The sequence below is a fragment of the Xanthomarina sp. F2636L genome (assembly GCF_026410195.1).
Classification (GTDB): Bacteria; Bacteroidota; Bacteroidia; order Flavobacteriales; family Flavobacteriaceae; genus Xanthomarina.
Window position 1 is genome coordinate 173,015 of the sequence record NZ_JAPMLM010000058.1, and the last position, 115,343, is coordinate 288,357.

The following is a 115,343-nucleotide window of genomic DNA, read 5'->3' on the forward strand; positions in this document are numbered from 1 at the left end:
TAATTCAATTTCCCATAACAAATTAGTGATTATTTTTCATCATTTATTCTGAATGTACAAATTTGGTTTTCTTATGAACGAGGCAAATATTGTCGCCATAACAATTAGAATCGCAACTTCGTATGGCTTTCCTTTATACATATGAATAAACACAATGAATGTCATATAACAAGCTAAAAGAATAGTTCCGAAAAGTATAGTTTTATTGTAAAGAAATAGTGCTGTAGAAATTAATAGAAATATTCCAGTTGCTATCATTATTGTGCTATTCGCAACAATTTTGTCGGTTTGGTTTGAATTAAAAATTTTATCTAATGCGTTTGGAATAAAAAAAAGAGTGATTATCAGTGAAGGTAACCACTTTAGTATTTTCGAGAGGTTTTTTTCGGTTTTCATATTTTCATTTAGTTTAGATTATTTTTCAAATCTATTAGTTATGTTTTGCTCTCAAACACTAAATTAGTAAGCGTTCAGTTTGGCATATCGAACGTTGATGTTTGAAGCGTAAACGTTTTCTTCAAATGTTACACAACGTATTATACTAACACCAATATACTCATTATCCATTAAATGATTCTGGATAATGAGTTATTAATAATATAAGTGTTTAGAGAAATTATTTAAAAAACCTTAAGATGTTTCCACAGCACCAAGCGTATAAAGTTGCTCAAGAGTAGGAGAGTCACTTCCTCCAGCAGGTTCTAGAGTAATTCCAAAAGCTTCAGAAGCATTGGCGTTTTCTATAGTAAAGAGTTTGTTGTCGTCTGTACTAAAAGTATCTATGGTTCCAAGACTGGTTGGTGTTAAAGGATTCAATGTTAAAGACCAAACCTGATACACTTTTCCTTTTGGTGGTTCTGGTAAACCTTGTACATCTAAAACTACGGTATTGGTTTTTTTATCCCAATACACTTTGGCATAAGAGTCTGGAGATACGGTTTGTCCAGCAAGTGGCACAGCAATTATATCTTTATCTCTTAAAAAGCTAATAAGTTGTTTGGACTCAATTAAGTCGTTACTATATTTCTCTAATGAAACTTCTAATAACTCCTTGTCGGTTTCAACAGTTTGTATCTGCTCTTTAAGTATATTGTTTTGGTTTATAAGCCACAACAAGCCTAACCCAATAACAAACAATGCTGCCCAACCAACATAACTAAACCAATTTGGTCTAGGTTTATGTAAAGGTCTAACTGGTGTTTCCTTATCTATTTGTATTCCTAGCTTTTCTTTTACAGCTCTAAAAAGATGCTTGGTATTTGTTGGAGATACAGCAGCCGTTAAAGTAACTATGGTAGATTCTATTTTTAGTACTTCGTCAAGTAATTCGGGATGCTTTAATAAAAGTGCATAGATTTCCTCATTTTCTTTATCAGAAAGTGCGCCTGCAACATACAGTTCTAAAATTCCAGATTCTATGTATTCTTTAATATTCATATTATACGTCGAGCATTAATCTTAACTCGTTTATACAATTTCTATTTCTTGTTTTTATGGTTCCAATAGGCATCTCTAAAGTTTCAGAAGCTTCTTTTTGAGTATAACCTTTAAAATATAAAAGTTCTATAACTTCCACACACTTTTTAGCCAGCTTGCCAACAAATGCTTTAATGCCAATGGCATCAGTTTTGTCGTCCAAACTATCATGGTTCTGTATGATATCTACGAAATAATCTGCGTTGAGGTTTTTGTTAGAATTTTTAAAGCTCTTAGAGCGTATTTTATCGATAGCTGCATTTCTAGAAATGTTTATTAACCATGTAAAAAACCTACCTTTTTTCGGAGAATAGCTATCTGCACTATGCCATGCTTTAATAAAGACTTCCTGCATGACATCTTGAGCTACATCATGATCTCTTACAATATTATAAATAACGCCAAGCATGCTTTCGCTATACATTTGGTATAAAGTTTCGAAAGCTTTTTCGTCTTTTTTTTGAAATCTAGAAACTAGTTGTTCTAACTGCATACATTAAATTAATAGATTTCTAAAGTAGTCATTTAAATTTTAAAGGATGGTAAGTCTGTCTTTTTTTTAATAAAAATAAAACCGACTTCTACTTTTTTTCGTAGGTAATTTTGAGAACCATTTAGTATCAACAATCTATAACATCTATATAGCATGAACTTTAGAAAACAAATTGCTAGTATGTTAAAGAATAGTTAAGAATTATAAGGTCTCAATTATGTCGTATTATTTTTACAAGTTAAATTTTTACCAACTAAAACTTATCAATCATGAAGCAAGTCTCTACCATTTTATTTCTCTTAATTTTTTGTAACCTAACTGCTCAAAACGTCAAAGGTGTTGTTACAGACCAGAATCAACAACCTCTTGAAGATGTTTATGTTTATAATACAAACTCTTCCACTCATGCGCATACCATTGCAGATGGGTCGTTTGTTATAGAAAATAATCATGTTGGAGATTCCTTAACCATAGGTTTATTGGGTTATAAGAAAATGTTTGTTGTTTTAGATGAAAGTCATTTTAATAACGGCATTTCTATGACTTTAAAAAGTAAAACTATTTTATTAGACGAATTAGTAATTACAGAACAAATAGATGCTTTAAACAGTATTTCTAAAATAGATTTAGAAACCAATCCAGTAAACTCTTCGCAAGAAATATTACGTAAAGTTCCAGGTTTAGTTATTGGGCAACATGCAGGAGGAGGAAAGGCCGAACAAATTTTCCTTCGTGGTTTTGATATAGATCATGGAACAGATATTAGTCTTTCAGTAGATGGAATGCCAGTAAATATGGTGTCTCATGCACATGGACAAGGGTATAGCGATTTGCACTTTGTTATTCCAGAAACCATAAATAATATCAACTTCGGAAAAGGACCTTATTACGCTAATAAAGGAGACTTTAATACAGCTGGATATGTAGATTTTAAAACCAAAGAGGACATTGGTGCTAGTGAAATAAACTTTAGTTACGGACAATTTAATTCGTTAAGAACACTTGGAATGTTCGATTTATTAGGAAACACACCAAATCAAAATGCTTATGTAGCATTAGAATACATTCAATTTGATGGACCTTACGATTCTCCTCAAAATTTTAATCGTATCAACTTATTTGGAAAATACACCACTTATTTAAAAGGAAATAATAGACTATCAGTTTCACTTTCGCATTTTAAAAGTCGGTGGGATGCTTCAGGGCAAATTCCTCAAAGAGCCATCGATAGTGGTATGATTGATCGTTGGGGATCCATTGATGATACCGAAGGAGGAAATACCTCTAGAACCAATGTAAACATTGAGTATAATTCGCAATTAGCTGAAGATTTACAGTTTAAATCTAATGTGTTTTATTCTCAGTATAATTTTGAATTGTATTCAAACTTTACCTTCTTTTTAGAAGATCCTATTAATGGAGACCAATTAAAACAAAAAGAAGCTAGAGATATTTTCGGTTTTAATTCTGAATTTACTCGAGATTCTCAATTAGGGTCTGCTGATGCTACATATACAGGAGGTTTTGGAATGCGTTACGACTTTGTAAACGATGTAGAATTATCTCATACTGTAAATAGAAACCAAACCTTAAATTATTTAGCATTAGGAGACATAAACCAAACAAATATGTTTGCTTACGTTAATGCAGAAATAAATTTTGGTAAATTTATTGTTGCTCCAGCCTTGCGCTTAGATTATTTTAAATTTATGTACAATGATGCTTTAATTCCAGAATATGAAACCTTATCTGAAACAAAAACAATAGTAAATCCTAAGCTAAACTTCTTTTTTAATCAGAATGAAAACCTGCAATGGTTCTTAAAAACAGGAATCGGTTTCCATTCTAACGATACTCGAGTAGTTGTACAGCAACAAGGCGAAGATATTTTACCAAGAGCTTATGGAGCAGATTTTGGAGCTATTTGGAAACCTTTTTCAAAGGTGGTTTTTAACTCGGCATTATGGTATTTATTTTTGGAACAAGAGTTTGTATATGTTGGAGATGGAGGCATTGTAGAGCCTAGTGGAAAATCTAGACGCTATGGTTTAGATTTAGGACTTAGATATCAAATAAAAGACTGGTTGTATTTTGATACAGATGCTACTTTAACTCATGCTAGAAGTGTGGACGAACCTTCAGGCGAGGATTATATTCCTTTGGCACCAGATTTTACGCTTACTGGTGGATTATCGGTTAATAATTTAAATGGATTCTCTGGAGGAATTCGTTATCGGTATATAGACGATAGACCTGCAAACGAAGATAATTCCATAGTTGCAGATGGATATTTTGTAACAGATTTTAATCTAAGTTATGAGTTTACAAATAATTTGGTTTTAGGTATTTCAATAGAAAATTTGTTCGATACAGAATGGAACGAAACACAATTTGCTACCGAATCTAGATTACAAAATGAATTAGAGCCTGTAGAAGAAATTCATTTTACACCAGGAACACCTTTTTTCTTTAAAGCGAATATTAGTTATAGGTTTTAAAATGATTAGGATTAGATGAAATTAAAAAAGCTGCCAATTGGCAGCTTTTTTAATAAATTTCATTTGAATCTTATTCTAAGTTAAGAACGCCACCACAACTTACACGTCCACCAGCATCACCTGTTGGTTGTGAAACAAAATCATCAACACCTTGATGTACAATCACAGCTTTGCCAATAATGTCTTTAGTTGCATCTCCACATCCTATACACCATTGGTCTGTGCTGAAAGAAATAGTGCCATTTCCGTTTTCATCAGCTTCAAAATTCCCAATGTCTCCTTTATGGTATCCTTTAGCATCCCCCCATTTTCCATGAGGTTGATTTGTTGGATTCCAATGTCCGCCAGTAGATGTTCCATCTGGAGAAGAACAGTCAGATTTTTCATGTAAATGAATGGCATGCGTGCCTGGAGTTAACCCATCAAAAACGGCAACCATAGTTACTTTTCCTTCGGTTTCAGTAAAAATTGCATTTCCATTAACATTGCTATCACTTTTGGGTTCAAGCTTAATCTTTATTTTTTTTATTTCTTCCTCCACGGTTTCAACTGTTTTTTCTTCCATGGTTGGAACATCTGTTTCAGTACTTTTTTCTTTGTTTTTACATCCAGTTACTAATGGTATACTTAGTAATAGTGCAAATACTATTAAATGTATTTTTTTCATTTTATTTTGTTTTAATGTTTCTCATGAAAATAATAAAAAAATGCATCAATTACTAATGTTTTATACTAAAATCAAAAAAAACTCCGATTGAATTTTATGATTTCAGGATACTGAATGTCATGATGTTATTAAAGAGTCAAGTTCTTATAAACATTATGTTTAGAAAAGATTATTTATTCTTTAAAGATGTGCTAATCTCTATATTAACATCTTCCCAAGTTTTGCTAATTCCATCAGCTCCTTTGTGTAAATCAAAACAAGCTTTATTTAAAGTTTCTAAAGCCTCTAAAGCATTCCAGTCCTTTAAATTCATAGTAGCATTCATAACAATGAGTTCTTCTTCTGTAACATCTACCTTAAGAGGTAAATCATGCGTAACGCCATTCATTGTTAAGCTGGCCACATAAGCGTTATTAACATAAGAAATTGTTCCTTTTAAAAAATCCGTGTCTAACATAGCTCCAAAAAAAGACATTTTTATTTTGTCATCTCGTGTATTAGTTGCGTCATTAGTAAACAAACTACTTACTGGAATAGAAAAACTTAAATTATTTAAGACTTCTTGTACTGTCGAACCTGATTTTTCTTCGAAATTTAAAGTTTTAAACTCTCCACCAACACCTAGTTTATCTGTGGTTTTATAAGCTGTCCATTTTACAGAAGTAGTTTCAGGTTTTACTATAAATTGATTCTCTTTTATTACTTCAGTTTCTACTTCAGTTTGAGGTTCCTTTTTTTCATTTTTGCATCCAATAGCAAAAGTTAAACTAAGCAATAGTGTAAATAATATCGTTTTTTTCATGTTTTTATTTAGTTAAATAATTACACAAAATTACATATTTAAAAGGGTATTTAAAACCTTTGGACGACTAATATGACAAAAGTCATGTTTTAAAATAGTGTATAAATATACTTTTGTGCCTGAATTGTTTAGGTATGAAAAACTCATTAATTAATAAATATAATGTTGCTGGACCTCGGTACACGAGCTATCCAACAGTTCCTTATTGGGATATAAATACATTTTCATCTAAAAAATGGAAAGCATCATTAATAAAATCTTTCAATGAGAGTAATGAAAAGGAAGGCTTGAGCTTGTATCTGCATTTACCTTTTTGTGAAAGTTTATGCACCTTTTGTGGGTGTAATAAACGTATTACTAAAAGACACGAAGTAGAATCTCCTTATATAACGGCTGTTTTAAAAGAGTGGGATTTGTATTGTAATTTATTTGATACAAAACCAAACATTAAAGAAATACATCTAGGAGGAGGAACACCAACGTTTTTTTCTACAGCAAACTTAAAACGATTAATAGATGGACTTTTAAAGAAAGCTACACTTGCAGAGGGTTATGAATTTAGTTTTGAAGGACATCCAAATAACACCACCAAAGATCATTTACAAACGCTTTACGACTTAGGTTTTAGACGTGTAAGTTTTGGTGTTCAGGATTATAACATGGAAGTTCAGATAGCTATTCATAGAATTCAGCCTTTCGAAAATGTTAAACGTGTTACAGAAGAAGCTAGAGAAATTGGCTATACTTCTGTAAGTCATGATATTATTTTTGGATTACCTTTTCAAACTATAAAACATGTTGAAGAGACCATAAAAAAGACTAAAGAGCTTATGCCAGATCGTTTGGCGTTTTATAGCTATGCACATGTACCATGGATAAAAGGAAATGGACAACGTGGTTTTAAAGATGAAGATCTACCAAGTCCAGAAACAAAAAGAAGACAGTACGAGCTTGGTAAAGAATTGTTAGCCGAAGCCGGATTTGTAGAAATAGGCATGGACCATTTTGCTTTAAAATCCGATTCGTTATACAAATCTATAGATCAACAAAAATTACATAGGAATTTTATGGGTTATTCAGCTTCTAAAACTCAAGCTATGATAGGGTTAGGAGTGTCTTCTATTAGTGATAGTTGGTATGGTTTTGCTCAAAATGTAAAAGGATTAGAAGAATACTACCATTTAATAGACGAAAATATTATTCCAATATATAGAGGACATATTTTAAACGATATCGACCTAAAAATAAGAAAACATATATTAAATCTAATGTGTCAATTTAACACCTCGTGGGACTCAGAAGAAACATATTTTAATGAACTTCCAGAAGTACTTGAAAAGCTTGGTGAAATGGAGATGGATGACTTATTAAAAATAAACGAAACTAGTATTCAGGTAACAGAAAAAGGAAAACCATTTGTAAGAAACATTTGTATGGCATTCGATTTATTATTGCAAGAAAAAATGCCAGATACACAATTGTTTTCTATGACCATATAAAAACACAACCAATCAAAATGAAAAAAATAATTGTACCAGTTGATTTTTCTGAACACTCAGAATATGCTTTAGAAGTAGCTTCAATTTTGGCTAAAAAGAACAATGCTGAAATTCTGGCATTACATATGTTAGAAATTTCTAATGCTGTTTTAACAAAAGCAGACAACAATAAGCAAATGGAATCCATTTTCTTTTTGAGACTAGCCGAACAGAAATTTGAAGACTTTTTAAATAAAGACTTTTTAAAAGATATTAAAGTCACTCCTATTGTAAAGCATTTTAAAGTGTTTAGCGAAGTAAACGAAGTAGCTAAAGAAAACAACGCAGATATAATTATTATGGGGTCTCAAGGCGCAAGTGGCCTTAAAGAAGTCTTAGTTGGGTCAAATACAGAAAAGGTAGTAAGATATTCTGAAATTCCTGTGTTGGTAATAAAACACAATCCCATATTAATGGATTTTGAAAATATGGTTTTTGCTTGCGATTTTACCGAAGAAGCCATAGATCAATACAAAAACGCCAAAGAAATGGCCAAAAAATTAGATTCTAAAATACATTTGGTTTATGTTAATTTACCAGGCTCTAAGTTTAAGAGTTCGGCAGAAATAGAAAAACAAGTCGCTACCTTTTTAAGAAAGGCCGATGGAGGGATTGAAAAAATGAATGAAGTTAATTACGTAAACGATTATACTATAGAGAAAGGAATTTTAAATTTTTCTAATGTTATTGGGGCAGATGTAATTGCAGTTGCTACTCATGGAAGAAAAGGAATTGCACATTTTTTTGAAGGAAGTATTTCAGAAGATATAGCAAATCATTCCACGTTACCTGTTATGACTTTTAAGATATAATAGAATTTATTTTTATTAAAATTTTCAGCGCTTTAAAAGAGTCGAGCTTATGGTTCGATTCTTTTTTTTTATTAGTTAGTTTTTATTATATTGAATATCAAATTATTAAATATTAAGTGTTTTTGTGAGGTTAAGATAAGTTAAAAAAATCTTAATTTAAAAGATGTTTTTATCCTAAATATGATTAATGTCATATTTTAATGTAAACATAGCACTTAAATTTGTACAACTAAATTAAATATATATCATGAAGTTAACACTAAAAATTATTACCGTTTTATTTATTTCACTACTAGTAAGTTGTGGTGGGAAAGAAGAGAAAAAAGAAGAAACAAATTCTTTTCAAAAAAAGGCGCCAACCGAACAAAAAGCAGCTCCTAAAGCAGAGAAAGCTGAGAAAGTAGTTAAAGCATCTGAAAAAATTGATTTAACTAATAAAGGAATTGGTCCAATTAAATCTTTAGAATTGCCTACAGACATTGACCAATCTATGGTTGCTAAAGGAGAAGACATTTATAAAAAAATGTGTACTGCTTGCCATAGAGTTGACAAAAAATTTATAGGTCCAGCTCCGTCAGGTATTCTTGAGCGTAGAACACCGGAATGGGTAATGAACATGATTTTAAACCCAGAAGAAATGACTCAGTCAGATCCTTTAGCTAAAGAACTATTAATTGAATTTAATGGTTCGCCAATGGCAAACCAAAATTTAACTGAAGAAGAAGCTAGAGCTGTTTTAGAGTACTTTAGAACTTTATAATAACCACAACTATGAAACCAATTAAAAAACTAATGCTTTCAGCCTTTTGCTTATCACTTTTTTTAGGCTGCAAGAATGAAAACGCTGAAGGTGCTTCAGTTGAAGCTGATAAACCAGCAGCTACAGAAACAACAGAACGAACTGGTCAAGCCTTTATTGAAGATGATGGATCAACTCCAAATGTATTACAAATAGCAATAGGCTCTCCAGACCACACAACGCTAGTTGCTGCAGTACAAGCGGCACAATTAGAAAATGCATTAGTTAACGCAGGACCATTAATGGTTTTTGCACCAACTAACGAAGCTTTTGCTGCATTACCAGAAGGTACTGTTGAAGACTTGTTGAAACCAGAAAACAAAGATGCTTTAGCTAATATTTTGAAGTATCATGTAACTCCTGGAAACTATTCTAAAGATTTTTTAAAGAAATTTAAAAAATTAGGGCAGGCTAATAACGGGTATGTACAGGTTGAAGTTGTAGATGGAGAACCAATAGTTGGAGGCGCTAAAATTTTGGCAAGTATTCCAGCTGGAAATGGTATTGTACATGTTATTGACAAAGTATTATTACCACCAACTGAATAATTAGAAAACACTTAAAACTAAATAAATGATGAAAAACAAATTTAAATTATCAATAGGATTGATGGTTGCGGCGCTTGCCTTTACAGGTTGTAATAATTCTTCGCAAACATCAAATAAGGGTGCATTAGGTTCTAGTGCAGCTGAAAAAGTATTTGTAGCACCTGGAGAGCATGATTCACATTACGCTTTCCTTTCAGGAGGATATAGTGGTAACCTTACTGTATATGGATTGCCTTCTGGACGTATGTTTAAAGAGATTCCAGTTTTCTCTCAATTTCCAACAAATGGTTATGGTTATTCAGAAGAAACAAAACCGATGCTAGAAACATCTTTCGGGTTTGTGCCGTGGGATGATTCACATCACCCAGATATCTCACAAACAAATGGTGAATTAGATGGTCGTTGGGTTTTTATCAACGGAAATAACACGCCACGTATTGCTAGAATTAGCTTAACATCTTTTGAAACAGAAGAGATTATTGAGGTTCCAAATAGTGCAGGTAACCACAGTTCATCTTTTATTACAGAAAACACTGAGTATGTAGTGGCAGGAACACGTTTTTCGGTTCCAGTACCACAACGTGATATGTCAATAAAAGACTATAAAGGAAACTTTAAAGGTGCTTTAACTTTTATTTCTGTAGATCCAGAACATGGTCACATGGACATCAAATTCCAAGTGCTTATGCCAGGTTTTAACTACGATTTATCACACCCTGGGCGTGGAAAATCTCATGGCTGGTTCTTCTTTACAACGTATAACACAGAAGAAGCAAACAGTTTGTTAGAGGTAAATGCTTCTCAAAATGATAAAGATTTTATTGCAGCTATTAACTGGAAAAAAATTGAAGAGTATGTAAATAATGGTGGAGGCACAATGATGCCTGCAAATTATGCACATAACTTACATGATGAAGCGACTCATACTGCTACATCAACTATGAAAAAAGAAGTGCGCGTCGTAAATCCATCAGAAGTTCCTGGTGCAGTTTATTTATTACCAACGCCAAAATCACCTCATGGTTGTGACGTAGATCCTTCTGGAGAGTATATTGTTGGTAATGGAAAATTATCAGCTAACTTAACCGTGCATTCATTTACTAAAATGCTAGATGCTATTGAAAACAAAAAATTTGATGGTGATGCTTATGGTATTCCAATTTTAAATTTTGAAGATGTTTTAGCAGGTTCAGTACAACAGCCAGGATTAGGACCATTACACACAGAGTTTGATGGACAAGGAAATGCGTATACTACGTTCTTTATCTCTTCAGAAGTTGTAAAATGGAAATTAGGTACTTGGGAAGTTTTAGATAGAAAACCAACTTACTATTCTGTAGGTCACTTAACAATTCCTGGTGGAAACTCTAGAAAACCGTTTGGAAAATATATGTTCGCGATGAACAAAATTACGAAAGACCGTTACTTACCAACAGGTCCAGAAATGGAACACTCCGCGCAACTATATGATATTTCTGGTGATAAAATGGAAATATTATTAGATTTCCCTACGCATGGTGAGCCACATTATGCAGCAGCTATTCCAGCAGAAATTATTAAGAGTAAATCTAAAAAAATCTATAGATTAGATGAAAATGAGCACCCACGTAAAGCAATAAGCGAAGCTGATACAAAGGTTGTTCGTGATGGAAAAAATGTACATATCTATATGAACATGATTCGTAGTCACTTTACACCTGATAATATTGAAGGTGTTAAAGTAGGTGACAAGGTATTTTTCCATATTACCAATTTAGAACAGGATTTTGATGTACCTCATGGATTTGCTATGATTGGTGCTAGAAACGCAGAGTTATTAGTTTCTCCGGGTCAAACAAGAACCTTAACATGGGAACCACAACAAGTTGGTGTATGGCCTTTCTATTGTACAGATTTCTGTTCAGCGTTACACCAAGAAATGCAAGGTTATGTTCGTGTTTCACCAGCTGATTCTGATATAGAATTGTCTTGGTCATTAGGCGAATAAAGTTAAAGAATAGGAAAATTTTGTTTTAGTGTTTATTTTCCTAATAAGGCGAGAGTAGATGTTTCTCTCTCGCCTTTCTTTTTAAATCACTATTAACTAAATGGTTAATTTTAAAAATTTAAATTATGAAAAAGGCAGGTATTATCATGATTATAGGATCCTTACTTTTATTAGGACTCTTTAAATTTCCACTTTGGAACATCGTGTTGGGAGCGCCTCAATATCCGGATCCATTAGGGATGAACATTTTTATTAATGGTATTCAAGGTGTGGAAGAGTTCGACCTTCAAAATATAGATGGTTTAAACCACTATATAGGTATGAAAACAATTCCGAAGCCTGAAGAAATGTGGGAGTTTTCAGTATTCCCAAAAGTTATAATAGGTATGGTAATTCTTGGTGTTGTCATAGGATTTCTTGGTTTTTTAGAAAAAGTAAGCTATAAATTCTTCTTGGGCTGGTTTCTATTAATGTCTATATTAGGCGTGTTAGGAATGTATGATTTCAATAATTGGTTAATTGATTATGGAAGTAATTTAGACCCTAATGCTATTATTAAAGTAACGAATCCTGATGGAACACCAATGAGTTATAAACCGCCATTAATCGGTTATCAAAAATTACTTAATTTTGATGTGGACTCATGGCCTCATATTGGTGGTTACCTAATGTTTGTAGGTATGGCATTAACACTTGTTGCTTTCTGGTTAGGAAGAAAAATAACTTTAAAGCAAACTACACAATAAACAATTTGCAAAAAAACTAAAATACTAAACACTAATGAAACATTTAATTTTAATACTACTTCTTGGAGTTACTATCACGTCGTGTACAGTAAAACCAGAACCAATAAATTACGGTCAAGATGCTTGTCATTTCTGTAAAATGACAATTGTAGATAAAGTGCATGCAGCCGAGGTGGTCACTCATAAAGGTAAAGTTTACAAGTTTGACGCAGCAGAGTGCATGGTAAATTTTATGGATGATTTTGATACAGCAGAAATTAAGCTATATTTAACCAACCACTTTAATGACCCTGAAACATTAATTGACGCAACAAAAGCAACATTTTTAATTAGTAAAAATGTTCCAAGCCCAATGGGTGCTTTTTTAACGGCTTTTAAAACAAAACAAGAAGCCGAAGTGGTTCTAGAAGAACAAGGTGGAGAAATCTACACATGGGATGCTTTGTTAATGCACTTGTAAGGATAAACTTCTATTATTATATTTAAACACTAAAATCAATTTGTGATGCCATTAAAAAAGCACCATATATTTACTGCTATACTTATTTTTGTATTAGGACATACACTCGTTGCCCAAACTATAACCGTTTGTAAAACCTGTGATATTAAAACCTTGCAAGGTGGTATTGATGCTGCTCAAGCAAATGATACCGTATATATTGAGAAAGGCACCTATAAAGAAATTGACGTCCTCGTTAATAAACCTTTGACTATTATCGGGAAAGACTATCCAGTTATTGATGGTGAAATGAAAGGTGAAATTATCACTATAGTTGCAAATAACGTAACAGTTGATGGTTTGTTTATCAAGAATGTAGGAACAAGTTATACGGCAGATTATGCAGCTATTCGCTTGAAACGTGTTGAGAATTTTGTAATAAAAAACCTAGTTTTAGAAAAGTTGTTTTTCGGTATTTATGTCGAAAAGTCTAAAAACGGAAAAGTATTTCATAACAAAATTATTGGTGATGCTGAAGAAGAGTATAACTCCGGAAATGGTATTCAGCTTTGGTATAGCCATAATATTCAAATTGAACACAATTTTATACAGCGTGTTCGTGATGGCATTTATCTAGAATTTTCCGATGATTGTATTATTAAAAACAACGTCAGTTCTCACAACGTTCGCTATGGCTTGCATTTTATGTTCTCAAATGATGATGTTTATCAGGATAATCTGTTCGAAAAAAATGGAGCAGGAGTAGCCGTTATGTTTTCTAAAAAAATAAAAATGTATAATAATATTTTTAGAGAAAACTGGGGGACAGCCTCTTATGGTTTATTGCTTAAGGAAATAAACGATGCCGAAATCATGTACAATACTTTCGAACAAAATACCATTGGTATTAATACAGAAGGTTCCAACCGGATCCGCTATGAAAACAACAATTTTATAAGTAATGGTTGGGCTGTGAAAGTGCTTGGAGCTTGCTATTCAAACACGTTTAAAGGAAATAATTTTTTATATAATTCTTTTGATATGGCTTATAACAGTAAAGTACATGATAACGAATTTGATGGTAACTATTGGAGCAATTATACAGGATATGATTTGGATAAAGATGGTATAGGTGATGTACCTTATAGACCTGTAAAACTCTTTTCATATATTGTAAATAGAACACCAGAAACTATTATTTTATTGCGAAGTTTATTTATAGATATAATTGATTTCTCTGAAAAAGTATCACCTGTATTTACACCAGATAATTTACTGGATAATAACCCTAAAATTAAAAGAATCACATGGTAAGTGTTGAAAATCTACATAAGAAGTTTGGCAAAAACGAAGTATTAACCGGTCTGGATTTAGAAATCAGTGAAGGTGGTATTTTTGCCGTATTAGGACCAAATGGTTCTGGTAAAACCACGCTTATAAAATCTATTTTAGGAATGGTTATTCCTGACAAGGGAACCATTTCTATTCATGGGAAATCCATTAAAAAAGATTCCAATTATAGAAAGCAAATTGATTATCTACCACAAATAGCCAATTTTCCTAGTAACCTAAAGGTAAAAGAACTCATAAAAATGATTAAAGACTTACGAGGTAATTCTACTAACGAAGCAGAATTAATCGAAATGTTTAAATTAGAACCTTTTATTGATAAAAAACTCGGGCAGCTTTCTGGAGGAACCAAACAAAAAGTAAACATTCTACTTACCTTTATGTTTGATAGTCCTTTGGTAATATTAGATGAACCCACAACTGGTTTAGACCCTATTGCGCTAATTCGTTTAAAGAATCTAATTAAGGCTGAAAAAGCTAAAGGCAAAACACTTTTAATCACCTCGCATATTATGAGTTTTGTGGAAGAAATTTCCGATGAAATTGTTTTCCTTTTAGAAGGTAAAATCTATTTTAAAGGTACCATACCTGCGCTTAAAGCACAAACCAGTCAACCCGATTTAGAACACGCAATCGCGAACATATTAACAGAAAATCATGTTTAAAATATTAAAATATAGTTTTTTCGATCTCATGCGTAGCCGTTGGAGTTACGTCTATTTTGCATTCTACTTGTTGTTAGGCATTGTATTATTATTTCTGAATAATGATCTTTCGAAAGCTGTAATAACACTAATGAATGTTATTATTATTTTGGTACCACTTATCGGAACCATTTTTGGTGTGATGTATTATTATAATTCCAAAGAGTTTACAGAACTGCTATTAGCACAACCATTAAAACGATCTTCCATATTTTTAGGCCAATATTTGGGAGTTGCTATTTCGCTTTCTATGAGTTTAATTTTAGGTCTTGGAATTCCATTTGTATTCTATGGTTTGTTTATGTCTAATGCCATTTGGGATTTTAGCCTATTGCTTATTACAGGTGTTTTTCTAACCCTTATTTTTACAGCATTAGCGTTTAACATTGCTTTATCCAATGAAAATAAAATTAAAGGATTCGGTTATGCCATCCTATTGTGGCTATTTCTTGCTGTTATTTATGATGGGTTATTCTTAATGTCATTATTGTTTTTTGAAGATTATCCGCTCGATAAATTGTCATTGATCGGAACGGTATTAAATCCGGTAGATTTATCAAGAACGCTTATCTTGTTAAAATTAGATATTTCAGCATTACTAGGGTATACAGGAGCTATTTTCAAGCAGTTTTTTGGAACAAATTTCGGCCTGATTGTTTCTATAAGTATGCTTTCTGTATGGGTGGTTATGCCTGTTTTGAGAATCATTTTTAAGTCCAAAAAGAAAGATTTTTAGTCGATTTTTCGTACCTTTGGTTTAAGCCTTTTTTATGTATGGAAAAGCGCTAAAGGATACAATAATAAGTATCATAAAAACCAAATATTATAAACACTAAAAACCTATAAAAATGAAAAAAATTATTGTGCCAATAGATTTTTCCGAGCAGTCTGAGTATGCTTTGGAAGCTGCAGTAAAAATGGCTAAAAATAATAGTGACACAGAAATTTTAGCTTTACATATGCTTGAAATGTCTAATGCTGTCCTTAATACATCAGACGCAGATCAACAACAAAAGATGATTTTCTTTTTAAGGCTTGCCGAAAAAAGATTCACTGAATTTCTTGATAAGCCAATTTTTAAAAACGCAACTATTACTCCCATTGTTAAGCATTTTAGGGTGTTTAGCGAGGTAAATGATGTCGCTAAAGAGCATGGAGCCGATTTAGTTATTATGGGGTCTCAAGGCACGAGTGGTCTTTCTGGAATGTTTATAGGTTCTAATACAGAAAAAGTAGTAAGACATTCAGATATTCCTGTTTTGGTTTTAAAAGACAGATTCAGTAAAGATATTTTTAATGATGTTGTATATGCTAGCGATTTTTCTTTAGAATCCATAGATGTATATAAGAGAATATCTAATTTGTTTCAAGAGTTAAACACTAGGCTACATCTACTATATGTTAATTTACCTTCAGATAGATTTAGAAGCAGTAATGAAATGGAACAAACGGTAAGCGATTTTTTTATGCAAGCCGAAGGAAATATGAAAAAATTAGAAGAAGTAAATTTTGTGTCAGATTACAGTGTTGAAAAAGGTGTTTTAAATTTTGCTAACAAACTAGGAGCAGACTTGATAGCAGTTTCTACACATGGTAGAACAGGTATAGCACATTTCTTTGAAGGAAGTATTTCAGAAGATATAGCAAATCATTCAGTGTTACCAGTTATGACATTTAAGAGATAATAATCGATATCAATTATAAAATGAAAGAGCTAAAGACTAGATTTAGCTCTTTTTTTTTATATAATAAATAAAAAATTATCTGACTTTAATCATGTTTTGTAAAGCCTTACTTGCGTAAATTTGTCCTATGATTTCAGCAATAGCTCATAAAATAACAGCGTTTGTACTTGTATTAATATTATTTGCACATAATATTAATACACTTGTTATTGTAGGTGAGTTTCTAGTAAACCAAGATTTCATTGCTAAAACATTATGTATCCAGAAAGACGACCAACAAGGTTGTAATGGAAAATGCCATTTAGCAAAACAACTTTCTGATGGGAACCCAGATTCAAACAGTCAAATTCCTATTCAAGAAAGTAAAAGAATAGCTCTGGATGTGTATTTTGTTTCTAATATTAACTTCATAGATTCACAAATTATAGAATACAAATTACCTCAAGTATTACTATCTCATAAGTCGCCTAAAATCTCAAAAACATATTTAGAGATCGACACACCTCCACCAATTTTTAGTTAATTTTTTTTATAACATAAACTCAATGAGTTTTAGCAGTTTCTGGCCTATTAATAATAAGTTAGGCTAATCTGCTACATGAAATTTTAAACTAAAAAATACTAAAAATGAAATTTAAATATATATTACCTATTCTATTTATAGCCTTATTATCAACTGCTTGTTCATCAGATGATGATAATAATGATACCCCTCCAGTAATTAGTGAGGTGGATGGTCTAACAAAAATTCAAGACATCGTAAACAATAATCACACCATAGAAATGTGGAGTGAATCTGGACAGTTTAATACAGGTTATAACAATGTAAGCATTAGAATTAAAGATAACACCAACGACACATTTTTTGAAGATTTCACAATCAATTGGATGCCAGTAATGCAAATGCCAACCATGCAACATTCTTGTCCATATTCTGTAATTACTAAAGCGTCAGGTAGAGATACAGTGTATCAAGGAAATGTTATTTTCCAAATGACAAATGCTGATGGATCAGGATGGTCTTTAACCTTCAATTATACTATTAATAGTGTAGATTATACGGTAACAGATACCATAGAAGTTATGCAAAACTTCAATCAAAATGTCACTAGTTTTATGGGAAGCGATAATGTAAAATATGTTTTGGCTTTAATAGAACCTCAGGAGCCAAAAATTGCAACTAACTTATTGAAAGTTGGCTTATATAAAATGGAAAGCATGATGTCTTTTCCAGTGGTAGAAGATTATACCATAACGCTTGATCCAAGAATGCCAGGAATGGGAAACCACAGTTCTCCAAACAATACAGATTTAACTTATAGAAGTTTCGATGGTATCTATCAAGGCAATTTATCATTAACTATGACAGGGTACTGGGTTTTAAATTTAAAACTTATGGACGAGATGGATACGGTATTAAAAGGTGAAGCAGTTACAGTAGATAATCCACAAAGTAGTCTTTATTTAGAGCTTGAATTTTAATATAAACAAGCATATTTAGATATTACAGATAGGTTGTAGATTGACAACCTATCTGTAAATCTCCTAACATTAATTTCCATGGTAAAATATATATTATTTAGTCTTGGCTTTCTCTTTAGTGCAATAACTTTTGCTCAAGAATTAGAAGAAGCTACAGTAGAAAAAGACACCACACAATTAGAAGAAGTGATTTTAATTGGCGAACGTAAATTAAGTAATTACAGACAGGAAAAAACACTGTCTAGTATTGATGAGTATTTAGAAAAATCGAACAAAGTATCCATGATTAAACGTGGAAACTACGCTTGGGAACCATCCTTAAACAACATGGATAGCCAAAGATTGGCTGTTACTATAGATGGGATGCAAATTTTTGGAGCCTGCACAGACAAAATGGATCCAATAACCTCTTATGTAGATGTTTCCAACCTTGAAAAAGTGAGTATTGGTTCTGGGCAAGAAGGAACAGAGAATGGTCATTGTGTAGGTGGTGGAATTGATTTACAAATGCCACAATCTAAATTTAATGGTACTGGTTTAAAATCTAGTGTCGACTTAGGTTACGAAACCAATGGAAATTATAAAATTGCAGGTTTGGAATTAGAGTATGCTGGAAACAGGTTTTATATAAATGCCGACGGTATTTTTAGAAAGTCGGATAATTATGATGCAGGTGGAAATAAGGAAGTGTTATATTCTCAATTTCAAAAATATAATGTGTCTATACAAGGAGGATATAAACTTTCAGACAATCATGTATTAGATGCTAATATTATTTACGATAAAGCCACAGATGTTGGTTATCCAGCATTACCAATGGATGTGTCATTAGCTGAAGCTTTAATTACATCTTTAACACATACGTATAAAAACGATTCCACAAGAATTAAATCTTGGGAATCTAAGTTGTATTTTAATACCATTACGCATATCATGGACGATTCTAAACGCCCAGATGTACCAATTAGGATGGATATGCCAGGTTGGAGCGATACTTATGGATTTTATTCTAAAGCTACTTTAAGAGAAAATAAACATAGTCTTTTGGTTAATGTAAACGGATTTTATAATCGTTCCTTAGCAGAAATGACTATGTATCCAAACGATTCAAATCAACCAGCTATGTTTATGTACACATGGCCAGATATTAAAACGTTGTATACAGGAATTTATTTAAAAGATGCTTTTGCTTTGGCTGATGATAAAACCATCTCAGCTTCTACACGTTTTGGATATCATAATAATTCTATTGACAATGAAGTAGGTTTAGAAAGTTTACAAATATTTTACCCAGAATTAAGCGATTCTAAGAGTCGGTTTTTGATGAGTCTATCAGCAGATTACCAAGTTAAAAAAGAGAAATATGATGCCACTTTTGGCGTTGGATATGGAGAAAGAGCACCTTCAGTAAGTGAAGGTTATGGTTTCTTCTTGTTTAATAGTTTCGATAATTACGATTATATAGGAAACCCAAATTTAGAAAATGAAAAAGCATTAGAAGCTAATGTAGCAGCTAATTATTATGTAGATAAATTTAAGATTGGTTTTGAAACATCCTATTTCTATTTAACCGATTATATTATTGGTGAAGTGGATGAGTCTTTAAGTGCAATGACAATTGGAGCTAGCGGTGTTAAGACTTATAATGCCTTATCTCATGCTAGTATTTTTGATTTTTATGTGAATTCTACTTACGACATTTCAGAGGCATTTTCTATCAATGGAACTGTTGGTTATAATTATGGAAGAGGGAGTAATAGTGAAAATCTGCCGTTTATAAAACCATTTTCTTATTTAGCTGAAATCAATTATACCAGAGATATGTTTAATGTAGCCTTGCAGTTAGATGGAAACGGCAATCAAACAAAATATAGTAGTTATTACGGTGAAAATGAAACAGCTTCATTTGCCATATTAAACTTAAACTTAGGAAATATATTTTATATTAAAAATAATAAGATAGTCTTGAAATATGGTCTTGAAAACATTTTAGACACTAATTATTCTACTTATTCCGATTGGAATAATATTCCTAGACAAGGTCGTAATTTTTATATGAATCTGTCTTTTGTAATTAATTAATCTATTATTAGAGTCTAAATTGGAAAGATATCAAATTTTATTATCTAATGAAAAATATCAAATTCTAGAATTTTACGATGAAAGTGAAAAATATGCTTTGTACTATTTAAAGTGGTTTTCGGAATATTTCATGAATCATGTGGGATTAAAAATGACGCTAATCAATAACAAATAATTTTTTTAACCCGACAGTCAGTCTGCCTGCTTTAGATTTTATTTATTAAATTAGTTGTTCTAACTCCTAACAAGCCATATACTTATAAGGAGTGGCTTGTTATTAAAACCAGTAAAATGAGAACACTAAGAAAGTCTTTTGTAAAATATTTTCTGGAATTATTAATTGTTGCTTTTGGAGTATTTTTAGGTATAGAAGTAAGTGAATATAAGTCCGAAAAAAAAATGAAGGAAAATGTTACTGAATCTCTAAATTTAATAACCAAAGAATTACAATCTAACTCCTTAAGGTTGGAAAAATCTATTAATTATCACCAAAATATTAAGGAGGGTTTTGATAGTATTAGAAAAAATATTTCAATAGAAAGTGCTTATTTGCCCTATTTTTCAAATACGGTATTTAGACATAATTCTATTCCAAATTGGAATGGACTTGGAGTTCCTGGTATTGAAGACATCGCATTTGAAAGTGCAAAAATTGGTGGGATTTTTCAAGAATTAGATATTGAAAAAATAAAACTAATATCGAATGCATATAAAAAATTACATGCAAATACTGAATTAGGAAGAAGCTTAACTACTAAATTAATAGGATTAGATTCGGATACTAAAATTTTAGATGTAATCGGAATTTTTGAATTGCTTACAAATGATGTATTAATGACAGAAAAGCATTTAAAAAAAGATATGGATAAAACTATTAACCAACTAATACAGGTCAATAGATAACATATATAATCATTTTTGTAATAGTTTTTCAGATATTTAACTGTGTATCGTAGTCTATTGTATTTTTAAATTTGACTAATCCTACATAATAAAAGCAAGATTAAAAAATACCTGTTTAGGTTATTAATCACAATCTATTTCACCTTCAACCATTTCAACAACAGGAGTAGGAGAGAGGTAAGGTATACCTAATCCTAAACCGCGAATAATAAATAATAAGCCAATAATAACTACAAAAATGGGAACAGCTTTTTGAATACGTTGTTTGATATTGGCATTTAGAAATTTCCCTAGATAAATGGCAGTGGTCATTAAAGGAACTGTTCCTAAACCAAATAAAAACATATACAAACTGCCTTGTAGAGCACTTGTGGATGCCAGAGATGCAAAAACGGCCATATAAACCAAGCCACAAGGTAAAAAACCATTTAAAAAACCAATAGTTAAAAAGGTGTCTGCCGACTTCTTCTTTAAAGCTTGTCCTAGACCAGACTTTACTTTAGAAATGAGCTTATAAATGGGTTTTGAGAAATTATATTTATTAAATATTCTTGTAGGTGTTAGAATAACTACAATCATTAAAACTCCAATAGCGATGGATAATTGTTGTTGAAAACCAAATAGATATAAACTCTTACCAACAAGTCCAAATACAAGTCCTATAATGCTGTAAGCTAATAACCTTCCAAAATGATAGGTTGAAATTTGAGCTATTTTCTTAACCGAATTACTTCTGTCTACAGGCAACATAAAGGCAATGGGACCACACATGCCTACACAGTGGAAACTTCCTAATAATCCTAATACAAGGGCAGACCAAAGCATGATACAATTTTATGTTTTAATTTGAGTTAACGTATAGCTCTTCAGAGGTTTAATACATGATTTCTTTTTTAAACATATAATCAGAATCTTGATATTTCCAATCTACTTTAAGATTCCATCTGCCTTCCAGTAAAACCTTATTCTCTATAAGCATGGTATTATTGGTAATTGAAATAGGTAATTCAAAATCTAATTTTTTATTAGAAGTTCTGTATAAAAATACTGTTCCAGTAATGTCTTGAGTATCTAAGTTATCAGGAAAGGATATTAAAATACCATCTTCTGTTTTTTTGAAACTTATATTCTCAATCAAATTCTGTGAGTTTTTCTCTTTGTTTATCTCATCTTGAAAGCCTAACTCAGCTTTGTAATACTCTTCGATTACTAAATCATGATCGTACGTGCTATCTGTGTTTACTTTTATTATAAAATACATAATAAAGCTAATAAAGCAAATCATAGCAATTACGATACCTGTTCCCCAATTTATTTTCATATCTACTTCCTGCAAAGCAGGAATTTCATTTAGTTAATATATTTCCTGTAAAATCAGGAATCTTTATTTGTTATTTTTTAAAATACTTTCAACTTGTATTTGTCTCCTAAAGGGAGATGTAGCAATGAAGAAAATTAATGATAACTTCTTGGCGCTAAAAAGTTTACTGTGGTAGTTTCAATTAATTCGTCGCCACTATAAACTTCAATAGTTAGTTTGTTTTTGTCTCCTTCCAATTCTTTTTTATCTATTTCAATGAACAAAGTGCCTTCGGCCATCCCTTGTTCAGGAACAAAGAAAGTATCAGAATTTGAAACTAACTTTATTTCACCCTTATATTTTTTAAGTCTAAAATTTATGTTCTCAACAGGTTTTGTTGTTTTATTAATTAGCTTATAAGTAAATACATTACTAATTATATCACCTTCCTTATGTTCATACAATTGTCCAGGCAATCTTAAAACACGTGCTTCAATATCATTTCTTAATGATAGCATACTAAAAAGAACGCCTGTTAAAACTAAAAGAACAGCTATATAGCCTTTCATTCTAGCAGTTATTTTGAACTTTTCTTTCTTTTCAATTTCATCCTCACTAGCATATCTAATCAAACCTTTAGGCAAGTTGATGCTTTCCATAATATGATCGCATTCATCAATACAAGCAGTACAGTTTACACATTCTAATTGAGTACCATTTCTAATGTCTATTCCAGTTGGACAGACATGTACACACTGTAAGCAATCTATACAATCTCCATGACCTAAGGCTTCTCTGTCTTCCCCTTTTCTAAATTTCTTCCTGCCGTTTTCTCCTTCTCCTCTTTTATGGTCGTAGGCTACAATTATCGATTTATCATCTAAAAGTACACCTTGTAGTCTTCCATAAGGACAAGCTATAATGCATACTTGTTCTCTAAACCAAGAAAAAACAAAATAGAATATTGCTGTAAAAATAATTAGAGGGAAAAGTGTTCCTGTATGCTCTAGAGGACCGTCTGATATGTATTGTATAAGTTTATCACTTCCAATTAAATATGCTAAAAACACATTAGAAATAAGAAAAGAAATGATTATAAAGATGAACCATTTTAAGCTGCGTTTTCTTATTTTTTCTGCATTCCATGGTTGATTATCTAAACGACGTTGTTTATTTCTATCTCCATCAATCCAATATTCTATTCTACGGAAAACCATTTCCATAAAAATAGTTTGAGGACAAATCCAACCACAAAAAATTCTTCCAAAACTAACTGTAAATAGAGCTATAAAAATAACCCCAATAATCATGGAGATTACAAATAGATGAAAATCTTGTGGCCAAAATGGAAATCCGAATATATTAAAGCGTCTCTCTAAAATATTAAATAGTAAAAATTGGTTACCATTAATTTTAATAAATGGAGCAGCAATTAAAAAAAGTAAGAGAACATAGCTAACTATTTTGCGATATTCATAATATCTTCCACTTGGTTTTTTAGGATATACCCACGCACGTTTTCCATCTTCAGTTAACGTGCCTATGGTGTCTCTAAACGATTCATTTTCTGGAGTTTCCATGACTTTAGATTAAAGAGTCAAGAATTAAGACATTTGGTTGGAAGATGTGGTCTTAATTCTTGATTCTAATGATAATAAATAATAATTATTTTTTATTCTTTCCAGATATCACCTTCTGCTTCTTTTGGTTTGGCAGGAGTAGTACCTTGGAATTGTAATATGTAACTTGATACTTGGGCAATTTCTGAAGGTTTTAAACTTTGTTTCCAGGCAATCATCCCTTTTCCATTTCTACCACCTTCAGAAATTGTTTTAAAGACGTTTTTAATACCTCCACCTAAGATCCAATATTCATCCGTTAGGTTTGGTCCAATACCACCTCCTCCATCAGCTTGGTGACAAGCAACACAATTAACTTCGTATATGGATTTTCCATTACTTAAATCGGCAGCACTAGTTAAAAGTTCAACTGTATTGAAATCTACTAAATCTTTAGCTGTTTTTTTGTATTCTTCTAGAGCTATCTTGGCTTCAGCGTATTCGGTTTCTAATTCGTCGTATTGCGTGTAACCGTCAAATACTTCAAATCTTGCTAAATAAATGACAGCAAAAACTATAGACGCATAGAATCCATAAGTCCACCATGGTGGAAGATCGTTATCCAATTCTTTAATACCATCGTAATTGTGATCTAAAACAATTTCGTGTTCTTCGGCCATAGGTTTAGAGCCTAAAGATTTTTTATAAAGAGATTGAATTTTTTCAATCCATTTAGAAGATTGAGGTTTTTTAGCATCGTATTTTGCTTTTCCTTCTTCATCTAAACTTTGATAAAGAATGTTACCTAAAGAGCTTACTATGGCTTCAATGGCAACTAAGAAAAACAGAACAAATACATAAAACATTAGAACCATAGGATACTCTACAAAAGCAGGCATTCTGCCTGAATTAACAAAGTACTCTACGAGTGCAAAAATAATAAAGAATATAACGGGTACCCTTACCCATGATGGGATTGATTGTCTCATAATATTTGGTCTTTTTGGTTATCTAATGGCATATCACTTACTTCTTTGATATAGTCTTTTTTGGCTGTGAAAACCCACCAAAACAATACAACAAAGAAGGTGAAAAATATCAGTAAGGAAATGATAGGGAAAATCTCAATTCCAGCTATACTATCCATATAATTTTTAGCAAATTTCAACATGGTTTCTTAGTTTATAGTAGTTGTTTCGTCTAAATCTTGAACTTTAATATCTGTTCCTAATCGTTGTAAATAAGCAATTACAGCTACAATTTCACGATTACGCATTTCAATAAAATCTTCACCACCAGCTTCCTTGTCTGCTTCATAGGTTTCAGCAAAATCAGGATCAGAATACAAGTTTTTCTCAATTTGTGTTCCTTGCTCTAACATGTGCAGTTGTGCATTTGCAATATCTTCTTCTGTATAAGGAACACCAAGTTTAACCATAGCTTTTAATTTGGTTTCAGTATTCGACTTATCAAGTTCATTCTTTACCAACCATTGATAAGCTGGCATAATAGAACCTGAAGAGGTGCTTTGTGGATCGTACATGTGGTTTAAGTGCCAGTTGTCTGAATACTTTCCTCCAACACGGTGTAAGTCTGGTCCTGTTCGTTTAGATCCCCAAAGGAATGGATGATCGTACACATATTCTCCAGCTTTAGAGTATTCTCCATAACGTTCTACTTCACTTCTAAACGGACGAACCATTTGTGAGTGACATCCAACACAACCTTCACGAATGTAGATATCTCTACCCTCTAATTCTAATGGTGTATATGGTTTCACACTGGTTATAGTTGGAATATTAGATTTTACCATAATGGTTGGTACAATTTGAACAATCCCACCTATTAAGATTGCAATAGTTGCATAGATAGTTAGTTTAATAGGCTTACGTTCTAACCAAGTATGCCATCCTTCTCCAGCAATACGTCTTTTTGAAACATTTTGTAATGCAGGTGCTTCTGCTAATTCATCTGTAACAGCAGAACCTTGTCTAATGGTTTGAATGACGTTATAAACCAATACTAACATTCCTATTAAATATAACGTTCCACCAATAGCTCTCATCCAATACATTGGCATAATTTCAGTTACAGTCTCTAAAAAGTTACCATATACTAAAGTACCATCTGGATTAAATTGCTTCCACATACTGGCTTGAGTAAAACCAGCTACGTATAAAGGTAAAGCATACATTATAATTCCTAAGGTGCCAATCCAAAAGTGGAAGTTTGCAAGACTTGTAGAGAATAATTTCGATTTAACTAATCTTGGTACTAACCAATATATCATTCCAAAGGCTAAAAACCCGTTCCAAGCTAAAGCTCCTACGTGAACGTGTGCAATAATCCAATCTGTAAAGTGACCAATGGCATTTACGTTTTTAAGAGAAAGCATCGGACCTTCAAAGGTTGCCATCCCGTATCCAGTAATAGCTACTACCATGAATTTTAAAACAGGATCCGTACGTACCTTATCCCAGGCGCCACGTAGAGTTAATAACCCGTTGATCATCCCTCCCCAAGAAGGCATTAATAACATAACTGAAAAGGCAACACCTAAGTTTTGAGCCCATTCTGGTAAAGCAGAATATAACAAATGGTGAGGACCAGCCCAAATATAAATAAAGATTAACGACCAGAAATGTATAATAGATAGTCTATAGGAATATACAGGTCTATTAGCTGCTTTAGGTACAAAATAATACATTAGACCTAAAAATGGAGTAGTTAAGAAAAATGCCACTGCATTGTGTCCGTACCACCATTGTACTAAAGCATCTTGAACTCCTGCATAAACTGAATAACTTTTAAAAGCACTTACAGGAACTTCTAAACTATTAAAGATATGAAGTACTGCTACAGTAACAAAAGTTGCCAAGTAAAACCAAAGAGCCACATATAAGTGTCGTTGTCTTCTTCTAATCATAGTACCTATTAAATTGGCACCAAATACTACCCAAACCACTGCAATAGCAATGTCAAAAGGCCATTCTAATTCAGCATATTCTTTAGATGTAGAAAAACCTAATGGAAGTGTAATTGCAGCACCAACAATAATTAGCTGCCATCCCCAAAAGTTAATTTTACTTAATACATCGCTATACATTCTAGCTTTAAGCAAACGTTGTGTAGAATAATATACACCTGCAAAAATTGCATTTCCTACAAAGGCAAAAATAACGGCATTTGTATGTAATGGTCTTAAACGTCCAAAACTTAACCAGGAAATACCGTCGGTTAAATTTGGGAATAAAAACATAAATGCTAGTAGTAAACCTACTATCATTCCTACAACACCCCAGAGTATGGTTGCGTAAAGGAAATTTCTAACGATTTTGTTATCGTAATAAAACTGTTGTACTTCCATAATAGTTAATTAGTCTTTTTTGGTTTTTTTATTTGTTAATTCTGTTTGTTCTTTTACTAATTCGTCTTCAAAAAGCATTCGTACCGATGGGGTATAGCTATCGTCGAACTGCCCACTCCTTACTGCCAAAATAAAGACAATAAAAAAGAAAATCGCAACTATAATGCTGATACTTAATAATATATATATAGCACTCATACCTACCTAGTGTTATGGTTCAAAATTACTTTTGTGACCGTTTTAAAAATATGATTTTTATCATATTTGTTAATTTGTAATCATTCTAATCTTCTTCCTAATAAATTAGTTGCAATAGTAGTAAAAACTACAATACTAATGGAACTTAAAGGCATTAAAATAGCTGCAATTACTGGTGCTAACTGTCCTGTTACTGCAAAATAAAGTCCAATAGTATTATAAAAAAAGGATAATACAAAACTCCATTTTATAATTTTTATAGCACTTTTAGATGCCTGAATATAATTAAATAATTGATTAAATTTTGAGGCATCTAAAATAGCATCGCACGCAGGCGAAAACACATTTACGTTTTCTGAAATAGAAATTCCAACATTACTTTGCGCTAAAGCTCCAGCATCATTTAATCCATCTCCTATCATTAGAACTTTGGCTCCTTCTGTTTGATGATATTTAATGTACTCCAATTTATCGTTTGGTTTTTGATTAAATATTAGCTTTGTCTTCGAAGGTAATAATTTTTTTAGATTTTCTTGCTCTCCTTCATTATCTCCTGATAAAATAACCAAATCGTAATCTTTTTTCAATTTATTAAAAAGTTTTGACAAACCCTTTCTATAATTGTTGAAAAACGTATATTTTCCTTTATAAACATTATTTGTACTTATATGTACTGCTGTATTTAGTACATTAGTATCTGTTGTGTTTCCCACAAAGCTAGCCGAACCAATTTTAATATTATTATTGTTGTGAGACCCTTCAATACCTTTTCCTAAGTGTTCTTCAAAATGATTTAAAGTAATGATATTATGTTTGTCTAAAATTTGATATAAAGTTCTGCTTAAGGGATGATTTGAGCCACGTAGCGTATTTTTTAAAAGTATTTCTTCTGAAGCACTAAGCGCATCACCTTGATAGGTAGCATGACTTTTTTGACTGGTGGTTATGGTTCCAGTCTTATCGAAAATAATGGTGTTTATTTCTGCTAATTGCTCAACAACTGAAGCGTTTTTTACATAAAACTTCAGTTTACCAAAAATTCGTAATAAGTTTCCAAATGTAAAAGGGGCAGAGAGCGCAATAGCACAAGGGCAAGCTATAATTAAAACAGCTGTAAAAACGTTTATGGCTTTTGTAGGATCTGCAAACAGCCAATATGTTGTGGATATAAATGCAATGGCAAGAACAGTAAAAGTGAATTTTTTGCTAATAGCATTGGTCAGCGTTGTAAAACCGTCTTCTTTGTTTTTACTAAACACATCGTTACTCCAAAGTTGTGTTAAATAGCTTTGTTCAACAGTTTTTAACACATCCATTTCTATTACACCAGAAGTTTGTTTTCCTCCAGCAAATAGTTTATCGCCAGATTTTTTAGAAACCGTTTCAGATTCTCCTGTAACAAAACTATAGTCTATAGATGCATTTCCACTAATTAAAATACCGTCTACAGGAATTAATTCTTCATTTCTAACAAGTAGTCTATCTCCTTTTTTAATATCGTAAACCTGAATAGGAATTTCTTTACCTTCTTTAGTGATTTTAGTAACTGCAATTGGAAAATAAGACTTATAATCTCGTTCAAACGATAAAAAAGCATAGGTTTTTTGCTGAAAAAATTTTCCAAGTAATAGAAAAAATATCAAACCAGTTAAACTGTCGAAAAATCCAGACCCATAATCGAAAATAATTTCAAAGGTACTTCTTAAAAATAAAACAGCTGCACCTAAAGCGATAGGCACATCGATATTTAAAATTTTAGAACGAAGACCTTTATAGGCAGAAATAAAATAATCTTGTGCCGAATAAAAAATAACTGGCACAGAAAAAGCAAACATAACCCAACGAAATACGTGTTTGTATTGTTCTAACCAAAATTCGCCAACTTCAAAATATTCTGGAAACGAAAGAAACATCACGTTTCCAAATGCAAAACCTGCCACCCCTAATTTGTAAATAAGAGATCTATTTACGTTGTCTTTACCTGTTTTAAAATCGTCTAAACTAATATAAGGTTCATAGCCTATAGCACTCACCAATAAAACAACGTCTTTTAAAGAGCACGTTTTTGAATTAAAAGTAATCCGTACATTTTTCTTTCCAAAATTAACTTGTGAAGAAGAGATGGCAGGATTCAGTTTGTTGAGGTTTTCTAATATCCAAATACAAGAACTACAATGTATGTGAGGGATGTATAAGGTAACAATTTGTGTATTGTCATCATTAAACTCAAGCAATTTTTCTATTATATTTTGCTGTTCTAAAAAATCGTATTTTCCTTGAATTTCTTTAGGTATGGCTCCTGGAGAATTTTGTAAATCGTAATAACAAGTTAAATCGTTTTCAGAGAAAATCTCAAAAACGGTCTTACAGCCATTGCAACAGAAAGATTTTTCTTGAAACACAATGGCATGGTTATCACAAGAATCACCACAGTGGAAACATGACTTTTGATCCATAAATAATTTGCTCTTTTTACCCAATACAAAGGTTAAAAGATAGTAAGAATTTAGATATGATATTTGTCATGTTTTGATTAATTTTACAAAACTTTAAAAAACAGGTATGAGTAAGTGCAATCAGTGTATAATTAAGGAGTTTAATTCTTTAAAATCGTTATCTAAAGAAGAATTAATGGGCATCTCTGGATGTAAAACTTCTAAATTTATAAAAAAGGGAGAAATTATTTTTGAAGAAGGAGAAACCTTAAAAGGGGTTTATTGTGTAAAAGATGGCATTTGTAAACTCACTAAATTAAGTGCTAACGGAAAAGACCAAATTGTAAAACTTGTTGTAAAAGGAGATTTACTTGGACAACGTTCGTTAATTAGTGACGAAGCTGTAAACCTAAGTGCAGTAGCCTTAACTAATATGGAAGTATGCTTTATACCTAAAGCAGAAATCTTTGGAAACTTAAAAAACAATTCCGATTTTTCCATGGATATGCTAAAACAGATGGCTAACGATTTAAAAGAGTCTGATAACGTAGTTGTTAATATGGCTCAAAAATCGGTAAAACAACGTTTAGCTGAAGCCTTAATGTATATACATAACAGTTTTGGTCTTGATAATCAAGGATATTTAAATGTTGTACTTTCTAGAGAAGATTACGCAAGCGTAGTTGGAACTGCTACAGAATCTGCAATTAGAGTCTTATCTCAATTTAAAAAAGAAGGATTAATTTCTACATCTGGAAAACAAATTAAAATTGAAAACATGGAAGGTTTAAAACGTATAGAGTAGATTTACCAATTACCTCTACTTTTAATATTTGCTTCACAAAGTTTTATAATTTCTACAATACGTTTTTGTCTAGTAGCTTCTCTTTTTGCTTGATTTAACCAATACAAATAACTTTTTTTATAGGAAGGTGCAAAAGATTGATAGTTTGTAAAAGCCTCTGGGGTTTTATTAAATGCAACTTTCAAATCTTGAGGAATAATTCCTTTTTCAACATCATCTAAAGCAGTCCAGGAACCATTTTGTTTTGCTACTTTTATTTTTTTCAATCCACTTTCATGCATTAAATCTGAGGCTAAAAGTTCTTTTATATGTTTTTTGTTTAAAGCACTCCAAAGACTTTTAGGGTTTCTTGGAGTAAAGTATTGCCGTCTTTTTCCATTACCTAAACTTTTAACTGTAGAATCTATCCAACCAAAACACAAAGCTAGTTTAACGGCTTCTTCCCATCTCATACTAGCTTTTTCATGATCTACTTTATATAGAATAATGTAAATGCCTTCAACAGTATCATGATTTTGAAACAACCACTCACGCCATTCTCTCTCCGTTTTAAAATATACTTCTTGAAGAGCCATAGATATTATAAGTTTTTATCTTCTACATAAAAATTTGGGTCTATTTTTAAATCACTTCCTTCAATAGCCAATGTTTTCCATTCAGCAGTTGGATGTATCCATTGTTCTTTGTTGTCTATACTGACTTTAATTGGCATTGCGAATTTCTCAACAATATATATCCATCGGTATTTTAGTTCATTGTCTTCAAAAGTGTATTCAAGCATTGGAATTCTATAATCTCTCAAATACTGATTGAAAAATGCTTTTAAATCTATTCCTGATTCCTGACTAATGTAATTTTCAATTTGTTCTGTTGTAACCGTTTGATGATAAAATGTCTTGTTTAAACCACGTAAAATTTGACGCCATTTTTCATCGTCATCAATTAATTGTCTTAAAGTGTGTAACATGTTGGCGCCTTTGTAGTACATGTCCCCAGAACCCTCTTTATTGACATTATAAGGACCAATAATTGGACTGTCGTTATTAATATTACTTCTTATGCCAATAACATATTCTGAAGAAGCTTCTTTTCCAAAATAGTAATCCACAAATAAACTTTCTGAGTAGGAGGTAAAACTCTCATGAATCCACATGTCTGCAACATCTTTGTAGGTGATGTTGTTCGCAAACCACTCATGCCCAGATTCGTGAATAATAATAAAATCAAATTTTAATCCCCAACCAGATCCAGAAACATCTCTTCCTAAATAGCCATTTTTATATTGATTTCCGTAAGTTACTGAGCTTTGGTGTTCCATACCTAAATAAGGAACTTCAACTAGTTTATAACCATCTTCGTAAAATGGGTAAGGTCCAAACCAATACTCAAAAGCTTTCATCATTTTTGGGGCTTCTTTAAAATGGTTTTTGGCTCTTACCAAATTATCACGTAACACATAATAGTCCATGTCTAAAGGACCGTTTTCTCCTTCGTAAACTTCAGAGAAATGTACATAATCTCCAATGTTTACATTTACACCGTAATTATTTATTGGGTTGCTTACAAACCAATTTGTAGTAACTGTATTATCGCTTTGTTTCTCAGTGCTTGTCAATCTTCCGTTGGATACATTTGTTAGGTTTTTAGGAACATTTACGCTAATTAACATGCTATCTACTTCGTCGTACATATGGTCTTTATTTGGCCACCATACGCTAGCTCCTAAGCCTTGACAAGAGGTTGCTATAAATGGAATCCCATTATTATCTTCTTTCCATGAAAAACCTCCATCCCAAGGTGCACGAATAGCTTCTTTAGGTATTCCTTCGTAAAATACATCCACAGATTGGATGCTACCTTTTTTTTGCTCTACTTTTAAGGTGATAAAATGAGCATTTCCATCCTGCTTAACGTCTAACTCTTCACCGTTTTGAGTGACTTTCGTAATTATTAATGGTTCTTGTAAATCTACTTGCATCAGGTTATGAGGCTTCAGTACTTGATAGTGAATGCTGTTTTTTCCAGAAATAGATTTGGTTTCAGGAGAAATTTTTATATCTAAATGGTAATAGGTTAAATCCCACCATTCCCTTTCTGGAGTGATGCTTCCTCTCAAAGTATCTTGATGAGTGAATACAGATTTTTCTTGAAGCACATCTTGGGATTGACATTGTAATTGAATTCCTAAAATGAAACATGTGACTATGGTGAAAATTTTCATCTGTTTTGTTTTTCGTAAAATTACAGAAAATAATTATGGATAATGATAGAACCGAACGCTTACAATGTTAATTATATCATAATGAAATTCTCACTTAAAATTTGAGATAGAAATAAAAGAAAAAGCCGTTTCAATTTGAAACGGCTTTTTTACTTCTAACCAAACTTAATTAAAAACAATATTTATTTTCAGCTTTTACTTTTTCAGCAATAGCTATACGTAAATCTACAATATCAGGGTAGTTTGCATATTTTACAAAACGTTTTAATCCCATTAATAACATACGTTGCTCATCGCCTTCAGCAAAAGAGATAATACTTTCTTTTCCGTTTTTCTCTACTATAGAAACAGCGTTGTATAAGTATAATTTAGCCATAGCAATTTGTATAGCTTGTTTGTCTTCTCCAAATCGTTTCGCATTTTTCTCAGCTCTAAGAATAGCTGATTCTGCCATGTAGATTTCAATTAATATATCTGATGCTGCAATTAATAATTGTTGGTGCTCTTCTAAATCTGGACCAAACTTTTGAACAGCAGCTCCTGCAACCATTAAGAAAACTTTTTTAAGTTTTGCCACCATTTCTTTTTCTTCAGCAAATAACTCTGAGTAATCTGGTGTATCAAAAGATGGTATTCCCATGAGTTCTTCTTGAACTTTTTGAGCAGGACCTAATAAATCAACATGACCTTTCATAGCTTTTTTAACAAGCATACCTACTGAGAGCATTCTGTTAATTTCGTTAGTTCCTTCGTAAATACGTGCAATTCTGGCATCTCTCCAGGCAGCTTCCATAGGTGTTTCTTCAGAGAACCCCATACCACCAAAAATTTGTATGCCTTCGTCTGCAGCATTTTGAACATCTTCTGAAACAGCTACTTTTAAAATGGAACATTCAATAGCATATTCCTCTACACCTTTAAGTTCTGCTTCTTGATGAGAATTTCCAGCTGCTTGACGCATAGCAATTCTATCTTCAATGTTTTTTGAAGCTCTATAGGTTGCCGATTCGCCAGCATAAGCACTTGCAGCCATTTCAGCTAATTTGTATTTAATAGCTCCAAAATCTGCAATTGGCGTGTTAAATTGTTTACGTTCGTTAGCATATTGAACAGCCGTTGTTAAAATGCGTCTTTGAGAGTCTAAACAAGCAGCAGCTAATTTAATACGACCCACGTTAAGAGCATTCATGGCAATTTTAAATCCTTCACCACGACCCGCTAACATATTTTCTACAGGAACAACAGTATCGTTAAAAAATACTTGACGCGTAGAAGAGGCGCGAATACCTAATTTATGTTCTTCTTCTCCTAATGTAATTCCATTAGGGTTTTTTCCATCATATTCTACAATGAAACCAGTAATGTTTTTATCATCTTCTATACGAGCAAAAACAATCATCAAACTACAGAAACCTGCATTTGAGATCCACATTTTTTGTCCGTTAATTTTATAACTTTTACCGTCTTCAGAAAGGGTGGCAGTTGTTTTTCCCGAATTTGCATCCGATCCTGCGCCTGGTTCTGTTAAACAATATGCTCCAAACCATTCGCCAGTGGCTAATTTAGGGACATATTTTTTCTTTTGTTCTTCGGTTCCATATAGAGTAATTGGCATAGTTCCAATTCCTGTGTGAGCTCCAAAAGCTGTACTAAACGAACCGGTACCACTGGATATATAATCGCAGGTTAAAACTGTTGAAACAAAACCCATTCCTAAGCCATCATAGGCTTCAGGAACTGCCACACCTAAAAACCCAAGCTCTCCAGCTTTACGCATTACCTCTTCAGTTAACGCATAATCTTTTGCTTCAAATCTAGGTTTATGTGCAATGATTTCACGCTCGTTAAATTCCATAACGGCTTCTTTCATCATCGTTTGTTCTTCTGAAAAATCTTCAGGAGTAAATACGTCTTCGCATTTTGTTTCTTTTACTAAGAATTGTCCCCCTCTTAGTATGTTTTTTTCTGTTGCTTCCATGTTTTTTTTATGATTCTAGACAGTTAGAAACTAGATTCTAGACTGTATTTGTTTGTTAAATTATTTTTTCTTAAAAGACTATATTCTAGACTCTGTTTGTTTCTATTTTAAAAACTCAAATATCCCACAAGCTCCTTGACCTGTTCCAACGCACATGGTTACTGCACCATATTTTCCTACCATATTTCGTTTTCGCATTTCATCGAATAACTGCACAGAAAGTTTTGCTCCTGTACAACCAAGTGGGTGGCCTAAGGCAATGGCACCTCCGTTCACATTAATAAGGTCTGGATTTAAATTCAATTCACGAATTACAGCTAAGGATTGTGAGGCAAAGGCCTCGTTTAATTCTATAAGCTCTAGGTCGTCCTGCTTTAATCCTGCTAATTTTAAGGCTTTAGGAATAGCTTTTACTGGGCCAATTCCCATAATTCTTGGTTCAACACCTGCTGCAGCATAATTTACTAAACGTGCAATTGGTTCTAAGCCTAATTCTTTAACCATATCTTCGCTCATAACCATAACAAAAGCAGCACCATCACTCATTTGAGATGAGTTACCAGCAGTTACACTTCCTCCTGCCGCAAATACAGCTCTTAGTTTTGCCAGTGCCTCAAGATTTGTTCCTTTTCTAGGACCTTCATCTTTAGTTACTGTATATGTTCGAGTGGCTTTTTTGCCGTTTGCCTCTATATAAGTCTCTTCTACTTCAATAGGTACAATTTGATCTTGAAAACGATCTTCAGCTTGAGCTCTTAAAGCTTTCATATGCGAATGGAAAGCAAACTCATCTTGGTCTTCACGAGAAACGTTGAATTGGTTAGCAACAGCTTCAGCTGTATTTCCCATGCCCCAATAATAATCCTCGTGACCAGATTTTACAATGTCGTAATTTAATTCTGGTTTAAAACCAGACATAGGTACAGAACTCATACTTTCTGCACCACCAGCAATGATGCAATCCGCCATTCCAGCTTGAATTTTAGCAGATGCCATAGCTATGGTTTCTACTCCAGAAGAGCAAAATCGATTAACGGTTACTCCAGGAACATCCACGATATCTAATCCCATTAAAGAGATTAATCGCGCCATATTTAATCCTTGAGATCCTTCTGGCATCGCATTTCCAACGATAACATCGTCAATACGTTTTGGATCTAAATTTGGCAATTCTTTCATCATGTATTTGATGGTTTCTGCTGCCAATTCATCTGTTCTTTTAAAACGGAACACACCTTTAGGTGCTTTCCCTACGGCTGTTCTGTATGCTTTTACTATATATGCTTGTTTCATTTTTTTTTTGATTTTTAGATTATTCAATTTTTAGACTTCTTGGATTTCTAATAATCTAATTACGTAACGGTTTCCCTGTTTTCAACATATGTTGAATACGCTCAAGTGTTTTTCTCTCGGTACATAATGAAAGAAAAGCTTCCCGTTCTAGATCCAATAAATATTGCTCACTCACTAAGCTTGGTTCAGATAAATCTCCTCCAGCCATTACGTAAGCTAATTTGTTAGCTATTTTCTTGTCGTGTTCACTAATGTATTTGCTATCTTCCATAGCATCAGTTCCAACTAAGAACATTCCTAAAGCTTGTTTCCCCAGTACTTTTACGTCTGTGCGTTTTACTGGTTGTGTATAGCCGGCATCAGCCATTATTTTAGCATAAGCCTTAGCCATTGCAATTTGTCTGTCTTTATTAACTACCACAACATCCTTTCCTTTCTGAAGGATTCCTAAATCGAACGCTTCGTAAGCGGAAGTTGCAACTTTAGCCATTCCGATGGTTAAGAAATATTCTTGTAGGATATTTAATTCCACATCTCCTTTTCTAAACGTATCTGAAGCTCTTAAGGCCATTTCTTTAGAACCTCCACCTCCAGGAATCACACCAACACCAAATTCGACAAGTCCGATGTAAGTTTCAGCAGCAGCAACTACCATATCTGAATGCATTGAAAGTTCGCAACCACCACCAAGAGACATGCCGTGAGGCGCTGCAACGGTTGGAATGGAAGAATAACGCATACGCATCATGGTATCTTGGAAATATTTGATAGCCATATTAAGCTCGTCGTATTCTTGTTCGGCAGCCATCATAAAAATCATTCCAATATTGGCACCAACAGAAAAGTTTGCGGCTTGATTACCTATAACTAATCCGGCAAAATCTTTTTCGGCTAGATCGATTGCTTTATTTAATCCAGCTAAAACGTCTCCACCAATAGTGTTCATTTTTGATTGGAATTCGCAGTTTAATATACCATCTCCTAAATCTTCAATAACAACTCCGGAGTTTTTAAAGACCTCTTTAGATTTTCTGATGTTATCTAAGATGATAAAACTATCTTGACCTGGAATTTTTTCTTGCGATTTTGAAGGGATATTGTAGAAATAAGTGGCTCCTTCTTTAACAGAATAAAAGGATTTGTTTCCTGAAGCGACCATGTCATTAACCCAAGCATTTGGCTCTAAACCTTCGGCTTTCATTAATTCGATTCCTTTTTCAACTCCAACAGTATCCCAAATCTGGAAAGGACCATGTTCCCAACCAAAACCAGCTTTCATGGCATCGTCTATTTTATAAAGTTCGTCTGTAATTTCTGGAATTCTGTTTGAAACATAAGCAAACATAGCTGCAAAGTTTTTTCTGTAGAATTCTCCAGCTTTATCTTTTCCAGAGACCAAAATTGGAAAGCGATCAACAACCTTATCGACTGTTTTTGTTAGTTCCAAAGTGGCAAATCTTGCTGATTTTTTTGCTCTATATTCAAGGGTGTTTAAATCTAAAGTTTTGATTTCTTTCCCTTCTTTTTTGTAAAAGCCTTGTCCTGTTTTGCTTCCTAACCATTTATTTTCCATCATGGTATTGATGAAACCTGGAAGTTTAAAAAGTTCATGAGCTTCATCATTCGGACAGTTTTCATAAATACCGTTGGACACATGTACCAAGGTATCTAACCCAACTACATCAACCGTTCTAAAAGTTGCCGATTTTGGACGACCAATTACCGGACCAGTTAATTTATCAACTTCCTCAACCGTTAAATCCATTTCTTTTACTTGATGGAATAAGCTTTGAATTCCGAAGATTCCGATTCTATTTCCAATAAAAGCAGGGGTGTCTTTAGCAACTACTGAAGTTTTTCCTAAGAATTTCTCACCATATTCACTTAAGAAGTCGAGAACAGATGCATCTGTTTTTGGACCAGGAATTATTTCGAATAACTTTAGGTAACGTGCTGGATTGAAAAAGTGTGTCCCACAGAAATGCTTCTGAAAATCTTCACTACGTCCTTCACTCATAAAATGAATAGGAATTCCCGACGTATTTGAAGTAATTAAGGTACCAGGTGTTCTATATTTTTCAAGTTTTTCGAAGACTTGTTTTTTAATGTCAAGACGTTCCACAACCACTTCCATAATCCAATCAACATCCTTTACCTTGGCAATATCATCGTCTAAGTTTCCAGTAGTAATTCTCTTGGCAAATGAAGAATGATAAATAGGAGATGGTTTCGATTTTAAAGAAGCCGTTAATGAATCGTTTACAATTCTATTTCTTACTGCCTTGTCTTCTAAAGTTAAACCTTTAGCTTTTTCGGCATCGTTAGGTTCTCTTGGAACTATATCTAGTAATAGCACATCTACGCCAATATTGGCAAAATGACATGCAATTCCAGATCCCATTATGCCAGAACCAATAATTGCTATTTTTTTTATACGTCTTGTACTCATTTTATTCTAAATGATTTATCAATTAATATTTTGTGTTGTTTACTTCGTTGGTATAGATTTTTTTGTTCGATATCAAATCGTTTATGGTATCTGCTACTTCGTAAAAGGTTATTAACTTATCTATAGGAACATTTTTTCTAATGGCTTCATTGAATTTTAGAACACGATCTCTCGAGTAGCCTCTTTTTTCTTTTCCAAAATCGGTTAAATAAATAAGGACACCTCTTCCATCTTCAGGATTAGGTTTTCTTTCAATTAAACCACGAGTCTCCATCGTTTTTAATATTCTAGAAAGGCTTGTAGCTTCCATGCCCATTTTTGGACCTAAAGAGGTTGAAGGAGTTCCTTCTTCCGGGTCTATACTCAATAAGGTAAAGCCGGTAGCCATTGTGCTCTCAAATTTCGAAGCCTCTTCATTATACATCTTTTGTACTGCTAACCATGTGGTTCTTAGAACATAATCGATGGTTTTGTCTTTCATGCTTAATGTTTATGAAACTCAAAGATAATAAAAATTTATTATGCACGCATAATAAATTGAAAAAATAATTATGGAGATAGCAAAAAAAAACTCCTTAATAATTTAAGGAGTTTAATGTTTATGGGCGATAAATTTTTTCGATGAGATCTTTGTAAATTTCTTTAATAATCTTACGTTTCATTTTCATGGTTGGTGTTAAGTGTCCTCCTTCAATAGTCCAAGCATTTGGAGTTATTTCAAACTTTTTGATTTGTTCCCAATGTCCAAATTTTTCATTGGCTTCGTCAATCTCTTCCTGAATACGATCTCTAAGTTTTTGATTAGAAGCAATGTCATTATTAGACTTAAGTGTTATATGGTGTCTTTTAGCCCATTCTTCAACAAATTCATAATTGACTTGAATTATAGCAGCTGGCATTTTTTCACCTTCACCAATAACCATAATTTGTTCAATAAATCGAGATTGTTTAAATTGGTTTTCTAATAGGGCAGGAGCCACGTATTTTCCACCTGAAGTTTTAAACATTTCTTTTTTTCTATCTGTTATTTTTAAGAAACCATCGCTATCAATTTCACCAATGTCTCCTGTGTGGAAATAATTATCAGTCATGACTTCGGCCGTTTTTTCAGGGTCTTTGTAGTAACCTTTCATGATATTTGGGCCTTTAACTAATATTTCGCCATCTTCGGCAATTTTAACATCGACATTATCAATAACTTTTCCAACGGTACCAATTCTAAAACCACCTTTTCTTTGATCGTTTACAGAAATTACTGGAGATGTTTCAGTTAAACCATAGCCTTCCATGATAGGCATTTCGGCAGCAGCAAAAACCCTAGTTAATCTTGGTTGTAATGCAGCACTTCCAGAAACCATTAAGTCTAATTTTCCACCCAAGCCTTCTTTCCACTTGCTAAAAATAAGTTTTCTGGCTAGTTTTAGTTGTGTTTCGTACCACCAACCGTTTGCTCCATATGGTTCATATTTTAAACCTAGATCTACAGCCCAAAAGAAAAGTGCTTTTTTAATTCCAGAAAGTTCACTGCCTTTTGCTACTATTTTATCAAATACTTTTTCGTATAATCTAGGAACGGCAGTCATGACGTGTGGTTGAATCTCTTTAAGATTGTCACTCATTTTTTCAATTGATTCAGCAAAGTAAATTTCTACCCCACAATATTGGTAGAGATAAAGTATCATACGTTCAAAAACATGACACACAGGAAGAAAGCTTAAGGATTTTGAATGTCCATAATCAAAAGGGACACGCTTTTCACTATCCAATACGTTAGAAACAATGTTTTTATGACTTAACATAACACCTTTTGGTCTTCCGGTAGTGCCTGAGGTGTAGATTAAAGTAGCTAAGTCGTCTGTAGTAACAGCTGCTTTTCTAGCTTCAACTTCACTTTGATTGCTGTTGTCCTTTCCTAACTCTAATACATCTTTCCAGCTTTTTTCATTTGCAACATCATCAAAGGTGTAGATAGCTTTTAATTTGGTACTTCCTTTAATAGGGTTTAACTTTTCTAAAATTCCAGCATCTGATACAAAACAATAGGTTGCTTCCGAATGATTTAAGATATACTCATAATCTTCTTTAGAAATGGTTGGATAAATTGGTACATTTTGAGCACCAGTTTGTAAAACACCAATATCCATGACATTCCATTCTGTCCTGTTGGTTGTAGAAATGATTGCAATTTTATCATTTGGTTGTACTCCTAAACGAATTAAACCACGACTAATGGCATTGGCTTGATCGATATATTCTTGAGTTGAAATAGATTGCCATTCATCTTGATATTTTGATGTTAAGGCTTTATCTAAATTATAAGTTTCCAACTGATAATATGGAAAATCAAAAAGTCTGGTAATTTGAGTCATTTCTTTATGAAGTTTGAAGTCTTGCAAATTATGAAAATAAAAATGATATTCAAATGACCATATAAAAAAAGGAGCTTTTAATTTTAAAGCTCCTTGATTTTTAATGAATTATCTTGTTATTTTTTATTTTCAATCCAGTGTTTTGCATTAACAAAAGCTTCTAACCAAGGAGAAACTTCATCTTTTCTACCTTCTGGGTAATGAGCCCAATTCCATTGGAAGGTTGAACGCTCAATATGTGGCATAGTAACTAAGTGTCTTCCCGTTTTATCACACATCATAGCTGTATTAAAGTCTGATCCGTTTGGATTTGCAGGATAACCTTCGTAGCCATATTTGGCAACAATATTATAATTGTTTTCTGACTGAGGTAAACTGAACTTGCCTTCTCCATGAGAAATCCAAACACCTAATTTGCAACCTTCTAAGCTAGACAGCATCACTGAATTATTCTTTTGTATTTCTACTGAAGTAAATCCGCTTTCATGTTTTTTCGAATTATTATATGTTAATTTTCCATGTGTGTCATGATCTGGATTAACCAATTCTAATTCCATAAAAAGTTGTGCCCCATTACAAATACCTATAGAAAGAGTATCTTCTCTTTTGAAAAAATTCTTTAAAGCTGTATTGGCCTTTTCGTTGTATAAAAATGCACCAGCCCAACCTTTAGCTGAACCAAGAACATCAGAGTTAGAGAAACCTCCAACTGCGCCAATAAATTGAATATCTTCTAAGGTTTCACGACCTGAAATCAAGTCGGTCATATGAACGTCTTTTACATCAAAACCTGCTAAGTACATAGCGTTTGCCATTTCACGTTCAGAATTCGATCCTTTTTCACGTAATATGGCTGCTTTTGGGCGAGATTCTTCGCTTGCAATCTGAATGACATCGTTTAATTTTCCTGTAAAATGCTTTGGAAATATATACTGTAACGGCTGATTTTTATAATTGTCAAAACGATCTTGAGCTAAGTCATTAGCCGTTTGCTTTTGATCAAGTAGGAAGGAAGTTTTATACCAAACATCACGTAATCTTGAAACGGTTAAAGTGAAGACTTCGTTATTATTAATAATACTTAGCACATCACTTTCTTGAACGCTTCCAATGTTGAAGAAGTCAATATTTGCATCTTTTAAAACTTGTTCTACAGATGCATCTTTTGCTTGAAAAACAATACCAGAATTTTCAGAGAAAAGTAGTTTTATTGAATCTTCTTCATTCAATTTTGTTAGGTTTAACTCTGCGCCTAAATTTACATCCGCAAAACACATTTCTAATAGCGTAGTAATTAATCCTCCGGATGCTACATCATGCCCCGCAACAATTTGATTTGCTTTTATTAAGTCTTGGATGGTATTAAAAACAGTTTTTACATAGCTTGGATTTTTAACATCTGGTGCTTCATTTCCAATGGCATTTAACGATTGATTAAACGAACTTCCACCTAATTTAAAATCGTCTTGAGAGATATTTATATAGTAGATATCTCCACCATTATGCTTTAATACTGGCTCAACAACTTGAGTAATTTCATTGCAATTTGCAGCAGCAGAAATAATGACAGTTCCAGGCGAAATAACATCACCATCTGGATATTTTTGCTTCATTGAAAGTGAATCTTTTCCTGTTGGCACGTTGATGCCTAGATCGATGGCAAATTCTGAAACTGCTTGAACAGCCTGGTATAGACGTGCATCTTCACCTTCATTTTTACAAGGCCACATCCAGTTTGCAGAAAGTGATACGCTTTTTAAATTATCTTTTAAAGGTGCCCAGATAATGTTGGTAAGAGATTCTGTAATGGCATTTCTGCTTCCAACTTCAGGGTTTATTAAACCCGAAATAGGTGAGTGTCCAATGGATGTTGCAATACCTTCTTTCCCATTAAAGTCTAAAGCCATAACACCTACATTATTCAACGGAATTTGTAATGGTCCAGCACATTGTTGTTTAGCTACTTTACCACCAACGCATCTATCTACCTTATTTGTTAACCAATCTTTACAAGCAACAGCTTCTAATTGTAACACTTGTTCTAAATAAATGTGAAAATTCTTGGATTTATAACGTGGGTTTTTATAATTTCTTATAACTGTTTTATCAGTCATAATTGTTTTTGGAGAACTTCCAAACATATCTTCTAAAGCTAAATCCATTGGTTTTTCTCCAGTAGTTTTAGATTCGAAAGTAAAACGGTTGTTTCCTGTAACATTACCTACAGTGTACATAGGTGAGCGCTCACGTTCAGCAATTTTTTGTAAAGTTTCTATATGTTTTTCTGCAATAACCAACCCCATTCGTTCTTGAGATTCGTTTCCAATAATTTCTTTTGCAGAAAGGGTAGGGTCGCCAACAGGTAATTTATCTAAATCAATTTTTCCTCCCGTTTCTTCTACCAATTCCGACAGGCAATTTAAATGTCCTCCAGCCCCGTGGTCGTGAATGGAAACAATGAAATTTTCATCACCTTCTACCATCCCACGAACGGCATTTGCAGCACGTTTCTGCATTTCCGGATTGGAACGTTGAACAGCATTTAATTCGATACCTGAAGCAAATTCTCCAGTGTCTGCCGATGAAACAGCAGCACCACCCATTCCAATTCTATAGTTTTCACCACCAAGAATCACGATTTTATCGCCTACTTTTGGTGTGTCTTTTATGGCTTGATCTGCTTTTCCATAACCAATGCCACCAGCTTGCATAATGACTTTATCATAACCAAGTTTTCTTGATTTTGCATCACTAGAAGCGGCATTTTCTTCGTGTTCAAATGTTAAAACAGATCCACATATAAGCGGTTGACCGAACTTGTTTCCAAAATCGGAAGCACCATTAGAGGCTTTTATTAAAATATCCATAGGAGTTTGGTATAACCAAGGACGCGCTTTCATTTTTTCTTCCCATGGACGTGTTTTTTCTAACCTGGAGTAAGATGTCATATACACAGCTGTTCCGGCCAAAGGCAAAGAGCCTTTTCCTCCAGCTAATCTATCGCGAATTTCACCCCCAGAACCTGTTGCAGCTCCATTAAAAGGTTCGACCGTTGTTGGGAAATTGTGCGTTTCTGCTTTTAAGGAAATAACAGAATCGTAATCTTTTATTTGATAGAAATCGGGTTTATCAGCTGTTTTAGGTGCAAACTGCTGTATGCGTGGTCCTTTTACAAAAGCCACATTATCTTTATAAGCCGAAACAATATCGTTAGGATGTTGTTTGGATGTTTCTTTTATTAATTTGAATAAAGATGTTGGCTTTTCTTCACCATCGATTATAAACGTGCCATTAAAGATTTTATGGCGACAGTGTTCTGAATTGACTTGAGAGAAACCAAATACCTCAGAATCGGTTAAGAGCCTTCCAATTTTTTTAGAAACGTTTTCAAGATATTCTATCTCTTCATCATTTAATGCTAAACCTTCTTTTTGATTGTAAGCAGAAATGTCTTCAATATTAAGAATGGCTTCTGGCTGGATATCGATTGTGAAGGATTCTTGATTTAAGACTTTAAACTTTTCAGAAATCATGGGATCGAAATCTTTGAAATCTTCATTACAGGCATAAAATTCTTCAATACGTAGAATCTCTTTTATACCCATATTTTGGGTGATTTCAACAGCATTCGTACTCCATGGTGTTATCATGGCTGCACGTGGACCAACAAAAAAAGCATCCAAAGATGCTTGTTCTATTTTTGGCTGATTGCCAAATAACCACACCAATTTAGAGATGGTTTCTGTTGATAATTCTTTTGTTGCTTGAACAGCAAAAACTTTACTGTTTTGGTTTCCGAAGAAATGAATCATTCTGTATGAGTTATAGTTGCCTTCCATTTGGTAGACAGGTTGTTTAAAAATGCAAATTTACTTTTTTTAGACGTAATAATTGCTATTTAAATTATTGAAAATTTAGAGTTATTCACGTCCTTATTAACCATAAAAAAAGCGACCTGTTACAGTCGCTTTTATGTTTAGTTCTTTATTAATTTTCTACTTATGATCGAATTACCTTGAGTTAGCTTTAAAATATACATGCCAGAACTTAGGTTGTCTAGTTGGACACTTTGAGACTGTTGTATTGTTTTAGTAAAAACTCTTTTTCCTAGAATATTAAATATTTCAATTTGAGTAGTATTTGAATGTTTCATTTGAATGTTTAATACATTTTGGATTGGATTAGGATAAATTGAAATACCATTTAATTGATAATCTAAAACATTTAAATCTGTATAACAGGTCCAAGACAAATCGTCAAAAACAACTCTATTTGTAGTTGAACTATTTTCGTCGATGACTACAGACACATTACCTTCCACATTAATATTTGGAATTGTTGTAGTTTGAACAACATCTTGATCACCATAAGCGATTGTTCCAACAATATTGCCATTTACTTTTAAGTTAAAAGTTCCAGACGAACCTCCATAAACACGTTTGGTTGTAACGGTAAAACTTCCAATACCACCAGAAGCAGTAGGTGCTGTTAAACTTCCATTTCTAATAGTAATTGCTCTGTTATTTAATGTTAAATCTGTTCTTGCATCTGAAGCAATCCAAGCACCACCAGCATCACCAGTCCAAGTTCTCACTGAATATGAGCCTGAATTTGCAGGAATATTTTCAAACGTTTCAGCTAAACAATTAACCCCAGTCCCATTGCTTGTTGTAGTTTCACAGGCTTGATTACTAAATCCAGATTCATTTCCAGCAGCATCTTTTGCTTTAATAGTAAAGCAATAATTAGTTTCTGGTGCTAAACCAGGAACAGTAAATGTTGTATTAGATGAGTTAAAAGAGTTTGTACCATCTACATATATATCATAGGAAGTAACTGCAATATTGTCTGTAGAAGCAGTCCAAGCTAGATCTATTGTGAAACCTGAAGGATTTGATGCTACTAAATTTGTTGGATTACTTGGAACTTCTGTATCTGGTGTTGGGTTCCAAATTAAATTAGCATATCCTGGGTTATCAATAAATGGATTTCTATTTCCTTGATGAATATACGAAGCGTTATTTCTGTTGATTTCTCTTTGGTTAACAGCATCGTTGTTATGCCAATCTAGAAGTAAATCGATAAACCAGTCTTCATAAACTTGATCACTTGTATTATTTAACATGGCATGATTCCAGGAGGCAACTTGGTCTTCATATCTTACAGCAAAATACAATAAGCATCTAGCAATATCTCCTTTAAATTCGTCTATTGGTTCGAATACTGTTCCTGAATAACCAGAAACGCTGCTAGAACCTCTTTTAGAGCCATTCATGTAAGTTGTGCTTGCCGAATTAGTTTCGCCAAAAGCTAAACTACCTCTTCCATTGTTAACATAACCATCTGAAGGGATTACTTGATGGATATCTCCAACCATTGGCATGTCACTGCTATATACGCTTTGTGGCATTAAGTGTTCGCCATTATAACAATCGTTTTCGCTATTATAACTACCACATTTTTCACTTGGACTTGCGTAGTAATCATAATTATATGGATCTGAGTCTATTGGATTTTCTGAATACATATCCATAACAGAACCATCATTCTCATAGAAATCGTCGATGTCTGTTGCTCTGTAACCAGTAGCTAAACTGAATAACTGGTCGTAAGTTTTCGGGCTATGACCAGTTGTAATGATGTTACTTAATTGTGTTTTTAAGGTATAACCAGTTCCCGTAGCAGAATCATAATATCCAGCTGGAATTTGAGCAAAAGCAAATGTTGAAACTAATAATAATAGTATGGTGTAAAAATGTTTCATTCGGGTTTTTATTTTTTCTTTTCTAATAAGGCCATGTAGAATCCGTCGAATCCAGTTTTATGAGATAAGACACTTCTATCTTTTACAAAGGTAAAATCTTTTCCCATTTCAGATGTTAAAAAAAGATCTACTTGGTTTTTATTTTCTGAAGGTAGGATGGAACAAGTTGCATATACAAGTTGTCCTCCAGGTTTTACCATTCTTGAGTATTGTTGAATAATATCTTGTTGAGTTTTTTTAATCGTCTCAAGAAATTCTGGTTGTAATTTCCACTTCGCATCTGGGTTTCTTCTAAGCACACCTAATCCAGAACATGGTGCGTCTATTAATACGCGATCTGCTTTTCCGTAAAGCTTTTTAATAACTTTGGTGGAACTAATATGTCTTGGTTCTATGTTATGAGCGCCATTGCGTTTGGCTCTACGTTTTAGTTCTTTTAGTTTATTATCGTAGATGTCCATAGCGATAATTTGTCCTTTATTCTCCATTAACGAAGCCAGATGTAAAGCTTTTCCTCCAGCTCCAGCACAAGCATCTACAACACGCATACCTGGTTCTACATTTAAAAATTCAGCGACCAATTGCGAAGACGCATCTTGAACTTCAAAATGTCCATTTTGGAAAGCTTCTGTAGTAAATACATTAGCACGTTCCTTTAGTTTTAAAGCATTTGGGTAATCTTTTATAAATTCGGTTTCTATGTCTAAATCGAATAACTCTGATTGTAATTTTTCTTTTGTAGTTTTAAGGGTGTTAACTCTCAATACAACATCAGCTTGCTCGTTAAGAGCTGCTATTTCTTTAGTCCAAATAGCTTTTCCAAGTTCTTTTTCGCCAACCTCGTCTAACCAATCTGGAATGGATTCTTTGAATTTTCTAATTTTAGAAAGTTCATCGAAACGTCCTTTAATTTTTCTTGTTGGAGTGTTTTCAAAATATGTCCAATCTGGTAATTTAATACCTCTTAGGGTTGCCCAAACGGCAAATATGCGCCAAATATCATCGCGACTGTATGGTTCTTTTACCTCTGCAATTTCGGTATACAAGCGCTTCCATCTTACTATTTCATAAGTGGTTTCAGCAACAAAAGCTCGATCTCGAGCTCCCCAACGTTTATCCCTTTTTAATAATTGCTGAATGACTTTGTCTGCATATTTCCCTTCATTGAAGATTAATGTTAAACCATCAATAGTTGCAAAACATAAATTTCTGTGTAATCTCATTATAATTTTATAAGCCTGCAAAGTTACGTTAATTGAGATGAATACGCGAATGTTTTTTTATTTGTTAGTTGTTATGGTGATTGTTGTTTAGTTGAATTGAATAAACTACTTTTATTTCATTAATTAAATTTGTAGATATGATGCGTTTTATTGGATTAGTTATAGTTCTTTTAATAATTTCTTGTGATAAAAAAGAAACTTTTACACCAAGAAACTTTAATACGGTTGAAGTAGAAACCATATTAGAGGACACCTTGCTAAGTATTCGAGCTATTGAAATTTTAACTGATAAAAGCCTGGTTTTTGCATCAAATAATGGGGCTTATGGATTGTATAGCCCAACCAAAAGAAACTGGCAAATATCGAAGCAAGAATCTAATTCAGATTCATTACAGCTAGAATTCAGATCTATAGCACATACAACTACAGATTTTTTCATGCTAAGTGTAAATAATCCAGCTATGTTATTTAAAACTGGAGAACAAGGACTAATGGATTTAGTTTATTTGGAAGAGCATCCAAAGGTTTTTTATGATGCTATGGCTTTCTGGAACGACAAGGAAGGGATAGCAATTGGTGATACAACAGAGGATTGCTTAAGTGTTTTAATAACCAGAGATGGAGGACATATCTGGAATAAACTTTCTTGCGATGTATTACCAAAAGGTATTGAAGGTGAAGGTGCTTTTGCTGCAAGTAATACAAATATTGCCATTGTAGGAAATAACACTTGGATTGCGACTACTACTGGAAGAGTTTATTTTTCTAAAGACAAAGGTTTGTCTTGGGATGTTGTGCAAACTCCAATTATTAATGGTAAAGAAACAGAAGGTATCTATTCTATTGACTTTTATGACTCTTTGAATGGTTTTGCTATTGGTGGTGATTATACGAATCCAGATGATAATGTTGCTAATAAAATATTAACCAAAGACGGTGGAAAAACATGGGAATTAGTGGCAGAAGGTCAGGCTCCAGGATATAGAAGTTGTCTACAATATTTTCCAAATAGAGAAGGGAAGGAGCTGATAGCGGTAGGTTTTAAGGGGATGGATTACAGTAATGATGGAGGTAATACTTGGAAGAATTTAAGTAAAGAAGGGTTTTATACGATTCGGTTTTTAAACGATAGCGTAGCATATGCTTCTGGACAAGGTAGGATAAGTAAATTGAATTTTAGGTAACAAAAATGAAGCCAATTGGCTTCTTTTTTGTTAAGGTTTTTCTTTGCGTTCAGAATGATGTCTTTTTCGGTACTCTTCAAACATCTTTTTATTGAAGTCGTATTCTGCTTGTTTTAATTGTACAATTTTTTTTGCAGATATTACCTTTTTTAAATCGGTAATTAGATTGTTGTAAATATTATTTCTTCTGTTGTTTAATGCTATCATATCTTCAAGTAAAGCATTAGCTTCTTTTTCTGATAATTTAGAGTAGTCTTGATTTCCCTTGTCTTTATGTGCTTCATCTTTTAGCTTACTTTTTTCTACTTCATAGACATTATAAATTGGCCAAAATTTTTCTGCTTCAGCTTTTGTTAAACTTAACTGTTCTGTAATATAAGCAGTTTTAAGGGCCTTAATTTTTTCATGCCTATCTTGTCCAAAAGTATTTAAACTAATTGAGATTAAAAGAATTAAAATGCTAATATGTTTCATATAATAATAGATTATTCAGAAATAAAATCTTCTAAATCTGAGGTGTTATATAAATAATTTTCGAGGGAAGCATCGCTAATAGACTCTTCTAAAATAAAAGAAGAAATGTCGATGTCATCAATAATTTCTGCTCCCATATTTAGAGTTTCAAATTCTTGATTAGAAACATAATTCTCTAAAGCTTCGTTTTCAATGGATTCAAACGAAATATTATTATTAAAAATATTGAGATTAAAAAGTAACAAAATAGCAGCAGCAACACTTGTTATGGCAATGATATTGCGTTTTGTAACTATAGAAATCACATTAGTCTCTTGTTTTTCTGAAATTTGATTAACCATTCTCTCTTCTAGAGATTCGAAATAGTTATCAGGTGTTTTAAAAGCCGATTTATTTATCTTTTCGTCCAGATGAATTTGAGACATGATAACATCTTCTAAATTAGAAAAGTAATCTTCTGGAGTTTTAAATCCAGATTGGTTGATATTATGGAGTTTGTTTTTGTTCATCTTATTATTTAGACTTCTTTTTATTATAAAGGTTTAATTGTTAGTTAAATAGTCTTCCAGTTTTTTTACTGCAATATGGTAGGAAGCTTTGAGAGCGCCTTCGCTAGTGTCTAAAATGGTAGACATATCTTTATATTTTATGTCTTGAAAATACCTCATATTAAAAACCAATTGTTGTTTTTCGGGTAGTGTAGCAATTGCTTGTTGTAATTTATGCTGAATTTCGTCTCCTTCAAAATACACATCAGATTTTAAGTTGTCTATGGCTAATTGTTGCATCTCTTCGTTGGAAATTTGGAGATGTTTGGTCTTTTGTTTTATAAAGGTTAAAGATTCGTTTGTGGCTATTCTGTACATCCAGGAATAGAGTTTGCTATCTCCTTTAAAGTTATGAATGTTTTTGTAAATTTTTATGAAGGTGTTTTGAAGCACATCATCTGTGTCGTCATGCGATTTAACAATATGACGAATATGCCAATATAAACGTTCTTTATAACCTGTAATTAGTTCTTTAAAAGCAGCGTCTTTATCCTGGTTAGATTGGAGTTTTTCTAATAATTTAGATTCGTCTATCACCTGATTATTTTAATATTAGACCTTACAAATTAAGGAAAGTTTAATTTAAAAAAACTTCAAAAAGTTAAATAATTGTTAACCAATGCTTTAAATTGAAAAACATCGATAAAACGCATTAATGCATCGATTAAGTGTGTTTTTAATTTGTTTAGTAAAAGATTTTGTTTTATGTTTACATTAACCAACCTACTTAATTTGTTAGTTTTTCCCCAAGTCTAACAATAGCAAAAAAGGACAATATGTAACATATTGTCCTTTTTTATTTTCTAATTAGATTACTCGAAACTTTGCATGTCTACAAGTTTTTTATACATGCCATTTTTGTCTAATAATTCTTGGTGTGCACCTTGTTCTACAATTTCGCCTTTTTGCATCACGATAATTTCATCAGCATTTTGAATAGTTGATAATCTGTGAGCAATAACAATAGAGGTTCTGTTTTTCATCATATTCTCTAAGGCAATTTGTACTAAACGCTCACTTTCTGTATCTAATGCAGAGGTGGCTTCGTCTAATATCATAATTGGAGGGTTTTTAAGAACAGCTCTGGCTATACTTAAACGTTGTTTTTGTCCTCCAGAGAAATTGTTTCCTGCATCCCCAACATTAGTTTCAATTCCTTTTGGTAGTTCCTTTACAAACTCCCAAGCATTTGCAATTTTTAAGGCATCCATAACATCTTCTTCAGAAGCGTCTGGCTTTCCTATTAAAATATTGTTTTTTATGGTGTCGTTAAATAATATAGAGTCTTGTGTTACTAATCCCATAAGATCTCTTAAAGATTTTTTTGTAACATTCTTTGTATCATTTCCATCTATAGTGATACTTCCTTCGTTAATATCGTAAAATCTGGTAACTAGGTTTGCAATAGTACTTTTTCCAGATCCCGATTGACCAACAAGAGCGATTGTTTTTCCTTTAGGAACTTTTATACTAAAGTTTTTAAGTACTAATTCATTGTCGTATTTGAAAGAAATATTATTAACAGATAACTCATTTTTAAATCCAACTAATGTTGTGGCATTTGGTATGTCTGCCATATTATCTTCTTCGTGTAAAATTTCGAAAACACGATCTGCAGCTGCCATTCCATTTTTAACTCGATATGATGCTTTACTTATAGCTTTTGCTGGAGTTAAAATAGCATAAGATAGTCCCATAAATGCTAAAAAGTCTGTACCTTCAATTACTTTGTCCACAAGTACAAGTTGCCCTCCGTACCATAATAAAACAGCAATAGTAGTAATCCCTAAGACTTCACTAACAGGTCCAGCAAGATTGTTTTTAAGGCCAATTTTATTAGATAATTTCAATATTCTATTGGCAGAGTTAGTAAAGGTGTCTTTAAATATATTTTCTGCATTATAACTTTTTACAATTTTTAATCCAGTTAAAGATTCTTCCACAATTGAAATTAATTTTCCAGATTCTTGCTGTGCTTTTAAGGAATTGCTTTTTAAGCTTTTTCCTAATCTAGAAATTAAAAGTCCTGCAATAGGAATAAAAAGTAGTACAAATAGCGTTAATTTCCAGCTAAACGTAAACATAAAAATTAATGAAAATATAATGGTTGCGGGTTCTCTTACAATAAGTTCTAAAACAATAAAGAAGGAGTTTTGCATTTCATTAATATCTCCTAGAATTCTAGCCATAACATCTCCTTTTTGTCTTTTTGAATAAAAACTTAAAGGAAGTTGGATAATTTTTTCATACATATCTTTTCTAAGGTTGTTAAGGACCCCATTTTTAAGATACATCATGTGTTGCATGGATAAATACCCAAATAGATTTTTAAGTAAAAATGTAGAAATAACTAGGGAAATAACTATCACTAAAGCCATTTGTGCATTTCCATCTTGTAAATAGCTGCTTACCTTATAATTTAGTAATTGCTCTCCATACGTTTTAATACCTCCAAGCCCACTCCATTCTGGTGCTTCTGTTACAACAGATGTCTTGTCGAATAAAACATTTAACATGGGAATAAGAGAAATAAATGCTAGGGCACTAAATAAGGCATACAATAAATTAAAAAAGACATTTAAAAAAACGTGCTTTTTAAACTTCTTAATATAAGGCCAAAGTTGATTTATTATTTTCTTCATTTAATTAAGTTGCATATCTTTAATGATAGCATCAATCTTGGTTTCTAATTTTTGTTCGGTAACTTCAAAATCTGACACTTTGTCTAGCGTTGTGTTAGCACTAATATAGAATTTAATTTTTGGTTCGGTTCCACTTGGTCGTAAAGCTATTTGGCTACCATCTTCAGTGTAATAAATCAATACGTTAGATTTTGGAATAGATATAGGTTCTTCTTTTCCAGAAATTGGGTTTTGAGCTATAGAACTTTGATAATCTTCAATTTTAATTACTTTGGAATTATTAATAACTGAAAGTGGTTTTTTTCTGAAGTCAATCATCATTTGTTTTATTTCTTCAGCACCTTCAATACCTTTCTTAGTAATAGATATTAGGCGTTCTTTATAAAAACCATGTGTTATGTATAATTGAATTAGTTCTTTATAAAAAGAAGATCCTTTGGCTTTAGCTTGAGCAGCAATTTCACAAGCAAGAAGGGTTGCAGTTACAGCATCTTTATCTCTAACAAAATCGCCAACCATAAATCCAAAACTTTCTTCGCCACCACCAATAAAATCAAGCTTAGGAAAGTCGTTGATCATTTTTGCAATCCATTTAAACCCGGTCAATCCAATTTTGCACTCTACACCATATGCGTCTGCTAAAACTCTCATCATTGGAGTAGATACAATGGTAGATCCTATAAACTCTTTGCCTTTTATTTTTCCTTTAGTTTGCCATTGTTTTAGTAAAAAATCCGTCATCATTAACATGGCTTGGTTTCCGTTAAGCAAGGTCATGTTTCCGTTAAAATCTCTAACGGCTACACCAACTCGATCGCTATCTGGGTCTGTGCCAATTACAATGTCGCCTTGAACCTTATCAGCTAATTCTAAAGCCATTTTTAATGCTTCAGGTTCTTCGGGGTTTGGAGATTTTACGGTTGGAAAATCGCCATTTGGTTCTGCTTGTTCTTCAACTAGATATACCTTGTTATATCCAGCTCGTTTTAAAGTTTCAGGAATAATAGTAATAGAAGTTCCGTGTAACGAAGTAAATACAATATTTAAATGGTCTTTAGCTTGCTGAGGTGTGTTAAAACTTCCGTTTTTAATGGAAGCATTAATAAACACATCATCAACTTCTTTTCCTATATATTGGATTAAAGACTCGTCTGCGTCAAATTTAATTTCAGAGTATTCTAGATTGTTTATTTCGTTTATAATTTCAGCATCTTGAGGCGGAACGAGTTGGCCACCATCTTGCCAATATACTTTGTAACCATTATATTCAGGGGGGTTATGAGATGCTGTAAGTACGATTCCACAATGACAATTTAAATATTTTAAAGCGAAAGATAATTCTGGTGTTGGACGTAAATCTTCAAATAAAAATACTTGAATATTATTAGCAGAAAACACGTTTGCGACCAATTTTGCTAAAGATTTACTATTGTGCCTGCAATCGAAAGCAATTGCCACTTTTATAGTTTCATTTGGAAAAGATTGATGCAAGTAATTACTTAATCCTTGGGTGTTTTTTCCAAGAGTATATTTGTTGATTCTGTTGGTGCCAATTCCCATAACACCTCTCATGCCTCCAGTTCCAAACTCTAGATTTTTATAAAAACTCTCATTAAGTTCTTTGGGGTTGGTAGCAATTAAGTTTTTTATATAATCCTGTGTATCTTTATCGAAAGAGGGTGTTAACCATGTATTTACTCTTTCTAATAATTTAGGTTCAATGTGTATCATGTTCAAAAAAAAATGTGATGCAAAAATAAGGATTTCAAAAAAGATAAAGTGAAAATACACTTTAAATTATAAAAGACTAAATATTAAGTTCGTCTTTAATTAAATAGCGTTTCTTGTCTTCTTTAGTTCTTAAGATGATTTCACCTAAAAAACCAGCTACAAAAAATTGGGTTCCAATAATCATGGTAACTAAGGCTATGTAAAATTGTGGACGTTGTGTAATTAAGCGTCCGTAGGGGTGTAAATAAAGTTTATCAATACCAAGATAGATAGCAAAAGCAAAGCCAATTGCAAACATAATTACACCTAAAGCACCAAATAAGTGCATGGGTCTCCTGCCAAAACGCGATAGAAACCAAATGGTAATTAGATCTAAAAAGCCATGAATAAATCGATCCATGCCAAACTTGGTAACACCGTACTTTCTAGCCTGATGTTGTACCACTTTTTCTCCAATATTAGTAAAACCAGCGTTTTTTGCCAATACAGGAATGTATCTATGCATTTCGCCATTAACATCTATGTTTTTAACCACATCTTTATGATATGATTTTAGGCCACAATTAAAATCATGAAGCTTAACACCAGAAGTCTTTCGAGCAGCGTAATTAAATAATTTTGAAGGAATATTTTTAGAAATTACAGAATCGTAACGTTTCTTTTTCCACCCAGAAACCATGTCGTAGTTTTCAGATACAATCATGTTGTAAAGCTCTGGAATTTCTTCAGGATTATCTTGAAGATCGGCATCCATAGTTATTATAACGTCTCCTTGAGCTTTTTCAAAACCAGCATGTAAGGCTTGCGATTTTCCAAAATTTCTTAAAAACCGAATGCCTTTTACGTTTGTATCTTTTTGAGCTAGTTGTTCAATTGTTTTCCAGGAATGATCTGTGCTTCCATCGTCAATAAAAATAATTTCATAAGAAAAATGATTGGATTGCATAACATTTGCAATCCAATCATGTAGTTCTGTTAAAGATTCTTGTTCGTTAAGTAGTGGTATGACTACTGATATATTCATATATATGGTTTCAAGATTGAAAGCTCAAAAGTAAAGAATTTATTTATGCTTCAGGATCTTCTTTTTTTACAACCAAGGCCACAATAAGTCCAACCACACTAAATCCAATAAGTTGGAAAGCGATAGATTGTAGAACTTTAGTGATTGCAAACATATTATCTTCTTTTTCCATTTGTTCAACTACCTCTGCAATAGCATCTTCAGGCGCACCAAAACCACGCATCATTTCTACTTGTGAATCTAATATTTTTTCTTGTAAAAGCGTAGCAGCTTCTGGATCTATAACATTAAAAATAACAAAGCTAACCAGAGAGCTAATTACTATACCAACAGCTACAGTTATAAAATAAGATGAAAAAGCTCCCTTAAAGTTAATAATTCCATTTAATAATTTCTTAGAGCTCATGGCTGAAATAATTCCAAAGATAATTACCAAAACCATAAGCGAGATGCCGTACCACCATTTGGTAAACAAATCTAAATTTATTGCGTAAGCAAAAACGGTGAATAGAGATAAAACGCCACCTAGGTATAAACCATAGTTAATTGAATTCGATTTAATAGAAGTTTCCATATTAGTTTTAAGTTTATTAATTTTACAGTTAGTTAGTAAACAAATATAGGAAAACGTTACAGCTTATTTTTGAAAAAAAATAAATCTTATAAAAATTAAATCAAAAGTATTGTTCATTTGTAAAAAATCCTTAAATTTGCACCTCGAAAATAGAATACAATTAAAGCAATTAGCGATGAAAAAAGGAATACATCCAGAAAATTATAGATTAGTAGCATTTAAAGATATGTCTAATGAAGACGTGTTTTTAACAAAATCTACTGCTATTACAAATGAAACTCTTGAAGTTGACGGTGTTGAATATCCATTAATAAAAATGGAGATTTCTAGAACGTCTCATCCATTTTATACTGGTAAATCTAAGTTAATAGATACTGCAGGACGTATCGATAAGTTTAAAAACAAATACGCTAAGTTTAAAAAATAAACTTGGTCACAACATATTATTAAAGCCTTAAGAATTTTCTTTAAGGCTTTTTTTGTTTTCTATATTTACGTTACTTTTGAATTGACTAATATAGGTTTGTTGTTTGAAAAAGCGAGAAACTTTAACTTTAACCTTCTCATGAACTATATTCTTTTCGATGGTCCTTCACGCAATAATTTATTGCCTTTTACTTTTACACGTCCAGTTGCAGATATTAGAATAGGTATTTTAACCATTAGAGAGAAATGGGAAGCTTATTTAGAATTTACTACCACTTCAGTTACAGAAGACTATTTATCTGATAAATTTCCAATGGTTGAAATGGACGAAAATATTATGATAAACGCGTCTTTTTTACCCAATCAAACTTTGGTGGAAATGATTAAGAATTTAGAAGAAAATCAAGCGATTTTCAACAATGAAGATGTGATAGCTTTTTTTACAAAAGATACGCAAGATGATATAGATTTAGATGCTTATGAAGCTATAGAATATGTAGATGATATTTTGAAAATTGAACATACTTGGGATATTTTTTCTAAAAATGGAGAAGCCATCCAAGAAGACTTCGAGTTACTTACAAATAATAGAAAATCTCAACCTATTCCTTCGAGTGTCAACACAATTAAAGCTGAATCTATTTTTATAGAAGAAGGTGCTAAAATAGAATTTGCTACTTTAAACGCCACCAACGGTCCTATTTATATTGGTAAAGATGCTGAAATCATGGAGGGAAGCTTAATTAGAGGCCCTTTTGCACTATGTGAATACTCAACCGTAAAAATGGGTGCTAAAATATATGGGCCAACCACCGTTGGACCTCATAGCAAAGTTGGGGGAGAAGTTACCAATTCTGTTATTTTTGGATATTCTAATAAAGGGCATGAAGGGTATTTAGGGAATTCGGTGCTTGGAGAATGGTGTAACCTTGGAGCAGATACAAATAACTCCAACTTAAAAAACAATTATGCTGAAGTAAGACTTTGGGATTATGAAACCGAAAGTTTTGCCAAAACTGGATTGCAATTTTGTGGGTTAATGATGGGAGACCACAGTAAATGTGGAATCAATACCATGTTTAATACAGGTACGGTTGTAGGCGTTAGTGCCAACATTTTTGGAAGTGGGTTTCCAAGAAATTTTATTCCCAGCTTTTCTTGGGGTGGAAGTTCTGGGTTTACAAGCTATCTAACCAAAAAAGCTTTTGAAGTAGCTAAAGTGGTTATGTCTAGAAGAGATATTGAATTTACAGATGAGGATGCCGCTATTTTAGAGCATGTTTTTGAGGAAACTAAAAAATTTAGACGTTAATATATTTAAATATCTAATATTTGTAATTTATTTCCTTTTTTTGAGAAGATTTTTGCGCTTCGTTTCTACATACATATTCAAAACTAGAAAACAAAACTATTTCAGCGTTCACAGGTAACTTACTATACAATAAATTACTTTTTGATGCTATTTGACTCTATTTTTTTTGTCAATTTTTATAAAACTGAAAAATTCAATTTTATATGAGATGCAAAAGCAAAAAGATTATTGTCTATAATTAACACGTAATTTGTTAAATTACTGCGTTTTGTCGGTTTTTGTATTACTTTTGCCGAAAATTATTTTTCTACTTCCTAATGATTCGTTTAAACTTTAAGAACACCAAGCATTTTACTTTGCTATACTTTTTTTTATTAACTCTAGATATTGTTGTTAAGTTAACGTGTCCAATAGCGTTTAGGTATACCACTAAACCCTTATTAATTCTTGCCTTATTATTATTTTATTTTCAAGAAAGAGAGTTTCAGTCTAAGAAAGATCAATTATGGGTGTTTTTAGCTTTAGGCACATTTTTAATAGGAGATTTTTTAATAATTAGTCATATCAATCCCATTTTTTTATGGGCTAGTTTAGTCGCTTTTACACTTGGAAAAATATTTTTTAGTATCAAATTTATGCATAAAGAAGATTTCAATGTGCTACGATTAATACCTTTTTCCATTATGTTGTTTACCTATATTTTTTTACTAGTTGGTACTGTTTACGATGGTTTAGGGTCGTTTTTTACAGGAGCAATTATTAGTTTCTTTTTTACTTTGGTTGTATTTCAGTTTGCTTTTCTAAGAAAAAGTGTTTTTTCTTTAAAAAGCTATTATTTTGTGTTTATTGGTGTGTTATTATACCTTATAAGCGAAAGCATTATGGCTATTAAAACCTTTAAACAAGACTTGCCTTTTCAAGAATTTTTTATCATGCTTACTTATGGTAGTGCCTTATACTTTATAGTTATGGGTATTGTTTTTGAAAAAGAAGGGGTGGAAGTTAGAGCTGATTAAAGATCTTTTTTATTTACATATTTTAGGTCTAATAAGTTTATCGGATTAATGCCTAAACCTTCAATAGATTTACCTGTAAATCTTACTACTTCATCATAAAAAAGAGGTACTATCGGAGTCTGATTCATGACCAAACTGTCCATTCTTAAATATAACTTCTCTCTTTTTAAAGTATTGGTTTCCATAAAAGCTTGCTCGTACCACAAATCGAATTGCTCATTTTTAAAATGTGTGTAATTAGGGCCATTTGGCGCAAAATTCTTACTGTAATAAAGAGATAAATAATTTTCTGCATCAGGGTAGTCAGCAACCCAACTAGCTCTAAACATGTCTAATTTTCCATTTGCTTTAGCATCTTTTAAGGTGGCTGCAGGAATAACATCTACGTTTATTTTAAGACCTATTTTTTGTAATTCACGCTGGATAAATTCGCAAAAACTCAAATAATTGCTTGTTGTTGTAATAGTTATTTCCGGCTTATTATTTCCGCTCTCTGCTTTAAACTGTTCAATTAGTTGTTTTGCTTTTTTAGGTTGATAAGTAAATCCAATGGTCTCGTTAAAACCAGGCAAACCTTTTGGAATAAATCCACCATTGGCAGGAATGCCGATACCGTTTCTAAGATACATCATCATTTTTTGTCTATCGAATCCCAAGTTTACAGCTTTTCTTAATAGAGACGATTGAATTTCTGGCATCTTTGAATCCATATAGAAAGCCAGATATTCTGTATTTAGATAAGGACCTCTTATCATATTTACCTCTTCAGAATACAGGTTTCTTAGTTCTCCTTTTGCCGTTAGTATTTCATCTTTATAAGAGGCATCTAGACCAGAAACATAATCTAAATTCCCTTGAATAAATTGTAAAAACTCACTTTGCTTATCTGGAAGAAAGGTTATTGCTACAGCTTCTAGATAAGGTAATTTGTTCCCTTTTGTATCCCTTTCAAAATAATTATTGTTTTTTCTAAAAACCAATTTAATGTTCTCTTCCCATCGTTTAAATTTAAAAGGTCCAGTACCAATGGGGTTAGAGCGAAAATTACCGTTATAATGTTCCACAATTTCTTTTGGAATTACGGAGCAATATTTCATTGTAAGTAAGCCTAGAAATGCCGGAAAAGGTTGTTTTAATTTAATTTGAAACAGGCTGTCATTAACAGCACGGAAAGAATCTACTTTATTCAAAACCCAACTCCCTGGCGAAGCAATTTCCTTGTTTATCAGCCTATTAAAGCTGTATTCAAAGTCTAATGCTTTTACTGTTCTTGTAGAGTCTTTCCCAAACAAATAGTGTTTATGAAAATAAACATCATTTCTCAAGAAAAAGGAATAGGTGAGTGCATCTTCAGAAATCCGCCATTCTTTAGAAATAGATGGTTGCACATGGAGTTCTTCGTCCATTTGCACCAAGCCATTAAATAATTGGTTTACAGCCCAGATATCTGCATTGTCTTTTGCAAAAGCAGGATCTAAAGAGCCTATGTTTTTATGTTCGTTGTAGCGAAATACATTTAGATTTTCTTTGTTATTTCTAGTACAGTTAAAGAAAAGTAGAAAAAGTAAGAAAAGTAAAAGTAGATTTTTCATTTATAAAATTAAAATACTATATTTATATGTTATTAATCAAATATTAATTTTTAAAATTATGAAAAAAAATTACATTCTATTTTTATTTACTGCTTTATTTATTCATACAATAAATGCACAAATTACATTAACCCAGAATACAGATAATGTTATTACTGCTTCAAACAGTGTTGCTTGTCCTAGTGGTGATAACCAACAAGCTAGGTTGTTTGATTTAGCAAGTTATGGTGTTACTTCTGATTTTGAATTAACTAGTGGTGAGATTGGAGTTCAATCTGTATCAGCTACTTTCGATGTAACAGTAAATATTTATGATTCTAACGCTTCATTTCCAACAGGATACCCTGGAACTTTATTAGGAAGTCAAGTTGTTACAATTCCTTTAGGTTCTGATGAGACAATTGTTAGTTACAGTTTCTCTCCACCAATTACAATTCCTGCCACCTCTACACACGTTCTAGTTGAAGTTGCTCAATCTGATACAACTAGTTGGTTTATTGGAGGAACTGCAGATGAAACTGCCGATTGTTATCTTAAAAGTGCTGCATGTTCAATAACAGATTATACTACTCCAGGATTGATTAGTTTTCCTGACGCACATTTTTATATCACAGTTTCCGGAAATTTGTTAAGTGTAGAAGAGTATAGCTTGGATAGTGTTTCAATTTTTCCTAACCCTGTAAAGGACGTTGTAAATATTGAAATGCATAAATCTATTAAAGTGAAAAATGCTAAAATATATTCCATTACAGGACAAGTTGTTTTACAAGTTGAAAATGCTAGAAAACTAGATGTGTCTAATCTTAATCCTGGAATTTATTTGTTAAAAGTAGAAACAGATAAAGGAGATATTACTAGAAAAATTATTAAAAGTTAGAATTATACTTTATTAAATAATTTATAAAAAGAGCGCTTTATTTATTTAAAGCGCTCTTTTTCATTAATTTTGCAACCACAAGCTTTTTATTAAATAAGGTTTGCATAAAAAAATATAAAAAATAACATGACATTTAAATTCTTTTAAAAGTCATTGATTTTCTAACAGTTTCTAATTCAGAAACGTACAAATTGTTTATGAGAAAAAAAGTCGCATTTTATACCTTAGGCTGTAAGCTTAATTTTTCGGAAACATCAACTATAGCCAGAAATTTTAATGATGAAGGATTCGATCGCGTCGAGTTTAATGACGCCGCAGATATATATGTAATTAACACATGCTCAGTTACCGAAAATGCCGATAAGCGTTTTAAAACTATTGTCAAGCAAGCTCAAAAATTAAATCCTGACGCTTTTGTAGCTGCTATAGGTTGTTATGCCCAATTAAAACCTCAAGAATTAGCAGATATTGATGGTGTAGATTTAGTTTTAGGAGCAACCGAAAAATTTAAAATAACAGATTATATTAACGATTTATCTAAAAATGATTTTGGAGAAGTACATTCCTGCGAAATTGAAGAAGCTAATTTTTATGTAGGTAGTTATTCCTTTGGAGATAGAACTCGAGCTTTTTTAAAAGTTCAAGACGGTTGCGATTATAAATGCACCTATTGTACCATTCCTTTAGCAAGAGGTATTTCAAGAAGTGACACTTTAGAAAACGTTTTAAAAAATGCCGAAGAGATATCAAAAAAGAATATTAAAGAAATTGTACTTACAGGCGTTAATATTGGCGATTATGGAAAAGGTGAATTTGGAGATAAAAAGCATGAGCATACCTTCTTAGATCTTGTTAAAGAACTTGATAAAGTTGAAGGTATTGAAAGGTTGCGCATTTCGTCTATAGAACCTAATTTGTTAAAAAATGACACCATAGACTTTGTAGCTAAAAGCAAGACGTTTGTTCCACATTTTCATATTCCGTTGCAAAGTGGGAATAATGAAATATTAAAGCTTATGCGAAGAAGATATATGAAAGAGTTATATGTGGATCGAGTAACTAAAATAAAAGAAGTTATGCCACATGCATGCATTGGGGTAGATGTAATTGTTGGTTTTCCAGGAGAAACAGACGAGTTTTTTCTAGAAACCTATAATTTTTTAAATGAACTAGATGTTTCTTATTTACATGTTTTTACCTATTCTGAAAGAGACAATACTTTAGCAGCAAATATGGAACAAGTGGTGTCTAAAAAGGTGAGAGCCAAAAGAAGTAAAATGCTAAGGGGGTTATCTGCAAAAAAACATCGTGCATTTTATGAAAGTCAGCTTGACTCAAAAAGAAAAGTTTTATTTGAAAGTGAAAATAAAGAAGGTTATATTCAAGGGTTTACTGAAAATTATGTAAAAGTAAAAGCGCCTTGGAATCCAGAATTAGTAAATACCATACACGAGGTTTCTTTATCTGAAATTGGCGATGATGGCCTAGTAAGGCTCGAGTTCTTGAATGAATTAGTAAGTTAAACAAAATAAAAAAATCCGAAACTTTTGAAGTTTCGGATTTTTTTTTCACACTATTAGGTTGATATTATATCCTAACACCAACAGGTAACATGCGTTTGTACTTTCTGTTTTTTCTAACAAATTTGGCAATTTCAGGACTTGTAGGCACCACACTTAAGTTGCGCTCTTCAATATCTTTAAAAACGGTTATTAAAAATTCGTTTTGGAAATTTTCAGAATATATCTCTTCTGGAATAATCAATTTGGTTAAAAAAATCTTTCTTTCTTGTAAAGAGTATTCAATTTTAGCTAAATAATCATCAATTTTTAATTCATACTGACGTAAAAAGTCATTATCCACAAGTTCAGATGCTTCAATCATAATTAGAATGTGTTTTATTTAAAAGGAATTTATAGGAGTCAGTACTATTTTTCAATAGTTTTGTAATGCAAATTTACGAAAAATAATTGTAATAATGATTTTTAACCTACTTAAAAGCTTATGAGTCAAGATATCATACACGTTTATTTTGTTCCTGGAATGGCGGCAGGTCCATCGATTTTTGAGAACATAAAATTACCAGAAAATCAATTTGAAATGCATATGTTAGAATGGTTGATACCTTCTAAAAATGAGACAATTGAGCATTATTCTAGACGCATGGTTGAACTTATTAAACACGATAACGTTGTCCTAATTGGAGTCTCTTTTGGTGGGATCATGGTTCAGGAAATGAGTAAACATTTAACACTAAAAAAACTTATTGTAGTTTCTAGTGTAAAGACAAAGCATGAGTTTTCAAAACGTATGAAAATAGCCAAAATAACGAAAGCTTATAAAATAATGCCTACCAGTCTAGTAAATAATATAGATGCATTAGCAAAATATACTTTTGGAAATACTATAAAAAAACGAGTTGCTTTATATAGAAAATATCTTTCAGTAACCAATAAAGACTATTTAGATTGGGCTATTGAACAAGTTATTTGTTGGGATCAAGATAAACCGAATCCTAATGCCATTCATATTCATGGTGAAAACGATATGGTTTTTCCTCATCGCTGTTTAGGCGATTGCATAACGGTAAAAGGAGGGACACATATTATGATTATCGATAGGTATAAATGGTTTAATGAAAATTTACCAAAATTAATATTAGATGAAGATTTGGCTTAAAAATTGCAGTAATTTCACTAAATTTATAAAAACTATTATATGATGAAATGGGTTAAAAATATACTGGCTTTCATTGGGTTATCCAGTTTAATGATGATTTTTGTTTTCGCACTTCAAGATGCACCAACAGACGAAAATTTTGAAAAAAAATTAATAAACGATTATAATGTTTATGCACTTCAAATTCCTGAATATTTAAATTTTGCAGGGGAGGATATTCCATTAGATGATCCAGATATACATGAACGAATGGATAGAGAATTATTAGTCAATACCTATTGGCAGTCTAATGGCTTGTTAATGTTTAAAAGGGCTCATAAGTATTTTCCAATTATAGAGCCTATTCTAAAGAAACATGGTGTTCCAGACGATTTTAAATACTTGGCAGTTATTGAAAGTGGGTTAGTAAATGTTGTTTCTCCTGCCGGAGCTAGAGGTGTTTGGCAAATTATGCCAGCAACAGGCAAAGAGTATGGCATGGAAATTAACGGAAATGTGGATGAACGCTATCATTTAGAAAAATCTACAGAAGTAGCTTGTGAATATTTAAAGAAATCAAAAGAGCAATTAGGCTCTTGGACTTTGGCTGCAGCTGCTTATAATGCTGGTAATTATGGAGTTTCTAGACGTTTAGCAGAACAAGATGTTACAGATTATTACGATTTATTATTGGGAGAAGAAACAGGTAGATACTTATTTAGAATTGTAGCCTTAAAAGAAATCTTGTCTCATCCAGATAAATATGGTTTTAACTTTAGAGAAAAAGATTTATATTCTGAAGTACCAACATACAAGGTAGAAGTGGATACTGCTGTTACTGACTTTGCTTCTTTTGCAAAAGGATTTGGAATAAACTATAAAATTTTAAAAATTCATAACCCTTGGCTACGCGAGCCACATTTAAATAATAAGTCAAGAAAACAATATTTTATTGAAATCCCCAAAGACGGGTCTTATAAAACAAAATCTTAAATTTAAGTACAAAAAAAAGCTTAACTTTTTAAAAAAGAGTTAAGCTTTTTTTTATTGAATCAGATATCTTTTATCTGCGTTTTCCGGCACGTTGCTGTTTGTGTCCGCCAAAGTGTTGATTTGGCATTTGAGCTTTTTTCATATTGTCTTTCATCATCTTAATTTGTTCCGTAAGCATATTTCTTTTGTCCAGACTTTGAGCCTCACTTAGAAGAATTTTAGCTTCATTTTTTCTTCGTTTACTAAACGCAATTCCTGCTAAATTTAATTTAGCCATAGCTAAATCATGATCCATGGATAGGCCTAATGTAACTGCTTTTTTGAAGTAACGTTCGGCTTCATTCATATTCTCTTGAGACACCATAATACCATGTAGAAAATTATAATAGCCTTGTTGCTTTTTCACTAAAGCAGCTTCCGGATTTTTAATTCTATTTAACCATTTTTTTGCTCCGGCAAAATCTTGTTTACGCAAACGTAAAAAGGCTAAAAGGATAATTTCATTTTTAAAATATAGAAAAATAAAAATTGTAGATAGTAAAAGATACATGATACCGTTACCTATAAGTCCTTCTGTAAATTGGTAAATACCAAAGGCAATTATTAATCCGGCAATTATTAATTTAAATACTTTATTGTACATATTTATTTGTTTTATAAGTTGTTTTTGAAATGATTGTTGTTGGTATTTCTAAATCTTCCACTTGGTTTATAACTGTTGTTCCTTTTGTTGTTGAAGTTACTGTTATAAGTTCAGGAAAACCAGATTGTTTATTTGCAATAATTTGAGTGTCTTGAGTGCCATTGAGTTTCATTATTTGCGACTCTTGTTCAGAATTTAAGGACACATGACTTTCAGCATTTAGAACAATTTTTTTGCCTAGTTCCATCAAAGTCCAATTGTTTTTGGCCAATAAATCTCCCGAATAATTGTTTGTCCAATGGTCGTTAACAGAAACTTTTTTCTTTGGATAGTAATACGTCATTTGTTCAAAACTTCTAGATAGACTTTCATTCCCATATTCTTCTTTTAAAGCCTCTATGGTAAGTTCTCTTGTAAACTCATCTTTTATACCTGCATTGTCAACCATTTTTTTTATCATGGCTTCTGTTCCAGAAACTTTAAGAATTTTTCCTGTTTTAAGCATTTCAATTTTTAAAACAGAATTTGTTAAGCCAGAGAACATTTTCGATTCAAAATCTCCTTCTTTACTCTCCATTTTAGTGTCCACATCCATCAAAATTCCATAAATATTTGATGTTGTTTGTAATTTAAACCTCATAAATTTAAAATTTATGAGATATGAACTATCAGTTTTTGCCGTTACAATTAAATTAAAATCACATTCTAAATTGTTAGACATTTCATGTTTAGAACCATTCATGTCTTGAGTAATTTGTTGTGTCGAAATCTGTGTAACATTCAGATTGTCACCTATGTTAAGGTTGTATTCTAATGTGTTTTGTGAGAAGACAAGATTAGAAACAACTAGAAAAAATATAGTTATTTTGGCAACAAAAGGGTTCATTTTATTAGCTTTGTTTTGGCAATGCAAAGAAACTAAATTTTTATTGAAAAAATATTTTTAAAATAAGGTTTGTCAAATAAAAAAGGGTTTGTATATTTGCGCTCAGTTTTGGATTAAGGCCAAAACATATTATTTAGATAATATTAAGAAGATTTTTAAAGATATAAGTAATGAGTAAAAGAACATTTCAGCCGTCAAAAAGAAAGAGAAAGAATAAACATGGCTTTAGAGAAAGAATGGCTTCTGCCAATGGTAGAAAAGTACTAGCTCGTAGAAGAGCAAAAGGTAGAAAGAAAATATCTGTATCTTCTGAAGCAAGACATAAAAAATAATGATTAACAATTGTTAATATATTAAAGGTGTTACTTAACGGTAACGCCTTTTTTTATATCTACTATTCACTATTTTTGCAAACACAATTATAACAATACATTACTAAGAAAATGCCTAAAAATTCAAACCTTAAATCTATTTTAATTATTGGTTCTGGACCAATAGTAATCGGTCAAGCATGTGAATTCGATTATTCTGGAACCCAGGCCTTAAGATCCTTAAGAGAGGATGGAATTGAAACTATTTTAATTAATTCCAATCCTGCAACAATCATGACAGATCCTTCTATGGCAGATCATGTTTATTTGTTGCCTCTTACTACAAAATCACTAATTAAAATACTAAAAGAACATCCACAAATAGATGCTGTTTTACCTACAATGGGAGGGCAAACAGCTTTAAATTTATGTATTGAAGCAGATGAAAAGGGCATTTGGGAAGATTTTAATGTAGATATAATTGGAGTTGATATAGACGCCATTAATATTACTGAAGATAGAGAGAAGTTTAGAGAGTTAATGATTAAAATTGGAGTGCCAATGGCACCTCAGGCAACAGCTACTTCTTATTTAAAAGGAAAAGAAATTGCACAGGAATTTGGCTTTCCATTAGTAATACGTGCATCATTTACGCTTGGAGGGGCAGGAGCTTCTATTGTTTATAAAGAGGAAGAATTTGATGAGTTATTGACTCGAGGTTTAGAAATTTCTCCAATTCATGAAGTTATGATAGACAAGGCTCTTATTGGTTGGAAAGAGTACGAATTAGAGCTGTTAAGAGATAAAAATGATAATGTCGTAATAATCTGTACCATTGAAAATATGGATCCCATGGGAATCCATACTGGAGATTCTATAACGGTTGCTCCAGCAATGACATTAAGTGATAGAACATATCAGAGAATGAGAGATATGGCCATCCACATGATGCGAAGTATTGGAGATTTTGCAGGAGGATGTAATGTACAGTTTGCTGTTAGTCCAGATGATGAGGAAAATATTATTGCTATAGAAATTAATCCAAGAGTTTCTCGTTCTTCGGCTTTAGCTTCTAAAGCTTCTGGTTATCCAATAGCAAAAATTGCTGCAAAATTAGCTATTGGGTATCATTTAGATGAGTTAGACAATCAGATTACAAAATCTACTTCAGCCTTATTTGAACCGACTTTAGATTATGTGATTGTAAAAATTCCACGTTGGAATTTCGATAAATTTGAAGGAAGTGATAGAACATTAGGTCTTCAAATGAAATCTGTAGGAGAAGTTATGGGAATTGGGCGTTCATTTCAAGAGGCACTCCATAAAGCAACCCAATCTTTAGAAATTAAACGAAATGGTTTAGGGGCAGATGGTAAAGAATATACAAATTACGACCAGATAATCAGTAAGTTAACTCATGCTAGTTGGGATCGTGTGTTTGTTATTCACGATGCAATTCAAATGGGGATTCCTTTAAGTAGAATACATGAAATTACAAAAATAGACATGTGGTTCTTAAAGCAATATGAAGAATTACACCATCTTGAAAAAGAGATTTCAAATTATTCTATTGAAACATTAGATTACGACTTATTACTTGAAGCAAAACAAAAAGGTTATGGAGATAGACAAATTGCTCATATGCTTAAATGTTTAGAGAGTCAAGTCTATAAAAAGCGTGAAGAGCTTGGTATTAAACGTGTTTATAAACTGGTTGATACCTGTGCTGCAGAATTTAAAGCGCAAACACCATATTATTACTCTACATTCGAGAACAATATGGAAACTGCCAATGGGAAACGTTATTCTGATAACGAAAGTGTTGTTTCAGATAAAAAGAAAATTATTGTTTTAGGTTCTGGCCCAAATAGAATTGGACAAGGAATTGAGTTCGATTATTGTTGTGTTCATGGAGTCCTGGCTGCTGCAGAGTGCGGTTATGAAACCATCATGATTAATTGTAACCCTGAAACGGTCTCTACAGACTTTGATACAGCAGATAAATTATATTTTGAGCCTGTTTTTTGGGAACATATCTACGACATTATTAAGCACGAAAAACCAGAGGGTGTTATTGTGCAACTTGGAGGGCAAACAGCTTTAAAGCTTGCCGAAAAGTTAGATAGGTACGGAATAAAAATTATTGGAACTACCTATCAATCGCTTGATTTAGCAGAAGATAGAGGTCTTTTTTCAAACTTGCTTAAAGAAAATAATATTCCTTATCCTCAATTTGATATTGCAACTACTGCAGATGAAGCTGCTGCCATTGCAGATGTTTTAGATTTTCCAATACTCGTTCGACCATCTTATGTTTTAGGAGGTCAAGGCATGAAGATTGTAATTAATAAGCAAGAATTAGAAGAGCATGTTGTTGATTTATTAAGACAAATGCCTGGAAATAAATTATTATTGGACCATTATCTCGATGGAGCTATTGAAGCTGAAGCAGATGCTATCTGCGATGGAGAAAATGTGTACATCATTGGTATTATGGAGCATATTGAACCTTGTGGAATCCATTCAGGAGATAGTAATGCAACCTTACCGCCATTTAATTTAGGTGAATTTGTTATGCAACAAATAAAAGATCATACTAAAAAAATTGCCCTTTCATTAAATACCGTTGGATTAATCAACATTCAATTTGCTATAAAAGATGATATCGTTTATATTATAGAAGCTAATCCTAGAGCTTCTAGAACGGTGCCATTTATTTCTAAGGCTTATGGAGAACCTTATGTTAATTATGCTACAAAAGTTATGTTGGGAGAGAAAAAGATAACCGATTTCAACTTTAATCCACAGTTAAAAGGTTATGCCATTAAGCAACCCGTTTTCTCTTTTAATAAGTTCCATAATGTGAATAAACAATTAGGTCCAGAAATGAAAAGTACTGGAGAAAGTATTTTATTTATTGATAGTTTAAAAGACGACGATTTCTATAATTTATACTCCAGACGTAAGATGTATCTAAGTAAATAATAATTTTATTCATAAAAACAGGTCTGTTATTTTGTTAATAATTACTACTTTAGCTCAGTAATTAAATTTTTTGATGAGTCTTAAGTGTGTTTTATTGATTGGATGTTTTTTTGCATCTCTTATTGTTTATTCTCAAAATGACATTTTTAATGTTGCACGCTCTGGATCTGTAGAAGAGGTTAAAGCTTTAATGGCTATTAATTCTGATACTATTAATTCTGTAAACGATAAAGGGTTTATGCCTTTAACTTTAGCCTGCTATAATGGAAATGAAGCTGTTGCTTTGTTTCTAATAAAACAGGTGAAAGATATTAATGGAGACAGTAAGTATGGTACGCCTTTAATGGCTACTGTTTTTAGAAATCACGTACCATTAACTAAAGTTTTGTTGGAACATGGAGCAAACCCTAATATTTCCGATGTTAATAACACCACACCTTTACATTACGCAGTTTTAAATAAAAATGAAACTATTATTGCGTTATTAATTGATGCAAAAGCAGATAGCTCTTTAAAAGATAGTCGAGATAAAACAGCTTTAGATTATGCATTAATGGATTCAAATACCACAATTATTGAACTTTTGGTACAAAAATAAAATATATGAAAAAAATTACTTTTTCCCTATTAACTATTTTAATAACTTCCTTTTCTTATAGTCAAACATATACTACAGGACTTGTAGAATTTATCAATGATGGCGATTATTTTTACTCTGCTCAAATAGATGTTAACCCTTCACTTGTAACACTAACCCTTAATGGTCCCGATAATAAATATCTGGGCTTAGGATTTGATAATATGAGTATGACTTCCGGAGGAGATGTAGTTATATGGTTAAATGATGGCACATTTAAACTTACCGATAGATCCTTTTTAGGAATTGGCGCAGAACCCGTTTTAGATGCACAACAAGATTGGACTATAGTTTCCAATACGACAACTGATGGTCAAAGGAATATTGTGGCTACAAGGTTGCCAGATACCGGAAATCCAGATGATTATGTTTTTTCTACTACCGCTACTTCTATAGATTTGGTTTGGTCTTTCGAAGCTAGTTCTACTTATTCATTAGGTTGGCATGGCGATACTAGAGGAGCTACAAGGCAGTCTTTTGTTTTAGGTACCTCTAATTTTAATATGCCAGATTTAACTGTTTATCCTAATCCGGGAAAAACACGTTTAAATATTAACTTATCAGTTTTAGATAAAGCGACAACCATTGAAGTATATGACATTCTTGGAAATAAAACATATGCTAATACCTTAAATTCTCTAACAAACTCTATTAATGTGTCTAATTGGCATTCTGGGGTATATTTAGTGAGAATTTCTCAAGATAACCAAGTAGTAACAAAACGTTTTGTAAAACAATAAAATACTTTTTTAAACGTATATATAAACTATCAATAAATTTGATGGTTTTTTGTTTATATCAATTTAAGAAAGAGTATTCCAGTAAGAATGGCAATTCCAAAGCTAATTAGCGTTCCTATTAAAATATATTCGGTTAACTTTCTATGCTTACTTTCTTTTAAATCTCCAAACCTAAATACCGACTTTGCTGTTATTAAAAATCCAACAGCTTCCCAATGATCTGAAATTATAAATATAAACACCAACAAGCGCTCTAACATCCCAATATATCTACCGGCATCTTTTAAAGACTCGTTGCCAGTTGTTAACTTATCAATGTTCCATTTGCTAAAAATAGTCATCATGATTATAGAAACAGGCTGGGTTAGAAAAAGCACACAGGTAAGAAGCAGTACATTTGTTTCCGTAAAAATGGTCGAGACTTCAAGACTGTTATCTGTAAAGAGGAAGTACGCCACAAAAATCATGATTATATGAAGCAATTGGTCTAAAAAGAACCATAAACGCTTTGTTTTTTTCTTCTGAAATTTTAGTTTTAAAACATCTATTATAAAGTGAGAAATAGTGATAGTTAGAATAATTGGCCATAATGTAATATCCCAAAGCAAGAGTATTAATAAAACAAAATGAATGGCAATATGAATATATAAAGCGGGAGATTTTAGTTTTAATCTCTCTTTCTGTTTTATCGATTTTTTAGTCTGAAAAACAAAGTCGCCAATTAAATGTGCCAAAAAAAGCTTGATTAAAAGCATCATAATTCTTCTGTTATTTTTTGTTGATACATCCTGTTCAATTCTAGAATTTCGTCCAAATTAGCTCGTTTTTGTCTTCTGCTAATGGTATTCTGATTAATTCCTAAAAGTTTACCTAAGTCTTCTTGAATGGCATTAGGATTTTCTAAGCTTAATTTGACAATTTCGGCAGAATTCACCGTCCAGCTATCCATGCTTAATAAAGCTAATCTAAAATAAAGATTTAGCTCCTTGTTTAACTGTTTGTTAGAGGTTTTTATTTTGAGATTCTGTTTCTCTTTTTTTAAAGTTTCTAAAGTTTCCCCTGAATGTTGAAATGCTTCACCCTGAGATTCTGTAATCTGTTTTCCAGAATATGTCTTAGATCCAATGCCAATGGCAAGTCTAACATCTAACTCTTTAATAGTTTTTATGCTAGCTTTAAGATAGATGGCAGCTTCAAAACTTTTATTAATATCCTTTATTTCTATTTGAAAACTATCTCCTCTGTAAATTTCCCATAAAGACTTGTCTGCTTCTATAGTGGTCAAGGCAGATTTTAAGGTCTGTAGCCAAAGCTCCGGATTGTTTACACTTCGAGACTTTATGATGTCTCCTGTTATTACACTTGTCATTTCTTCTAATTAATTGCATTCTAATATTATCACCTTATTACATGATAATATTAATTATCACGTTATTAAAGGATATTGTCAAATATCACCTTATTAAGTGATAATAAAGATAGTTCGTTTTATGGTAAATGCAAATATATTTTAAAGAAAATTAAATATTTGTTCTTAAAACCAAAGGAATAGAAGTGTTTATAATTCCACTTTTACCTTATATGGTTCTAGTACATGCAGGTAATCTGTTGCTGAGAAAGTCTTTTGATTAAACTCTTTATGTCTTGAGTTTTTAGTTTTTATAAGTTCAATAGCTTTTAAAAAACGTCTAATTTCAACTTGAGTCGTTAAAATTAATCCAGGAACTGAAACAGATTTATTATCATCACTCTTTGCCACCATTGTAAAATACGATGAGTTGCAATGCTTAACTTTTCCTGTTATAATATTTTCCGAAATCACGCGAATTCCAACCACCATAGATGTGTTTCCAACGTAATTTATAGAAGCTTTCATAGTTAATAATTCTCCAATTTCTATAGGATTTAAAAAATCTACCGTATCTACAGAAGCTGTCACACAATAGGCTTCCGAATGTTTGGATGCGCAAGCAAAAGCAATTTGATCCATTAAATTAAGAAGATACCCTCCATGTATTTTTCCATTAAAATTGGAGTGGGAGGGTTTCATTAATTCAGAAATGGAAATTCGGGAATATGCTGCTGGTTTAAAAGTATCTCTCATTTAAAAGCGTCTGTTATTACGTTCGGTATCTTCTTCAACTTTGGTTATAAAAAACTTTGTGTCTCCTAACCAAAATATCTTATTATAACGTTCAAAATAGTGAAGTTTTACGTATTTACCTTGATAATCCTTTAAATTTTGAATGACCTCCTTTTCTTTGTCTTGTACAGAGAACTCAAACAGTTGTCCTTCCGAAACTCCCTGGCTTATTTCTCCTTCCCAGGTTTTTATTATAACACCTTTGTTGCTAAACTTAACTAATTCTCCGGCTCTAATTCCTTTACTATAGGTAGCAAAATAAATAAAGGCAGCATAAGCAGCTAAAACCAATATAAATACGACTAAAAATTTAATAAGAAATTTTTTCATAATGTTATCGTTTTTCTACTCTTCGTCATCTTGAATTTGAGCACGTTTTATTATAGCTTCCGGAAGTGATTTTTTTGCTTTAGCTCCCATTTTTTTTAGTTTTTCAACACGGCCAATAATGTTTCCTCTTCCTTCAACCAATTTATTCATGGCTGCCGAATAATCCGTTTTTGCAGCATCAATTTTTTTGCCAACCCCGGTTAAATCAATTACCAGGCCTTCAAATTTATCATAAAGTGCCCCAGCTTGTTTGGCAATCTCTAAGGCATTTCTTTGTTGTTTTTCGTTATTCCACATGGTATCAACAGTACGTAAAGTAGCTAATAAAGTGGCTGGAGTTACAATAACAATATTTTTCTCAAAAGCTTTATTGTAAAGCGTATTATCTTCGTTTATAGCCACAGCAAATGCAGGTTCAATAGGTATAAACATCAGGACGAAATCAGGAGATTCTATATCGTATAAATCCTCGTATTTCTTTTCAGAAAGCTGATCCACATGCCTCTTAATAGAGTTTACATGCGCCTTTAACCACAAAGCTCTTTCGTCATCTTCAGCATTTACCAGGCGTTCGTAATCTGTTAACGATACTTTACTATCAATAATCATGCGCTTATTATCTGGCAAGTGTAAAACCACATCTGGAAGTACGCGAGAACCATCTTCGCGGGTAAAGCTTTGTTGTACAAAATACTCGCGATCTTTTTCTAAGCCTGATTTTTCAAGAACACGTTCTAGCACCAATTCTCCCCAATTTCCTTGCATTTTACTATCGCCTTTTAAAGCTCTGGTAAGGTTGGTGGCTTCTTTAGTCATTTGCTGATTTAAGTCTTTTAAGCCTAATAATTGCTCTTTTAAAGCAGAATGCATGCTAATGCTTTCCTTTTGAGTGTCTTCAACTTTCTTTTCAAAAACTTGAATTTTTTCTTGTAGTGGGTTTAATATTTGTTTGATATTTTCTTTATTCTGAAGTGTAAATTTTTCAGATTTTTCATCTAAAATCTTTGTAGCTAGAAGTTCAAAATCTTTGCGTAATTGCTCTTGTTGGAGTGCAATTTCTTCATCGCGTTTTAAAAGTTGCTTCTCTAAATTTTCGTATTCGGTATTGCGTTTGGTTAATTCAGAATTTAATAAGTCTTTCTCGTTGCGAATGTCATTGCGTTCAACTTCAATCTTAGAAATTGTGGTTTTTAAATCGGTTATAGCTAGGTTTAATTGATTCTGACGTTCTTCGAGTGTGCTTTTTTCACCTTTAGTTTTAAGTTTTGTAAAAGCCATACCAAGATAGGCACCAATACCACCAGCAATAAGAATGGCTACAATGAGAATAAGGTTATCGGTCATAATTTTTTATATGTATTAGTGTAAAAGTAAGAAATTATAAGAACTATAATTTTTTGATTATAAATCTTTTTTAACATTTGAAAAATCGTACTTCTTCATTGTATTTTGAAGTATTTTCCAATGATTGCGTAATTGTCTTTTTATTTCTGGAGCCTCCATTTCATCTGAAGCCCTATAAGCATATCTTAAATAATTACCTCTAAATTTTCTTTCAAAATATTTGGTCTTTGCTTTTCTATTAATAAAAACTGTTCTTTTTGTAGGGAGCATTCTTGATTTCTCTCCTTTATAACTAAAAAGTCTGTATAACTTTCTTTTAAAAATTGGAGCCTCATCTAAAAGATGTTTTTCTTTTATTGTTTCAACTCTTTTATGTTTTCGTTTAACCGTTTGCTTCATTTCTCTATAAAACTTAGCAAGGTTTTTAGATTTAATTAAAGTTTGATAACCGTAAAATTCAAAGCCCAAATAGTTTAAAGGAATGTTCTCTTTTAAACTTCTGTCATTTTCGATTTTATAGCATTGTAGCTTTCTTTTGTTGAACTTAAATAATGTTCTTTCAGTTTTTTCTATTGATACTTTTAGTTTATTTTCAATAATCTCTTTTTCAACAAAATCTTCCACTAGTTTAATTTGACTTTCATCACATAGCATTACTATATCATCAGAATATCTTCTATAAAAAACGTTGTATTTTTGCACTAATTCTTTAACAACTGCTTTATCAAAATCTAGCATGTAGATATTAGCCAAAATAGCACTAATAGGTAGACCTTGTGGAATTCCCATTAACATACCTGATTCATCTTTCTTTTGATTTTTATGAATAATTATGTCAGAGTCAATTAAATCTTTTATACTATTAAAAAACGTGTATTTACCTTCTTTTTTTAGTTGAGATAATTCTTTTTCATCGAAATGACAATTTTTAGTTTTCAGATCTTTCAGTCTTACGTAAGAAAATCTTGTAGTTGCTTTAAATAGATTAAAATGATCTTTTGGTAAGGTTTTGTTACCTAATACTTTTGCCCACGCTAATTTTAGTTTTTTATGATTAAGACTAGGAAAGAAGTTTTCAATGTCTAAAACTAATGCAACACAATTTTCCCTTCGTTTTATTTCATTAAATACCTCTTTAGCAAAATGAACATTGTTTTTAAATTTTAGCTTATCATCAGTTTCAATTTGTCTGTAAGCAGTTATAGAGTTAGAAAGCACAGAGTTTTGTTGTAAGTGTGCTTCGTATTGAGGTGTAATAACTTGCTGTGTGTAATAAGAGTAAATATGAGCGTCTATATGTGTTGCATAGAGTATTTCTCTAATTTTTGTATTTGAGACGACCTTTCCATTTTTATTTTTTTTATGTGATCGCCTTTCGAAACCATTAAAGTCAGATAATTTATAGCGTCTTTGTTTTATTTCTTTAAAAATTAATGGAGAAAAGGAATGCTGGGAAATTTTTTTTTGATTGGCAACATAGCGTTTTACATTTTTTCTAATAGCCATTGGTGTCTTATTAGTAAAATGGGGATAACCTCTGTCTTTAAACCAATCTTTTTGTTTTCTCATATTAAAATAAAAGTAAGAGAAGTTCTCGCACGTATTTATAACAGAATAAAACTTACACCTTAATAAAGGATTGAACCATTAGCCAAATTCTCGACTCACGCTGACCTTGTACGTACCTTTGCAAATAGATGCACAGGTGTTAAATATAATCCTAATAGCAATACAAATGATTGAAATAATCAAATACTTCTGGGTGAAGTCCCTAAAGCTTTATAAATTACTTGAATTAATACTTATGTTTCTTTCAATAAACACATATTTATCGATAAATGTTTGTTTATTTAAAGAAATTTACAACTTTCCTAATCGCCATATTTATTATCCCTTTTAATTAAAAAAGGTCGGATTAAGTGATTGATTTAAAAATCAATACAGCAGTTCAACAAATGTTTTATCCCTTTTATCTAAAGAACTTCCTTACTTTGATGTAAATATAGCATTATTCCTATATTTAAGAAAAAGAAATATTAGAATGAGCTTAAAGAATCGATTTGGAATAGGAGATATAGTTACTTTTAAAACACATCCATTATTATATGATAGGTTTATAAAAGGTGATGGAAAATTGGTGCCGCCATTTATGGTAGTAAAAGAAGTGTACTTTGAAGATAAAAAAAAGAAAGTAGTAGATACTAATAATGGTAAAACTATAGGGGAACGAATAAAATATACATGTTTGTTTTTTGATGATAATAAAAGCGAATTCAATGAAGTAATTGTTTATGAATCCATGCTAATGGGTTTTGAAAAATTTTATATTTCTAGGATGGATGGAGAAAAAAATGAAGAGGATTCTGATTATGAAAGTGTAATAGATGAAGTTTGTAAGTATAAAGATTCTAGTTATAAATATGGAAACATTGTATATTTTAAAACAAAAAAACTTGAAATTCTTAAAAAAAGAAGTTCTGTTAAAAATGAATCAATAAAAAAAGAAAATGATGAGCCGATTATTGAAAAAAGAGAAACTTTTCAATATGTTGTTAATTATTCAACACCAGAGTTTGTTTTATGTGGCTATAAAGAAGAATTAGGAGAAGATTTATTTTATCCAAATGGAAATAAGAAAAAAATAATTTCCAAAATACTATATAAGGTAAAATGGTTTAATTCTCATCAAATGAAATTTAGTGAACAATATTTACCAATGAAAAGCTTAATAGATGTCCAACCATTTATAACTTTAGTCCCACATAATCTTGAACTAGATAAAAAAGATTTAAAATCTTAAATATTTAATTTGAGATATAAATCAAGTTTAGCATGAAAAAATCATTTCTTCACCCTAAAACTCCCAGTTGTTTCATCGAAAACAATTAAATCTTTGGGAAAAAGCGTATTAAAAGTTCCTTCTGAAATTAAATTACAAGGTTGATCTGTAACCACTTTTTCGGGAGTCATAACTATCATTTTATCGCAGAGCTGAATAGCTAAATCTATTTCATGCGAAGAAAATAGGATGGTTTTCCCTGTCTCTTTCACTAATTTTTGAAGCAATTTTAAAATATAAGCTTTGTGGTACATATCTAGATGCGTGGTTGGCTCATCGAGAATAATTAAATCTGTATCTTGAGCTAAAGCACGAGCAATCAATACTTTTTGAAGTTGCCCATCGCTTAATTCAAAACATTTTTTATGCTTTAAAGTTTCAATATTTGTGTGAACTAAAGCCTGATTAACAATGTTGATGTCTTCGGTAGTTAAATTCCCAACCCAATTGGTGTATGGATGTCTTCCTAATGCCACCAGTTCGAAAACCGATAAGTTTTTTGAAGCAATGGGATCTGTTAAAACCAGACTCATGGATTTTGCAAGTTCTTCGGAACTGTAGATAGAAAGCAATTTTTCATTGATATAAACATGACCGCTTAACGCATCTTGAACATTTGTTAAAGTTCGTAATAACGTAGATTTACCAATTCCATTGGCACCAACCAAACCAATAAGTTCTCCTTTTTGTAGTTGAATATTGATTTTTGATGCTATTACAGATTCCTTCTTTTTGGTTTTATAACCAATATTAAGGTTTTCTGTTTCTAGAATGATATGTTCTTTGTTTTCTGACACTAATTCAGTCTTAATCTATAATTTAAAAAATCATTTTACGTTTTCTTACCAATAGCCAAATAACTACCGGAGCTCCAATTAAAGAGGTAATGGCATTTATAGGTAAGGTATAATCGCTTGCTGGTACTTGTGCAATAATATCGCAAATTAGCATGATAATAGCCCCAAATAAAAACACTGCCGGTAATAATATTTTATGATTGGAGGTATTAAAAACTTGTCTTGTAATATGTGGAATTGCCAAACCTATAAAAGCAATAGGTCCGGCAAAAGCCGTGATAGTTCCTGCTAATAAACTAGTTGCTATAATAATTATAAAACGACTTTGTTTGATGTTTAATCCCAGACTTTTTGCATAGTTTTCTCCTAAAAGTAAGGTGTTTAGACCTTTTATGGAGATGATGCTTAGACAAATTCCGAAGCTATAAATAATAAAAAATATAAGGAGTTCGCTCCAAGATAGATTTCCTAAACTTCCAAAGCCCCAAAAAATGTATTGTTGTAATTGTTCGGCAGAACTAAAATAGGAAAGGACACTTACCACTGCAGCCGTAATGCTTCCAAACATGAGTCCGATAATTAAAATAGCCATGGTGTCTTTTACTCTAGATGAAACCACTAAAACAGCAAGTAATACTAAAAAACTGCCTAAGCTGGCAGCAATAACAATACTCCATTTAGAGATTAATAAAGAGGCAAAAACACCACCAAATATACCAGCGCCTAATATAACTAATGCGACTCCTAAACTAGCTCCAGAACTAATACCCAACACAAATGGTCCGGCTAAGGGGTTTCGGAATAAGGTTTGCATTAATAAGCCTGAAATTCCTAAACCAGAGCCCACCAAAATTGCTGCTAATGCTTTTGGAAGTCTGTAATCCTGAATAATGTATGACCAAGATTCATGTTCTAAGGTTCCAAAGAAACTTTTAAAAATAGCCCAATTTGGAATGGAAACAGAACCCAAACTAATATTCATAAAAAAACATATAATCAATAAAATGATTAATGCTATAAAAGAAAAAGTATATGTATTTGTTTTTGGCAATTACTCTAAAGGTTTAAAAAAATAGGGTGTGTAATTTTCTAATAGTTCTGGATGACAAACTTTAATAATGTCTTTTAAAACTAAATCTGGTCTGGCGATACCCAATTCGTAATACAAAACGCCTCCGGTAGCTCCTTTTGTATTGGCAAAAGTGTACATGTTTTTATTTTTAAAGGCTTCAAATTTTGTATAATGCGGATTGGCTTTTTCTAGTGCTTCATAAGAAGTGTAATACGATGGGTTGATCCATAATTGCGCATTCTTGGCTTTTTCAAAAACCACTTCAAAGTTTAAAGATAAACTGCCAACGCCTTCAGTTTCACTCCATAGATAATCTACATGAGCATCTTTTAAAATCTGAGCTTCGGTACTTGTGCCATTTGGCAAATACCACATGTCTTTGTGCATGGCACCACTTAAAACGGAGGGCTTGTTTTTTGCGTCTGAAGCTAAAGCTTTTGCCTCTAAATAATTTTTTTCAATAGTATTATAAATAGAATCAGCTTCTGTTCTTTTATTATATAACACACCAAAAAACTTGATCCATTCGGCTTTTGCTAAGGGAGAGTGTTCCACCCAGTCGCCATTATAAATCACAGGAATTCCAGCTTTTTTAATATTATCGAAAGATTTATTGTTATTGTCCATGCCAAAGCCAATAACAACATCCGGACGTATTTCTAATAAAACTTCGGTATTTATACCTTCGTTTTTACCCAATTCTCTAATGGAATCATTATCAACTCTGGCTCTTGTTTTTTCTGAAGAAATATAGTCGGTACCAGGAAAACCTATAAGCGTATTTTCTACTTCTAAAAGTTCTAAAGCTGGAATATGCGTGGTGGAAGTAACCACCATTTTTTCAATAGGAACAGTAATTATACCATCGAAATTATCTTTGTTTAAGGTGACTTTTGAAGCCATGTTTTTATGCACCAAAGCATAATGATATGTTTTTTTAGATTCTGGCCAAGGACTTTTTATAATTAAGCTCGTAAAATTCTCGTGGTGTTTTATCTCGAAACCTTTGGCATGGGCTAATTCTGTCTTTGCCACATCTAGTTTTAGAGAAGGACGGGTTTCTTTGTCTTTGCAATTAAAAAGTAGAAAAAAAAGACCAATTAAAAAATATCTAGAAATCATAATTTATGTAACATTTGTAACTTTCTAAGAATGTCAAAGTTTTAAATTTGTAAAAACTAAAACCATGAGAGACGGGTCAAATTTAACAATATATATAGTAGCAGGAATAATAATCTTCCATTTTTTAGTTGGCTTCGTTTATCTTATCTACAAACTCAATAAGAAAAAATAATTTTCTAAAGTTCTTTGAGTAATTCATTTTTATTAATCTATTTTTGCAAAGAATTTTGGTTCGACTATATAGTCGATTAAAAGGGAATCAAGTGAAAAGATTGATGCTTGTTAAAAAGCGATTGTTGAATTATGTGGTGTAGTTCATAAAATCAAAAACCAATATGTGTTAATCTTCATTCTTGGACTGTTCCCGCAACTGTAAGTTTATACGTCTTAATTAAACGTATCTCATTTTAGAGAGGCTATTACTTCAATAACCACTGGTTTATAAAAGCTGGGAAGGTTCAATAGCATAAAACAAGTCAGGAGACCTGCCATGATTATCAACTTAAATTAAAAGTTTTCGGGAAAAGAACTTTAAGGATATGAAACAGGTTTTTAGCTTTTTTCTGGTTTTACATATAGGTGTTGTGGCATGGTCGCAGTCGCCTCTGGACTCTATACAACAACTTGACGAAATTGTTTTAAAATCTGATAGCTATCTACAAACGTTTTCAGATACGCAGCTCACAAGTGTTTTAAAAGATAGTGTTTTAACAAGAAGCGCTTCATCTTTAACACAACTGCTCAATAATAATGGTTCTATTTACTTTAAGGAAAATGGTTTAGGTATGGTGTCGTCTCCATCTTTTAGAGGGACAACTGCGCAGCAAACAGCCGTTATTTGGAATGGGATTAATATTAATTCACAATTTAATGGGCAAACAGATTTTAATACCATTAATATTAGAAACTTCAATAATATTACAGTTAGAAGTGGAGGTGGCTCTGTGCTCTATGGAAGTGGTGCTATTGGTGGTTCGGTACATTTAAATAATAATCTGAAATTTAATTCTGGTTTCCAAAACAAACTTTACGCTAGTTATGGAAGCTTTAATACATTAGATCTTAGCTATAATGGAAGCATGTCTACAGATAAATTTTCTGTTGAAATAGGCTTAAGTAGAACAAGTTCCTCAAACGATTATCCGTACGTAGACAGCGATAAAACTAATTTAAATGGTCAATTTTATAATGCTACATTTTCTGCAAATGTTGGTTACAAAATAAATAATAAGAATGTTGTAAAGTTGTACAGTTATTTGTTTGATTCCGACCGTCATTTTTCTTTAATTTTTCCTTCGGAAACTCCTACAAAATATCAAGATTTTAATACTAGAAACCTTTTAGAATGGCAAGGTTTTTATGGGAGGTTTATTTCCACCATGAGCCTGGCACATATAACAGAAAAATATAAATACTTCCCGAATATAGAAAAGGAGAACTTTAGTTTTGGAGAGGCAAAATCGTTTATAGGAAAGTATCAGTTAGACTATAAGATTCTTAAAAATGCTAGTTTACAAGGTGTTATGGATCTAAAAACTACCACGGGAGAAGGCTCTGATATTGCTAAAAATGAACGAACTATTTCTAGTTTCAGTTTATTGTTTAAGCAAACCTTTAATAAGTTTTTATACGAAGCCAGTCTTAGAAAAGAACTTACTAATAATTATGAAAGTCCTTTGCTGTATAGTCTGGGATTGCAATATCGTGTAACTCCCAACTATCGTATCAATATTAATGGTTCTAAAAATTTTAGAATACCTACATACAACGATTTGTATTGGTTTGGAAGTGGAAACTTGGAGTTAAACCCAGAAACATCCTACCAGATAGAACTAGGAAATGAATTAACGTTTAACAAATTGTCTTTTTCTGTGGTAGCGTATTATAACGACATTAAAAATATGATTCGTTGGCTTCCTAACGGAAGTATATGGACACCTATAAATACCGATCAGGTTTTAAGTTACGGACTTGAAGCTAAATTTCAGTTTGAACAACAATTTCAAGCTCATAAAATATCTTTAAGTAGCACCTATGCTTATACCGTGTCTGAGAATAAAGAAACCAAAAAGCAGCTAATTTATGTGCCTTACCATAAAGCTACGGCTTCCCTGAATTATCAATACAAACGTGTGTCTGCATATTACCAAATGTTATATGTGGGAGAAGTGTTTACATTATCAGACAATAATCCTAAATATATTTTGGATGCTTATTTATTATCGAATGCTGGAGCGGAATATGCCTTTGGAAAACACCTTAATTACACTGTAGGAATTCAATTTGAGAATCTTTTTAATGTCAATTACCAGGCAGTAGTAAATAGATATATGCCTGGAAATAATTATAACTTTTATATAAACCTTAATTTTTAAAAAAAATGAAAAACGTATTTAAATTTTTAACTTTAGTCTTAGTATTTGGTTTTCTAACCACGTCTTGTAGTGACGACGATGACAATTTTGTGAATCCTCCAGTTGCTTTAGGCGATTATGAGAATGGAATTTTTGTAAGTGCAGAAGGTGGTACACTTTCAGGTTCGGTGTCTTTTATTTCTAATGACTTTTCTAATGCAGAAACCAATGTATTTTTTAATGTCAATGCTGAAGAATTAGGAACTTATGTGCAATCTATGGGAATTAATGACAATAATGCCTATGTGGTTGTTGACAACAATAATATCCATGTAGTAAATAGATATAGTTTTATAAAAGAAGCAACAATTTCTGCTGGGTTGGAACTACCAAGATTTATAGCTTTTGCTGGAGGAAATGGTTATGTAACAAATTGGGGAGATCCTACAGATTCTACAGATGATTTTATTGCAGTTGTAGATCTAGCAACCAATGCGGTAATTGATACTATCCCGGTAGAAGAAGGACCGGAGCAAATACTAAGTGTTGGAAATAAGTTATATGTATCTCATAAAGGAGGATATGGCTCTAATAATATAGTTTCTGTAATTAATGTGTCAAATGCTGATGTTTCTACTATTCTAGTTAATGATGTTCCAGATGAAATGATTATTAATAATAGTGGACAATTAGTAGTTTTATGTGAAGGCAAAGCTGCTTGGACAGGTGATGAAACCCCTGCGTCTATTTCTAAAATAGATTTATCGTCCAATACAGTTGTGGAAACTCTGACTTTTGCCAATGGCGTACATCCAAGCGTTATGGGATATACAAACGGAAAAGTATATTACCAGTCTGGAAATGAGATTTTTGAGTTAAGCGACTCTGCCAGTTCATTGCCTAGTACATCAATAATTAACTTAGGTGCAATTTCCCCTTATGGAATGTCTGTGAAAGATGATAAATTATATGTTACAGATGCCAAAGACTTTGTGTCTTTAAGCGACTTAATTGTTTACGATTTAAACACGAAATCTGTAATTCATACTTTTGAAGTAGGACTGATCGCTTCAAAAATTTATTTTAATTAGTTTTTTGTTCGATATTAAAGTATCGGGTTTTTACTGAAATATAAAATTTAGTAAAACATTTTATTTGTATTAGATGCCGCTATATCCTTAATCTCCAATTAAGATTAGTGGCATTTTTTTATGGTTATCCAAGTAAATCGCAAAACCAAAACCCTGAAGCAGCATCTATAGAATTCGGTTTTGGATATTCGCGATAGGTTTTTTCTCCCACTTCAAATTCTATAGGATTTTTGAATATAGGACCATCAAAACAAAAAGTATGGAATTCGCCATTTTCGCCACACGGATCAACTTCTTCTGGAAGGGAAGCAATTAAATCTTCGTCCAACGTTCTTCCTACAAAATCTTCCGAAAAATGTTTTGAATCCGCACAAACTACAACGGCTTTAAAACCTAAATCAAGAAACTCTTGCATTAATTCGCTTGTATTTCGTTGCCAAAGTGGAAACGCCGTTTTTATCCCTTGATTTCCTAATTGTTTTTCACGATATTGTTTTAAATCTTCTAATAAAATATCGCCAAACGCCCCATAACTATAATCATCTTTTTTAAGTTGATTTGTAGCTTTGGTCATAATACGGTTGTAATCCTCCATACTAGGTTGTTCTGGAAGTTTTATTAGCGAAAGAGGAATTCCTAAAGCTGCAACCTGTTTTTTCAATAAGGAAATTCTTATTCCATGCATGGATACCCGATTAAAAGCGCTGTTTACGGTTGTTACTAGTTTATCAACACTAAAACCTTTATCTTGTAATAAGTAATAAAGTGCCAGGGCAGAATCTTTTCCAGTACTCCAATTAAAGTAGGTTTTGTAAGCTGTCATAAATTAAAATACAGTAGAAATTATTCATTTCTAATCAATATACATTCTGTTTTTGGTTAAAGTGAAATCTTTACTGTCTCCAATAACTTCTGTAGAATTTAATGGCTGCATAGACATTCGTCCACCATCCATAATTTGTTGTAGAGCTAAGGATAATAAAGTTTCGTCTGGATCCCCTAAAACGCCTAAATTTCCATAGCGTTCCTTAGCCTGAATTGTTGGGTAAAGGCCATCGTTATAATCTGTATTCCCAATGGAATTTGCAGTTTTTAAAACCAAAGGCTGCATGGCATAGGTGTGAATGGGATTGATGTTTATACCTCTAAAATCTGGCGAGTCGTAAAGAGTTATAGACGCTTGATATTTTCCTGTAGTACTTGTTCCAATTTGAACAACTTCAATATACGGATTCAAACAATTAATTACCAATTCGCTTGCCGAGGCTGTACTTTTACTAGTTAAAACATATAGTTTTCCTAAACTTAGGCTGTTTAACGAAGTTCCATCATCATTATTGACAAAATTATTTACTAAAGAACCTGGATTTAATTGCGATTGAATCTCACTATTCCATTGATTGGTGTTAAAAACTTGCCCTGTAAATTGTCCAGTAATCATGCTGGATAATAAAATAGCAGTATTGACCGAGCCTCCGGAATTATAACGTAAATCCAAAACCAAATTCTGTATGTTTTGAGATTGGAAATATCCAAAGGCATCGTTTAGTTGGTTATCAAAATCTCTTGTAAAACCGTTATACATTAAATAACCTACGTTTTGGTTGGCTACTTCTAGTACTTGTTTGATAAAAATAGGGTTTTCGGTGTAAGGTGATTTTGTTAAGTTAATGCTTTGGTTTGTGGGTTCAATGGAATCATCATCAGTTTCTGTAGTGCCATTATCGTTGTAAATAGCTAAATTTATAGTGTAATTATTCGGTCTTAATAAGTCTCTGTAATTATTCACATTCAGAGAAACGCCATTTACGGCATGGAAAATATCGCCACGCTTTAAACCTTTACTTTCTGCATCAGTATTCGGTAATACATAACGTACATATCCAAAAACGTCAGAACTGGTACTTGAAAAACGGACTAAGCCAAACTCCATGCCGTTGTTATAAGTCGTTCCGTTAAGCTGTTGTTGTAACTCAATATAATTATCTGTTATCCAACTAAATCTATCAATAGTTTGTCTTTGGTAGATGAGACTTTCAAATAAACCTTCAGGAGAAGAAAAACTGTTTAAATAACTGTCATATTCAGATTCTGTAAATCTGTCGTTTGCTAAATTTGGTACATCATCTTTATATAAATAATAGGTATTTAAGCCTTTCCAAACAAAATTGTTTAAGTCTCTGGTTGAAACAGGATTGTCGTCTAAATCTTCAAAACACCCAACTGAAATGAAGGATATTAAGAATAATAAGCTAAGTATTTTTAATTGTTTGATTTTCATATAAGAACTTTTTCTTCCGAAGAATAGGAATAAAAGTACTTACTTTATCTTAGACAAAAAATTTTTTGTAACAAAACAACAAATGTATCGTCGTAATAATAAGCAGGCATAAACCAACTGTTTAAAACCAAACAAAACTATGACACAGGCAGAATTTTTAAATATAGTCATGCCTTTTAAAGATAAAGTCTTTCGTTTAGCAAAGCGCTTATTAGTTTCTAAAGAAGAAGCTGAAGATGCAACTCAAGAGATTTTGTTGAAACTGTGGAATAATAAAACAAAGATTGAAGAATATAAAAATGTGGAAGCATTTTCTATGACGATGACCAAGAATTTTTGTTTGGATAAATTAAAGTCCAAACATGCACAAAACTTAAAAATTGTACATAGTAATTATCAAGACAAAAATACGTCTTTACAAAAACAGGTTGAATTAAACGATAGTGTAGATTGGGTAGCAAGAATTATTGAGAATTTACCCGAACAGCAAAAAATGGTTATTCAATTAAGAGATATAGAACAATATGATTTGGATGAAATTGCCAAAATGTTAGACATGAAAAATACGGCAGTAAGAGTGGCTTTGTCCAGAGCAAGAAAATCAATTAGAGAACAATTAACTAAAACACATAGCTATGGAGCTAAATAATATAGAAAACTTACTTGAAAAGTACGAAAACGGCGAAACATCTTTAAAAGAGGAGCAAGAGTTAAAAAACTATTTTTCTCAAGAAACTGTTGCAGCACATTTAGAGATGTACAAACCTATGTTTACTTACTTTACGGTAAACCAAAACGAAACCTTTACTAAAACCGTTCCATTAAAATCTAAGAAAACTATAAGTTATAAGTGGATTTCGGTAGCAGCAGTAGCAGTTCTTTTATTAGGAGTTTTTTTTAATACATCTATCCTTCAACAAGAAGATGATTTAGGAACTTTCGACGATCCAATGATGGCCTATAACGAAGTAGTTAAATCTTTAGAATTAATTTCTAACAGCATAAATAAAGGAACCGAAAAACTAAGTTATCTAGGTCAAATAGATTCCGGAATGTCTAAAGTAACCTACTTGGATGAGATGGAAAATAAAACAAAAATAATCTTTAAATAAACCCTTAAAAACAAATAAAATGAAAACTATAAATAAATTAAAAACAAGAAAAATGAAAAATAAAGCAATTCTCTTTTTAATGGCAATTATGTTATTGCCATTAACATCTATGGCGCAGGATATTTTCTCAAAATACAGCGATAATCCAGATGTAACCTATGTGTCTATTAAACCAAAAATGTTTCAAATGTTAGCGAAAATGGATATCAATTCCGACGATCCGGAAGCACAAGAATATATTAATATGGTAAATAGTATTACCAGCTTTAAAGTTATTACAACAGGTAACAAATCTATCTCTGGAGATGTGTCAAAATGGGTGCAATCTCGTAAAAATGCTTTGGAAGAATTAATGGAAGTAAAAGATAATGGTGTTAATATGACCTTTTATGTAAAGCAAGGAAGAGACGAAGATCACGTAAGCGAATTCCTGATGTTTGTAGATGGTTTAAGCGCTGTTACTAAAGATATGGAAGTAAATATGAATGGTGAAAAACGTGAGTTTGAAACGGTAGTTGTGTCTTTAACAGGAGATATCGATTTAAACCAAATCTCTAAACTTACCAAGAAAATGAATATTCAGGGTAGTGAGCATTTAGATAAGAAAAACAAAAAGTAAAACTTATGAATTCTTCAATTAAAACAACACTATTCAGCTTACTAGCACTCATCATGCTAGTAAGTTGTAATAATGGTGAGTCTCTACAGACATACTTTGTAGATCATCAAGAAACTCCGGATTTTATTTCAGCCGATATTCCTACAACTATTGTAGAATTAGATGAAACTTCTTTAACTGAAGAGCAGAAGGAAGCTTATAAGTCTGTAAAAAGACTCAACTTTTTAGGATTTAAAATTACGGATAGCAATCAAGATGTTTACATTCAAGAGCTTGCTAAAGTAAAATCCATTTTAAGTAATAAAAAATATATTGAACTTATTGAGTTTAATGATAAAGCTGCTAAAATAGTTGTTAAATATATTGGAGACGATGATGCTGCAGATGAGTTTATTGTATTCTCCAGCTCCAAAGATATGGGCTTTGGTGTTGTTAGAGTTTTAGGAAATAATATGCGTCCTGAAAAAATGGCAACACTAATTAGTGCCGTTCAAAATTCAGATTTTGATACTTCACAATTTCAAGATATTGCAAATTTCTTTAATTAGAATGGATACTTACAGAATAAAAAAAAGCTTCTTAATTTAGAAGCTTTTTTTTTAGTTGTTGTCTTGAGTGAAAGACGATTTATTTTCATCAGTTTTTTCTATCATGTCACTCTCCTTTTCATAGAGTTGTTTATTCAAAAATAAATTAATTACTACCAATACAAACAAAACTAAAAGTACTAGGATAATAACATAATTATCTAAAATACCTATTATGCCAGAAATAGAAAATCCAAGGATTACCACAGCACATATAATTAACGATTGTCTGTCTGTAAATATCATGCTAAATTCCCGTATAATTTCTAGGTGAGATAGTTTTTAACTCGTTTTTAATTTTATCTGAAACTTCTAAGGTATCAATAAAACTAGAAATAGATTGTTTGTTTATTTTTTCGTTGGTTCTTGTCAATCCTTTTAAGGCTTCGTAAGGATTTGGATACCCTTCACGACGTAAAATAGTTTGAATAGCTTCAGCCACAACAGCCCAATTGTTTTCTAAATCTTCTGCAAATTTGCTTTCGTTTAAAAGCAGTTTCCCCAATCCTTTTAAAGTGGATTTAAACCCAATTAAAGTATGTCCAAAAGGAACACCAACATTACGTAGAACTGTACTGTCTGTTAAATCTCTTTGTAACCTTGAAATAGGAAGTTTAGCAGATAAATGCTCGAAAACAGCATTGGCAATCCCTAAATTTCCTTCGCTATTTTCAAAATCGATAGGATTTACCTTATGTGGCATAGCAGAACTACCAACTTCTCCTGCTTTAATTTTTTGCTTAAAATAATCCATAGACACATAAGTCCAAATGTCTCTATTTAAATCTATTAAAATAGTATTAATGCGTTTTAGGCAGTCAAACAAAGCAGCCATATGGTCGTAATGTTCAATTTGCGTTGTAGGAAATGAATGTTGTAACCCTAACTTCCCTTGCACAAAATTTTTGCCAAAAGCTCTCCAATCAATGTTTGGGTAAGCCACTTTATGCGCATTAAAGTTACCTGTGGCTCCACCAAATTTCGAAGCACTTGGAATATCATTTAATAAATTAAATTGCTCCTCAAGTCTAACAACAAACACTTCAATTTCTTTTCCTAAGCGTGTAGGAGAAGCTGGTTGTCCGTGAGTTCTAGCCAACATTGGAATGTTTGCCCAATCTATTGAAAGATCTTTTAATTTTTTATGAAGAATAATATATTCAGGTACATACACATTATTCATAGCTTCCTTAATACTTAAAGGAATGGCTGTGTTGTTGATGTCTTGTGATGTTAATCCGAAATGAATAAACTCTTTATATTCTGAAATGCCTAAAGCATCAAACTTGTCTTTTATAAAATATTCAACAGCCTTTACATCGTGATTTGTTACTTTTTCAATCTCTTTAATGGCAGACGCATCAATAGTTGTAAAATTCTTGTAAATAGCACGTAAATCATTAAATAAATTGGTGTTAAAAGCTTCAAGTTGAGGTAGAGGCTCTTCGCAAAGTGCAATAAAATACTCAATTTCTACTTGTACACGATATTTAATTAAGGCTTCTTCAGAAAAATATGGCGCTAATTCGTTTACTTTATTTCTGTAACGACCATCGATAGGAGAAATAGCATTTAAAGATGTTAAAGACATGTGTTGTGTTGGTTTTTGTGCATTTTAAATTAATTTTCAATGCAAATTTTAAAGATGCAAAGATAATGAAATCATTTTCTATAGTCGATTTAAGATTTGTGAATTTTATGGCTAATGCACTACTTCTTAATCTTTTTTAAAATCTGCCTTGCCCGTGCTTTAAAACCCGAACTCTGTATCTGGTAATCCCGTTCTATAATTATTATTAATTCTGGATGAATCCAATCAAATTCATTTCCAAAGAGGAAAAGTGTGTTCATAGAATATGCTTTGGGTGCTATTTTCTCATCGTTAATCATATAATCAAAACAAGTTTCTACAATTAGCTCTTTGTGTTTATTGGTTAAAATTAATTGTACCTTATTCGCTGTTTTAGAAAAATATGCTTTTGCTAAATACTCACATATTTTTGCAATTGGTCTTACTGCTGGATCTAAATGCACCTTATTAATATTTTCAGTAAATACATCCAAGTAAGGAAGTAGTAATTCTAAGTTGTCGGCGCATACAAACTCTAAGACCCAAGCTGCTCTGCAAGATGTTTTGTCATCTACATCAAATAGAATATCCAGTAAATCAGGAAGTAGTTCTGGTGTGTCTAAAATTAAATTAGCATACTTCAAACGCTTGTCTCGCGTATGATTCACGAAATTTAATTCATTATAAAGTTGGTCTTTAGTCACAAGAAATACTTATTTTTATTTTCTGAAACTATTCAAAAATGAAAACTACAAAAAAAATATTACTAGTAGTGCTAATTGTATTTGTTGTTGCTCAATTTTTTGGTCCTGAAAAGAATGAAGGCGATTTTGTTTCTTTAGAACCTTTTTTATCTGAAACTAATCCGCCAGAAAATATTAAAGCTATTTTAAAAGAAACTTGTTACGATTGCCATTCCAATGTTACAAAGTACCCGTGGTACAGTAGTGTTACGCCAGTAAACTACTGGATGGCAGATCATGTAAAACATGGAAAAAAGCATTTTAATATGTCTAATTGGGAAGGTTTATCGGTTAAAAAGAAGGATCATAAATTTGATGAACTTATAGAGATGATTGAAGAAAAAGAAATGCCTTTACCTTCTTATACATGGACACATCAAGAAGCCAAGCTTTCAGAGTCTCAAATTCAAGATATGGTGGAATGGGCCAAACAAGTGCGGTTTAAGTATAGTTTGATACCAAAGCCAGAATAAAATATTCAAATTTTTCATGTATAAAAACTTACTTATAGTTGGTTACGTTTGGCCAGAGCCTGAAAGTTCAGCTGCTGGAAGTAGAATGTTACAAATAATTGAGTTATTTCAATCTAAAAACTACAACATTACTTTTGCAAGTCCTTGTGCTAAAAACGACAATGCTTTTAATCTAGAAAGTATTCAAGTGACACAAATTCCTATTGAACTGAATAACTCCAGTTTTGATGTTTTTGTTAAGAAATTAAACCCAAATGTGGTTTTATTTGATAGATTTATGATGGAAGAGCAATTTGGTTGGCGCGTGGCTGAACAATGCCCGAATGCGTTAAGAATACTTGATACAGAAGATTTACACGGTTTACGAAAAGGCAGGCAATTGGCATTAAAGGCAAATAAGCCTTTTGGTTTAGAATATTTATTTAATGATACTTCAAAACGAGAAATAGCGAGTATATATAGATGCGATTTAACTTTAATTATTTCTGAAGTTGAAATGGACCTTCTAGAATTAAAGTTTAAAGTGCCCAAAACTATTTTGTGTTATTTGCCTTTTTTATTAGAGAAAATAGCAACTTCTGATATTGAAAAACTCCCGAGATTTGAATCTAGAAAACACTTTATAAGTATTGGAAATTTTCTTCACGAACCTAACTATAATGCCGTTTTATATTTGAAAGAAACTATTTGGCCTTTAATTAGAAAGCAATTACCAAAAGCAGAATTACATGTTTATGGCGCTTATGTTTCTCAAAAAGTAACCCAGTTACACAACGAGAAAACAGGTTTTTTAGTAAAGGGTTTTGCAAAAGATGTTTCAAGCGTTATGCAGATCTCAAAAATATGTTTGGCACCTATTCGGTTTGGAGCTGGATTAAAAGGAAAGTTGGTAGATGCCATGACATATGGAACGCCATGTGTTACTACACGTATTGGAGCAGAAGGCATGTTTGGAGAATTAGATCCTAATGGATTTATTGAAGATGATCCACAAGAGTTTGCAGATAAATGTGTGGCTTTATATATAAATGAAAAACTTTGGATAGAAAAACAGAAAAATGGTTTTAAAATTATCAACCAGCGCTTTCAAAAGGAGCAATTTAACTCTGTGTTTATTGATAGAATTGAAGAAATTATAAAGCATTTGGAGAATCATCGCCTAAGTAATTTTACAGGACAAATGCTTCAACATCAGAGTATGCAAAGTACCAAATATATGAGTAAATGGATTGAGGGAAAGAATAAGTAAACTAGTCTTTTCTCCACTTAATATTACAGCCAATACTCGGTTTTTGTGTATTTGTGTTTTCCTTGTTTTCAAGAATGCAATTTAAAGCATGACGTATGTCTTTTCCATTAACAGGTAGGTTGTTTTCTGGTCTTGAATCGTCTAACTGACCTCTATAAACTAATTTTAAATCTTGATTAAAAACATAGAAATCTGGAGTACATGCAGCTTTGTATGCTTTAGCTACTTCTTGAGACTTATCGTATAAATATGGAAATATAAATCCTTGTTCTATGGCATTTTTCTTCATCATTTCTGGTGAGTCTTGAGGATAATTCTCAACGTCGTTACTAGAAATAGCTATAAAATTAACCCCTTTACTTTTGTAGTCTTTTGCCATCTGACTAATTTCACTATTAATATGTTTTACAAAAGGACAATGATTGCATATAAACATGATAACCGTTGCTTTTAATCCTTTTATAGATTCTAAAGAATAGTTATTACCTGAAACTGTATCAGTTAATGTGAAGGAAGGTGCTTTAGTTTCTAAAGGAAGCATATTTGAAGGAGTACTAGCCATATTTTTAATTTTTCACTAAAATATAAAATACAATTTTATAATCAGTATTCCAAATCAATAAGAATTACATGGATATACTTATATTGCAGAACTATTTACTAAAAACAACTATTTGTTTTTCTTAAAAATCCAGCTAACTAACTTTTAAAGATGAGTGATACCATTCAATTTGAAGATTTTGTAAAAGTAGATTTACGTATAGGAACCATTTTGGAAGTAGCCGATTTTCCTGAAGCACGAAAACCTGCATATCAACTAACCATAGATTTTGGAGACTTAGGAATAAAGAAAACTTCTGCTCAAATAACAACACTTTATAAAAAAGAAGATTTATTAGACAAACAAATTGTTGCAGTTGTTAACTTTCCAAGAAAGCAAATAGCCTCTTTTATGAGCGATTGTTTAATATTAGGAGCTGTAAATGCTGAAAATGTGATTCTATTAAACCCTGAAACTAAAGTTAAAAACGGAACAACAGTCTCTTAATTTATGTTAGAACTAGACCAAGTAAAGATTAATTTTGACAATCAGAGTCTTTGGATATTAAACATAGCACTTGCTATAATAATGTTTGGCGTAGCTCTTGGTATAAAACTAGAAGACTTTAAACGTTTATTTAAACAACCTAAATTGGTTTTGATTGGGGTTTTGTTGCAGTTTGTTTTGTTACCGTTTCTTACATTTTTACTTATTTTAATTATTAAACCACAACCTAGTATCGCTCTTGGTATGATGATGGTTGCAGCTTGTCCAGGAGGAAATATTTCTAATTTTATGACACATTTGGCACATGGAAATACAGCACTATCTGTTAGTTTAACAGCTTTTGCTACTTTTATAGCCGTGTTTATGACTCCTTTCAATTTTCAGTTTTATGGATATTTGTATGAACCAACATCTTTATTATTAAAAGAAGTTCAGTTAAATCCGTTGGAACTCTTAGAGCTTGTTGTAATTATTTTAGGTATTCCTTTGATATTAGGTATGCTGCTCCGTGCAAAAAATGAAAAGCTTGCTATTTTAATATCTAAACGCTTAAAACCTCTTTCCATTATTGTGTTTGTTATTATTGTTGTGATGGCTTTTACTAAAAACATAGATGTATTCAATAATTATGCACATCATGTTATTGGTATTGGCATCCTTCATAACCTTCTAGCAATTTTACTAGGATTTACAGTTGCTAAGGCTTTTAATTTATCGCTTGAAAATCAAAAAACTTTAGCTATCGAAACAGGCATACAGAACTCTGGTTTGGGATTGTTATTAATTTTTACTTTTTTCGATGGGCTTGGAGGAATGGCAATTATGGCTGCTTTTTGGGGTATCTGGCATATAATTTCAGGCCTAGTAATTTCTTATTATTGGTCTTATAAAGAAAATAAAATACTAGAAGTCTCTTGAGAAAACTTTGGCTACATACGGTTAAAATATACATATCTATTGGGTTATTTTTTTATTACAAAAAAATTACTGTTGTTAAAGAAAGTTCCATACCAAAAAACAAACCCCTTTTGTTTCTGTCAAATCACCAGAATGCTTTAATAGATGCTTTATTGATTGCAACAACTTCTGGAAGATTCTCTTATTTTTTAACACGAGCTAGTGTCTTTAAAAAAACAATGGTTTCCAAACTATTACATAGTGTAAACATGTTACCAGTTTACAGAGTTAGGGATGGCTGGAGTACAATTAGTAAGAATAATTTTATTTTTAAAACCTGTACAGAAAAACTTAAAACAAATCAAGCAGTAGCTCTTTTTCCAGAAGGAAATCATCATATAAACAGAACGGTTAGACCTTTAAGTAAAGGGTTTACCAGGATTATTTTCGAGGCCTTAAGTACCTATCCGGATTTAGATTTGCAATTGGTGCCAATTGGTATAAACTATAAAGAAGGCACCACTTATGGAGATAGTGTTTCTTTATATTATGGAACTCCTATTCCAGCCAAATCAATGGTTTCTAATTTCTCTAATGAAGAAGTGATTACTTTAAGACAAACTGTTCAAAGCCAAATAAAAGGTTTAACAACACATATTGAAAGTGATGTTTATGCTGAAACCATAGAGAAACTAAATGTTTTGAATGTGGATTATTTAAACCCGAAAGCTGTTAATAATTGCATTGAAACAAACTTTCAACAATGTGAAACAAAACCAAAGCAAACTAAAAACGGGATTAAACAACTTTTTACTAGCTTGTTAATTTTAAATCTGTTTATACCAGTTGTAATTTGGAGGTATTATATAAAACCTAAAATCGCCGAAGTAGAGTTCCTTGCTACTTTCAGGTTTGCAATAGCCATAACTATAGTGCCAATTTGGTTATTGCTTATTTGTATTGTAATTGCTTTAAATTTTGGTTTAATTTATGGTGTAGCTTATGTTATAGCAGTTTTGCTGATCGCCTTAATTAGTGTTAAACTATAATTTTTTTTCATAAAAAAAGCCACTACAGAGTAATGGCTTTAAACGATGTGATATGTTTCTTAGATATCGTCGAAATCTATATCAGTAAACTTTTCAGTAGAGTTGTTTTCAACAGTTGTATCAACTTTATCATTTTGTGTTTCGTATTCTTTTTTGAAGTCTTTTTGATGACGTTCGCTTATTACTTCATCTCCTTTTTCGTTAATGATGTAATCAGTCATTTCATTTAGAATACTATTAAACTCTGTAAAATCTTCTTTGTATAAATAGATTTTATGTTTTTTATAATGAAACGATCCATCATCATTTGTAAATTTCTTGCTTTCAGTAACAGTTAAGTAATAATCTCCAGCTTTTGTGGATCTAACATCAAAGAAATATGTTCTTCTACCAGCTCTTAATACTTTAGAAAAAATCTCTTCTTTCTCCATCATGTCATTATTATTCATAATCGTATTGTTGTTTATAATAGTTTTCCAAAAATCTAAAAAAAACAGTTACCAACCAACATTTTGCGTTAATTCTTTTTATTCAAATTATAATTATATCTGCATGGTGTAACTACCATAGGTATAACTATCTGTAATTTAAACGCTGAATAAGAACTTAATTGGTTGTCTCACTTAATTGTTTTAAATAAAGATTTTTATAATAACCATCTATATCTACTAGTGTTTCATGATTTCCAGTTTGTATAATTTCTCCATCATCTAATACAATAATCTGATCGGCATTTTTTACAGAAGAAACTCTATGACTTACAATAATGGTTGTTTTTCCTTTTGCTAAATTTTGAAGATGTTTCAGGATTTTCTCTTCAGTTTCTGTATCGACAGCAGATAGTGAGTCGTCCAGCAATAAGATTTTTGGGTCTTTAATAATAGCTCTAGCTATAGATATTCGTTGTTTTTGTCCACCAGAAAGAGTAATTCCTCTCTCTCCTAAAATAGTGTTATAACCTTTATTAAAAGTGGTGATGTTATTGTGAACTTGCGCGTATTTTGCAGCTTGAATAACCTCTTGATCTGTCGCATTTTCTTTACCAAATTTAATATTGTTTTTTATGGTATCCGAAAACAAAAAGGCATCTTGAGGTACATAGCCAATACTATCTCTTAAACTCATTAAATTTAGTTTGTCAATAGGTTTGTTGTCTATTAGCAACTCGCCTTTTTCAACATCATATAATCGTCCAATTAAATCTAAAATGGTAGATTTTCCAGAACCGGTTTTTCCTATGATAGCTAAGGTTTTACCGTGTTTTAATTGAAAAGACACGCCTTTTAATGCTTTAATATTCGTGTCGTTATATGTAAAATGAACATTCTTAAATTCGATATCTCCAATTATGTTAGACGGTTCTGGAGCCGTATTCGTTATTTCTGGTGTTATTTTTAAGAATTCGTTAATACGTTTTTGAGATGCTTCGGCTTGCTGAACAATAGAAGTCACCCAACCTACAGTGGCTACCGGCCAAGTAAGCATATTAACATAAATAATAAATTTTGTTATTACTCCTAAACTAATTTCGCCATGAATGTATTGTAAGCCACCAACATATATTACGATGATGTTGCTGATACCAATAAGTAAAATCATCATTGGAAAGAAAAATGCCCTTATTTGTACAAGGCTTAATTGTTTTTGTTTGCTAGTTTCAGATAGTTCATTAAAATCTTTTGAGGTTTCATTTTCTAATCCGTAGGCTTTAATAATAGAAATGCCACTAAACGATTCCTGTGTGGAAGAAGATAAATGGGATAAATACTGTTGTACAACCGTACTTCTTTTATGTATTTCTTTGCTTAACTTATAAATAATAAAAGATAAAATGGGTAATGGAATAATGGTATAGAGCGTTAATAATGGTGCTTGTTTGTACATAAAACCAATGGAGATAGCAAACAGTGTAATGGTGTTAATACTATACATAATAGCAGGACCTACATACATGCGTACACGACTAACATCTTCACTAATTCTATTCATTAAGTCGCCAGTTCGGTTATTTTTATAAAACTTTAATGGTAAGATCTGATAATGTTTGTAGACTTCGTTTTTTAAATCGTATTCAATGTATCGAGACACATTAATAATAGTTTGTCTCATAAAGAAAGTTAGTAATCCTGTAATTAACGCAGCTCCAATAATGTAAAAAATATTGATTAATAGCTCCTTTTTCACGACTACTATGTCGGTAATTTCCCCTTGTAAATATTCGTTAACAACATCTATAGAAGACCCAATAAGTTCAGGTGTAATTAAGAGGAATATTTTTGAGATTATAGTAATTAAAATACCAATTATTAATTGCCATTTATATTTAAAAAAATACTTATTGAGGTGTTGTAATTCTTTCATTTAACTAGTTGAAACGCATAAAGTTTTTAACAATTTCGCATTTTTCCATTAATAATTTGTGTTTACCTTAATAATGGATTAATTTTGCAAGTTGTTTTTAATAATTATTAAAAACAAAATCTATAACATTAAATCTAAAAATAAAATGGTTACAGACGTTATTAACGCAAACGAACTTCACAAAGTCGACCCAGTTTTCGGTCAACTTTCATTCGATAATCATGAGCAAGTTGTGTTTTGCAACGACAAAGATACAGGATTAAAAGCAATAATAGGAATTCATAATACAGTATTAGGTCCAGCACTTGGAGGAACTAGAATGTGGAATTACACAAATGAATGGGAGGCCTTAAATGATGTACTTCGTCTATCAAGAGGTATGACTTTTAAGTCTGCCATAACTGGTTTAAATCTAGGTGGAGGTAAAGCTGTTATTATTGGAGATGCTAAAACTCAGAAAACTCCAGAATTAATGAGGAAATTTGGAGAATTTGTTCATTCTTTAAGTGGAAGATATATTACTGCTGAAGATGTTGGAATGACCACTGCAGACATGGACACTGTACGAGAAATAACTCCTTATGTAACCGGTATTTCAGAATCTTTAGGAGGGTCAGGCAACCCATCGCCAATTACAGGATACGGTGTTTTTATGGGAATGAAAGCTGCAGCTAAATTTAAATTTGGTTCAGATGTATTAGAAGATAAAAATATCTTTGTTCAAGGTATAGGTAATGTTGGAGAAGCACTTGTAGAACATTTAGTAGATGAAGGAGCTAAAGTTACTATTTCAGATATAAACCAAGAGCGTTTAGAAGAGATAAGAAAAAAGTACGGTGTCACAATTTATGGGGGTAGCGATTTATATTCAGAAGAAATGGATGTTTATGCACCTTGTGCGCTTGGAGCAACTATAAACGACGATACCATTTATAAAATAAAAGCTAAGGTTATTGCTGGAGCAGCAAATAATCAATTAGCTGTTGAAGAGAAACATGGAAAAATTCTTCAAGAAAGAGGTATTGTGTATGCACCAGACTTCTTAATTAATGCTGGAGGTATTATTAATGTATATGCAGAGTTAGAAGGTTACGATAGAAAAGAAATTATGCGTAAAACTGAAAATATTTACAATACGACCTTGGAAATATTAACAAATGCTAAAACGCATAATATTACAACCAATCATGCAGCATTAAATATTGCTCAAAATAGAATTGAGACAAGAAAAAAAGAGAATAAGAGATAATTCTTTAAAATAATATTATTTTTGCGAGGCGATAGTTACATAACTTTCGCCTTTTTTAATTGAAAGAAAACTGTTATTTCTAATTAAAGGAATTTCATTAAATATTAAATATTAAAGTTCTTTGTATATATGCTAAATAGAAGACATATTAGAATTAAGGTCATGCAAACTATTTATTCCTTCAAAGGAGGAGAAAGCGATAGTTTCGATAAAGAGCAAAAGTTTTTGCTACACAGTTTAGATAATATTTACAACCTGTATTTATTATTGATTTCTTTACTTATTGAAGTTCAAAAAAAATCTGAAGATCATTTAGATAAATCCAGCAAAAAGCATCTTGCCACAAAAGAGGAAAAAGATCCCAATAAAAAGCTAGTAAATAACGAAGTGCTTTTAATGTTAAAAAATAATGTACTTCTTCAAGACGAACTAGAACAAAGAGGAACTGTTAATTGGGATTTAGATTCTGAATATGTAGATATTATTTTTCGTGAAATTTTAGCAAGCGATTTGTATGCTCAATACATGCAAACAAAAACCACCAGTTTTAAAGAAGACAAAGAATTTGTTGTTGATGTCTTTACAGAAATAATAGCTCCTAACAATAAACTTTACGATTATATAGAAGATAAAAATTTAACTTGGCTAGACGATTTACCTGTTGTAAATACAGCCATCTTAAAGCTTTTACGTAAAGTAAAACAAGACTCTTTATCTACCTATTTCTTACCAAAACTATATAAAGATATTGAGGATAAATCATATGCTATAGAACTGTTTAAGAAAACACTTTTAAACCAATCTAAGTTTTCCGATATTATAAATGATAAAACCCAAAATTGGGACTCTGAAAGAATTGCAAGCTTAGATAATGTTTTGTTAAAATTGGCTATTTGCGAAATACAAAAATTTCCATCAATACCAGTTAAAGTAACCATAAATGAGTATCTAGAAATAGCTAAGGAGTACTCCACACCTAAGAGCAGCATTTTTATTAATGGTATTTTAGACAAGCTTATTAAAGAATACCAAGAAAACGATACTTTAAATAAAACCGGAAGAGGTTTGATGTAGTTAGAAATTATTATTACTTTTACGAATTAAATTAAAAAAAATTTTAAAAATGAAAAAAGCACTTTTAGGGCTATCAGCTCTATGTTTAATAGCATTTTCATCTTGTAAAGAAGATGCTTCAAAAAAAATTAATGAAGAGAATGTTGCTGTAGCAGCAGAAAGAGATGCTAATTCTTCAAAATTTCCTGTAATTACATTTGATAAAACAGAACACGATTTTGGCGAAATGGAAGCTAAAGCAAATGTGGAAACAGTTTTTAATTACACAAACACAGGAGAATCTCCTTTAGTAATTACAGATATTAAAAGTTCTTGTGGATGTACTGTCCCTCAAGATTGGAGTAAAGAGCCTTTACAACCTGGAGACTCTGGGCATTTTACTGTAAAATTTAATGGAACAGGAGCTAACAAAGTATCTAAAACAGTTACCATTACAGCTAATACGGAATCTGGAAAAGAAACAGTTAAAATCTCTGCTTTTGTTAAGCCAGATCCTAATGCACCAGTAAAACCTGCTCAAGCTCAAGCGCCAATAGGAGGAGCAATGGGAGCTCCAGCAGCAGTAAAATCTAGTACGCAACCAGGTCATGAAGGTCATAACCACGATTAGGTAAATGGGAGATATTAGCACTTTTTTGCCGTTTATTTTAATGTTTGTTGTTGTGTATTTCTTTATGATTGCACCACAAATGAAACGTCAAAAACAAGAAAAAAAATTCGCTGCCGAATTAAAACGTGGAGATAAAGTAATTACAAAAAGTGGAATGCATGGTAAAGTTGTAGAGCTAAACGACTCGGACGCTAGCTGTGTTATTGAAACATTAGCTGGAAAAATAAAATTCGATAGATCAGCCATTTCCATGGAAATGAGTAAAAAACTCAACTCTTCTGTAGAAACTAAAAAGTAATTTGAATTTAATTATTTTAAAAAAAAGTCACTTATATAGTGGCTTTTTTTGTTTTATTTAAAATATTAATTCCGATATTGTTTAGTTATATAAATAATTTTACAGAATCACATCTTTTATATTCTAAACCCTTTCTATCTTTAGAATATAAGTGCTTATTTATTTTTAAAATTATTATAGCATAAACACCCCATAAGAACAATGAGTTTAAAAAAAATAATTACTATTTGTCTTCTTAGCATTGCTATTGTTAATATTACCAATGCTCAGGAACCAACGTTAAAAGTTAGTCCAAAGTTCGAGGCCTATAGAGATAGCTTAAAACAAGTTGAATATAAGCATGTATTCCCAATTTTTGGGCAAGGAGCTTATAAGAAAGGTTTTGATATTCCTTATCCATTAGGAGTTATGGGAAACTTTATGTGGATGGAACAAGGAATCTCTGTAACTAACTTACAATTGGGTTTACAAAATGAATTTAATGATATAGGATTAACACCAATAGATTTTATAAAATTTGGTGATAATAAAAACACTTCTTATACAGTAAACGTAAGACCAGATATATGGGTTTTTCCATTTCTTAATGTGTATGGTATTTTAGGGTATGCAAATACTAAAACTGAAATTAACTTAGTTTACCCAATAACCTTACAGTCGGTTGTAGAACAAAATGTATCAACTTATGGGATTGGAATTATGGCAGCTGGAACAGTTGGGCCTGTATTTTTTTCAGTAGATGCTAATTTCTCATGGAATAAACCTGAACTATTGGATAAAGCTGTCCCCGTTAGAGTTACAGGAATTAGAGTTGGACATAGTTTTGTTTTTAAAAACAGACCCGAGAGAAACATAGCTGCATGGGTAGGTGGATTTTTTATGGAAACAGGTGCTGATACTTCAGGACAATTAAAATTAAAAGATGCGTTGCCTGCTTCTGATGGAACTAAACGTGATCAAATTGTAAACGATTATTATAATTGGTATGATAATGAAGCAACCATTCCTCAAAAGATTGCTGCAGATAAAATTCTTACTCCTATAGTAGATCGCTTAGCAGATGCTGATGGTGAAGCTATAATAAAATACGGTTTAGATAAGCAAGTACAACAAAAATGGAATGGGATTATTGGAGCGCAGTTTCAGTATAATAAACATTGGATGTTACGTACAGAATTTGGTGTTTTAGGAAATAGAAAATCTATGTTGCTTTCCTTAAATTATCGCTTTTTACTTTAAATAAGACTGTTAACAATTCTTGTACTTGTCGTGTAAACCAAGTCCTTGTATAATCATAGGTTTAATTTTAACTAGTCGAGAATGTTTGGTTGTTTCCCGTTTAGCAGAATCTACATAATGGCAGTATTCTCTTTGTTTTCCAGGGGCAAGTGTTTTAAAAGCAGCTAACAACTTAGGTTTAGATTTTAATTCTTGTTGTAATTCTTTTGGGATTATTACCGATTTTCCTCTCCTTTCAGGTTCTAATATTTTTCCGGATTTTTGGTTTTCTATAGCTTCATGTATATAATTTAAAACAATAGATTTATTAATATCTCTAATATTTTCAAAACGCATTTGTCTTAATGCTTTGGTTGTTTCTTGTGCTTTTTCTAAGAGTTGTTTTTCATCTTTTAAAAACACACCATTAAAAAACCAAATGCCAAAATGATTCTTAAAAGCACCTAGCCCCAAAACATTTTTCCCATCTAAAGTATAAACGGGAGAACTCCATTTAAAGGTTTCTTCTAATTCGGTTGAATTTATAAGCTGTCTTAGTAGTTCTAGAGCTTCCTTATAAAGAGGGTTAATTTCAATATACTCTTCAATAGAGCTAGCTTTTTTCATATTTAACAACAGTTTCTATAAAAGTACATATTTTTTTTCATTCTATATTGTAGAGTTTGAGTAGTTTACAAAACACTATTTAAATTTAGTCTAAATAAAATTTGCAGATGTGTTTATGGGGATTATATTTGCACCCAATTTAAAATCAATCTAAATTAAAATCATGTATAAAATATCAAGTTTACTTCTTCTTATAGTAGTTCAAATTTCATTTTCCCAATCAAAAATTACGGGACATATTCAGAGTCATAACAGCGAAGACATATCCTATTCCAATGTAATACTTCTAGAGACAGATATTGGAACTACAGCTAACGAGAGTGGTTATTTTGAATTAAATAACCTTAAAGCTGGCGTGTATGAAGTAAAAGTATCTTCTGTTGGTTATGTATCATCAACCAAAACAGTGCAATTATTAGATAACGAAACTATAAACCTAAATTTTAAGTTAGAAAGCGATTCTTATTTAGACGAAGTTGAGCTTTTTGGGAACCGAAATAAACATCCAGATAAAATTGAAGCCATTACTAGATTGCCTTTGGCACCTTATGAGCAAATTCAAAGTATTTCCATAGTATCAGAAAAAGTAATAACTCAACAGGGAAACCTAACTATTTCTGATGCCACAAAAAACGTTCCAGGTGTTTATACCTTTGCAACTTATGGAAATAAACGTGAGAGTATGTCCTCCCGTGGATTTAGAGGAATTCCTATATTAAAGAATGGTGTTCGGGTACATTCAGATTTTAGAGGTGTTGGTATTTTAACAGATATGCAAGGGGTGGATAACATCCAAGTTTTAAAAGGTTCTGCTTCCATTACCCAAGGCGTAGCAACCGATTTAGGTAGTCCAGGAGGAATTATAAATATAGTAACCAAAACACCTAAATATTATTTTGGAGGGAATGCCTATGTAAGAGCAGGAAGTTATGGGCAATTACGTACAGCTTTTGATGTGTTTGGACCTTTAACCAAAAAGCAAAATGTGGCATTTAGAATTAATGGTGCCATAGAACGAGCTGATAGTTATCGTTCTGGAATTTCTTCGAATAGATTTTATATCAATCCTTCTTTAGAATGGCAAGTAGATGATAAAACAACCTTAACACTTGAGATGGACTATTTTGACGATAGTAGAACACCAGATGTTGGTACTGTTAATCTTGCTGAAAATGATATTAATGCAATATATGACTTACCTTATGATCAGTTTTTAGGTTTTAAAAATGATAAAGCGCTAACAAAAAACACAACCTACTCTTTAAGGTTTACACGAGAATTAACTGATAAATTGAATCTTTTGGGAGCTTTTTATAAATCGAATTTAGATTTAGACGATAAAGGAGCTAGTCTTGGAGGAGTAATAGAAGATGCATTAGATAATCCAATTTACAACCAACGTAAACGTGGTTATGCTATTTCTGAAAGACAAGATGATAATAGTGTATTACAATTCGATTTAGTAGGAGAAGATATAAAAACAGGTCGTATATCGCATACGTTCCAAGTAGGTTTTGATTATAGAACATCGTCTTTCAATACTAAAAATCAAAGTATTTCAACTGTTGATACCATTAATGTATATACAAATAACACTAGAAATTTACCTGACGATTTAAGTTTTGGTGATGCTAGATTGTCTGGAGCAAGTACTAGTGCTATTGGTTTTGTTGCACAAGATGTTGTAACATTTAATAAATGGTTAAAAGCCTTTTTAGGAGTACGTTATAGTAAAACACAAACAGAAGCTGAAATTGAAACGGTTCAAAGTGATGCTTTTAATCCATTAGGAGGCATTATTGTAACTCCAATAGAAAATATTAACGTATTTGCTTCATATACTAATAGCTCGTATCCAAGAACAGCAACACGTTTAGATGTTAATGGAAACGAATTAGGAAATGAGCGTTACGACCAATTTGAAGCAGGAATAAAAACTAATTGGCTGAATAGTCGTTTAAGGTTTAATTTTACTTTCTTTAAAATCAATAACAAAGACATTAACTTACCTGTTTACGATGAAAACTGGGTTGCTACAGGATACTATCAAAAAGGAGGAAACGATGAAAGAAAAGGTATTGAAGTGGAACTTAGTGGAAGAATTCTAGAAAATCTAGAACTTATTACTGGATACTCATATATAGACGCACAATATAAAGAGCACACCTCTTATGTATATGGTTCTGCGCCTTTAAATACACCAAAACACACCTTTAATGCCTATGTTAATTATGGATTTAATAGTCTTTTAGACGGCTTGTCTGTTGGAGCTGGAGTTTATTTTACAGGTGAAAGACCTATAAACGATTGGAGTTCTGGAGCTGTTACTCATGAAGGGATTGTGCCTAACCAGAAACCCTTTATTGTAGATGCTTACACACAAGTAAATATGCAAGCAGCATATAAATTTAATGAGCATTGGGGTTTTAGAGTGTTGTTAAATAATGTGTTTAATGAGATTGGTTATAATACTTATAGAACAACGTATATAAACCAAACAGATCCAAGAAACTTCGCTGGAGTTTTATCTTATTCCTTTTAAATACAAATATTTTGATTACTACAAAAAAGTGCAGCCTATATGGAGCTGCACTTTTTTGTTGCTATTATTAGAACAATATAAAATTTCTAAAGAGTTATTATAATTATTTCAGATTAGGGGTTATACTACGCTTTTTTTTGAGCGGTCAACTCAGCAATCTTACAAATAACTTCAGTAGCTTTTATTATGCTTTCTACAGGAACATACTCATAACGTCCATGAAAGTTGTGTCCTCCAGCAAAAATATTAGGACAAGGTAAGCCCATATAACTTAATTGAGAGCCATCTGTTCCACCACGAATGGCTTTAATTAATGGTTTTATGCCTAACTGTTTCATGGCTTCTTCAGCAATATCAACAATATGCATCACAGGTTCTACCTTCTCTTTCATGTTATAATATTGATCTTTAATATCAATGGTTACAACTTCTCTTCCAAATTGCGAATTAATATCATTAGTTAATTTAACCATCACTTCTTTTCTAGCTTCAAAATGCTGTCTGTCGTGATCTCTAATAATATATTCTAAAACGGTTTCTTCCACTTCTCCTTCAATAGAATACAAATGAAAAAAGCCTTCGTAACCTTCTGTATGTTCTGGTGTTTCTAATCTTGGTAAAGAATTTATAAACTCGGTAGCGATGTACATGGAGTTAATCAATTTTCCTTTGGCATAACCCGGATGAACAATTTTTCCTTTCACTTTTACAACGGCTCCTGCAGCATTGAAATTTTCGTATTCTAATTCTCCAACTTGACTTCCATCCATAGTATAGGCCCAATCTGCACCAAATTTTTCAACATCAAATTTATGTGCGCCACGACCAATTTCTTCATCTGGCGTAAAGCCAACACGAATTTTCCCATGTTTAATTTCTGGATGATTGATTAAATATTCCATAGCCGAAACTATTTCTGTAATTCCTGCTTTATCATCGGCACCCAAAAGAGTGGTTCCATCTGTAGTAATTAAAGTTTGCCCTTTGTATAAAAGTAAGTCTTCAAAGTAATCTGGAGACAATACAATGTCTTGTTCAGCATTTAAAACAATATCCTTCCCATCATAATTTTCAATAATTTGAGGCTTGACATTCGCTCCTGTAAAATCTGGAGAGGTATCAAAATGAGATACAAAACCTATAGTTGGAACTTCATGATCTACATTACTTGGTAAAGTGGCCATGATGTAAGCATTCTCATCTATTGAAACGTCTTGCATGCCAATGGCTTTTAGCTCATCAACCAACTTGTTGGCTAAATCCCATTGTTTTTCTGTACTTGGAGTAGTGTCACTCTTTGGGTCGGACTCTGTATCTATGGTTACGTAACTTACAAAACGGTCTATAATATGTTGTTTTTCTATCATCTTAATATATTTTAATTAAAGAAAAGCGATGTATTTTAAGGTTTTCAAAAATACCAATAATTTATAAAACTAATGTTAGCATTTTTAATCAAATGAATAGTATTTTTGCCTAACAACTCAACTATAATGTATAAACGACTAATAAGACCCATTTTTTTTCTTTTCGATCCTGAGAAAATACATCACTTTACATTCTCATTAATAAAAATAACGTCGAAAATACCTGGAATTTCTGCCCTTTTTAGAAGCCTTTATGTTGTTGAAGATGCTAAATTAGAAAGACAGCTTTTTGGTTTAACGTTTAAAAATCCAGTAGGTTTGGCTGCTGGTTTTGATAAAAATGCTGTACTCTATAATGAATTAGCAAATTTTGGTTTTGGTTTTATTGAAATTGGAACCGTAACTCCAAAAGGACAAGAAGGTAACCCGAAAAAACGCTTGTTTAGATTGAAAGACGATCATGGTATTATTAACCGAATGGGATTTAATAATGAAGGTCTTGAAGCAGCTATTTTACAATTGAAGAAGAATAAAGGCAAGGTTATTATTGGTGGAAATATTGGTAAAAACACTCAAACTATACCAGAAGATTATACCAAAGACTATCTGACTTGTTTTAACGCGCTACATCCGTATGTAGATTATTTTGTGCTAAATGTAAGTTGTCCAAATGTAGGAAGTCATGCTAAATTAAACGATAAAGACTATTTACTGGAACTAATAGCAACGGTCCAAAAAGCGAACAAAACCTTTGAAAAGCAAAAACCTATTTTGCTAAAAATAGCACCAGATTTAAATAATATCCAATTGGATGAAATAGTGGAACTGATTGAAGAAACTCATTTAGATGGAGTTATTGCAAGTAATACATCGATAGATCGATCAGGGCTAAAGGCCTCTGATGAACGTTTAACCGAAATTGGAAATGGCGGTTTAAGTGGACAACCTATTAAAGACAAATCAACTCAAGTAATCCAATATCTGTCAAGTAAAAGCAAAAAGACTTTTCCAATTATAGGAGTAGGAGGAATCCATTCAGCAGCAGATGCAATAGGAAAATTAGATGCAGGTGCCGATTTAATCCAAATTTATACAGGGTTTATTTATGAAGGTCCAAAACTGATAAAGGATATTAATAAAGCTATTTTAAAAAGATAAAAAAAGCACTCCATTTTGAGTGCTTTTTTTAAATTTAATACGTATTTATAGTTTTATAATTTTTTTTGTAAACGTATTTTTATCTGAAGCTAAAGTTAAGAAGTAGGTTCCAGCTTTTAACTTGGAAACATTTATAGTTTCATTTTCTAAATTACCATTCATAATTTCTTGACCTATAATATTTAAAATTCTGTAAGACACATGATCAGATGAATTTTTGAGTTTCACATTTAAAATATAATCCTTAACTGGATTTGGATAAACTCTAACTGTTTTATCTGTTAAATTATTAACAGATAAAGTACCATTTATATTAATATTATCGATGGCTATATCACTATTAAAATTAGCTCCTCTAATGGCTCTAAAGCGAAATTTTATAGTTTGTCCTGCATAAGCCGATAAATCAATTTGTCTTTCAAGATAGGGGTCAGCACTATTAAGTTGTTGTTGACCAATAATTGCGGGACTTATATCGTTAACAAAACCAGAACCTGAGTCAATATCAATATGTAATTCTCCCATAGTGCTACCATACATGTGATAAGTAAAAGTTAAAGTTGCATCGTAAAAATTAATATCGATACATGGAGAGGTATATTCAGCCACGTCTCCAGAGTTTGAGCCCGAAGCTTCTGTGTAGATATAAAGGCCATCTCCAGCAGGTGAATTATCTCCAGTTGGTCCTGTCTGAGGAGAAAAAGTTGTTCCAGCGTTTAGTGTCCATAAAAAACTGGAATTTGCTGTACTAGTAGCATTCCATCCATCGGCTTGTAAATTGGTAAGGGTATTAAAATCTCTAGCAAAAGGAAGGTTTTCTATGGCACCTATTTTTATAAATTCAGAATTACTTTTTGTAATAGAAGATGTTGCATTATAAATAGTTAAAGTTACATCGTAAATACCAGTTGAGTTATATGTATGACTGGGATTTTGTGTTGTATAGTCTATAATATCGTCTCCATCTACATCCCATTCCCACGATGTTGCTCCATTACTATTGTCTGTAAAGTTTACCGCTAAGGAGTTTTCGCAAGATTGAGTCTGATCGGCAACAAAATCAACATTAAAACTAGAGCAAGCAAAGTTGTTTCTAATGGTTTGAAACGTCGCATATAATCTTGCATATTGTTGTGGAGAAAATAAAACCCTACATTCTTTTCTAGAATAGGACATGACGTTACTTGGGTCTGGGACATAAGTATCTCCATTTGCATCCGTGTCTGTACCAATATAAACACAAGATGCATTAACATTGGAATAAGATAAAGTAGGGTCTGCTGGAGTATCACATAAATAATCTCCTTCTGTAGTACAATTAGAACCATCAACCAATTCGTTTGGAGTGCCACCATGTGTATGCCTTAAACTAAAAAAATGTCCCATTTCATGTGCCAATGTACTGCCATTTAACGCACAAGAATTAACCATAATTATGGTGTCTGGACCACCTGGATAATAGGCGTAACCACAAACGTTATTTCCATTACTAGTAGCCGTATTTGCAAAATAAATATTAATTAATCCTGAAACATTATTTGCTCCGGTTAATGCCGTCTCATCTGAATCTACAAAATCGTAATAAGTGCTATCGTCTATATAATTAATAGCATCGCATATATAAAATTCCATATTAGCATTTACATAAAACGCGTTCATGACGTTCATGGCATCATTCAATTGAGAAACAGACAGACCTCCAGTACCTGAAGATGTTCTAATTATATGTGCTTTAATAGGAATTGAAGTTATTGTAAGACGAGAATTAGAATTATTTAAATACTCTTGTTCAAACTCGATTATTTGCTGTTTGTTGTTCTCATAGAATTCTAAAGATTCTGGTGTTTCAATAGTTCCGCACTCTGTCATTTCTTGTGAAAATAAGCTATTTTGAAGTAAGAGGGCAAAACAAAAAATAAGTAATATTTTGTTTGTGGTTTTCATGAGTGAAGGTGTTGATTAATAGAGGTATAAGATAAGTAAATATAAATTATAAATATATATTAAAGAATGATAATTATTACTGGAAATATAATATGCCAATAAAAAAAAGAAATATAATTCTATTTTTACAAAAAAAATATCCTGAATTACGACATACTAATATCGTTTATTGTAGCTACCTCAGCCTTAGCTTTTTCTCCTGGGCCAGACAATATCTATGTCTTAATGCAAAGTATTAGCCATGGAAAAACGTCTGGGTTAGCTACTGTATCTGGATTAATATCAGGTTGTTTGGTGCATACTACTTTAGTAGCTTTTGGTGTTTCGGCTCTTATAAAAGAAAACGATTCTTTGTTTTTTATCATCAAACTTTTTGGAGCAGCATACTTATTGTATTTAGCACATACTGTTTATAAAAGTGATGCCTCATTACAGTTAGGATCAGGAAGTGTTCCAAAGAAAACTGGGACTCAACTATTTAAACAAGGCTTTTTAATGAATGTTTTAAATCCAAAAGTCTCTCTGTTTTTTCTCGCCTTATTTCCTGGCTTTTTGTTTAGTAACACTTTGAGTGAAGTGACACAGTTCTATGTATTAGGATTTCTGTTTATGGCAGTTTCCTTTATTATTTTTTCTTCCATTGCTCTTTTGGCTGGCTCTATTTCAACCTATATAACACAGCATAAACATATTGGAAGCTATTTAAAATGGTTGCAAATATTCGTATTTGTAGGAATTGCCGTTTTCATCTTATTTTCAAAAAAATAGTCCTATTTTTACACTTCCAAGCAAATAAGAATGTCCGATTTTATAAAAATTATTGAATGTCCTAGAGATGCTATGCAAGGCATCAAGGATTTTATTCCTACCGAAAAAAAAGTACAATATATTCAGTCCTTATTACGCGTTGGGTTCGATACTATTGATTTTGGAAGTTTCGTGTCTCCAAAAGCCATTCCTCAAATGGTGGATACGTCTCAAGTATTAGATCAACTGGATCTTAGTAAAACCGAAAGCAAATTATTAGCTATTATAGCAAATACTCGTGGAGCTCAAGATGCCTCAATGCATAAGCAAATTGATTATCTAGGTTATCCATTTTCTATTTCAGAAAATTTCCAAATGCGGAACACACATAAAACTATAGCGCAGTCTGTTGTTACTTTAAATGAAATTCTTGAAATAGCCGATAAAACAAATAAAGAAGTGGTGGTTTATATTTCTATGGGTTTTGGAAACCCCTATGGAGATCCATGGGATGTGGATGTAGTAGGAGAGTGGACTGAAAGATTGTCTAATATGGGCGTTAAAATTTTGTCTCTTAGCGATACTATTGGAAGCTCTAATCCTGAAAATATTAATTATTTATTCTCTAATTTAATTCCAAAGTATCCGGATATAGAGTTTGGAGCACACCTTCATACAACACCAACTACATGGTTTGAGAAGGTCGATGCAGCCTATAGAGCCGGGTGTAAACGTTTTGATGGCGCTATTCAAGGTTTTGGTGGATGTCCAATGGCAAAAGATGAATTAACAGGAAATATGCCTACCGAAAAATTACTGTCATATTTTACTCAAAAAAAGGTTTCAAACTTAAATGCTTTAAGTTTTGAGAGTGCTTATAATGAAGCGACTAAAATATTTAAAGCTTACCACTAATTATAAAAGTCACTTAATTTTCACGTCTTCAATAAGTTAAAATATTTGTTAAAATTTTATTTTAAATTAATCTAAATAAGTTTTGTGTTTTTAAAATGCTATTCTATTTTTGCCGGATAATTATACAATTATTTGTAACAAGTCTAAATAAGAATAATATTTAAATAACCAAAAATGAAAAATGTATTATTGGTAGTAGCCTTATTAATTTCAGCTATTACATTTTCTCAAACAGTACCAGATTCCTTATATACTAATCCAAAACAACAAGAAAATTCAGCGCAACGTATCTTATCAGGTAATGTTAGTTCTGGTGTAACAGTGGGTGGTTATGGAGAAATTACTTATAATCAGCCAGAAGGTGACAACGGTGAACTTGATGTACAACGTTTAGTATTGCTATTTGGTTACAAGTTTAACGATAAAGTTCAATTTGTAACAGAAGTAGAATTAGAACATGTGGAGGAAGTTTATGTAGAACAAGCCTTTTTACAATATAGCTTAACAGATCGAGTGAATCTTCGTGGAGGGTTAATGTTAATACCAATGGGTATTATTAATGAGTATCACGAACCAACAACTTTTAATGGTGTTGAAAGACCAAGTATGGATAAGAGCATTGTACCTACTACTTGGAGAGAAATTGGAGTAGGAGTTTCAGGAAGATTTGATGAGATTTCTTTAGGTTACCAAGCTTATGTATTTACTGGATTTGCATCTGTAAATGGCTCTAAGGTTTTAGGAGGTAAAGATGGTTTGCGAAATGGAAGACAAAAAGGAATTCAATCCACCGTAGATTCTCCAAACTTCTCGGCTAAATTAGATTATTACGGATTACCAGGATTGCGTTTGGGGTTATCAGGATATGTTGGACGTTCTCAAGCGGAAGATGATGTAGAAGAACTTGATGGTTCTAGTGTAGGATTATCAATGGTAGGCCTAGATGCCCGTTATGCATACAAACGTATAGCTGCTCGTGGACAATTTGTATATTCTGGCATAACAGATACAGAAGCTTATAATGCATTGTATTACGATTTAGAAGCTGATCCAAACCAAGGTTTAGGAAGTGCCATGCAAGGTTGGTATTTAGAAGCTTCTTTTAATTTATTACCACTTAAAAAACAACAACAATTGTATGCATTTGCTCGTTATGAAGACTATGATACAAACGCTTCAGTTAAAGGAGATTTATTAGTAAATAATGCTTATAATAGAAGTGATTGGACTTTAGGATTAACGTATAAAATAACTCCTGGAGCTGTAGTAAAAGCTGATTATCAGTTTAAAAATGATGCAACTAATAATAGCCTGCCAAATCAATTAAATTTTGGTATTGGTGTATGGTTTTAATAAAACTAATTAATTTTTGATTTTTATTTTCCTATAGCTAGAGTTGAAGTATTAATTCACTCTAGCTATTTGGCATTTTAGTTGGTATCACTAAACATTTAAATATCTTTGCAAAATGAATATAAAATATTTCATGATCCTTTTTGTTTTTTTAACCCTTCAAGATATTGGGTTATCTAAAAGCATTCAGAAGAAGGTTGATAAAGAAATAACTGAAACATTTCAGGTAAACACCTTTAAGTTTGAGGCTTTTATAATCCCCAAAGACGCATCAACTGGTTTGCCTTCAAAATTTGAAGCAGATAATTTTTTTCAAATTCATGCAAACAATAAATTAATTGGCTATGCTTATATTTCTAAAGCGCCAAGTAAAACAGATGAATTTGATTATCTAGCTTTATTAGATCCTGAACTAGTTATATTAAAAACAAAAGTATTGGTGTATAGAGAGGATTATGGTGGAGAAATAGGTAGCAAACGTTGGTTGAAACAGTTTGTGGGTAAAACCCAAAACGATGATTTGAGATATGGAGATAATATCATGGCTATTTCTGGAGCAACTATTTCTGTAAGATCTATGACAACTGCCATGAATAACTTATTGATATCGTTAAAAACGCTTCATTCTAAAAACATTATTTAGTATGCAAATCAATGGATTGATACTTACATTTCCCAAAGAAATAAAACTTTTAATTTCAGCTTTTATTATTGTATTGAGTGTTGGTTTTTACTCAGGAATCCTTTTTGTAGGCGAAACATCTACAGCTAAACCAAATGGTATTGAAGAACAGTATTTAGGAAACGAATTTAATGAAGATGCTACTGTTATGAAGTTTAAGAAAAGCGAACAAGAAATGTTAACTTTGGTACATAACCACATTTTATCCATGTCCATTATTTTCTTTTTGGTAGGTCTTATTTTAAGTACTACCAAGCTCAATAAAAAACTTAAGTTGTTTTTAATAATAGAACCATTTTTATCCGTTATACTTACTTTTGGCGGTCTTTATTTTCTTTGGTCTGGTCTTTTATGGATGAAATATATAGTGATGATTTCAGGTTTTTTTATGGTCGTATGTTTTACTCTTTCCATTTTAATTATTCTAAAACAATTATTGATTTTAAAAAAGTAAGTATTTAAAAATTTCTCGTAATTTTATGCTTCATTTTATATATATGAAGTCCTTACTATTTATATTTTTAGTTGTTATTTCATCAAATATATATTCTAAAGAATATAAAAATTTAAAGAAATATCAAGAATTATTTGGTAATATTCAACTAGCACCATCCGACTGGCTCTGTAAAGACAGAAAAAATAACACCCTGGTTTGGCAACAAGCAAATGTCTATAATTTAGAAAATAACCTGCCCTTAGAATACGAAACTATTCAGCAGCGAACCGATTTCTATCTATGGCTTTTTAAGACTTTAGATAAAAAAGAACAGGAAGTGGTCTGGCCAAAAATGGCACACTATATTTCAAATAAACTAGAAATCACTCATTCTTTTCCGTTTAATATATTTATTCGAAAAGAAGTAAAACGATATGCAACTAAAGGAAGTGAAACTGTTTTTATTAAAGCTTTTGGAAGAATAAAAGAACTTTATTTTTCAGAATCAATTTTAAAGTCTGATAATGCCTTAACTTGGGATGAAGCTATAATCCATGAGGAGCAATACATCTGGTTACAAGAAATTTATAACGAAATAGATCCTAAAACTCTTAAAACTATAGATAAAATGGCTAAAGGGAAATGTGTTTATAAGTTTATGGTGCCAAAAGAAGTTGTTTTTTCAGGAGATTTATCTAATGAAGAAAACCGTTATAACTATGCTTTGAATACTTTAAGAGTTTATTGCCAAACCGAATATGAATAATTTAATAAAAACTTAAAACTAATTTCCCTATAAATATTGTACATTTGCACG

Annotated in this window: 107 protein-coding genes and 1 riboswitch; of the genes, 54 read left to right on the forward strand and 53 right to left on the reverse strand. The window is 32.0% G+C overall.

All coding sequences use genetic code 11. From position 1 onward, the window contains the following. Window positions 1–630: 630 nt before the first annotated feature. Together OS191_RS04620 and OS191_RS04625 are read right to left on the reverse strand one after the other, a co-directional pair. Window positions 631–1,437 (reverse strand): anti-sigma factor, encoded by an 807-nt coding sequence (locus OS191_RS04620; RefSeq protein WP_267154544.1) that lies wholly within the window; start codon window positions 1,435–1,437, stop codon window positions 631–633. A 1-nt stretch (window position 1,438) separates the two neighbouring features. Further along, complete coding sequence (locus OS191_RS04625; protein ID WP_267154545.1) at window positions 1,439–1,969, reverse strand: RNA polymerase sigma factor; 531 nt, start codon at window positions 1,967–1,969, stop codon at window positions 1,439–1,441. Between the two features lie 269 nt (window positions 1,970–2,238). On the opposite strand from OS191_RS04625, the gene OS191_RS04630 reads away from it, so the two are divergent. Then, window positions 2,239–4,467 carry a TonB-dependent receptor gene (locus OS191_RS04630; RefSeq protein ID WP_267154546.1) on the forward strand — a complete coding sequence of 743 codons (2,229 nt, stop codon included), beginning with the start codon at window positions 2,239–2,241 and terminating at the stop codon, window positions 4,465–4,467. Between the two features lie 70 nt (window positions 4,468–4,537). On the opposite strand, the gene OS191_RS04635 is transcribed toward OS191_RS04630, so the two are convergent. Together OS191_RS04635 and OS191_RS04640 are read right to left on the reverse strand one after the other, a co-directional pair. Then, a complete protein-coding gene (locus OS191_RS04635) occupies window positions 4,538–5,134 on the reverse strand; it encodes a superoxide dismutase family protein (protein WP_267154547.1) in 597 nt (198 codons plus the stop codon). A 169-nt stretch (window positions 5,135–5,303) separates the two neighbouring features. After that, window positions 5,304–5,936: a YceI family protein gene (locus OS191_RS04640; protein ID WP_267154548.1), complete on the reverse strand. Its 633-nt coding sequence runs from the start codon at window positions 5,934–5,936 to the stop codon at window positions 5,304–5,306. Window positions 5,937–6,070: 134 nt separating this feature from the next. On the opposite strand from OS191_RS04640, the gene hemN reads away from it, so the two are divergent. From hemN to OS191_RS04715, 15 genes are all read left to right on the forward strand, one after another. Next, window positions 6,071–7,435, forward strand: a complete 1,365-nt coding sequence (gene hemN / locus OS191_RS04645) for an oxygen-independent coproporphyrinogen III oxidase (RefSeq protein ID WP_267154549.1) — start codon at window positions 6,071–6,073, stop codon at window positions 7,433–7,435. Window positions 7,436–7,452: 17 nt separating this feature from the next. Continuing rightward, window positions 7,453–8,286, forward strand: coding sequence for a universal stress protein (locus tag OS191_RS04650; protein WP_267154550.1), 834 nt, complete (start codon window positions 7,453–7,455; stop codon window positions 8,284–8,286). 247 nt (window positions 8,287–8,533) lie between these two features. Beyond that, window positions 8,534–9,046 (forward strand): c-type cytochrome, encoded by a 513-nt coding sequence (locus tag OS191_RS04655; protein ID WP_267154551.1) that lies wholly within the window; start codon window positions 8,534–8,536, stop codon window positions 9,044–9,046. Between the two features lie 11 nt (window positions 9,047–9,057). Next, the gene (locus OS191_RS04660; protein WP_267154552.1) at window positions 9,058–9,633 is read left to right on the forward strand and encodes a fasciclin domain-containing protein; all 576 of its coding nucleotides are present in this window, start codon (window positions 9,058–9,060) and stop codon (window positions 9,631–9,633) included. A 28-nt stretch (window positions 9,634–9,661) separates the two neighbouring features. Continuing rightward, complete coding sequence (nosZ, locus tag OS191_RS04665) at window positions 9,662–11,620, forward strand: Sec-dependent nitrous-oxide reductase (protein ID WP_267154676.1); 1,959 nt, start codon at window positions 9,662–9,664, stop codon at window positions 11,618–11,620. A 125-nt stretch (window positions 11,621–11,745) separates the two neighbouring features. After that, window positions 11,746–12,366 (forward strand): hypothetical protein, encoded by a 621-nt coding sequence (locus OS191_RS04670; RefSeq protein ID WP_267154553.1) that lies wholly within the window; start codon window positions 11,746–11,748, stop codon window positions 12,364–12,366. Window positions 12,367–12,400: 34 nt separating this feature from the next. Then, window positions 12,401–12,826, forward strand: a complete 426-nt coding sequence (locus OS191_RS04675) for a nitrous oxide reductase accessory protein NosL (protein ID WP_267154554.1) — start codon at window positions 12,401–12,403, stop codon at window positions 12,824–12,826. Between the two features lie 45 nt (window positions 12,827–12,871). Beyond that, a complete protein-coding gene (locus tag OS191_RS04680; RefSeq protein WP_267154555.1) occupies window positions 12,872–14,119 on the forward strand; it encodes a nitrous oxide reductase family maturation protein NosD in 1,248 nt (415 codons plus the stop codon). Next, window positions 14,113–14,820 (forward strand): ABC transporter ATP-binding protein, encoded by a 708-nt coding sequence (locus tag OS191_RS04685; protein WP_267154556.1) that lies wholly within the window; start codon window positions 14,113–14,115, stop codon window positions 14,818–14,820. The genes OS191_RS04680 and OS191_RS04685 overlap by 7 nt, the downstream gene beginning before the upstream one ends. Then, window positions 14,813–15,595, forward strand: coding sequence for an ABC transporter permease (locus OS191_RS04690; RefSeq protein ID WP_267154557.1), 783 nt, complete (start codon window positions 14,813–14,815; stop codon window positions 15,593–15,595). Before OS191_RS04685 ends, OS191_RS04690 begins: the two co-directional genes overlap by 8 nt. A gap of 112 nt (window positions 15,596–15,707) precedes the next feature. Then, entirely contained in the window at window positions 15,708–16,544 is an 837-nt protein-coding gene (locus OS191_RS04695; protein WP_267154558.1) for a universal stress protein, read from the forward strand. 127 nt (window positions 16,545–16,671) lie between these two features. Further along, window positions 16,672–17,067, forward strand: a complete 396-nt coding sequence (locus OS191_RS04700) for a hypothetical protein (RefSeq protein WP_267154559.1) — start codon at window positions 16,672–16,674, stop codon at window positions 17,065–17,067. A gap of 104 nt (window positions 17,068–17,171) precedes the next feature. Then, complete coding sequence (locus tag OS191_RS04705) at window positions 17,172–18,026, forward strand: hypothetical protein (RefSeq protein ID WP_267154560.1); 855 nt, start codon at window positions 17,172–17,174, stop codon at window positions 18,024–18,026. 78 nt (window positions 18,027–18,104) lie between these two features. Next, window positions 18,105–20,108, forward strand: coding sequence for a TonB-dependent receptor plug domain-containing protein (locus tag OS191_RS04710; RefSeq protein ID WP_267154561.1), 2,004 nt, complete (start codon window positions 18,105–18,107; stop codon window positions 20,106–20,108). 291 nt (window positions 20,109–20,399) lie between these two features. Then, window positions 20,400–21,011 (forward strand): hypothetical protein, encoded by a 612-nt coding sequence (locus tag OS191_RS04715; protein WP_267154562.1) that lies wholly within the window; start codon window positions 20,400–20,402, stop codon window positions 21,009–21,011. A 123-nt stretch (window positions 21,012–21,134) separates the two neighbouring features. On the opposite strand, the gene OS191_RS04720 is transcribed toward OS191_RS04715, so the two are convergent. The 8 genes from OS191_RS04720 to OS191_RS04755 form a co-directional block, all read right to left on the reverse strand. Next, on the reverse strand, window positions 21,135–21,836 hold the full coding sequence (locus tag OS191_RS04720) for a sulfite exporter TauE/SafE family protein (protein WP_267154563.1): 702 nt from the start codon (window positions 21,834–21,836) through the stop codon (window positions 21,135–21,137). A gap of 49 nt (window positions 21,837–21,885) precedes the next feature. Continuing rightward, entirely contained in the window at window positions 21,886–22,332 is a 447-nt protein-coding gene (locus OS191_RS04725; RefSeq protein ID WP_267154564.1) for a FixH family protein, read from the reverse strand. Window positions 22,333–22,466: 134 nt separating this feature from the next. Next, the gene (gene ccoG / locus OS191_RS04730; protein WP_267154565.1) at window positions 22,467–23,891 is read right to left on the reverse strand and encodes a cytochrome c oxidase accessory protein CcoG; all 1,425 of its coding nucleotides are present in this window, start codon (window positions 23,889–23,891) and stop codon (window positions 22,467–22,469) included. A 92-nt stretch (window positions 23,892–23,983) separates the two neighbouring features. Beyond that, window positions 23,984–24,859: a cbb3-type cytochrome c oxidase N-terminal domain-containing protein gene (locus OS191_RS04735; RefSeq protein ID WP_267154566.1), complete on the reverse strand. Its 876-nt coding sequence runs from the start codon at window positions 24,857–24,859 to the stop codon at window positions 23,984–23,986. After that, complete coding sequence (locus OS191_RS04740; protein ID WP_267154567.1) at window positions 24,856–25,041, reverse strand: CcoQ/FixQ family Cbb3-type cytochrome c oxidase assembly chaperone; 186 nt, start codon at window positions 25,039–25,041, stop codon at window positions 24,856–24,858. Before OS191_RS04740 ends, OS191_RS04735 begins: the two co-directional genes overlap by 4 nt. Before the next feature lie 6 nt (window positions 25,042–25,047). Beyond that, window positions 25,048–27,237 carry a cytochrome-c oxidase, cbb3-type subunit I gene (gene ccoN, locus OS191_RS04745; protein WP_267154568.1) on the reverse strand — a complete coding sequence of 730 codons (2,190 nt, stop codon included), beginning with the start codon at window positions 27,235–27,237 and terminating at the stop codon, window positions 25,048–25,050. 9 nt (window positions 27,238–27,246) lie between these two features. Continuing rightward, window positions 27,247–27,435 carry a cbb3-type cytochrome oxidase assembly protein CcoS gene (ccoS, locus tag OS191_RS04750; protein ID WP_267154569.1) on the reverse strand — a complete coding sequence of 63 codons (189 nt, stop codon included), beginning with the start codon at window positions 27,433–27,435 and terminating at the stop codon, window positions 27,247–27,249. An 80-nt stretch (window positions 27,436–27,515) separates the two neighbouring features. Then, the gene (locus OS191_RS04755) at window positions 27,516–29,891 is read right to left on the reverse strand and encodes a heavy metal translocating P-type ATPase (RefSeq protein WP_267154570.1); all 2,376 of its coding nucleotides are present in this window, start codon (window positions 29,889–29,891) and stop codon (window positions 27,516–27,518) included. A gap of 106 nt (window positions 29,892–29,997) precedes the next feature. Between OS191_RS04755 and OS191_RS04760 the strand changes: the two genes are divergently transcribed. Next, window positions 29,998–30,675, forward strand: a complete 678-nt coding sequence (locus tag OS191_RS04760; RefSeq protein WP_267154571.1) for a Crp/Fnr family transcriptional regulator — start codon at window positions 29,998–30,000, stop codon at window positions 30,673–30,675. A gap of 2 nt (window positions 30,676–30,677) precedes the next feature. Here the strand turns inward: OS191_RS04760 and OS191_RS04765 are convergent, their stop codons facing one another. From OS191_RS04765 to OS191_RS04810, 10 genes are all read right to left on the reverse strand, one after another. After that, entirely contained in the window at window positions 30,678–31,250 is a 573-nt protein-coding gene (locus OS191_RS04765; RefSeq protein ID WP_267154572.1) for a YdeI/OmpD-associated family protein, read from the reverse strand. A gap of 5 nt (window positions 31,251–31,255) precedes the next feature. Beyond that, window positions 31,256–32,896, reverse strand: coding sequence for a M1 family metallopeptidase (locus tag OS191_RS04770; RefSeq protein ID WP_267154573.1), 1,641 nt, complete (start codon window positions 32,894–32,896; stop codon window positions 31,256–31,258). A gap of 169 nt (window positions 32,897–33,065) precedes the next feature. Continuing rightward, window positions 33,066–34,874: an acyl-CoA dehydrogenase FadE gene (locus tag OS191_RS04775; RefSeq protein WP_267154574.1), complete on the reverse strand. Its 1,809-nt coding sequence runs from the start codon at window positions 34,872–34,874 to the stop codon at window positions 33,066–33,068. A 102-nt stretch (window positions 34,875–34,976) separates the two neighbouring features. Next, on the reverse strand, window positions 34,977–36,167 hold the full coding sequence (locus OS191_RS04780; protein ID WP_267154575.1) for an acetyl-CoA C-acyltransferase: 1,191 nt from the start codon (window positions 36,165–36,167) through the stop codon (window positions 34,977–34,979). A 55-nt stretch (window positions 36,168–36,222) separates the two neighbouring features. Further along, window positions 36,223–38,616 carry a 3-hydroxyacyl-CoA dehydrogenase/enoyl-CoA hydratase family protein gene (locus OS191_RS04785; RefSeq protein ID WP_267154576.1) on the reverse strand — a complete coding sequence of 798 codons (2,394 nt, stop codon included), beginning with the start codon at window positions 38,614–38,616 and terminating at the stop codon, window positions 36,223–36,225. A 22-nt stretch (window positions 38,617–38,638) separates the two neighbouring features. Next, the gene (locus tag OS191_RS04790) at window positions 38,639–39,097 is read right to left on the reverse strand and encodes a MarR family winged helix-turn-helix transcriptional regulator (RefSeq protein ID WP_267154577.1); all 459 of its coding nucleotides are present in this window, start codon (window positions 39,095–39,097) and stop codon (window positions 38,639–38,641) included. 118 nt (window positions 39,098–39,215) lie between these two features. Beyond that, complete coding sequence (locus OS191_RS04795) at window positions 39,216–40,985, reverse strand: AMP-dependent synthetase/ligase (protein ID WP_267154578.1); 1,770 nt, start codon at window positions 40,983–40,985, stop codon at window positions 39,216–39,218. 116 nt (window positions 40,986–41,101) lie between these two features. Beyond that, window positions 41,102–44,797, reverse strand: coding sequence for a phosphoribosylformylglycinamidine synthase (gene purL / locus OS191_RS04800; protein ID WP_267154579.1), 3,696 nt, complete (start codon window positions 44,795–44,797; stop codon window positions 41,102–41,104). Window positions 44,798–44,961: 164 nt separating this feature from the next. Next, window positions 44,962–46,749, reverse strand: coding sequence for an endonuclease (locus OS191_RS04805; RefSeq protein WP_267154580.1), 1,788 nt, complete (start codon window positions 46,747–46,749; stop codon window positions 44,962–44,964). Between the two features lie 8 nt (window positions 46,750–46,757). Then, a complete protein-coding gene (locus tag OS191_RS04810) occupies window positions 46,758–47,972 on the reverse strand; it encodes an RsmB/NOP family class I SAM-dependent RNA methyltransferase (protein ID WP_267154581.1) in 1,215 nt (404 codons plus the stop codon). A 137-nt stretch (window positions 47,973–48,109) separates the two neighbouring features. Here OS191_RS04810 and OS191_RS04815 point away from each other — a divergent pair, with 137 nt between their 5' ends. Beyond that, window positions 48,110–49,156, forward strand: a complete 1,047-nt coding sequence (locus tag OS191_RS04815; protein ID WP_267154582.1) for a WD40/YVTN/BNR-like repeat-containing protein — start codon at window positions 48,110–48,112, stop codon at window positions 49,154–49,156. Between the two features lie 30 nt (window positions 49,157–49,186). On the opposite strand, the gene OS191_RS04820 is transcribed toward OS191_RS04815, so the two are convergent. The 7 genes from OS191_RS04820 to OS191_RS04850 all read right to left on the reverse strand — a co-directional run bounded on the left by OS191_RS04820 (window position 49,187) and on the right by OS191_RS04850 (window position 56,149). Beyond that, window positions 49,187–49,630: a sensor of ECF-type sigma factor gene (locus tag OS191_RS04820; RefSeq protein WP_267154583.1), complete on the reverse strand. Its 444-nt coding sequence runs from the start codon at window positions 49,628–49,630 to the stop codon at window positions 49,187–49,189. Window positions 49,631–49,641: 11 nt separating this feature from the next. Next, window positions 49,642–50,139 (reverse strand): hypothetical protein, encoded by a 498-nt coding sequence (locus tag OS191_RS04825; protein ID WP_267154584.1) that lies wholly within the window; start codon window positions 50,137–50,139, stop codon window positions 49,642–49,644. 33 nt (window positions 50,140–50,172) lie between these two features. Continuing rightward, window positions 50,173–50,715: an RNA polymerase sigma factor gene (locus OS191_RS04830; protein WP_267154585.1), complete on the reverse strand. Its 543-nt coding sequence runs from the start codon at window positions 50,713–50,715 to the stop codon at window positions 50,173–50,175. 275 nt (window positions 50,716–50,990) lie between these two features. Further along, window positions 50,991–52,820 carry an ABC transporter ATP-binding protein gene (locus OS191_RS04835; RefSeq protein WP_267154586.1) on the reverse strand — a complete coding sequence of 610 codons (1,830 nt, stop codon included), beginning with the start codon at window positions 52,818–52,820 and terminating at the stop codon, window positions 50,991–50,993. After that, window positions 52,821–54,551, reverse strand: a complete 1,731-nt coding sequence (locus OS191_RS04840; RefSeq protein ID WP_267154587.1) for a phospho-sugar mutase — start codon at window positions 54,549–54,551, stop codon at window positions 52,821–52,823. It lies immediately after the preceding gene. 76 nt (window positions 54,552–54,627) lie between these two features. Then, window positions 54,628–55,575 carry a glycosyltransferase family 2 protein gene (locus OS191_RS04845; RefSeq protein WP_267154588.1) on the reverse strand — a complete coding sequence of 316 codons (948 nt, stop codon included), beginning with the start codon at window positions 55,573–55,575 and terminating at the stop codon, window positions 54,628–54,630. A 43-nt stretch (window positions 55,576–55,618) separates the two neighbouring features. Continuing rightward, window positions 55,619–56,149 carry a DUF4199 domain-containing protein gene (locus OS191_RS04850; protein ID WP_267154589.1) on the reverse strand — a complete coding sequence of 177 codons (531 nt, stop codon included), beginning with the start codon at window positions 56,147–56,149 and terminating at the stop codon, window positions 55,619–55,621. A gap of 175 nt (window positions 56,150–56,324) precedes the next feature. Here OS191_RS04850 and OS191_RS04855 point away from each other — a divergent pair, with 175 nt between their 5' ends. The 3 genes from OS191_RS04855 (at window position 56,325) to OS191_RS04865 (ending at window position 58,903) form a co-directional block, all read left to right on the forward strand. Then, complete coding sequence (locus OS191_RS04855; RefSeq protein WP_267154590.1) at window positions 56,325–56,576, forward strand: type B 50S ribosomal protein L31; 252 nt, start codon at window positions 56,325–56,327, stop codon at window positions 56,574–56,576. A gap of 138 nt (window positions 56,577–56,714) precedes the next feature. Continuing rightward, the gene (locus OS191_RS04860) at window positions 56,715–57,887 is read left to right on the forward strand and encodes a GlmU family protein (protein WP_267154591.1); all 1,173 of its coding nucleotides are present in this window, start codon (window positions 56,715–56,717) and stop codon (window positions 57,885–57,887) included. A gap of 356 nt (window positions 57,888–58,243) precedes the next feature. Beyond that, window positions 58,244–58,903 carry a lysoplasmalogenase family protein gene (locus OS191_RS04865; protein WP_267154592.1) on the forward strand — a complete coding sequence of 220 codons (660 nt, stop codon included), beginning with the start codon at window positions 58,244–58,246 and terminating at the stop codon, window positions 58,901–58,903. Here the strand turns inward: OS191_RS04865 and OS191_RS04870 are convergent. Continuing rightward, on the reverse strand, window positions 58,900–60,495 hold the full coding sequence (locus tag OS191_RS04870) for an ABC transporter substrate-binding protein (protein ID WP_267154593.1): 1,596 nt from the start codon (window positions 60,493–60,495) through the stop codon (window positions 58,900–58,902). The genes OS191_RS04865 and OS191_RS04870 overlap by 4 nt on opposite strands. Window positions 60,496–60,553: 58 nt before the next feature. On the opposite strand from OS191_RS04870, the gene OS191_RS04875 reads away from it, so the two are divergent. Both OS191_RS04875 and mtaB read left to right on the forward strand, forming a co-directional pair. Then, on the forward strand, window positions 60,554–61,372 hold the full coding sequence (locus tag OS191_RS04875; protein WP_267154594.1) for a T9SS type A sorting domain-containing protein: 819 nt from the start codon (window positions 60,554–60,556) through the stop codon (window positions 61,370–61,372). 197 nt (window positions 61,373–61,569) lie between these two features. After that, entirely contained in the window at window positions 61,570–62,895 is a 1,326-nt protein-coding gene (gene mtaB / locus OS191_RS04880) for a tRNA (N(6)-L-threonylcarbamoyladenosine(37)-C(2))-methylthiotransferase MtaB (protein ID WP_267154595.1), read from the forward strand. 64 nt (window positions 62,896–62,959) lie between these two features. On the opposite strand, the gene OS191_RS04885 is transcribed toward mtaB, so the two are convergent. Continuing rightward, on the reverse strand, window positions 62,960–63,256 hold the full coding sequence (locus tag OS191_RS04885) for an N-acetyltransferase (RefSeq protein ID WP_267154596.1): 297 nt from the start codon (window positions 63,254–63,256) through the stop codon (window positions 62,960–62,962). Between the two features lie 120 nt (window positions 63,257–63,376). Between OS191_RS04885 and OS191_RS04890 the strand changes: the two genes are divergently transcribed. Together OS191_RS04890 and OS191_RS04895 are read left to right on the forward strand one after the other, a co-directional pair. Continuing rightward, entirely contained in the window at window positions 63,377–64,051 is a 675-nt protein-coding gene (locus OS191_RS04890) for an alpha/beta fold hydrolase (protein WP_267154597.1), read from the forward strand. Window positions 64,052–64,093: 42 nt separating this feature from the next. Continuing rightward, window positions 64,094–65,023 (forward strand): lytic transglycosylase domain-containing protein, encoded by a 930-nt coding sequence (locus OS191_RS04895; RefSeq protein ID WP_267154598.1) that lies wholly within the window; start codon window positions 64,094–64,096, stop codon window positions 65,021–65,023. Between the two features lie 70 nt (window positions 65,024–65,093). Here OS191_RS04895 and OS191_RS04900 read toward each other — a convergent pair whose 3' ends face one another. Next, window positions 65,094–65,666 carry a tetratricopeptide repeat protein gene (locus OS191_RS04900; protein ID WP_267154599.1) on the reverse strand — a complete coding sequence of 191 codons (573 nt, stop codon included), beginning with the start codon at window positions 65,664–65,666 and terminating at the stop codon, window positions 65,094–65,096. After that, the gene (locus OS191_RS04905) at window positions 65,656–66,552 is read right to left on the reverse strand and encodes a DUF6263 family protein (protein ID WP_267154600.1); all 897 of its coding nucleotides are present in this window, start codon (window positions 66,550–66,552) and stop codon (window positions 65,656–65,658) included. The genes OS191_RS04900 and OS191_RS04905 overlap by 11 nt, the downstream gene beginning before the upstream one ends. Before the next feature lie 170 nt (window positions 66,553–66,722). Here OS191_RS04905 and rpmH point away from each other — a divergent pair, with 170 nt between their 5' ends. From rpmH to OS191_RS04925, 4 genes are all read left to right on the forward strand, one after another. After that, window positions 66,723–66,884, forward strand: coding sequence for a 50S ribosomal protein L34 (gene rpmH / locus OS191_RS04910; protein WP_148454643.1), 162 nt, complete (start codon window positions 66,723–66,725; stop codon window positions 66,882–66,884). 111 nt (window positions 66,885–66,995) lie between these two features. Then, a complete protein-coding gene (gene carB, locus OS191_RS04915) occupies window positions 66,996–69,848 on the forward strand; it encodes a carbamoyl-phosphate synthase large subunit (protein ID WP_267154601.1) in 2,853 nt (950 codons plus the stop codon). Between the two features lie 73 nt (window positions 69,849–69,921). Continuing rightward, window positions 69,922–70,446 (forward strand): ankyrin repeat domain-containing protein, encoded by a 525-nt coding sequence (locus OS191_RS04920; protein ID WP_267154602.1) that lies wholly within the window; start codon window positions 69,922–69,924, stop codon window positions 70,444–70,446. Window positions 70,447–70,451: 5 nt separating this feature from the next. Further along, window positions 70,452–71,225, forward strand: coding sequence for a T9SS type A sorting domain-containing protein (locus tag OS191_RS04925; RefSeq protein WP_267154603.1), 774 nt, complete (start codon window positions 70,452–70,454; stop codon window positions 71,223–71,225). A 53-nt stretch (window positions 71,226–71,278) separates the two neighbouring features. On the opposite strand, the gene OS191_RS04930 is transcribed toward OS191_RS04925, so the two are convergent. The 6 genes from OS191_RS04930 to OS191_RS04955 all read right to left on the reverse strand — a co-directional run bounded on the left by OS191_RS04930 (window position 71,279) and on the right by OS191_RS04955 (window position 76,611). Then, entirely contained in the window at window positions 71,279–71,983 is a 705-nt protein-coding gene (locus OS191_RS04930; protein WP_267154604.1) for a DUF3307 domain-containing protein, read from the reverse strand. Then, window positions 71,980–72,594 (reverse strand): transcriptional regulator, encoded by a 615-nt coding sequence (locus OS191_RS04935; protein WP_267154605.1) that lies wholly within the window; start codon window positions 72,592–72,594, stop codon window positions 71,980–71,982. Before OS191_RS04935 ends, OS191_RS04930 begins: the two co-directional genes overlap by 4 nt. Before the next feature lie 189 nt (window positions 72,595–72,783). Beyond that, window positions 72,784–73,329, reverse strand: coding sequence for an acyl-CoA thioesterase (locus OS191_RS04940; RefSeq protein WP_267154606.1), 546 nt, complete (start codon window positions 73,327–73,329; stop codon window positions 72,784–72,786). Then, complete coding sequence (locus tag OS191_RS04945) at window positions 73,330–73,698, reverse strand: DUF8785 domain-containing protein (protein ID WP_267154607.1); 369 nt, start codon at window positions 73,696–73,698, stop codon at window positions 73,330–73,332. A 15-nt stretch (window positions 73,699–73,713) separates the two neighbouring features. Continuing rightward, on the reverse strand, window positions 73,714–75,042 hold the full coding sequence (locus tag OS191_RS04950) for a DNA recombination protein RmuC (RefSeq protein WP_267154608.1): 1,329 nt from the start codon (window positions 75,040–75,042) through the stop codon (window positions 73,714–73,716). Window positions 75,043–75,099: 57 nt separating this feature from the next. Then, entirely contained in the window at window positions 75,100–76,611 is a 1,512-nt protein-coding gene (locus tag OS191_RS04955) for a reverse transcriptase domain-containing protein (protein WP_267154609.1), read from the reverse strand. A gap of 472 nt (window positions 76,612–77,083) precedes the next feature. On the opposite strand from OS191_RS04955, the gene OS191_RS04960 reads away from it, so the two are divergent. Next, complete coding sequence (locus OS191_RS04960) at window positions 77,084–77,842, forward strand: hypothetical protein (RefSeq protein ID WP_267154610.1); 759 nt, start codon at window positions 77,084–77,086, stop codon at window positions 77,840–77,842. Window positions 77,843–77,883: 41 nt separating this feature from the next. Here OS191_RS04960 and OS191_RS04965 read toward each other — a convergent pair whose 3' ends face one another. Genes OS191_RS04965 through OS191_RS04975 form a run of 3 tightly spaced genes read right to left on the reverse strand, consistent with a single transcriptional unit; the run spans window position 77,884 to window position 80,785 of the window. Further along, the gene (locus tag OS191_RS04965) at window positions 77,884–78,678 is read right to left on the reverse strand and encodes an ABC transporter ATP-binding protein (RefSeq protein WP_267154611.1); all 795 of its coding nucleotides are present in this window, start codon (window positions 78,676–78,678) and stop codon (window positions 77,884–77,886) included. Window positions 78,679–78,700: 22 nt separating this feature from the next. After that, window positions 78,701–79,729 (reverse strand): FecCD family ABC transporter permease, encoded by a 1,029-nt coding sequence (locus OS191_RS04970; RefSeq protein ID WP_267154612.1) that lies wholly within the window; start codon window positions 79,727–79,729, stop codon window positions 78,701–78,703. After that, window positions 79,730–80,785 carry an ABC transporter substrate-binding protein gene (locus OS191_RS04975; RefSeq protein ID WP_416236382.1) on the reverse strand — a complete coding sequence of 352 codons (1,056 nt, stop codon included), beginning with the start codon at window positions 80,783–80,785 and terminating at the stop codon, window positions 79,730–79,732. A gap of 298 nt (window positions 80,786–81,083) precedes the next feature. After that, a riboswitch (cobalamin riboswitch) is annotated at window positions 81,084–81,379 on the forward strand. Window positions 81,380–81,411: 32 nt separating this feature from the next. On the opposite strand from OS191_RS04975, the gene OS191_RS04980 reads away from it, so the two are divergent. Continuing rightward, a complete protein-coding gene (locus OS191_RS04980; protein ID WP_267154614.1) occupies window positions 81,412–83,247 on the forward strand; it encodes a TonB-dependent receptor plug domain-containing protein in 1,836 nt (611 codons plus the stop codon). A gap of 5 nt (window positions 83,248–83,252) precedes the next feature. Then, a complete protein-coding gene (locus OS191_RS04985; protein WP_267154615.1) occupies window positions 83,253–84,317 on the forward strand; it encodes a YncE family protein in 1,065 nt (354 codons plus the stop codon). Between the two features lie 124 nt (window positions 84,318–84,441). Here the strand turns inward: OS191_RS04985 and OS191_RS04990 are convergent, their stop codons facing one another. Both OS191_RS04990 and OS191_RS04995 read right to left on the reverse strand, forming a co-directional pair. Then, entirely contained in the window at window positions 84,442–85,140 is a 699-nt protein-coding gene (locus OS191_RS04990; RefSeq protein ID WP_267154616.1) for a Dph6-related ATP pyrophosphatase, read from the reverse strand. 30 nt (window positions 85,141–85,170) lie between these two features. Then, window positions 85,171–86,598: a GFO_1087 family putative carboxy terminal peptidase gene (locus OS191_RS04995; protein ID WP_267154617.1), complete on the reverse strand. Its 1,428-nt coding sequence runs from the start codon at window positions 86,596–86,598 to the stop codon at window positions 85,171–85,173. A gap of 139 nt (window positions 86,599–86,737) precedes the next feature. On the opposite strand from OS191_RS04995, the gene OS191_RS05000 reads away from it, so the two are divergent. Genes OS191_RS05000 through OS191_RS05015 form a run of 4 tightly spaced genes read left to right on the forward strand, consistent with a single transcriptional unit; the run spans window position 86,738 to window position 88,877 of the window. Beyond that, window positions 86,738–87,247, forward strand: coding sequence for a GFO_1088 family ECF-type sigma factor (locus OS191_RS05000; RefSeq protein ID WP_267154618.1), 510 nt, complete (start codon window positions 86,738–86,740; stop codon window positions 87,245–87,247). After that, window positions 87,234–87,710, forward strand: coding sequence for a PG0215 family putative anti-sigma factor (locus OS191_RS05005; RefSeq protein WP_267154619.1), 477 nt, complete (start codon window positions 87,234–87,236; stop codon window positions 87,708–87,710). Before OS191_RS05000 ends, OS191_RS05005 begins: the two co-directional genes overlap by 14 nt. Window positions 87,711–87,762: 52 nt before the next feature. Beyond that, window positions 87,763–88,329, forward strand: a complete 567-nt coding sequence (locus OS191_RS05010; protein ID WP_267154620.1) for a GFO_1090 family protein — start codon at window positions 87,763–87,765, stop codon at window positions 88,327–88,329. Window positions 88,330–88,334: 5 nt separating this feature from the next. Then, window positions 88,335–88,877 carry a GFO_1091 family lipoprotein gene (locus tag OS191_RS05015; RefSeq protein ID WP_267154621.1) on the forward strand — a complete coding sequence of 181 codons (543 nt, stop codon included), beginning with the start codon at window positions 88,335–88,337 and terminating at the stop codon, window positions 88,875–88,877. A gap of 51 nt (window positions 88,878–88,928) precedes the next feature. Here OS191_RS05015 and OS191_RS05020 read toward each other — a convergent pair whose 3' ends face one another. The 3 genes from OS191_RS05020 to OS191_RS05030 form a co-directional block, all read right to left on the reverse strand. Next, window positions 88,929–89,162, reverse strand: a complete 234-nt coding sequence (locus tag OS191_RS05020) for a hypothetical protein (RefSeq protein ID WP_267154622.1) — start codon at window positions 89,160–89,162, stop codon at window positions 88,929–88,931. 1 nt (window position 89,163) lies between these two features. After that, window positions 89,164–90,507: an adenylosuccinate lyase gene (purB, locus tag OS191_RS05025; RefSeq protein WP_267154623.1), complete on the reverse strand. Its 1,344-nt coding sequence runs from the start codon at window positions 90,505–90,507 to the stop codon at window positions 89,164–89,166. Between the two features lie 119 nt (window positions 90,508–90,626). Next, window positions 90,627–91,154: an adenylosuccinate lyase gene (locus tag OS191_RS05030; RefSeq protein ID WP_323370056.1), complete on the reverse strand. Its 528-nt coding sequence runs from the start codon at window positions 91,152–91,154 to the stop codon at window positions 90,627–90,629. Window positions 91,155–91,228: 74 nt separating this feature from the next. Here OS191_RS05030 and OS191_RS05035 point away from each other — a divergent pair, with 74 nt between their 5' ends. Then, the gene (locus OS191_RS05035) at window positions 91,229–91,702 is read left to right on the forward strand and encodes a heme-binding domain-containing protein (RefSeq protein WP_267154625.1); all 474 of its coding nucleotides are present in this window, start codon (window positions 91,229–91,231) and stop codon (window positions 91,700–91,702) included. A gap of 16 nt (window positions 91,703–91,718) precedes the next feature. Further along, window positions 91,719–92,951, forward strand: a complete 1,233-nt coding sequence (locus tag OS191_RS05040; protein ID WP_267154626.1) for a glycosyltransferase — start codon at window positions 91,719–91,721, stop codon at window positions 92,949–92,951. A 1-nt stretch (window position 92,952) separates the two neighbouring features. Here OS191_RS05040 and OS191_RS05045 read toward each other — a convergent pair whose 3' ends face one another. Continuing rightward, window positions 92,953–93,513, reverse strand: coding sequence for a thioredoxin family protein (locus OS191_RS05045; protein WP_267154627.1), 561 nt, complete (start codon window positions 93,511–93,513; stop codon window positions 92,953–92,955). Between the two features lie 150 nt (window positions 93,514–93,663). Here OS191_RS05045 and OS191_RS05050 point away from each other — a divergent pair, with 150 nt between their 5' ends. The 3 genes from OS191_RS05050 to OS191_RS05060 are packed head-to-tail and all read left to right on the forward strand — an operon-like array spanning window position 93,664 to window position 95,945. Continuing rightward, window positions 93,664–93,999: a tRNA-binding protein gene (locus tag OS191_RS05050; protein WP_267154628.1), complete on the forward strand. Its 336-nt coding sequence runs from the start codon at window positions 93,664–93,666 to the stop codon at window positions 93,997–93,999. 3 nt (window positions 94,000–94,002) lie between these two features. Beyond that, window positions 94,003–94,917 carry a bile acid:sodium symporter family protein gene (locus tag OS191_RS05055; protein WP_267154629.1) on the forward strand — a complete coding sequence of 305 codons (915 nt, stop codon included), beginning with the start codon at window positions 94,003–94,005 and terminating at the stop codon, window positions 94,915–94,917. Further along, window positions 94,914–95,945 (forward strand): lysophospholipid acyltransferase family protein, encoded by a 1,032-nt coding sequence (locus OS191_RS05060; RefSeq protein WP_267154630.1) that lies wholly within the window; start codon window positions 94,914–94,916, stop codon window positions 95,943–95,945. Before OS191_RS05055 ends, OS191_RS05060 begins: the two co-directional genes overlap by 4 nt. Window positions 95,946–96,004: 59 nt before the next feature. Here OS191_RS05060 and OS191_RS05065 read toward each other — a convergent pair whose 3' ends face one another. Continuing rightward, window positions 96,005–96,394, reverse strand: a complete 390-nt coding sequence (locus OS191_RS05065) for a PUR family DNA/RNA-binding protein (RefSeq protein ID WP_267154631.1) — start codon at window positions 96,392–96,394, stop codon at window positions 96,005–96,007. A gap of 157 nt (window positions 96,395–96,551) precedes the next feature. Then, complete coding sequence (locus OS191_RS05070; protein ID WP_267154632.1) at window positions 96,552–98,306, reverse strand: ABC transporter ATP-binding protein; 1,755 nt, start codon at window positions 98,304–98,306, stop codon at window positions 96,552–96,554. 145 nt (window positions 98,307–98,451) lie between these two features. On the opposite strand from OS191_RS05070, the gene OS191_RS05075 reads away from it, so the two are divergent. From OS191_RS05075 to OS191_RS05095, 5 genes are all read left to right on the forward strand, one after another. Continuing rightward, window positions 98,452–99,555: a Glu/Leu/Phe/Val family dehydrogenase gene (locus tag OS191_RS05075; RefSeq protein ID WP_267154633.1), complete on the forward strand. Its 1,104-nt coding sequence runs from the start codon at window positions 98,452–98,454 to the stop codon at window positions 99,553–99,555. A 129-nt stretch (window positions 99,556–99,684) separates the two neighbouring features. Next, entirely contained in the window at window positions 99,685–100,629 is a 945-nt protein-coding gene (gene nusB, locus OS191_RS05080; RefSeq protein ID WP_267154634.1) for a transcription antitermination factor NusB, read from the forward strand. 49 nt (window positions 100,630–100,678) lie between these two features. Continuing rightward, the gene (locus OS191_RS05085; protein WP_267154635.1) at window positions 100,679–101,239 is read left to right on the forward strand and encodes a DUF1573 domain-containing protein; all 561 of its coding nucleotides are present in this window, start codon (window positions 100,679–100,681) and stop codon (window positions 101,237–101,239) included. Window positions 101,240–101,243: 4 nt separating this feature from the next. Continuing rightward, on the forward strand, window positions 101,244–101,537 hold the full coding sequence (gene yajC / locus OS191_RS05090) for a preprotein translocase subunit YajC (protein ID WP_267154636.1): 294 nt from the start codon (window positions 101,244–101,246) through the stop codon (window positions 101,535–101,537). A 201-nt stretch (window positions 101,538–101,738) separates the two neighbouring features. Next, window positions 101,739–102,776, forward strand: coding sequence for a hypothetical protein (locus OS191_RS05095; protein ID WP_267154637.1), 1,038 nt, complete (start codon window positions 101,739–101,741; stop codon window positions 102,774–102,776). A 9-nt stretch (window positions 102,777–102,785) separates the two neighbouring features. Here the strand turns inward: OS191_RS05095 and OS191_RS05100 are convergent, their stop codons facing one another. Beyond that, entirely contained in the window at window positions 102,786–103,382 is a 597-nt protein-coding gene (locus OS191_RS05100; RefSeq protein ID WP_267154638.1) for a YdeI/OmpD-associated family protein, read from the reverse strand. A gap of 163 nt (window positions 103,383–103,545) precedes the next feature. Between OS191_RS05100 and OS191_RS05105 the strand changes: the two genes are divergently transcribed. Beyond that, complete coding sequence (locus OS191_RS05105) at window positions 103,546–105,924, forward strand: TonB-dependent receptor (protein ID WP_267154639.1); 2,379 nt, start codon at window positions 103,546–103,548, stop codon at window positions 105,922–105,924. Window positions 105,925–106,049: 125 nt separating this feature from the next. Here the strand turns inward: OS191_RS05105 and pepT are convergent, their stop codons facing one another. After that, the gene (gene pepT, locus OS191_RS05110) at window positions 106,050–107,291 is read right to left on the reverse strand and encodes a peptidase T (protein ID WP_267154640.1); all 1,242 of its coding nucleotides are present in this window, start codon (window positions 107,289–107,291) and stop codon (window positions 106,050–106,052) included. Between the two features lie 126 nt (window positions 107,292–107,417). Between pepT and OS191_RS05115 the strand changes: the two genes are divergently transcribed. Then, window positions 107,418–108,449 (forward strand): quinone-dependent dihydroorotate dehydrogenase, encoded by a 1,032-nt coding sequence (locus OS191_RS05115; protein WP_267154641.1) that lies wholly within the window; start codon window positions 107,418–107,420, stop codon window positions 108,447–108,449. Window positions 108,450–108,494: 45 nt separating this feature from the next. Here the strand turns inward: OS191_RS05115 and OS191_RS05120 are convergent, their stop codons facing one another. Further along, on the reverse strand, window positions 108,495–110,393 hold the full coding sequence (locus OS191_RS05120) for a T9SS type A sorting domain-containing protein (RefSeq protein WP_267154642.1): 1,899 nt from the start codon (window positions 110,391–110,393) through the stop codon (window positions 108,495–108,497). Between the two features lie 141 nt (window positions 110,394–110,534). Here OS191_RS05120 and OS191_RS05125 point away from each other — a divergent pair, with 141 nt between their 5' ends. From OS191_RS05125 to OS191_RS05150, 6 genes are all read left to right on the forward strand, one after another. Next, on the forward strand, window positions 110,535–111,161 hold the full coding sequence (locus OS191_RS05125; RefSeq protein WP_267154677.1) for a LysE family translocator: 627 nt from the start codon (window positions 110,535–110,537) through the stop codon (window positions 111,159–111,161). 30 nt (window positions 111,162–111,191) lie between these two features. Then, entirely contained in the window at window positions 111,192–112,055 is an 864-nt protein-coding gene (locus OS191_RS05130) for a hydroxymethylglutaryl-CoA lyase (protein ID WP_267154643.1), read from the forward strand. A 174-nt stretch (window positions 112,056–112,229) separates the two neighbouring features. After that, window positions 112,230–113,408 carry a porin gene (locus OS191_RS05135; RefSeq protein WP_267154644.1) on the forward strand — a complete coding sequence of 393 codons (1,179 nt, stop codon included), beginning with the start codon at window positions 112,230–112,232 and terminating at the stop codon, window positions 113,406–113,408. 133 nt (window positions 113,409–113,541) lie between these two features. After that, window positions 113,542–114,051, forward strand: a complete 510-nt coding sequence (locus OS191_RS05140) for an FMN-binding protein (protein ID WP_267154645.1) — start codon at window positions 113,542–113,544, stop codon at window positions 114,049–114,051. A gap of 1 nt (window position 114,052) precedes the next feature. Then, a complete protein-coding gene (locus OS191_RS05145; protein WP_267154646.1) occupies window positions 114,053–114,544 on the forward strand; it encodes an Aq_1264-related membrane protein in 492 nt (163 codons plus the stop codon). 25 nt (window positions 114,545–114,569) lie between these two features. After that, the gene (locus OS191_RS05150; protein ID WP_267154647.1) at window positions 114,570–115,292 is read left to right on the forward strand and encodes an Insecticidal toxin complex protein; all 723 of its coding nucleotides are present in this window, start codon (window positions 114,570–114,572) and stop codon (window positions 115,290–115,292) included. Window positions 115,293–115,343 lie beyond the last annotated feature (51 nt).

Bases quoted from the DNA above. Each gene is read 5' to 3' on its own strand.
- OS191_RS04620 (WP_267154544.1), bottom strand. From the start codon at position 1,437: ATGAATATTAAAGAATACATAGAATCTGGAATTTTAGAACTGTATGTT.
- OS191_RS04625 (WP_267154545.1), bottom strand. From the start codon at position 1,969: ATGCAGTTAGAACAACTAGTTTCTAGATTTCAAAAAAAAGACGAAAAA.
- OS191_RS04630 (WP_267154546.1), top strand. From the start codon at position 2,239: ATGAAGCAAGTCTCTACCATTTTATTTCTCTTAATTTTTTGTAACCTA.
- OS191_RS04635 (WP_267154547.1), bottom strand. From the start codon at position 5,134: ATGAAAAAAATACATTTAATAGTATTTGCACTATTACTAAGTATACCA.
- OS191_RS04640 (WP_267154548.1), bottom strand. From the start codon at position 5,936: ATGAAAAAAACGATATTATTTACACTATTGCTTAGTTTAACTTTTGCT.
- hemN (WP_267154549.1), top strand. From the start codon at position 6,071: ATGAAAAACTCATTAATTAATAAATATAATGTTGCTGGACCTCGGTAC.
- OS191_RS04650 (WP_267154550.1), top strand. From the start codon at position 7,453: ATGAAAAAAATAATTGTACCAGTTGATTTTTCTGAACACTCAGAATAT.
- OS191_RS04655 (WP_267154551.1), top strand. From the start codon at position 8,534: ATGAAGTTAACACTAAAAATTATTACCGTTTTATTTATTTCACTACTA.
- OS191_RS04660 (WP_267154552.1), top strand. From the start codon at position 9,058: ATGAAACCAATTAAAAAACTAATGCTTTCAGCCTTTTGCTTATCACTT.
- nosZ (WP_267154676.1), top strand. From the start codon at position 9,662: ATGAAAAACAAATTTAAATTATCAATAGGATTGATGGTTGCGGCGCTT.
- OS191_RS04670 (WP_267154553.1), top strand. From the start codon at position 11,746: ATGAAAAAGGCAGGTATTATCATGATTATAGGATCCTTACTTTTATTA.
- OS191_RS04675 (WP_267154554.1), top strand. From the start codon at position 12,401: ATGAAACATTTAATTTTAATACTACTTCTTGGAGTTACTATCACGTCG.
- OS191_RS04680 (WP_267154555.1), top strand. From the start codon at position 12,872: ATGCCATTAAAAAAGCACCATATATTTACTGCTATACTTATTTTTGTA.
- OS191_RS04685 (WP_267154556.1), top strand. From the start codon at position 14,113: ATGGTAAGTGTTGAAAATCTACATAAGAAGTTTGGCAAAAACGAAGTA.
- OS191_RS04690 (WP_267154557.1), top strand. From the start codon at position 14,813: ATGTTTAAAATATTAAAATATAGTTTTTTCGATCTCATGCGTAGCCGT.
- OS191_RS04695 (WP_267154558.1), top strand. From the start codon at position 15,708: ATGAAAAAAATTATTGTGCCAATAGATTTTTCCGAGCAGTCTGAGTAT.
- OS191_RS04700 (WP_267154559.1), top strand. From the start codon at position 16,672: ATGATTTCAGCAATAGCTCATAAAATAACAGCGTTTGTACTTGTATTA.
- OS191_RS04705 (WP_267154560.1), top strand. From the start codon at position 17,172: ATGAAATTTAAATATATATTACCTATTCTATTTATAGCCTTATTATCA.
- OS191_RS04710 (WP_267154561.1), top strand. From the start codon at position 18,105: ATGGTAAAATATATATTATTTAGTCTTGGCTTTCTCTTTAGTGCAATA.
- OS191_RS04715 (WP_267154562.1), top strand. From the start codon at position 20,400: ATGAGAACACTAAGAAAGTCTTTTGTAAAATATTTTCTGGAATTATTA.
- OS191_RS04720 (WP_267154563.1), bottom strand. From the start codon at position 21,836: ATGCTTTGGTCTGCCCTTGTATTAGGATTATTAGGAAGTTTCCACTGT.
- OS191_RS04725 (WP_267154564.1), bottom strand. From the start codon at position 22,332: ATGAAAATAAATTGGGGAACAGGTATCGTAATTGCTATGATTTGCTTT.
- ccoG (WP_267154565.1), bottom strand. From the start codon at position 23,891: ATGGAAACTCCAGAAAATGAATCGTTTAGAGACACCATAGGCACGTTA.
- OS191_RS04735 (WP_267154566.1), bottom strand. From the start codon at position 24,859: ATGAGACAATCAATCCCATCATGGGTAAGGGTACCCGTTATATTCTTT.
- OS191_RS04740 (WP_267154567.1), bottom strand. From the start codon at position 25,041: ATGTTGAAATTTGCTAAAAATTATATGGATAGTATAGCTGGAATTGAG.
- ccoN (WP_267154568.1), bottom strand. From the start codon at position 27,237: ATGGAAGTACAACAGTTTTATTACGATAACAAAATCGTTAGAAATTTC.
- ccoS (WP_267154569.1), bottom strand. From the start codon at position 27,435: ATGAGTGCTATATATATATTATTAAGTATCAGCATTATAGTTGCGATT.
- OS191_RS04755 (WP_267154570.1), bottom strand. From the start codon at position 29,891: ATGGATCAAAAGTCATGTTTCCACTGTGGTGATTCTTGTGATAACCAT.
- OS191_RS04760 (WP_267154571.1), top strand. From the start codon at position 29,998: ATGAGTAAGTGCAATCAGTGTATAATTAAGGAGTTTAATTCTTTAAAA.
- OS191_RS04765 (WP_267154572.1), bottom strand. From the start codon at position 31,250: ATGGCTCTTCAAGAAGTATATTTTAAAACGGAGAGAGAATGGCGTGAG.
- OS191_RS04770 (WP_267154573.1), bottom strand. From the start codon at position 32,896: ATGAAAATTTTCACCATAGTCACATGTTTCATTTTAGGAATTCAATTA.
- OS191_RS04775 (WP_267154574.1), bottom strand. From the start codon at position 34,874: ATGGAAGCAACAGAAAAAAACATACTAAGAGGGGGACAATTCTTAGTA.
- OS191_RS04780 (WP_267154575.1), bottom strand. From the start codon at position 36,167: ATGAAACAAGCATATATAGTAAAAGCATACAGAACAGCCGTAGGGAAA.
- OS191_RS04785 (WP_267154576.1), bottom strand. From the start codon at position 38,616: ATGAGTACAAGACGTATAAAAAAAATAGCAATTATTGGTTCTGGCATA.
- OS191_RS04790 (WP_267154577.1), bottom strand. From the start codon at position 39,097: ATGAAAGACAAAACCATCGATTATGTTCTAAGAACCACATGGTTAGCA.
- OS191_RS04795 (WP_267154578.1), bottom strand. From the start codon at position 40,985: ATGACTCAAATTACCAGACTTTTTGATTTTCCATATTATCAGTTGGAA.
- purL (WP_267154579.1), bottom strand. From the start codon at position 44,797: ATGATTCATTTCTTCGGAAACCAAAACAGTAAAGTTTTTGCTGTTCAA.
- OS191_RS04805 (WP_267154580.1), bottom strand. From the start codon at position 46,749: ATGAAACATTTTTACACCATACTATTATTATTAGTTTCAACATTTGCT.
- OS191_RS04810 (WP_267154581.1), bottom strand. From the start codon at position 47,972: ATGAGATTACACAGAAATTTATGTTTTGCAACTATTGATGGTTTAACA.
- OS191_RS04815 (WP_267154582.1), top strand. From the start codon at position 48,110: ATGATGCGTTTTATTGGATTAGTTATAGTTCTTTTAATAATTTCTTGT.
- OS191_RS04820 (WP_267154583.1), bottom strand. From the start codon at position 49,630: ATGAAACATATTAGCATTTTAATTCTTTTAATCTCAATTAGTTTAAAT.
- OS191_RS04825 (WP_267154584.1), bottom strand. From the start codon at position 50,139: ATGAACAAAAACAAACTCCATAATATCAACCAATCTGGATTTAAAACT.
- OS191_RS04835 (WP_267154586.1), bottom strand. From the start codon at position 52,820: ATGAAGAAAATAATAAATCAACTTTGGCCTTATATTAAGAAGTTTAAA.
- OS191_RS04840 (WP_267154587.1), bottom strand. From the start codon at position 54,551: ATGATACACATTGAACCTAAATTATTAGAAAGAGTAAATACATGGTTA.
- OS191_RS04845 (WP_267154588.1), bottom strand. From the start codon at position 55,575: ATGAATATATCAGTAGTCATACCACTACTTAACGAACAAGAATCTTTA.
- OS191_RS04850 (WP_267154589.1), bottom strand. From the start codon at position 56,149: ATGGAAACTTCTATTAAATCGAATTCAATTAACTATGGTTTATACCTA.
- OS191_RS04855 (WP_267154590.1), top strand. From the start codon at position 56,325: ATGAAAAAAGGAATACATCCAGAAAATTATAGATTAGTAGCATTTAAA.
- OS191_RS04860 (WP_267154591.1), top strand. From the start codon at position 56,715: ATGAACTATATTCTTTTCGATGGTCCTTCACGCAATAATTTATTGCCT.
- OS191_RS04870 (WP_267154593.1), bottom strand. From the start codon at position 60,495: ATGAAAAATCTACTTTTACTTTTCTTACTTTTTCTACTTTTCTTTAAC.
- OS191_RS04875 (WP_267154594.1), top strand. From the start codon at position 60,554: ATGAAAAAAAATTACATTCTATTTTTATTTACTGCTTTATTTATTCAT.
- mtaB (WP_267154595.1), top strand. From the start codon at position 61,570: ATGAGAAAAAAAGTCGCATTTTATACCTTAGGCTGTAAGCTTAATTTT.
- OS191_RS04885 (WP_267154596.1), bottom strand. From the start codon at position 63,256: ATGATTGAAGCATCTGAACTTGTGGATAATGACTTTTTACGTCAGTAT.
- OS191_RS04890 (WP_267154597.1), top strand. From the start codon at position 63,377: ATGAGTCAAGATATCATACACGTTTATTTTGTTCCTGGAATGGCGGCA.
- OS191_RS04895 (WP_267154598.1), top strand. From the start codon at position 64,094: ATGAAATGGGTTAAAAATATACTGGCTTTCATTGGGTTATCCAGTTTA.
- OS191_RS04900 (WP_267154599.1), bottom strand. From the start codon at position 65,666: ATGTACAATAAAGTATTTAAATTAATAATTGCCGGATTAATAATTGCC.
- OS191_RS04905 (WP_267154600.1), bottom strand. From the start codon at position 66,552: ATGAACCCTTTTGTTGCCAAAATAACTATATTTTTTCTAGTTGTTTCT.
- rpmH (WP_148454643.1), top strand. From the start codon at position 66,723: ATGAGTAAAAGAACATTTCAGCCGTCAAAAAGAAAGAGAAAGAATAAA.
- carB (WP_267154601.1), top strand. From the start codon at position 66,996: ATGCCTAAAAATTCAAACCTTAAATCTATTTTAATTATTGGTTCTGGA.
- OS191_RS04920 (WP_267154602.1), top strand. From the start codon at position 69,922: ATGAGTCTTAAGTGTGTTTTATTGATTGGATGTTTTTTTGCATCTCTT.
- OS191_RS04925 (WP_267154603.1), top strand. From the start codon at position 70,452: ATGAAAAAAATTACTTTTTCCCTATTAACTATTTTAATAACTTCCTTT.
- OS191_RS04930 (WP_267154604.1), bottom strand. From the start codon at position 71,983: ATGATGCTTTTAATCAAGCTTTTTTTGGCACATTTAATTGGCGACTTT.
- OS191_RS04935 (WP_267154605.1), bottom strand. From the start codon at position 72,594: ATGACAAGTGTAATAACAGGAGACATCATAAAGTCTCGAAGTGTAAAC.
- OS191_RS04940 (WP_267154606.1), bottom strand. From the start codon at position 73,329: ATGAGAGATACTTTTAAACCAGCAGCATATTCCCGAATTTCCATTTCT.
- OS191_RS04945 (WP_267154607.1), bottom strand. From the start codon at position 73,698: ATGAAAAAATTTCTTATTAAATTTTTAGTCGTATTTATATTGGTTTTA.
- OS191_RS04950 (WP_267154608.1), bottom strand. From the start codon at position 75,042: ATGACCGATAACCTTATTCTCATTGTAGCCATTCTTATTGCTGGTGGT.
- OS191_RS04955 (WP_267154609.1), bottom strand. From the start codon at position 76,611: ATGAGAAAACAAAAAGATTGGTTTAAAGACAGAGGTTATCCCCATTTT.
- OS191_RS04960 (WP_267154610.1), top strand. From the start codon at position 77,084: ATGAGCTTAAAGAATCGATTTGGAATAGGAGATATAGTTACTTTTAAA.
- OS191_RS04980 (WP_267154614.1), top strand. From the start codon at position 81,412: ATGAAACAGGTTTTTAGCTTTTTTCTGGTTTTACATATAGGTGTTGTG.
- OS191_RS04985 (WP_267154615.1), top strand. From the start codon at position 83,253: ATGAAAAACGTATTTAAATTTTTAACTTTAGTCTTAGTATTTGGTTTT.
- OS191_RS04990 (WP_267154616.1), bottom strand. From the start codon at position 85,140: ATGACAGCTTACAAAACCTACTTTAATTGGAGTACTGGAAAAGATTCT.
- OS191_RS04995 (WP_267154617.1), bottom strand. From the start codon at position 86,598: ATGAAAATCAAACAATTAAAAATACTTAGCTTATTATTCTTAATATCC.
- OS191_RS05000 (WP_267154618.1), top strand. From the start codon at position 86,738: ATGACACAGGCAGAATTTTTAAATATAGTCATGCCTTTTAAAGATAAA.
- OS191_RS05005 (WP_267154619.1), top strand. From the start codon at position 87,234: ATGGAGCTAAATAATATAGAAAACTTACTTGAAAAGTACGAAAACGGC.
- OS191_RS05010 (WP_267154620.1), top strand. From the start codon at position 87,763: ATGAAAAATAAAGCAATTCTCTTTTTAATGGCAATTATGTTATTGCCA.
- OS191_RS05015 (WP_267154621.1), top strand. From the start codon at position 88,335: ATGAATTCTTCAATTAAAACAACACTATTCAGCTTACTAGCACTCATC.
- OS191_RS05020 (WP_267154622.1), bottom strand. From the start codon at position 89,162: ATGATATTTACAGACAGACAATCGTTAATTATATGTGCTGTGGTAATC.
- purB (WP_267154623.1), bottom strand. From the start codon at position 90,507: ATGTCTTTAACATCTTTAAATGCTATTTCTCCTATCGATGGTCGTTAC.
- OS191_RS05035 (WP_267154625.1), top strand. From the start codon at position 91,229: ATGAAAACTACAAAAAAAATATTACTAGTAGTGCTAATTGTATTTGTT.
- OS191_RS05040 (WP_267154626.1), top strand. From the start codon at position 91,719: ATGTATAAAAACTTACTTATAGTTGGTTACGTTTGGCCAGAGCCTGAA.
- OS191_RS05045 (WP_267154627.1), bottom strand. From the start codon at position 93,513: ATGGCTAGTACTCCTTCAAATATGCTTCCTTTAGAAACTAAAGCACCT.
- OS191_RS05050 (WP_267154628.1), top strand. From the start codon at position 93,664: ATGAGTGATACCATTCAATTTGAAGATTTTGTAAAAGTAGATTTACGT.
- OS191_RS05055 (WP_267154629.1), top strand. From the start codon at position 94,003: ATGTTAGAACTAGACCAAGTAAAGATTAATTTTGACAATCAGAGTCTT.
- OS191_RS05065 (WP_267154631.1), bottom strand. From the start codon at position 96,394: ATGAATAATAATGACATGATGGAGAAAGAAGAGATTTTTTCTAAAGTA.
- OS191_RS05070 (WP_267154632.1), bottom strand. From the start codon at position 98,306: ATGAAAGAATTACAACACCTCAATAAGTATTTTTTTAAATATAAATGG.
- OS191_RS05075 (WP_267154633.1), top strand. From the start codon at position 98,452: ATGGTTACAGACGTTATTAACGCAAACGAACTTCACAAAGTCGACCCA.
- nusB (WP_267154634.1), top strand. From the start codon at position 99,685: ATGCTAAATAGAAGACATATTAGAATTAAGGTCATGCAAACTATTTAT.
- OS191_RS05085 (WP_267154635.1), top strand. From the start codon at position 100,679: ATGAAAAAAGCACTTTTAGGGCTATCAGCTCTATGTTTAATAGCATTT.
- yajC (WP_267154636.1), top strand. From the start codon at position 101,244: ATGGGAGATATTAGCACTTTTTTGCCGTTTATTTTAATGTTTGTTGTT.
- OS191_RS05095 (WP_267154637.1), top strand. From the start codon at position 101,739: ATGAGTTTAAAAAAAATAATTACTATTTGTCTTCTTAGCATTGCTATT.
- OS191_RS05100 (WP_267154638.1), bottom strand. From the start codon at position 103,382: ATGAAAAAAGCTAGCTCTATTGAAGAGTATATTGAAATTAACCCTCTT.
- OS191_RS05105 (WP_267154639.1), top strand. From the start codon at position 103,546: ATGTATAAAATATCAAGTTTACTTCTTCTTATAGTAGTTCAAATTTCA.
- pepT (WP_267154640.1), bottom strand. From the start codon at position 107,291: ATGATAGAAAAACAACATATTATAGACCGTTTTGTAAGTTACGTAACC.
- OS191_RS05115 (WP_267154641.1), top strand. From the start codon at position 107,418: ATGTATAAACGACTAATAAGACCCATTTTTTTTCTTTTCGATCCTGAG.
- OS191_RS05120 (WP_267154642.1), bottom strand. From the start codon at position 110,393: ATGAAAACCACAAACAAAATATTACTTATTTTTTGTTTTGCCCTCTTA.
- OS191_RS05130 (WP_267154643.1), top strand. From the start codon at position 111,192: ATGTCCGATTTTATAAAAATTATTGAATGTCCTAGAGATGCTATGCAA.
- OS191_RS05135 (WP_267154644.1), top strand. From the start codon at position 112,230: ATGAAAAATGTATTATTGGTAGTAGCCTTATTAATTTCAGCTATTACA.
- OS191_RS05140 (WP_267154645.1), top strand. From the start codon at position 113,542: ATGATCCTTTTTGTTTTTTTAACCCTTCAAGATATTGGGTTATCTAAA.
- OS191_RS05145 (WP_267154646.1), top strand. From the start codon at position 114,053: ATGCAAATCAATGGATTGATACTTACATTTCCCAAAGAAATAAAACTT.
- OS191_RS05150 (WP_267154647.1), top strand. From the start codon at position 114,570: ATGCTTCATTTTATATATATGAAGTCCTTACTATTTATATTTTTAGTT.